Below are 114748 nucleotides of genomic sequence, written 5' to 3'. Positions count from 1 at the left end.
AACTGCAATGGGTGACCAGTCGTCAGGTTCAGAGCGCTATACTCCCCCGCTAAATTTTGAATTCGACATACAAGGACTCGCCCATGAAAGCGTTCGGCAAAATCCTGGGTCTGGTAATTCTCGGGCTGTTGCTGATCATCGTGGCTCTGGGCTTCGCCCTGACCCACCTGTTTGATCCCAACGACTACAAAGACGAGATTCGCCAGATTGCCCGCGACAAGGCCCACATCGAGCTGACGCTCAATGGCGACATCGGCTGGAGCCTGTTCCCCTGGCTGGGCCTGGAACTGCACGATGCCGGCGTCGCCACCCTGGCCAACCCGACCCAACCTTTCGCCGACCTGCAGATGCTCGGCCTGTCGGTCCGGGTGTTGCCGCTGCTGCGCCGCGAAGTGCAGATGAGCGATGTGCGTGTCGAAGGCCTGAACCTGCGCCTGACCCGCAACAAGGACGGCCACGGCAACTGGCAGGACATTGGCAAGGCCGCACCGACCGACAAGCAGGCCGAGACTCCCGCCGCCAGCACCGGCGAAGCCAGCCAACCACCAGCCGGCGCGGACAAACCCGCGCAGCCGATCCGCCTGGACATCGACAGCCTGACCGTGAACAACGCCCGGGTTGAGTACAACGATGAACAGACCGACAAGCAGTTCACCGCCGAAAGCATCCAGCTGAGTACCGGGCCGATTCACGAAGCCACCAACACCCCGGTCAAGCTCACGGCCTTCCTCGCCAGCAGCCAACCCGCAGTGCGCGTGCGCACCGAACTCAATGGCGAACTGCGCTTCGACCGCGCCCTGAAGCGCTACCAGTTCGAAGACATGCGCCTGTCCGGCGAAGCCGCCGGCGACCCGTTGCAAGGCAAGACCCTGACCTTCGCAGCCCAGGGCCAGCTGCTGCTGGACCAGGCCGCCAACGTTGCCCAGTGGACCGGCCTGAAGGTCTCCCTCAATCAGTTGCGCGCCCTGGGTGAGCTCAAGGTCAACGACCTGGACAAGACCCCGCAGATCAGCGGCGGCATCTCCATTGCCCAGTTCGACCTGGCGAGATTCGTCGACAGCATCGGCCAGACCCTGCCCGCCATGGGTGAAGGCAGCCTGAGCAAGGTCGAGCTGGTCAGCCGCCTGCAAGGCACGCCCACCAGCCTGGCCCTGGAAGACCTGAACCTGAAGCTCGACGACAGCACCTTCAGCGGCCGCCTGGCCATCGAGGACTTCGACAAGCAATCCCTGCGCGCCCAGCTCAAGGCCGACACCTTCAATGTCGACCGCTACCTGCCGCCCAAGTCCGCCGAAGCCAACAGCGCGGCATCGGCCCGCAAGGCCGAAGTGCAGAGCAGCGAAGCCGATGCCATGGCCGGAGCCGGCAGCACCCCGCTGCCCAACGCACCGACCAAGGGCGCCTGGAGCACTGACCGCCTGCTGCCGGTGGAGCGCCTGAGCAAACTCGACGTCGATGCCGACCTGAACTTCGGCCAACTGACCCTGGACAAGCTGCCGATCCAGAATGCCGCACTCAAGGCCTCCGGCCAGGGTGGCCTGCTCAAGCTTTCCAGCCTGCGCGGCGAGCTGTACAACGGCAGCTTCGATGCCAGCGGCAACCTCGATGTGCGCCAGAGCACACCGCAGTTGAGCTTGCAGACCAAGATCAACCGGGTGCCGGTGGAACGCATCCTCGAAAGCCAGGGCCAGAATCCTCCGGTCAAGGGCCTGGTGACTCTGAACAGCAACCTCAGCGGCAGCGGCAACAGCCAGAAGGCATTGATCGACAGCCTCAACGGCACCGCCAGCTTCGTCATCAACAACGGCGTGCTGCTCAACGCCAATATCGAACAGCAGCTGTGCCAGGGCATCGCCGTGCTCAACCGCAAGAACCTCAGCAGCACGCCACGGGGCAAGGACACGCCCTTCCAGGAGCTCAAGGGCAACCTGACGCTGCGCAATGGCGTGGCCAGCAACCCGGACCTGAAAGTGCGCATCCCCGGCATGACGGTGAACGGCAACGGCGACATCGACCTGCGAGTGCTGGGCATGGACTACCGGGTCGGCATCATTGTCGAAGGCGACCTGCGGGATAACCCGGACCCGGCCTGCCAGGTGGGCGAGCGCTTTACCGGCATCGAGCTGCCGCTGCGCTGCCGCGGCCCGCTGGAGCTGGGGGCCAAGGCCTGCCGCCTGGACAAGGACGGCCTGGGCCAGGTAGCGGCCAAGCTGGCCGGTGACCGCCTGCAGCAAAAGATCGACGAGAAACTGGGGGACAAGGTCAGCCCGGAACTGAAGAACGCGCTCAAGGGGCTGTTCAAGCGATGAGAGCCGAGGCGTTTTCAACGGCGGTGCTGGACTGGTACGACCGCCACGGCCGCCATGACCTGCCCTGGCAGCAGGACATCAACCCGTATCGGGTGTGGGTCTCGGAGATCATGCTGCAACAGACCCAGGTCAGCACCGTGCTCAACTACTTCGACCGCTTCATGGCCTCGCTGCCCACGGTGCAGGCCCTGGCCGAAGCCCCGGAAGACGAAGTGCTGCACCTGTGGACCGGCCTGGGCTACTACACCCGGGCGCGCAACCTGCAGAAGACCGCGAAGATCGTCATGGCCGAGTACGGCGGCGAGTTCCCCCGGGACGTGGAAAAGCTCACCGAACTGCCGGGCATCGGCCTGTCCACCGCCGGCGCCATCGCCAGCATCAGCATGGGCCTGCGGGCGCCGATCCTCGACGGCAACGTCAAGCGGGTGCTGGCACGCTTCACGGCCCAGGAGGGCTACCCCGGGGAGCCCAAGGTGGCCAGGCAGTTGTGGGCCGCCGCCGAGCGCTTCACCCCCCACAGCCGGGTCAACCACTACACCCAGGCGATGATGGACCTGGGGGCGACGCTCTGTACCCGGAGCAAGCCCAGCTGCCTGTTGTGCCCCCTGGAGCGCGGCTGCGAAGCCCACATGCTCGGCCTGGAAACCCGCTACCCGATCCCCAAGCCACGCAAGGAAGTGCCTCAGAAGCGCACCCTGATGCCGATGCTGGCCAACCGCGAAGGCGCCATCCTGCTTTACCGGCGGCCCTCCAGCGGCCTCTGGGGCGGGTTGTGGAGCCTGCCGGAGCTGGATGGCCTGGACGACATCCAGCACCTGGCCCTGCAGCACTCCCTGGAACTGGGCCAGCAACAGCAGATGCCCGGGCTGGTGCACACCTTCAGCCACTTCCAGCTGGCCATCGAACCCTGGCTGATCCGGGTCGAAGAGTCGGCCCTGCACGTCGCCGAGGCCGACTGGCTCTGGTATAACCTCGCCACCCCGCCGCGCCTGGGCCTTGCCGCCCCGGTGAAAACACTGCTCAAACGCGCGGCCGAAGTCTTGAATGCAGGAGAGTCGTCATGACCCGCACCGTAATGTGCCGCAAGTACCAGGAAGAACTGCCGGGCCTGGAACGCCCCCCGTACCCGGGCGCCAAAGGCCAGGATATTTTCGAACACGTCTCGGCCAAGGCCTGGGCTGACTGGCAGAAACACCAGACCCTGCTGATCAACGAAAAGCGCCTGAACATGATGAATGCCGAAGACCGCAAATATCTGCAGGGCGAGATGGACAAATTTTTCTCCGGCGAGGAATACGCCAAGGCCGACGGCTACGTGCCACCGGCTGAGTAAAGCTGTTGAAAATCGGGGGTGGAACGTAAGCGACGGTAATAATTAAACATTTTTTTCAAAACTTGCTTGACGCCCCCCTGAAAAACCCGTTTAATGCGCCCCGTTGCCCAGATAGCTCAGTCGGTAGAGCAGGGGATTGAAAATCCCCGTGTCGGCGGTTCGATTCCGTCTCTGGGCACCACCTTCAGCTTTCAGGTGGTGTTTACATCACGTGAAAGCAATCAGAAAACCCGCCTAGTGCGGGTTTTTTGTTGCCTGCAATTCAGCCCTTCCCTTCCCCCTGCTCGACACCCCGGCCTTCTTTCCTGCACAACCAAGCCGCTGCGCGACCATCACGCCACCCACACAGCGCATCACGCCTCGCTTTTTCTCAAGCGTTCACTTAAGTGAAGTACCATTTTGAGATAATCATCTTTTGATATTCGAGCAGAACCCCTATAGAACAGGGCCTATGGCAAAAAAATCATAGATAATTTTTTCGGCTTTCGAGATGTTTGCACAATGCCTGCATTCTTCCATCACGAACTTGAGCTGCTAAACCCATCCTTCGACTCCCCTCTGGTGGACGTGCTGAGCGAGCTTGAGCACCTTCGGCGCTTGCGATTGGAAGGCGATACGCCGCCTGCGGTCTTCTATCAGCTGAAAACGATCTTCCACATCCTGGAAAGCCTGGGTTCGGCGCGCATCGAGGGCAACCACACAACGCTTGCCGACTACATCGAGAGCAAGGTGGAAGGCACAGCCCAGGACACCGACCCGTTACGCGAAGTGGCGAACATCGAAAAATCCATGGATTACATCGAGCAAACCATTGGCCCGGGAACACCAATCACCGAGCTCACCATCAGAGAGCTGCACGCGATGACCGTCCAGGACCTGGAGCGAGAGGGCGATAAGACGCCTGGAGCGTATCGCCAGGGCGAAGTACAGATCGCTCAGGCCGCCCACCTACCTCCTGATGCCCTGATGGTGCCCAGCTACATGCAAGAGCTGGTGGAGTTCGTCAATCGAGAGGACCTACCCAAATACGACCTGATGAAAGTGGCCTTGACCCATCACCGGTTTGGTTGGATTCACCCATTTGGCAACGGCAATGGCCGCGTGGTGCGCCTCCTGACTTATGCACAGCTGATGAAATATGGCTTCAACGTCGATACGGGTGGCCGTGTACTCAACCCTACCGCTGTTTTTTTCAATGATCGGGAACGTTACTACGCCATGCTCGCCACCGCGGACCAAGGAACCAAGGCCGGGCTGGAGGCCTGGTGCACTTACGTTCTAGAGGGCATTAGGGACGACCTGGAAAAGGTCAATCGCCTCACCGACTATCGCTACCTGACCCGGCACATCCTGGCTCCTGCCATTACCTTTGCTCGGGATCGACAATGGATCACTGCAGCGGAAGAAACAGTACTGACCACAGCGATCAAGTCAGGCGTTGTTAAGTCGAGCGACATCGCCCAGGCACTGCCCAAGCTGACTGCCGGACAAAGGACCTATCAAATAAAGAAACTGGTGGACCAGGGCATGCTATTGCCCATCAGCGCCAACGCCCGGCAATACACCATCGGTTTCTCCAACAGCTACCTCATCAGAGGAATGATCAAGGCGCTTCGAGAGCAAGGGTTCATACCGGCACCGCTTGAGGCGCCATGACACTCTCTCGGGCTCTCCAAGGGCGCCCAGAATCAAACTGATCCTGGGCGCGCTGGCGCAGCGCCTGCGCCAATCAGAAGGCCTTATCCGCCCGCTCCATCTCCCGCCCCTGAGCCACATCGAGCAGGGCCACGCCATCACCGAGCAGCAGCGCGGCGATGTCGGCGATCTGGAACAGGTCGCTGGCGTCGGCCGTTTGCGCGGTCATGCAGGACAGGCTGTTCATCAGTTTGTGAAGGGCGCGTATGCGCTGATCGGCGCAGGCCAGGAGATCGACCAGCGGCGCATGGGGATTGATCAGCAGGACGGGGTTGTCCGCTGGCGTGTGGTGAAGAGGGATATATCCGTTCATTGGTGAAACTCCTTGTGTGTGAGGAGCTACCACCCAACTTCCTACCGGCCAGGTGGCAGCTGCACGCGGGGGTAGGAACCGGTCACAAGATCCGGCCACGCCGAAGCGTGCCCGCGTACAGCTGCCATAACGCATAGACAGCAAACAACACCCAAAGCGCTGGGTGCTGGTACGCATCTTATGATCGGGTTCCTACGCCCGGCCGCTGATTTGGCAGCGACCGGCGCAGAGCAAAGAGCAGGTCCGAGCAGCGCAAGCCCTCACCTGGTGACTGAAAGTAACCGGCCCGCTCAGTGCTTGTGCCGATGATGAATATCGGGGAAGTGCGCGTGGCTATGCCGGATCGGCGCGTGCTCATGGGGATGACTGTGGGGCTCTGAGCCGTCCCACTCAAAGCCGTGTTCATGCTGGTGGTGCTCGTCATGCCGGTGGCGATGGTTGTGCGCGAGAGGCTCATGCTGATGCTCGTGGGCATGATTCTCCATGAGGTGAATCCACACGCCGATGGCCATCAGTGCCGCCGCCACCAGGAACCACAGAGAAACCGGCTCGCCCAGGATCAGAATCGAGATCACTGCTCCCAGGAATGGCGCCGTGGAGAAGTACGCCCCGGTTCGCGCACTGCCCAGCCCACGCAGGGCCAGGACGAACAACACCAGGCTGACGCCGTACCCCAGAAACCCCACCAGCAGTATCGGGCTCAGCGTGGTCACAGCAGGCAGTTGCGCGCCGATGGCCAACGCCAGGCTGGTGTTGACCACCCCCGCCGCCAAGCCTTTGCTGCCCGCAATGAACAGCGCATCCGAGGCGGAGACTTTCCGGGTCAGGTTGTTATCAATGGCCCAGCAAAGGCAGGCGAAAGCCACCGCCAGCGGTCCCGTCCAGTCATGCGCAGTGGCGCTCTGGTGCGGCCATGACAGAACGATCCCGCCTAATACGATGGCAATCATGCCGATCACGATCCGTCGATCGGCGTTCTCCCTGAACACCACCCACGCCAGCAACGCCGTGAGTACCGACTCCAGGTTGAGCATCAATGAGGCGGTGGCACCCGCCGTCCGTGTCAGGCCGAACATCAGGGCGACCGGGGCAAGCACGCCGCCAAAGAGGATGGCTCCCATCAGCCACGGCCACTCGCGCACCGTCAGCCCCGTACGTTGCCAACCTCGATCCCGAGCGAAACGAACAATGGCCAGGCCGACACCACTGCCCAGATACAACAACCCGGCCAGGAGCATCGGCGCAACATCCACCCCCAACAGCTTGGCCAGCGGCGTACTGGCGCCGAACAAGGCGGCGGCAGCCAATGCATAGAGAACACTCAGATTCATATTCGGATCGCCTGTCAGGCTCGTTGCGTGCGGTGACGCATGATGGCTTGGCCTGTGTGGAAATGATGTGATCGCCCCGCACCAGACAAGCGCGCCCTCTCCCAGCCAATAGCAAAAACCCTGAACCTTTCGATTCAGGGTTTTCAGACCTGGAATTGGGCATCACCCATGCTCAACGCCGGCCACCCCACCACCCCTCTCTCAGTAACCGTTATTCCAGTGGATGTTGAGATCGCGCATAGCCGCCACTTTCATGTCGACCATGCTGCGCTGTTCCAGCCCTTTGCGGGTGGTGATGACCTGGTATCTGCCGGCCGGCAACTGCACAAAGACGATCGGGCCCACTCCGCTCAGGCTCAACAGCTGATGCCCTTGCGGGTTCTGGATCAGCACATCGACATCCGAGGTGTATTCATTCCCTGAGCCGACGGAAAAGGTCATGTGCAGGTTGTAACCCTTGGCCTGCTGAATGGCCCGCGACTCGTCCAGGCCGATGCCGCCGCTGACATAGGAAATGCCGTTCTGTTGCAGCGGCTCTAATTGCACGCCAGCCGGGTCGATCGGCTCATTGCTGGTGGAGGCGGAGCGCACGCTCACTGGTGCGGCCAATAGCAGCACCGCGATAACACCTGACAGGACACTCATAGAAAAGGACTTCATGATGACCACTCCCGGGTTCGTCTCGAACCACTGAATGGGACGCCACCGTCAGGCCTCTGGCCCCGGGACGGCAGCGCCCGGGTCTCCCCTGCTTCATCTTGAATGGCCAGGCCATGTCTCAGGCCAGAAGCCGAATGAAAACCCTCGCTCGCCCTGTGCAACCAGGCTCGCCCATAGCTCCTGCTATTGAGTGTAAAACCTGACACAGGGCGGTTTAGATCGATTCGGCGTGAGGCCTTTAACCAAAGGTACCTAGGCTAGGGGACCAGCCCCTCGGCTCGGAGCCTGCGCCGCCTGCCAATGCTTCATCTCCTCGGCGATGAAGTGCTGCACCAGATCGCTGTACATCTTCTCGATGGCATCCGGGTTCAGGCCTTCGGCCGCCGCCCAATCGCGACGAGTGGCCAACATGGCTTTGAAACGCTCCTCGGCGCGCACGGTGGCCGCCGAGGTCTTGAATTTCGATGCCGCCAGTACGTACTGGAAGCGCGCGCCGAGCAAAGCGATGACCGCTCGATCCAGGACATCGATTTCCCGGCGGATATCGTCCATGCCCTGGCATTGTTCCGGGCTCATCTGGTTCTTCACTTCCATGCTCAAGGCTCCATCGACGAATAGGGATACCCGGGCTCGACCGGGCCCGGATTATTCCCATGGGCCCGCCTGGGAGTAAAGTTGCAGGCATCCGCCCATCCGGGCGCAAAGGAACTGCTCTCGTGAACCAGAAGCGAACCCGAGTCCGCCTGCCCCACCCCCAGCCCGGCAAGACCCGCAGCGGGGCCTGGTTTTTTTTGCTGATCGGCAGCGTGCTGCTGGCACTGACTGCGCTGCTGGGCTGGACCCTGGTAAGCGCGCTGCTGGACGGACAGATCGTCACCAGCAACCGTGCCGGGCCGAAGCTCGCCTACAGCCAGGCGTTGCAGCCCACCCAGTTCTATATCGAGCTGCTCTGGCAGGGCACCAGCACCCTGTTGCTGGGTGCCCTGGCAGTTGCCGCGCTGTGGATCGCCCGGGTATTAATGGGCGCACAAAAAAATCGTCGCTGAACGCCAGGGGTCGCTCCGGCCCGTTACAGCCGCCAAGGAACAACCGCCCATGTCCCTGCTGTCCTCGCCCGACCTGCCTGCCGCCCGCCCCGCCACTGCCGAGCCGGCGCCCGGCCCCAGTGAACGCTTCAGTGAAGTGGCGGCGGACGGTTTCCGTCTTGGCGGCTTCAGCTGGTGCCACGCGCAAGCCGATCCGGCGCGCGCAGTGGTGATCATCAACGCCGCGACCTCGGTGCGCTGCCGCTATTACTTTCGCTTCGCCGACTACCTGTTCGCCAACGGCTTCGACGTGATGACCTACGACTACCGCGGCATCGGCGAGTCGCGCCCGGCCTCGCTCAAGGGGCTCAAGGCATCCTGGTCGGATTGGGGCGCGCTGGATTTCGAAGCCATGCTGCAACGCGCCCGGCGCGAGTTTCCCGGGCAACCGATCGACGTGGTGGGCCACAGCTTCGGCGGCTGCGCCCTGGGCATGGCGGCCTCCGCCGGGGTGATCCGCCGCGCGGCCACCATGGGGGCGCAGTTCGCCTACTGGCGCGACTACGTGCCCGCCCAGCGCTGGCGCATGCTGGGCAAGTGGCATGTGCTGATGCCCCTGCTGACCCGCCTGTACGGCTACTTCCCCGGCAAGCGCCTGGGCTGGATGGAAGACACCCCCGCCGGGGTGGTCCGCGACTGGGCCACCCCGCACCCACGCTACGAAGGCCGCCCCAGCGGCCGCAGGCTGGCCGCAGAGCGCAGTGGGCAGCCCTTCGCCCAGGTCAGCGCCCCGATCCTCGCCATCAGCGTCAGCGACGACCCCTTCGGCACCGTGGCAGCCATCGAGCGGCTACTGGGCTACTTCGACAACAGCACGCGCACCCACTGGCGCATTCGCCCCGAGGACATCGGTGAGGTCGAGATCGGCCACTTCGCCTTCTTCCACAGCCGCTTCGAAAGCCGGCTCTGGCCACTGCTGCTGCACTGGCTGCAGCACGCAAGCCCGGCCCCGAACAGCCCGGGGCAACAGCTGACGCTGGGGCGCTGATCAGGCAAAGGCGTTGATGAACCAGGTGATCAGCGGGATCGCCACGATGTCGATCAATACCGCACCGCACAGCGGCACGATGATGAAGGCCTTGTAGGAAAAAACCTTGTAGTGATCACAGATCGCGCCCATGTTGGCCACCGCATTGGGCGTGGCCCCCAGGCCGTGGCCCATAAAGCCGGCACACAACACCGCCGCGTCATAGTTGCCGCCAAACAGGCGGAACAGCAGGAACACGCACAGCAGCACCATCACCAGCACCTGCACCACCAGGATCACCAGCAGCGGCAGGCCGAGCTGTTCCAGTTCCCAGAACTTCAGGCTCATCATGGCCATGGTCAGGAACACCCCCAGGCATACGTCGCCCAGGGTGCTCACGGCGCTGTCGGGGATGTCGATGATCCGCGCCCGGTCATTGAGATTGCGCAGGATGATCGCCACGAACATGGCCCCCACGTAGCTTGGCAGGACGATGCCCAGGTGCTCGTTCAGCGCGCTGCCGATCCAGAAACCCAGCACCATGATCAGCAGAATGCAGGTCAGCAGGCGCAGCAGGGTCGGCGCATCCAAAGGCGCCACCGAACCCTGGGCAGCGCTTTCCAGGTGCTGCAGGGTACTGACCTGATCGGCCTGGATCTGCAGGCGGTTGCGCTCGATCAGCCAGCGCGCCAGCGGGCTGCCCAGCAAGCCGCCGGCAACCATGCCGAAGGTGGCCGAGGCCAGGGCCGCCGTGGTGGCCCCCACCGCCCCGAGGTTTTCCGCGATCGGGCCAAAGGCCGCCGCCGCGCCAAAGCCACCCTCCAGGGACACCGCACCGGCCATGATGCCCAGCAGCGGATCGATGCCCAGCGCCTTGGCGGCACCGACCCCCACCAGGTTCTGCAGCAGCGCCAGGGACCAGCAGGCCCCCAGGTAGACGAACAGGATCTTGCCGCCACGACGCAGCAGGCCGAGGCTGCCCCCCAGGCCCACGGTGGTGAAGAACGCCACCATCAAGGGCGTCTGGATCGCGGTGTCGAGCTTGATCGCCAGCAGTTGCTGATCGCGCAGCAGCCAGACGATCAGGGCAAAGCCGAAACCGCCGATCACCGGCGCCGGGACACAGAGCTGGGTCAGCCAGCGGCTGCGTTTCTTCAGCTGGGCTCCCACCCCCAGCAGGATCAGGGCCAGCGCCAGGGTGGTCAGCGCGTCCAATTCAAAAGTCGGCATGGCAAACATCTCTTCTTGTCATTGTGGTGTTGCGCGGCGAGGGGTATGCCCCTCAGTGAATCAGGCTGGCCAGCAGACGCGCGGCCACGCGGGCGGTGCGCTGGTCCTGGTCGAGCCCGGGATTGAGTTCGGCAATGTCGGCCACGCGCAATTTGCCGCTGGCCCGAGCACGGCGTACCAGGTGCTCGACCACCTGCACATCCACCCCATAGGCCGAGGGCGCGCTGACGCCGGGAGCCTGGCTGGCCGGCAGCACATCCAGGCACAGGGTCATGTAGAGCACGTCGATACCGTCGAGAAAAGTGTCCAGGCAGGCCTCGACTGCCGGCAGGTTCCAGCCCTGCATCTGCCGGTCCAGCAAGTAGCGCACATCGAGCTCCCGGGCTTGCTCGAACAGCGCCTGGGTGTTGCTCAACTCGCTGACCCCCAGGCAGCAATACTCGAAAGGCATGCCGGCCTGCCGGCAGTATTCGGCGATCTGCCGGAACGGCGTGCCCGAACTGCTTTGCGGCGCATGGCGCAGATCGAAGTGGGCATCGAAATTGAGAATGCCGATGCGCGGGCAGGGCTGTTGGCGGCGCAGGTGATCGGCCAGGCCACTGAAGCTAGCAAAGGCGATTTCATGACCACCGCCCAGCCCCAGGGCCAGGTGCCCCTGTTCGAGCAACAGGCCGAGGCGCTCGGCGTAGCGCTGCTGGGCGCTTTCCAGGTGGTGGTCGGTGCAGGTCACGTCCCCTGCGTCGTACAGCGGGCCGGTGCCGTGCCAGGCCAGGTTGGCCAGGGCCGCGCGCAAGGCTGCCGGGCCCTGGCTGGCACCGGTGCGCCCCTGGTTGCGCTTGACCCCTTCGTCACAGGCCAGCCCGAGCAAGGCGATACCCGCCGGCTGCTGTTCGGCCCAGGGCTGCACCCACTGGTGCCAGCGCCGGGCGGCAAGGCCTTCGGCCAGGTCGATACGACCCTGCCATAGGTGCATGGGGGCGGTGCTGATCATGGTCTTGCTCCAGTCAATTCAATCCAGTCGGGCGCTCAGGCGCTGGGCCGCTTCGCGGGTCCAGCGGATCAGCCGCTCACTGCGCTGTTCGGCGCGGAACGCCGGGGCCATGAGGCTGATGGCGCCTTGCAAGCGGTCACGGCTGTCCAGCAAGGGCGCGCTGACACCCCAGATGCCCAGATCGATCTCGCTCAGGCTCACCGCATGCCCGGCGGCGCGAATGGCCCCGTAGCTGTCCAGGTGCGCGGCGAAATCCGCCTCCTCGACGCCCTGCTGGCGCAGGATCGACAAGCACAGCTCAGGCTCCATGTAGGCCAGCAACACCTTGGCCGAGGCGCCCAGCAGCAGCGGCTGCGCCAGGCCTTTCTGGTAGCAGCAGCGCAAGGGCTGCGGGCTGTCCACCAGCTCGATGCAGATCGCCTGCCCGTTGCTTGGCACCATCAGCGCGACGCTTTCCTGGCTGAGTTCGGCCAGACGGTTGAGCTCCGGCTTGGCCAGGGTCACCAGCAGGCCTTCGCGGTCGAACTTCTTCGCCAGTTGCAGGCAAGCAGGCCCTGGCAGGTAACGGCCCTGGCCATTGTCCTGGGCCAGCCCCCAGCGCAGCAGGGTCTTGAGGTGGCGATAGGTGCTGCTCAGGGGCTGCTGCAGGTTCAGCGACAGCTCCTTGGCAGACATGGCCTCCGGGGATTGCCCCAGGGCCACGAGTATTTGCAGCAGACGGTCAGTGGGCGTGTGGTAGTGCATAGCGGCCTCTTGCAGCCATGGTGCATGGAGTTTCCCGGCAAATGAAATCAGATTCCCAGGCAGTGGGAAAAGGCTGCAAAAAACCTTTGGCACAGGTGCTGCGCCGCAATGGACCTCGGCCCATGCAGGATCGTCGGTACCCGCCTTGAGGCCTTGGCGGGTGCCAGCGCAGCGATTTGCTGGCATCCTTTCCCGCCTGACCGGCCGTTCGCCCCGAATCCGCGAGCGCCGCCCCTTTGCGCAACAAGGTAAGACGCCCATGGCATCGATCGACAAACAACACAAACGTGCCGCCCGGGCAAAGGCCAAGGCCAAGCAGAACCGCGCCAAGCGCACTGCACCGACCTCGGAGCTGGAACTGGACCCCAACGACAGCCGCATCGACTTCGAATCGGTGGACCTGACCGAGCTGTTCGTGAAGATGCGCGACGCCGAGAAAACCAGCCAGCAGGCGCTGTGCACGGCCTTCCTCTCGGACCCGCTGCTGGAACTGGTCTATGAGCAGGAGGGCGAACAGGGCGCCACGGACTTCATCCTTGCGGCGCTGATCGAATACCGTAACTGGTCCACCGAGGCCGACGAGGCCACGGCCCTGGCCTGGATCGAGTCCGAGGCCTTCCAGGCCGACTACATGGCCGCATCCCAGGCACTGTTCAGCGCCGAAGGCTGAGTTTCTTCCGGGCATGAAAAAAGGGCGCATTCAGCAATGAATGCGCCCTTTTCCGTTTCAGCTAAATAGCCTGGCGTGATGCTCAGGCAGCTTCCAGCCGAGGGATTTCCATGCCGATGCGCGAGCTGGCGAAGTTCAGGTCGCCGCTGGCGATGGACTGGGCCTTGAAGCCTGCGCCGATCAGGTCGCGTACATACAGCTTGTTGTAGATGAACATGAACACCAGGTTGCTCAGGCCGAAGGTGAACATGGCCAGCAGGAACATGATGGCAGCCCATTTCCAGTCGGCGCGGAACAGTGCCGGGATGAAGCCGAAGAAGAACACGGTCCAGGAGAAACCGACTGGCGCTTCCTTGATGGCTCCGGTGTTCGGGTTTTTGAAGATGATTTTAGTGAACGCCATGCGCGTCTCCTTGCCGCCCTTTCTTTAAGGGACCAATGGCCGGGCGATCACCATTGAACCCTGAATGCTCGTTCTTCGAGCCGGGACTGTCAGGCAGGCGCTGACACTCAGGAACCATGGCGGCTACGCAGGGAACAAGGGACAGAGGCAGAAGGCGGATTCAGGGCCCCGACAAGCATTCAATCCCTTGCAATACAGCGCTATTCCATAGCTCCTCTCACGCTGGCACGCAAGAGCTCTTATCGAAGAGCGCGCAGGCTACTATTTCGCCAGCGGGCTGTCCATGAAACGCCATGTAACAAGTCACAAATCCAGCAAAAAGGCCACCGTCAATGCTGACGGCAGCCTTTTTTGCCTTTCAGAACGCCAAACTCTCAGAACCGGCGTCCCCTGCCGGGGCCTTCTTCAGTGCCTGGTGGTACTGCTCGGCGCTGATTTCGCTGAGTGTCGCGTAGCCGTCGTACTGGTAGAAACGCTGTTTGTCGCGAGCATGGCGGTCCGCGACAAACTCCAGGCTGGCCAGGTCGATGCGCTTGGCACTCACCGGCCGCCGGCCACAGAACAGCTTGCGCGTGCCCAATTGCAGAAAGTCCGGATGAGGAACCATCACTTCCTCCGGGCTGAATTCAACCTCCAGCGGTTTGCCGGCAGCAAACATCAGTGTCGCGGTGAAGGCGTAGCTGCCCATGACGCGAGTGTGCGCCGGGTCGAGGGGCTTCTTTCTTGCGCCGTAGTAGTACACCGCCCCCTTGTCCCGGGCCCAGCCATGCCCGCATGACTCGAAGCTGGCCAGATCCGCTTTGGCCATAGGCTCGGGCACCTGATAAAAGACACTGTGGCAAAAAACCCTCTGGCCATCGGTCAGGTACGGGCCGCCCAGGGCACGGTAATGATCGGCGCAGGCCGAAGAGAATCGCTCCGGCACCCGGGTCTCGGCGCGATGAAAGGGGATCAGATACAAGCCATTGGCGTCGCCACACAGGTGTGTGTCCAGCAGCTTGAAACTACCGGCATCCAGACCATTGATGGGGCGGCCATGGAAGTGCACCTGGCTCCCCAGCTCGAACCCGGAGCCGATGGAACGCAAGGCCTGGGCTGTTGACGCCGATGGTGCCTGCAAGCGATGCCACCAATAATCTTGCAACTGCGGATGCGCCTCGAAGTACGCCGACCACTCTTGCAGCATGATGTCATCGATCACCCCATCCGAACCGAGCGGGCCGTGCCTGTCACCCACCAGCAACGGCGAATAGTTGCCTTCGCCACGCTCCAGCTGGGCCACCACAAAACTCTCTACATCCACGTCCAGCGGCTTGCTGCGCCGGTAGACGCGATGCCGGTCAGCGTAGTAATCGAATCCCAGGTGACGGAAACTCGGGCCATCGGCACCACGCAGGCGGGTGCCATTGCAGTAGACGAACTGATCGTCCACGGCAAAGTACGGGTCCGCCGCTTCACTCTGGCTCAAGATCCGGCCACCGGCATCGAACACCGACTGAACACGGTTCAGCAGGCGGAAGTCACCGACATAGCGCAGGGTTTTTCCGGTCAGGTAATAAGCACGCCGTGCGTCCTTGGCGTAGCGCTCGTTGAGCACGCTGAAAGTCGCCAGATCGACGTTGTCGATGCGGTAGAAATACTCATAGGCGATGCTCGAGCCCTGCTGCGCCTGGACGATCACCGAATGCCCATCCGTACCCCAGCGCCAGGCCAGCATCTGGAAGCCATCCGGATTGGCAATCGGCAACGGCGAACCGTCCTTCTGATGCAGCACAACGCCGCCCCGGCAGACTTGGCCGCTGATCACTTGATAAGCCGGATGGTTGGTACCGCGTACCTGCTGCTCCGCGCTGGCGATCGCTCGGGCGCCGAGGAAGACCTTGTCCCCGTCACTGAACAGCACCGACCCCGCAGGCCAGTTTTCTGGCACCGGGTGCACAAGCGCCAGGCGCTCAGGCTGCGCGCCGTCGATCACCTCCTGCCCGTAGTCATGACAGAAGTAGGCACGGCACTGATCACGCCAATGGTCATGGCCCAGGGTCTGCAAGCCCCGACACACACGCACCGGCAAGGCTTGCAACGGGTGGTAGCCATAACGCGCGAAGTAACGGGGCAACGCTTAATAATCGGCCCGCGCATCACGCAGCAGGTGCCGATGAACACGATGTCGCCAGAGCGGCTCGCCCTCTACCAGGGGGGAAGCCGGGAATTGCTCGGTCGCGGCCTGGCAAGCCTGCTCAGCCGGGGTCCGCCCTTCACGCTGCAGCATGAGGTACACGTCCCGGGCTCGCTCCTCCACCAACAGCGCCCCTTCCACGAAGGCGAACCCTTGATGCCATTCGAGGTCGAGCAGTTCCCACTCGGCATCATCCATATCCAGGTCTTTCATCGCTGCATCCCAAGCTAACCGAGTGGCGGATTATCAGCAGGCGCCCCGGGTGGGTAAAGCGCCCCGTCGCCAGGCCGCGAGCGAGCCTCTGCCCGCCACCAGCAGCCCCCCCAAGTTGCATCCGGACATGAAAAAGGCCGCGGTCATTTCTGAGCGCGGCCTTTTCATAAAGAGCGGAGCAAACCGTCAGTTCAGTGCCAGGGCACCATTGCGCTCGGCCTTGCGCCGACGGGCCACCATCAGGCCGGCAGCGATGACGATGACACTGAGCAGGCCAGTGGCGAGGATCTCTACCCGGTGCTCTTCCTGGAACAGCATGATGCCCAGCACCGCGACGATGAACACGATCACAGCGTAAGTCAGGCCCGGGAACAGCCACATGCGGAAGGCGATCTTCTCGCCGGCAGCCATGCGCTTGTGGCGCATGCGCAGTTGCGAGACGGCAATCACCAGGTACACCAGCAAGGCGATGGCGCCGGAGCTGGCCAGGAGGAATTCGAACACCGCCGCCGGAGCGACATAGTTGGCGAACACCGCGAGGAAGGCCGCAGCGGTGGACAGGATCACCGCCCAATAAGGCGTGCCGCTGGCGTTGGTGCGCTTGGCGGCGGCCGGGGCATCGCCACGCTTGCCCAGGGAGAACAGCATGCGCGAGGCAGTGTAGAGCGCCGAGTTCAGGCAACTGGTCACGGCCACCAGCACCACCAGGTCAACGATCAGCTTGGCATTGGGGATGCCCATGCGGTCGAGCACGGTCTGGTAGGAGCCGACCTGGGCCAGGCTCGGGTCGTTCCACGGCACCAGGGCCACAACGATAAAGATCGATACCAGGTAGAACAGGCCGATCCGCCAGATCACCGAATTGGTGGCCTTGGAGATCTGCTTGCCCGGGTTGTGGGATTCCGCCGCGGCGATGGTGACGATCTCGGTGCCCATGAAGGAGAACATGGTGGTCAGCATGGCGGCCAGTACCGCGCCCATGCCGTTGGGCATGAAGCCCTGGGTGTCCACCAGATGCGATACGCCGCTGACCTGGCTGTTGGGGAGCAGGCCGCAGATGGCGGCGAGGCCGAGGATCACGAAGCCGATGATGGCTACCACCTTGATCAGGGCGAACCAGAACTCGAACTCACCGTAGTTCTTCACGCTGAACAGGTTGGTGGCGGTCAGCAGCAGGGTGATCACCAGAGTGAAGACCCAGATCGCCACGTTGGGGAACCAGGCATGCAGGATGGTCGCGGCAGCGTTGGCTTCCAGGGGAATCACCAGCACCCAGAACCACCAGTACAGCCAACCGATGGTGAAACCGGCCCAGTGGCCGATGGCGCGGTCCGCGTAGGTGGAGAACGATCCGGTGTCCGGCGAAGCCACGGCCATTTCCGCCAGCATGCGCATCACCAGCACCACCAGGGTGCCGGCGGCAGCATAGGCCAGCAGCACGGCGGGGCCGGCTTCGGCAATGGCGTGGCCGGAGCCGACGAAGAGGCCTGCGCCGATCACACCGGCAATCGACAGCATGGTCACATGCCGCGGTTTGAGCCCCTGTTCAAGGTCATTGGAGAGTTGCGTACCGCTCATGAAAAGCACCTTTGCAACGAAAAAAGAGTAACTCCACCCGGTCTGCATTCGTTCTCGTAAAAAGAATCCAACAGGGCGTTCTTTATATCGCACGCAAGAATTGCGCCAAAATGTTACAGAACCCCGGGCAACAAGGGTTGGCGAGCCGACCGATGGAAATCCCAAGTCATTGAGAACAATGGCATTTCGCCATTTCGTTACCGGCCGACTCACTTGCAGGACGAAATGGCGCACCAAAAACACACCCGAAAAGCAGCCGATGAGCGATTAGAGTGCAGATCCATGACCTTTGGCCCGTTAACCCTTCCAACACCCGGCCAAAGCTGGCACCATCGCGCCTTTTTTTACGCGACACCTACCGGATTTCAGGCGGATCCAGGGTTCAAACAGGCGTTCGGTTGTTGATGGGGCGACAGTCTTCTGTGCTGATGCGACAACCTGCCACACACCGTCTGTTTACCTCCGGTAGCGCTGTTGGCTGCGCTTGGAACCCTATGCTAGCTTGGCGCCTCGCCAGGAAGGCCGCCCAACAGCAGGAGCACAATGAACTCAATGAGGACCGCACATGGCTGAGGCCACGCCCGCGCTTGAAATCCGCAACTTGCACAAACGCTACGGCACTCAGGAGGTACTCAAGGGTATCTCGCTGACCGCACGCGACGGTGACGTGATATCGATCCTGGGTTCCTCCGGCTCCGGCAAGTCCACTTTCCTGCGTTGCATCAACCTGCTGGAAAACCCGCACCAGGGCCAGATCCTGGTGGCCGGCGAAGAGCTCAAGCTCAAGGCCGCGAAAAACGGCGAGCTGGTAGCCGCCGACGGCAAGCAGATCAACCGCCTGCGCAGCGAAATCGGGTTCGTCTTCCAGAATTTCAATCTCTGGCCGCACATGAGCGTGCTCGACAACATCATCGAGGCGCCACGCCGGGTGCTGGGCCAGAGCAAGGCCGAGGCCATCGAAGTGGCCGAGGCGCTGCTGGCCAAGGTCGGCATCGCCGACAAGCGCCACGCCTACCCGGCACAGCTGTCCGGCGGCCAGCAGCAGCGCGCCGCCATCGCCCGGACCCTGGCGATGCAACCCAAAGTCATCCTGTTCGACGAGCCGACCTCGGCCCTGGACCCGGAAATGGTCCAGGAAGTCCTCAACGTGATCCGCGCCCTGGCCGAAGAAGGCCGCACCATGCTGCTGGTCACCCACGAAATGAGCTTTGCCCGTCAGGTCTCCAGCGAAGTGGTGTTTCTGCACCAGGGTCTGGTAGAAGAGCAAGGATCGCCACAGCAGGTCTTCGAGAACCCGCTTTCGGCACGCTGCAAACAATTCATGTCCAGCAACCGCTAACGGAGCTACACGCATGCAGAGCTATAAGAAAATCCTCCTGGCCGCTGCCGTCACCCTGGCCTTCAGCGCCAGCGCTGCCGCCGAGACCCTGAAGATGGGCATCGAAGCAGCCTACCCACCGTTCAACAACAAGGACGCCAGCGGCCAGGTCGTGGGCTTCGACAAGGACATCGGCGACGCCCTGTGCGCCAAGATGAAAGTCGAGTGCACCGTGGTCACCTCCGACTGGGACGGCATCATCCCGGCCCTGAACGCGAAGAAGTTCGACTTCCTGATCTCCTCGCTGTCGATCACCGATGAGCGCAAGCAGGCGGTGGACTTCACCGACCCGTACTACTCCAACAAGCTGCAGTTCATCGCGCCCAAGGCCAAGACCGACTTCAAGACCGACAAGGCCTCGCTCAAGGGCAAGATCATCGGCGCGCAACGGGCGACCCTGGCCGGCACCTGGCTGGAAGACAACCTGGGCGACGACATCACCATCAAGCTCTACGACACCCAGGAAAACGCCTACCTGGACCTGACGTCCGGCCGCCTGGACGCGATCCTGGCCGACAAGTACGTCAACTACGAATGGCTCAAGAGCGACGCGGGCAAGCCTTATGAGTTCAAGGGCGAGCCTATGGTGGAAAGCGACAAGATCGGCATTGCCGTGCGCAAGAAAGATCCACTGCGCGAGAAGCTGAACGCCGCCCTGAAAGAAATCGTGGCCGACGGCACTTACAAGAAGATCAACGACAAGTACTTCCCGTTCAGCATCTATTGATACTGACTTGCCTGACCGGCGCTCGCCCCCTGGGCGCCGGTCCTTAGCAAAGCCATCCAGACCCCATGAATATCGATCTCTACGGATTCGGCCCGGCGCTCGCCGCCGGCGCGCTGATGACCGTCAAGCTGGCCCTCTCGGCGTTATGCCTGGGACTGGTGCTCGGCCTGCTCGGCGCCTTGGCCAAGACTTCCCCGTACAAGCCACTGCGCTGGCTTGGCGAAACCTATTCGACCATCGTGCGCGGCGTCCCGGAACTGCTGTGGGTGCTGCTGATCTACTACGGCACGGTGAACATGATGAGCGCGCTGGGCGAGCATTTCGGCAACCCCGATCTGGCCCTCAGTCCGTTTCTCGCCGGGGTGATCGCCCTCGGGCTGTGCTTTGGCGCCTATGCCACTGAAGTGTTTCGTGGCGCGATCCTGGCCATCCCCAAGGGCCACCGCGAGGCCGGCACCGCGCTGGGCCTTTCCAAGTTTCGGATATTCAGCCGCCTGATCCTGCCGCAGATGTGGCGCATCGCCCTGCCGGGCCTGGGCAACCTGTTCATGATCCTGATGAAGGACACCGCGCTGGTGTCAGTGATCGGCCTTGAAGAAATCATGCGCCACGCGCAGAACGCCGTGACCTTCGCCAAGCATCCCTTCACCTTCTTCATGGTCGCGGCCTTCATGTACCTGGGCCTGACCGTGCTGGCCATGACCGGCATGCACTTCCTGGAAAAACGCGCCGCCCGCGGCTTTGTGAGGACGACGTAATGGAATGGGAAGTCATCTACAAATGGCTGCCGAAGTTCATCCAGGGCGCGACGCTGACCCTGGAGTTGGTGGGCATCGCCGTGATTCTCGGTTTGCTGCTGGCCATCCCCTTGGGCATCGCCCGTTCGTCCAAGCTCTGGTACGTGCGCGCCCTGCCCTACGCCTACATCTTCTTCTTTCGCGGCACGCCGCTGCTGGTGCAGCTGTTCCTGGTGTATTACGGCCTGGCGCAGTTCGATGCGGTGCGCGACAGCTTCATGTGGCCCTACCTGCGCGACCCGTTCTGGTGCGCCACCGCCACCATGACCCTGCACACCGCGGCCTACATCGCCGAGATCCTGCGCGGCGCCATCCAGGCCATTCCCCCCGGTGAGATCGAAGCCGCGCGGGCCCTGGGCATGTCCCGGCCCAAGGCGCTGTTCTATATCATCCTGCCGCGGGCGGCGCGCATCGGCCTGCCGGCCTACAGCAACGAAGTGATCCTGATGCTCAAGGCCAGCTCCCTGGCCAGTACCGTGACCCTGCTGGAACTGACCGGCATGGCGCGCACCATCATCGCCCGCAACTACCTGACGGTGGACATGTTCTTCACCGCCGGGGTGTTCTACCTGTTGATGTCGTTCATCCTGGTCCAGGCCTTCCGCCAACTGGAACGCTGGCTGCGGGTCGACGCCTGCCAGGGACGCTGATCTTCTCCCGCTCCCGCCAGGGAGCGGGCCTGCCCCGGACGCCATGACCATGCCTGCGATTCTCCAAGGCCCTGCGCTGCTCAGCCGTTTCCAGGCCCTGGACCGTTTTTTGCTGGAACACCAGGCCCTCTGGCGCCCGCGTCCGTTCAACCACCTGCAACTGCCGTGGGAAACCGCTCATCCCGAACTCGCCCAGTGGTTGCGCCAGCGCTCCCTGGAAGACGCCGAAGCGGCCCACAACCACCCGGAGCAACTCCAGGCACCGGCCCCCTTTACCCCACTGGCGGAGCAGGCCCGAGCACTCGGTGCGGTGGGCGAACTCCCCATAAAGGCACTGCCCGCGCCTCACCCACGCCTCAATGTCGACGTGCCCGGGCGCAAGTGGCAGCAGATCGAAGCCTTCGCCGCCTGCCTGCAATTCGACCGCACACCGACTCACTGGCTCGACTGGTGCTCCGGCAAGGGCCACCTCGGCAGGCGCCTGCTGCAACCCGAGCAGCAACTGACCTGCCTGGAATACGACCCGGCGCTGATCGAGAGTGGCGAGCAACTGAGCCGGCACCACGGTTTGCCCGCCCGCCATCTGCAACAGGACGTGCTGGCCGATGACACAGCCCTGCGCCTGCACGCCGAGCACAGCCCGGTGGCCCTGCACGCGTGCGGCGATCTGCATGTGCGCTTGATCCAGCTGGCCAGCCAGCAGGGTTGTCCACAGCTGGCCATCGCCCCCTGCTGCTACAACCGCACCCGCGCCAGCCACTACCAGGGCTTATCCACAGCCGCCCAGGCATCCCCCCTGGACCTGTCCCTGGAAGACCTGGCCTTGCCCATGAGCGAAACCGTCACTGCCGGTGCCCGAGTTCGGCGTCAGCGCGACACCTCCATGGCCCGCCGCCTGGCATTCGACCTGCTGCAACGGCAAGTGCGTGGCCTCGACGAATACCTGCCGACGCCATCCCTGCCCAGCCACTGGCTGGACAAACCCTTCGCCGACTACTGCCGCGACCTCGCCGCCCTCAAGGACTTATCCACAGTCGATTGCCAGGATTGGGCCGCGCTCGAAGCGGCCGGCTGGCAGCGCCTGGCCCAGGTGCGCAACCTGGAACTGCTGCGGGGCCTGTTCCGCCGCCCCATGGAGTTGTGGCTGGCGTTGGACCGCGGGCTGTTCCTGCAAGAGCAGGGCTATGCCGTGCGCCTCGGAACCTTCTGCGAGGCCCCCTTGACCCCGCGCAATCTGCTGCTGCTGGCAGAGCGCCCGTAACCGCCTGGTACGACAGGTCCGACCCAAGCTGTTTATGCATAACCACTGCGGCCAGTGACCTCACTAACGGACGTCGGACACCCCATGGGTAACCCACAACCCATTGAAAGTCGCCGATCAAGCCGGGGGATTCCCCTCAACTTCACGAAAGAAAAAAACCAAGCTCATTACGCCTACTAGTCTCTAAGGCGAGCTGGACACCAGCAGCACTCAAGCCACAGCTCTGGCGCAACTAAAGCGGTCATTTTTCGACAGGAAGTCGCCAAGTCCCAACACACATACAGGGAGTTACTCATGAACGTCATAGACCCTCAGTCACACACCTACGAAACCCTGCAAAAGGGGTTCAACTTGCGCTGGCCGCCCAGTATCGAACAGGGCGCAAAGCGGATTTATGTGTGTACGACACCCGATGAAGTTCTGGCCGCAGCCAATACGGCACTGCGTGACGGCTATCGCATCACGGTGCGCAGTGGCGGCCACTGCTACGAGGGTTTTGTTTCCAACAAGTTAAGCGGCGAGACAGAAAGCCTGGCAATTATCGACATCGGTGAAATGAAAGGCCTGAAGTACGAAGAGAGCCAATCCATCACATCTCCCTGGGACAGCCAGAACAAGAAGTATCGATTCATGGCATTAACCGGCAATCAGAACTGGGACGGTTACCTGTCGCTGTACAAGCAGGCCGGGCGCACCATTCCTGGTGGCTCATGCTATTCGGTCGGTTTGGGCGGGCACATCAGCGGCGGCGGTTACGGTTTGTTATCGCGCCTTCAGGGCTTGACCGTGGACTGGGTAACCGGCGTCGACATTCTTGTGCCTGTGGAAAACTCGCGGCAACTTAAGTTCCGGCATGTTCGCGCAGACAGTCCATCGAACGAAGACAAGGCATTGTTTACCGCCTGTTGCGGGGCCGGCGGTGGCAACTTCGGCATCATCATCGGCTACTACTTCGACCAACTGCCCCAAGCCCCGCAACAAGCCTACTGGATTCCCCTGGCCTACCCGTGGAAAGAGCTGATTCCCAACTTCTCGAACTTCCTGCGGGCCTATTGGCAATGGTTCTCGGATAACGACGCCGCCGCGACCAGCCCAGTGGAAGGGGTTGGCAATGGTGGATTGTTCACCCTGCTGAAACTGAACCATGTGGATACCTCCGACCATGTGGTGCTGGCGATCCAATACACCGGTCCCAATGGCCTGGTCGGCGGCGCAAACGATGTACCGCTCAACGACTTCATCAGCAAGATGAATGCCGCGGCGGGCATCACGCCGACTCTCCATGACGGTTTCATCGCACCCAACATTGCACCGCTCAGGCACCCGCTTGCCGGCAGGAAGTTCAAAGGGGCGGTGGCTGAACACACGGCGATGGATTGGCTGTACGTCACTCAAATGATCAACGGCTCGGGCAACAATCAGCGGGGCAAATACAAGTCTGACTATCAGGTCGAACAGTTCTCCGAGCAGGCCTGCAACGCGTTGCTGACGCACTTGACCGAAGCCACGCCAGACAAACGCTTCAGCCAGTCGCTGGTACAGATCGACTCCTACGGCGGGGCGATCAATAAAAAGGGCATGGGAACAACTGCCGTCCCTCAAAGAAGCTCACTGCTTAAAGCCCAATACCAGACGTACTGGACCAACGCTGCCGATGACGCGGTGCAACTAGCCTGGATTCGCAACATCTTCAATGCCGTACACGGCGGCAAGCCGAAAAGACCCGCCTACGATGGCTGCTACATCAACTACCCCGATGTCGATATGAAGTACACCGCTACAGGCGCTGTAGACCCCGACTGGTTGAACTTGTACTACGGCTGGAACACACCACTCATCAACATACTTTCCAACCTGAAGGCCTCAATTGACCCCAACAACCTGTTCCGTCATGAAATGTCGATCCCGGCCACAAAGGCGGAATAGGTTCCGACCCGGGCACAGCACAACGGCATAACCACAGCGTGCTCGATTGAGCCTCCAGGCGTCCGTGCGCCATTGGCTCGATGAGCATGCTGTGCGCTTGTGCGACAGGCTGTCGCGACCTGTGGATAAGTCTGTTGATGGAATTCTGGCAAAGCCTTGGATTGCTTGGCTTTGGATGACCTTCACGGACTGGTCATTTTTTGTTCACAAAATAAAAGCCCGAAAAAACAGCCAGTTGCATAAAGATGAGAACGGCTCCACAAATTCGACAGTTCCCGGCCCTGGCAACCCATCCGTTGTGCATAAACACCTGAGCGAACAGGCATAACGCCATTCGCCCAGGTGCCATGGGACGATCTCAGGCAAGGGCCTGATAGCGGCGGCTACTCATCGGCCCGCGCCGGAATCCACCACTCTTCGCCTCGGGCCGTACTGATGTACTCCGGCCAACGGAAATCGTGGGGCACCTTGAAGTCCTCGGGCAGCAGTGGCGCCTGCCAGCGACTGCCGCCGATACCGCCACCGGTGCGCTCGACGAACTCGGCCTTGGCCGCGCTGAGCAACGCCTCGTCGGTCAGCAGGTCCACCAGGGTTGCGGCAATGGTCTTGGCGGCGACCTCGATCATCGGGTCGATGGTCTGGCGAATGCCCCCCAGGGCGTTGGACACCCAATCCGGATAGACCGTCCCCGGCGGCGCGCTGAGCATCGGTCGGGCCACCAGCAGGCGCACGGTGGGGCAGTGCCAGGTGTATTCCGGGTAGTCATCGGAGGTCAGGTAGTTCTGCCAGGCGGGCATTTGCAGGCGCATCTGGCGCTCGCATTCCTGGGGTTCGATCAAGGCTTCGGTGGCCGGCAGAAATGGCCGTTCCATGGCTTCGAGGCCAAGGTTGCGCTGGATTTCCCGAGCGATCTCCCGGGCTTCCTCGTCCCACTGTGGAGCACCCACCGCCGCCAGGTTGTCGTAGGTGGCCTGGGCCATGACGTGGTTGGGCAGGCCGCCCCGGGACTTGCACACCCAGGTCTTTTTCCAGCGGCAGCCAGTGGCCATGGCGGCCGCTGCGGCGTTGTTGTCCATGACCTGGGAGATGGTCTCGGCCTGCTCGATGGAATCGCAGCGCAGCAGGTACTGGATCTGCGACAGGTGCGGCGGCAGGTTGTCCGCGGTGGCCTGGCCGGCGGTGAGAATCGCCTCGTTGTAGCTCCACAGGCCGGTGAACGGCAGGGTCGAACGGCGCAGGCTTTCGTTCAGGGTGTAGAAATGTACCAGGGCGTCGTTGGCCCCCGGCGCCCGGGCCGCCAGATGGTTCTGCGGGATCGGGCTGTAGCGATCGGCGGCGATCCAGTTCTGCGGATCCTCGCAGGTGAAGCTGTAGATGTAGGCGTAGGCGATGCCGCAGTGGGTGTCCCAGGTGGTGGTGTTGTTCAGCGGCAACATGTAGGTGGGGTGGAAACTGATGGCGGCATCCAGGTCATCGTAGTAGCCCTTGGCGGCGTGGACCGGCTTGGAGGCGCGGAGCTTTTCCGCCGGCTCGCCAAAGAACCTGATGCTGCCCTGCAGGCCGAATTCCACCATGGTCGCCTTGGCCGCCAGGGCCCCGCCGAGGGCGCTGATGCCCAGGGCCGAGTGCGGGTCGGTGTGCCCCGGAGCGAAGCGCGACAGGCCATCGCGCGGCTGCTTGCGGGTAGTGGCCGCCTGGCAGTTGCCAGGCACCGCATCGTATTCGCCGTAGGTGGCCAGCAGCGGTCCCTGGCCCTGGGTGAAGGTGGCGCAGAAGGCCGTGGGCATGCCGCCGCTGGCGCGCTCGACGGTGAAGCCCTCGGCTTCCAGCAGTTGCACGTACCAGGCGCTGGACTTGTATTCACGAAAGGCCGGCTCGGCGTAATGCCAGATGATCTGGTGCCAGTCCGACAGTTGCTGGCGGTGGCGTTCAACCCAATCCATGGCGAATTCTTTGTAACGGGACATCCGCGGCACTCCTGGTTATCCAGGTTCCGGCCGGCCGGCGCCAGGGCGCCACAGCGCCCCCACTCGGCCTGCGGGACCTCTTGTTGTTATTAGGCTTGTCCGGTCGGCTAAAGGCCGGATCGAGGCTCAGTATTGGTGAAGCACCGATTACATCAATCGAATTTTTTAGGCGGCAATGTCAAAGTAAATTGACCAGTTTGCCGAGAGGGCGGCCCATACTGCGCCGCACTATGTGCGGAATACGAACGCCGTCGAACACAGGTTCCCTTGACCCGGAGGTTGTATGCGCTACCCCTCGATCACCGCCCTGCGCGCCCTCGACGCGGTCGCCCGGCTGGGCAGCGTCACTGCTGCCGCCCAGCAACTGAGCCTGACCCGCAGCGCCATCAGCCACCAGATCATCAGCCTGGAACAGAGCCTGGGTTTTGCCCTCACCGAACGGGTTGGGCGCGGCATCGGCCTGACCTACCAGGGCCAGTGCTATGCCCGGGAGGTGCGGCGCATCCTGGCCGACATCCAGGACGCCGGGCGGCGTTTCGACGGCCTGTCGGTGTCCGGAAAACTGCGCATCAGCTGCAACCCGGGGTTCGCCAGTTTCTGGCTGTGCAATCACATCAACGGTTTCCTGCGCCAGTACCCCCAGGTGCAGTTGCAGGTGGTCAGCCCGCGCTCCCAGGACGACACCAGCGACGCCGAAGCCGACCTGTTCATCGCCTATGGCATCGGCGACTGGCCGGGGCTGCTGGTGGAGCAGATCGTTACCCTGCGCTTCTCGCCGGTGTGCAGCCCGCGCCTGATCAACGCCATCGGCGGCCTGAAGACCCCACTGGACCTCAAGGACTTCCCGCTGATCCACATGAGCGACACCAGCGACTGGCGGGTCTGGCTGGCAGCGGCGGGCGCCAGCCAGGTCAACGCCGACAGCGGCATCACCTTCTCTGATGCGCACTGTGCCCAGTCGGCCTGCATCGCCGCCCAGGGCGTGGCGATTGGCGACAACCTGCTCAGTGGCGACGCCCTGGCCCGGGGCCTGCTGGTGCGCCCGTTCGACATCAGCATCAGCGCCTTGCGCGGCTACTTCCTGGTGATCGACCCGGCCAAGGCCGAGCGCTCGGTGGTCCAGGCCTTCAGCGCATGGTTGAAGAACCAGTTGCAGACCAGCGCCCAGCACATCTCGGACGCCCCCTCCGGCGAACCCTGAGGCGCTCGCGACTGGGAAATTTCACTCACCAATGAGACAAAAATTATTCCATTGATGTGGCGTTGCTTTTCACAATAATGAGCCGACCGCCTGCTGTTCCGACAATAAAAATTCCATAGCGCAGGCCGGCTTTGCGGGAGATCTCCGTAGTGTCCAGCAGTCCCTCGACTCAACTCAGCGCCCAAGGAATCAGCCAGTTCTACGGCAACTTCACTGCCCTGGACGGCATCGACCTCGACGTTCGCCAAGGCGAATTCCTCACCCTGCTCGGCCCCTCGGGCTCAGGCAAGACCACCCTGTTGATGATCCTCGCGGGCTTCCTCACCCCCAGCGCCGGCAAGCTGCTGGAGCGCGGTGTGGACATCAGCCGGCGGCCGGCGGAAAAACGCAACTACGGCATGGTGTTCCAGGGCTACGCGCTGTTTCCCCACATGAGCGTGGCCGACAACGTCGCCTACCCGTTGCGCATCCGAGGCGTGAAAGCCGAGGAGCGCCAGCGCCGGGTCAAGCACATCCTCGAAGTGGTGGGCCTGGGCGCCCACCTGAACAAGAAGCCGTCCGAACTTTCCGGTGGCCAGCAACAGCGCGTCGCCATCGCCCGGGCCCTGGTGTTCGAGCCGGACATGCTGCTGCTGGACGAGCCGCTCTCGGCCCTGGACAAGAACCTGCGCGAGCAACTGCAGACCGAGCTGCAACGCATTCATCGCCAGGTCGGCACCAGCTTCGTCTTCGTCACCCATGACCAGGGTGAAGCCCTGGCGCTGTCGACCCGCATCGCCATCTTCAACCAGGGGCGGCTGGCACAGATCGACACCCCGGAAACCATCTACGACCGCCCGCGCAACCGCTTCGTCGCCGAGTTCCTGGGCAAGATGAACCTGTTCCCGCTGCAAGGCATTTCCCGCAACGGCAGCCAGGCCAGCGGACGCTTTGGCGACAGCCCGTTGCAGGCCACCACAAACGGGGAAATCAGCAACCAGCCGCAGTTGCTGGCGGTACGCCCGGAACACATGACCCTGCACACCGAGCGCCCGCAAGCCGGCGAACACAATGTGCTGCCCGCCTGCCTCGGCGAGCGGGTGTACCAGGGCTCCAGCACCCACCTGGCGCTGAACATCAGCCCGGAACTGGCACCGGTAAACCTCTCGGTGCCCGGCGATCACCCCGGCGCCCGATTGCCCAGCGGCACCCCGGTGTGGCTGAGCTGGCCGGTACGCCACAGCTTCCTGCTGGAAGCCTGAGCCGGCCGCTCCCCCATCGCGCACAGCTCTCCCATAACAATAATCGGCCGGCGCGCCCTGCACCGGCCTCGCGAGGACTTGCCCCATGAGCCAGCACCATCAACGCGACTGCATTGAAATCCTCATCGAAAAAGCCCGCGGCGGGCAGGTCAGCCGCCGCACCTTCCTCCAGGCCATGGGCCTGCTGGCGGCGGTGCCCCTGGCATTGCGCAGCGGTATCAGCTGGGCCGCCGACAAGCCCCTGGTGGTGGTCAACTGGGGCGGCGACGCACTCAATGCCTTTCGCAGCGCCTGGACCGACAGCTTCACCAAGAGCACCGGCATCCCGGTGCGCATCGACGGCGCCGGCCCCACCGAAGGGGCCATCCGTTCGCAGCTGGCCAGCGGCCGGCCGAGCTGGGACGTGGTCGACGTGGACAGCTACAGCGCCATGACCCTGGGCCGCGACAAGGTCCTGCAACCCCTGGACTACAGCGTGGTGCAGCGGGACCTGGTGGCGCCGTCGCTGTCCCACGAGCACGGCATCGCCGGCTACCTGTTCAGCTACGTGATCGCCTGGGACAGCCAGAAGTTCGGCGACAACGGCCCCAAGGACTGGGCGGACTTCTGGAACGTGGAGAAATTCCCCGGCAAGCGCACCCTCTACAAGTGGATGAACGGCATGCTCGAAGCCGCGCTGCTGGCCGATGGCGTGGCCGCCGAGCAGTTGTACCCGCTGGACGTGCCCCGGGCCTTGTGCAAGATCGATGAGCTCAAGCCCCATGTCCTGTCGTTCTGGGGCTCGGGTGCGGAAAGCCAGCAGTTGATGATCGAAGGCGAAGCCTCCATGGGCGCCATCTGGCACACCCGCGCCACCCTGCTCCACGAAGACAGCGGCGGCCGCATCAAGTGGGGCTTCGACCATGCCTTCCTCAACGCCAGCAGCTGGGGCGTGCTCAAGGACAACCCCGCGGGCACCGCACCGGCCATGCAGTTCATCCAGCACGCCTTGCAGCCGGCCGGGCAACTGAAGCTGTTCGAGGCCCTGGGCAACGGCCCGTCCAACGCCGCCACCCAGCAATTGATGAGCGCCGAACAGCGGGAGATCAACTGCGCCTCCGAAGCCAACATGAAGAAGCAGATCTTCCTCGACACCCAGTGGTACGCCGACCACTACTCCAGCACCCTGGAGCAGTACCTGACCCACCTGTCCAAATGAGCCGCCGACCATGAGTGCAACCCGAACCGCACGCCTGGAACGCAGCCTGCTGCTGTTCCCGCTGCCGCTGCTGCTGGTGGTGTTCTATCTGTTGCCGTTCTTCGGCGTGGTGAGCTGGAGCTTCACCCTGCCGGAGACAGGCTTCGGGCAGTACCAGCGCATCGCAACCGACCCGGCGATCCACGACATGCTCCTGCGCACCCTGCGCCTGTGCCTGATCGTGAGCCTCTTGGCCCTGGTGATCGGCTACCTGCTGGCCTACTGCTGGGTGTTCAGCCCGCCGTTCTGGCAGCGCATGGTGGAGATCTGCGTGTTCATCCCGTTCTGGATCTCGGTGCTGGTGCGGGCCTTCGGCTGGCTGATCGCCCTGCGCAGCAACGGCGTGGTCAACGACAGCCTGCTGTCCCTGGGCTGGATCGATCACCCCTTGCAACTGACCCGCAACGAACTGGGGGTGGTGATCGGTATGCTGCACTTCATGATCCCCTATGCCCTGTTCCCGCTGCTGTCGAGCATGCGCCAGCTGGATCAACGGGTGCTGCTGGCCTCACGCGGCCTGGGGGCCGGCGCCCTGCGCACCTTCTGGCAGGTGCTGCTGCCGCAGACCCTGCCGGGGCTGCTGGGGGCCTTCATCATGGTCTTCGTGTTCTGCCTGGGCTTCTTCATCACCCCGGTGCTGCTGGGCGGCGGGCAGACGGTGATGATTGCCGAATACGTGTTCCTGCAGATGTTCCAGACCAGCAACTGGGGCCTGGGCGCGGCCCTGAGCCTGGTGCTGCTGACCCTGGTCAGCGCGCTGATCTGGCTGCTGATGCGCATCACCCGTGTCAATCGACTGGTGGGTTGAGGTCACTATGAATACACATCGCACTGCCCTGAGTACCCGGCTGATCGCCGTGGTCGCCATGGCCTTCATGCTGTTCCCGCTGCTGACGGTGATCCCGGTTTCCTTCACCGCCAAACGCTACCTGTCGATGCCCGACGGCCACTGGTCGCTGCGCCACTACGAGGCGCTGCTGAGCAACCCCGACTGGCTGTCGAGCATCGGCCAGAGCCTGGCCATCGCCAGCGCCACCAGCCTGATCGCCACCCTGCTGGCGGTGAGTTTCAGCCTCGGCATCTGGTACCTGCGTTCGCGCCTGGCAACCCTGCTGATCGGCCTGGTGCTGCTGCCCATGGCCATTCCGCCGGTGATCTCGGCGCTGGTGCTGTACTTCATGGAAACCAACCTCGGGCGCATCGCCCCGGGCTGGGGCTACGACACCCTGCCCGGGGTGGTGATCGCCCATGTGGTGATGGTGGTGCCCTACGGCGTGGTGACCATGCTGGTGGCGCTGAGCCAGGTGGACCGGCGCATCGAACTGGCCTCGCGCAACCTGGGGGCGAGCCTGATGCAGACCACCTTCCTGGTGATGTTGCCGAACCTCAAACTGGGGATCTTCTCCACCGCGCTGCTGAGCTTTGCCCTGTCCTGGGAGGAAGTGGCGGTGACCCTGTTCATCACCAGTGTCGACGTCAACACCCTGCCGCGGCGGATCTGGAGCGGCCTGCGCGATAACGTCGACCCCAGCGTGGCGGCGATCTCGGTGCTGCTGATCGGCCTGACCCTGCTGGTACTCATGGGCCGCCTGGCCTTGCAGTACGCCGCCCAGCGCCGCGCCCGCTCCTAGCGCCCTGTGGCGAGGGAGCTTGCTCCCTCGCCACGGGGCCCACCCTACTCCCTGGCTATTCGCTTCCGAGCTGACCGAAGTCATCCCTCACTCCCCGCGTTTTATCCGATAGTGCCCCACTCGCCCACCCGGTTGCCCAGGCTCTTCTAGACTCAATGGGTGGTCGTAGATGGAACCGAACAAGTCGCTTTCGTGCAGATGAACCAGAAGCAGCGTGTCAAGCTGCCCTTTATGCCCTGAACAGGTGCGGCAACGACCGCGCCGGGTACAACAAGATGCCCATTCAGGGTGCATGGCCAACGGCCTGAAACGCCGCGCTACCGTGACGCGGCAACCAGCGCCGCAGCCGACACTTTCGGACAGCCGACAACCACCAGGTGTGTCCGTGACCGTGAGGAATGCTGTATGCCTGATGAAACACTGCACCTGCCTCTGATCCACCGCCTGCTGGAGCGCCACAAAGACTCCCCGGGCGCGCTGCTGCCGATCCTCCACCAGATCCAGGAAGAGCTCGGCTACATCCCCGATCCCGCCATCCCGGAAATAGCCCACAGCCTCAACCTGAGCCAGGCCGAAGTTCGCGGGGTAATCAGCTTCTACCATGACTTTCGTACCTCGCCGCCGGCGCGGCATATCCTGCGCCTGTGCCGCGCCGAATCCTGCCAGAGCCGCGGCGCCGAGCAACTGGCGGCGCAACTGCGCGAGCGCCTGCAACTGGACGACCACGGCAGCAGCGCCGACGGCAACATCAGCCTGCGGCCGGTATATTGCCTGGGGGCCTGCGCCTGCTCGCCAGCCCTGGAGCTGGATGGCCAGCTGCATGCACGCCTGAGCGCAGAGCGCCTGGACGCGCTGCTCGACAGCTGCCGGGAGGACGCGTGATGCCCAGCCTCTACCTGCCCTGTGATTCCCTGGCCCGCGCCGTGGGCGCCGATGAAGTGGCCAAGGCCATCGCCACCCAGGCCGAACAGCGCCAGCTGCCGCTGCAACTGCAACGCACCAGCTCCCGTGGCCTGTACTGGCTGGAGCCGCTGCTGGAAGTCGACACCCCGGACGGGCGCCTGGGCTTCGGCCCGGTGGGCGCCGCCGACGTACCGGCGCTGCTGGACGTCCTGCAAGGCGATGCCGCCAGCCATCCCCTGGCCCTGGGCCGGGTCGAAGACCTGCCCTACCTGAAGAACCAGCAACGCCTGCTGTTCGCCCGCGCCGGCATTACCCGGCCGCTGTCCCTGGCCGATTACCGGGCCCACGGCGGCTTCGAGGGCCTGACCCGCTCCATCGCCCTGGGCGGCGAGCAGACCGTGGCCGCGGTGCTCGACTCCGGCCTGCGTGGCCGCGGCGGCGCGGCCTTCCCCGCCGGGATCAAATGGCGCACCGTGCGCGACACGCCGCCGCAGCAGAAGTACGTGGTGTGCAACGCCGACGAAGGCGACTCCGGCACCTTCGCCGACCGCATGCTGATGGAGGGCGACCCGTTCCTGCTGATCGAAGGCATGGCCATTGCCGGCCTCGCGGTCGGTGCCAGCTACGGCTACATCTATGTGCGCTCGGAATACCCCCAGGCCGTGGCGACCCTGCGCGAGGCCCTGGACATCGCCCGGGATGCCGGTTACCTCGGGGCCAACGCCGGCGGCAGTGGCCAGGCCTTCGACCTGGAAGTGCGGGTCGGTGCCGGGGCCTATATCTGCGGCGAGGAGACCGCCCTGCTGGATTCCCTGGAAGGCAAGCGCGGCATCGTTCGCGCCAAGCCGCCGATCCCGGCGCTGCAAGGCCTGTTCGGCCAGCCAACCCTGGTGCACAACGTGCTGACCCTGGCCTCGGTGCCGCTGATCCTGGCCAAGGGCGCGCCGTTCTATCGTGACTACGGCATGGGCCGGTCCCTGGGCACCATGCCCTTCCAACTGGCGGGCAACGTGCGCCACGGCGGTCTGGTGGAGCGGGCCTTCGGCCTGACCCTGCGCGAGCTGGTGGAAGGCTATGGCGGCGGCACGGCCAGCGGCCGGCCACTGAAGGCGGCGCAAGTGGGGGGCCCCCTGGGCGCCTGGGTACCGCCTTCGCAGTTCGATACGCCGCTGGATTACGAAGCCTTCGCCGCCATGGGCGCGATGCTCGGCCACGGTGGCGTAGTGGTGGCCGACGACAGCCTGGACCTGGCCCGCATGGCGCGCTTCGCCCTGCAGTTCTGCGCCGAGGAATCCTGCGGCAAATGCACCCCGTGCCGCATCGGCTCGACCCGCGGCATGGAGGTCATCGATCGCCTGCTGGCCGCCCCCGATCAAGGCCGCCGCGATGAGCAGGCGCTGATCCTCAAGGACCTGTGCGACACCCTGCAATACGGCTCGCTGTGCGCCCTGGGCGGGATGACCTCCTACCCGGTGGCCAGCGCCCTGAAGCACTTCCCCGCCGACTTCGGTCTGGCGCCCTCGGAGGCCGAACAATGATCACTCTTTTCGACCCAGCCACAGATATCGATCTCAATGCCGTGGACTTCGGCACCCCGGCCCGCGACAGCCAGGTGCAGGTCAGCCTGAACATCGACGGGCGCAGCATCAGCGTGCCCCAGGGCACCTCGGTGATGCGCGCCGCGGCCCTGATGGGCACCACCATTCCCAAACTCTGCGCCACCGACAGCCTGGAAGCCTTCGGCTCGTGCCGCATGTGCCTGGTGGAGATCGACGGCATGCGCGGCTACCCGGCCTCCTGCACCACCCCGGTCAGCGAAGGCATGGTGGTGCATACGCAAACGCCGAAACTGGCGACCCTGCGCCGCAACGTGATGGAGCTGTACATCTCCGACCACCCGCTGGATTGCCTGACCTGCTCGGCCAACGGCAACTGCGAACTGCAGACCGTGGCCGGCCAGGTGGGCCTGCGGGAAGTGCGCTACGGCTATGACGGCGCCAACCACCTGCAGGATCAGAAAGACACCTCCAACCCCTACTTCGACTACGACCCGAGCAAGTGCATCGTCTGCAACCGCTGCGTGCGCGCCTGCGAGGAAACCCAGGGCACCTTCGCCCTGACCATCAGCGGCCGCGGCTTCGAATCCCGGGTTGCGGCGGCCGGTGGCGACAACTTCCTGGACTCCGAATGCGTGTCCTGCGGCGCCTGCGTGCAGGCCTGCCCCACCGCCACCCTGATGGAAAAGAGCGTGGTGCAGATGGGCCAGCCGGAGCGGGCGGTGATCACCACCTGCGCCTACTGCGGGGTGGGTTGCTCGTTCCGCGCCGAGATGAAGGGCGACCAGCTGGTGCGCATGGTTCCGGACAAGAACGGCCAGGCCAACCACGGCCACTCCTGCGTCAAGGGCCGCTTCGCCTGGGGCTACGCCACCCACCCGGACCGCATCACCAAGCCGATGATCCGCAAGCACATCAGCGACCCTTGGCAGGAAGTCAGCTGGGACGAAGCAGTGACCTACGCCGCCAGCGAACTGCGGCGCATCCAGTTCAAATATGGCCGCGATTCCATCGGCGGCATCACCTCCAGCCGCTGCACCAACGAGGAAACCTACCTGGTGCAGAAGCTGGTGCGGGCGGCCTTCGGCAACAACAACGTCGATACCTGCGCCCGGGTCTGCCACTCGCCTACCGGCTACGGCCTCAAGCAGACCCTGGGGGAATCCGCCGGGACCCAGAGCTTCGACTCGGTGATGCAGGCCGACGTGATCCTGGTGATGGGCGCCAACCCCAGCGACGCGCACCCGGTGTTCGGTTCCCAGCTCAAACGGCGCCTGCGTGAAGGGGCCAAGCTGATCGTCATCGACCCGCGGCGCATCGACCTGGTGGACTCGGTGCACGCCCGCGCCGAGCTGCACCTGGCCCTGCGCCCCGGCACCAACGTGGCCATGCTCAATGCCCTGGCTCATGTGATCGTCACTGAAGGGCTGGTCGACCAGGAGTTCGTCAGCGCCCGCTGCGAGCCCGAGGCCTTCGCCCTGTGGAGCGCTTTCGTCAGCCGCGCGGACAACTCGCCGGAAGTGCTCGGCGCCATCTGCGGCGTGCCCGCCGCCGACATCCGTGCCGCTGCCCGCCTCTACGCCACCGGCGGCAACGCGGCGATCTACTACGGCCTGGGGGTCACTGAGCACAGCCAGGGCAGCACCTCGGTCATGGGCATCGCCAACCTGGCCATGGCCACCGGCAACATCGGCCGCGAAGGGGTGGGCGTGAACCCGCTGCGAGGGCAGAACAACGTCCAGGGTTCCTGCGACATGGGCTCCTTCCCCCACGAGCTGCCGGGCTATCGGCACATCTCCAACCAGGCGGTGCGCCAGCAGTTCGAGCAGGCCTGGAACGTCACCCTGCAGGCCGATCCCGGGCTGCGCATTCCAAACATGTTCGAAGCAGCCCTGGGCGGCAGCTTCAAGGGCCTGTACTGCCAGGGCGAGGACATCGCCCAGAGCGACCCCAACACCCAGCACGTGACCGCGGCCCTGTCGGCCATGGAATGCGTGGTGGTGCAGGACATCTTCCTCAACGAAACCGCCAAGTTCGCCCACGTGTTCCTGCCGGGCAGCTCGTTCCTGGAAAAGGACGGCACTTTCACCAACGCCGAACGGCGCATCTCCCGGGTGCGCAAGGTCATGGAACCGCTGGGCGGCAAGGCCGACTGGGAAGGCACCCTGGCCCTGGCCGCGGCGCTGGGCTACCCGATGCACTACAGCCATCCCTCGGAAATCATGGATGAGATCGCCCGCCTGACCCCGACCTTCACCGGCGTCAGCTACGCCAGCCTGGACCGTCACGGCAGCCTGCAATGGCCGTGCAACGACGCCGCGCCGGACGGCACACCGACCATGCACATCGACGAGTTCGTGCGCGGCAAGGGGCGCTTCATGCTCACCGGCTACGTGCCCACCGACGAGAAGGTCAATGGCCGCTACCCGCTGCTGCTGACCACCGGGCGCATCCTCAGCCAGTACAACGTCGGCGCCCAGACCCGGCGTACCGACAACGTCGCCTGGCACGCCGAGGACCGTCTGGAAATCCACCCCACCGACGCCGAGAGCCGGGGCATCAACGAAGGCGATTGGGTGGGTATCGGCAGCCGCGCCGGGCAGACCGTGCTGCGCGCCCGGGTTACCGAGCGGGTGGCGCCGGGGGTGGTCTACACCACCTTCCACTTCCCCGAATCGGGGGCCAACGTGATCACCACCGACAACTCCGACTGGGCCACCAACTGTCCGGAATACAAGGTCACCGCGGTGGAAGTCAGCCGCGTCTACCACCCTTCCGAATGGCAGAAGCGCTACCAGGCATTCAGCGAAGAGCAGCATCGCCTGCTGGACAAGCGTGGCCGCTCCCGGGGCGGCAAGGCGGAGGTGCGTCGATGAGCACCGCCAACCTGATCAAGATGGCCAACCAGATCGCCTCGTACTTCGCCAATGAGCCGGACCAGGTACAGGCCGTGCTCAGCGTGCGCAACCACATGCAGATGTTCTGGACCCCAGGCATGCGCAAGGAACTGCTGGCCTGGCAGACCGAGCAGCAAGGGGCCGAACTGCATCCACTCGTGCAGCAGGCGGTGCGCGACGCGGGCTGGGAGGCCTAGACCAGCCCTCACCCCCGGCCTGCTACCCCAGGCCGGGGCTACCCTCCAGCGGCTCAGCTACCCGGGCACTTGCTGTCCACCGGCGGCTTGGCCTGGACCGCCATCGGCATGACCGCTCCCGGCTTGCCCAGGGGCAACAACTGGTACACCGCAAAGGCACACATGGCTGCGGTTTCGCCGTTCGCCTGGGGGATGTAGTTCAGGCCGACATAGGCCTCGTAACTCTTGCCCGGCTCGAACAGCACCACCTTCCTCACCTCGGGGCAGGTGCTGTAGGTGCTGCCATAGCCACCCGCCGCCACGCCCCCGCCTTCCAGCAGGAAAGGCCGGCCCGCCGGTACCCGGTACTCGGTGGCGATCTCGTTGTAGGCGCCCTCGCCCCTGCGGATCGCCCCTGCGTAGGCCGGCAGTTTCGGCGCGAACCTGGGCAGCATGTCGATCTGCCGGGGCTGCACCGGGAACTGCGGGTAGTTGATGTTGGCCTGTTGATCGCTGCCGAAACGCCCGGCCTTGGCCAGGCGCTTGCTGTCCCCCAGGCACCCGGCATAGGCGTCCCCGCGCACCTCGCCGTTGGTGATCACCCGCAACTGCGCGGTCGGCACGCTCAGGGGCGGTTCCGAATAGGGCTGTACCGGTTTGACACTGCAAGCGCCGAGCAACGCCAACGCGGCCAGCAGGGTGGGAGTTGCGAGATTCATCACTGAAGTTTCCTTTGACTGAGGCGGCCACCGGGCCCGCACAGGCTATCGGCCGAGTGCCCGCAGCCTTCACTGCCACCCAGGCACTTTCCACAAAACACAAGCCAGCTTGTGCCCGCCGGGATGTACCCGGCAACCCCTGCCACCTACGCTGCGCCGACCTGCCTTCAACAACAAAAACAAAAGGAAGCGACGGTTATGGCACTCGATTATCTGGTAATGGCGATCTACGTCCTGCTGATGGCCGGCCTCGGCTGGTGGGGCATGCGCAAAGTGAAAAGCCAGGATGACTTTCTGGTGGCCGGGCGCCGCCTGGGCCCGGCCCTGTACCTGGGCACGCTGTCGGCGGTGATGCTCGGCGGCGCTTCCACCATAGGCTCGGTGCGCCTGGGCTACAGCTACGGCATTTCCGGGCTGTGGCTGGTGTTCATGCTGGGTCTGGGGATCATCGTGCTGAGCCTGGTGTTCTCCCGGCAGATCGCCCAGTTGCGGGTCTTTACCGTGACCCAGATCCTGGAGCAGCGCTATCAGGCGTCCTCGCGGCTGATCGGTGGCTGCGTGATGGTGGCCTACGACCTGATGGTGGCGGTGACCGCCACCATCGCCATCGGCTCGATCACCGAAGTGGTGTTCGAGATCCCGCGGATCACAGCGATCCTCTGCGGCGGCGGCCTGGTGATCTTCTACTCGGTGATCGGCGGCATGTGGTCGCTGACCCTCACCGACATCATCCAGTTCGTGATCATGACCCTGGGGATCTTCGGCGTCCTGCTGCCCATGAGCCTGGGCCAGGCCGGCGGCCTGGAAGCCTTGCAGGCCAACCTGCCGGCGGGCTTCTTCGAGCTGGGCAATATCGGCCTGGACACCATCCTCACCTACTTCCTGCTGTACTTCTTCGGCGCCCTGATCGGCCAGGACATCTGGCAGCGTCTGTTCACCGCCCGCAGTGAAAGCGTGGTGCGCTACGCCGGGCTCGGCGCCGGGATCTACTGCATGTTCTATGGCGCCGCCTGCGCCCTGGTGGGGGCCGCCGCCAAGCTGCTGTTGCCGGACCTGGCGGTGGCGGAAAACGCCTTCGCCGAAGTCACCCGCAGCGTGTTGCCCGCCGGCCTGCGCGGCTTGGTGGTGGCCGCTGCCCTGGCCGCCATCATGTCCACCGCCAGCGCCTGCCTGCTGGCTTCGGCCACGGTGCTCAAGGAAGACATCTACAGCCGCTTCCTTACCCGGGGCGGGGAAAACCACCTGGCCAGCAGCCGCTGGATCACCCTCGGGCTGGGGGCGGCGATGCTGTTGATGGCGTGCCTGGTGAACGACGTGATCGCCGGGCTGAGCATCGCCTACAACCTGCTGGTGGGCGGCCTGCTGGTGCCGATCATGGGCGCGCTGCTGTGGCGTCGCGCCTCGGCCAGGGGCGCCATCGCCTGCATGCTCACCGGCAGCCTGACGGTGATCGCATTCATGGTCCGCGACGGCATTCTCGCCAACACCCCGATCTACTACGGGCTCGGGGTCAGCCTGCTGACCTTTGTCGGCGTCAGCCTGACAAGCCGGGCGGCACCGGCACTGCGCAGCGCCACCGAATAAATCCTTCACAGCGAACAAGGAACCCCGCCATGTCCAAGCCCTTTCCCCAACCCGTGGATGCCGCCCTGGTCCCACGCTTCGCCGGCATTCCAAGCTTCATGCGCCTGCCGCTGTTCAACGACCCGGCCCAGGTGCAGATCGCCCTGGTGGGCGTGCCCTGGGACGGCGGCACCACCAACCGTGCCGGTGCCCGCCACGGCCCGCGGGAGGTGCGCAACCAGTCGAGCCTGATGCGCAAGGTGCACCATGTCAGCCGCATCGCCCCCTATGACCTGGTCCGGGTCGGTGACCTGGGTGATGCACCGGTGAACCCCATCGACCTGCTGGATTCGCTGAAACAGATCGAAGGTTTCTTCAGCCAATTGCACCAGGCCGGCGCCGTGCCCCTGGCGGTGGGTGGCGACCACCTGGTGACCCTGCCGATCTTCCGCGCCCTGGCCCGCCACCGCCCCATCGGCATGGTGCACTTCGATGCCCACTCCGACACCAACGACCGCTACTTCGGCGACAACCTCTACACCCACGGCACGCCCTTTCGCCGCGCCATCGAAGAAGGCCTGCTGGACCCCAAGCGCACGGTGCAGATCGGCATTCGCGGTTCGATCTACAGCGCCGACGACGAGGCTTTCGCCCGGGACTGCGGGATTCGCGTGATCCACATGGAAGAGTTCGCCGACATCGGCGTCGAAGCCACCCTGGCCGAAGCCCGGCGCGTGGTGGGCGACGGCCCGACCTACATCAGCTTCGACGTCGACGTGCTCGACCCGGCCTTCGCCCCCGGCACCGGCACCCCGGAGATCGGCGGCATGACCACCCTCCAGGCCCAGCAGATGATCCGCGGCCTGCGCGGCCTGAACCTGGTCGGCGCCGACGTGGTGGAAGTCTCGCCGCCCTTCGACGTCGGCGGCGCCACCGCCCTGGTGGGCGCGACCCTGATGTTCGAGCTGCTGTGCATCCTCGCCGAATCGATAGCGCAAGGCTCCTGAGGAGGGCCAGCCGATCGTTTGCCAGCGGACACGGCCCTGAGCGCTTCGCAAAAATAGTCAGATTTCAGGGGTTTACAGAAGCCCGCCAATCGCTATAATCGTCGCCCTGACACGCCGGTATAGCTCAGTTGGTAGAGCAACTGACTTGTAATCAGTAGGTCCCGGGTTCGACTCCTGGTGCCGGCACCATACAAAACAAAGCCCTCGCAGCGATGCGAGGGCTTTGTTGTTTCCAGGGTCAAACAATCCTCTCCCGATGCCTTCAGCACCTTGCTGGACCCGGTATCGCCGCGCTTCAGCCCCCTTACCCTTCTTCGCAAGTCCCACAAGCACAATGTCCTTCGTGTTTAATGCACATCGCTAGCACGACTCCGGCAAGTGTTTTGCGCTAGTGTTTCCTGCGGACTCGGACGTTCCTCACGTGCACGGCCTTTGAACCAGGTGCAAACGCTCATGACCCATGCAACGCCCTCCATCAAACTCAGCACGCTTCAGCAAATAGCGCCCTACCTGAGCATGCGCGGGGTGTCGCCGCTGGAGTTCTTCCGGCGTTACGGGATTTCCCCGCAGGTTTTTCAATACCCGGATGCCTGGGTGCCGCGAGCGACCTGTTTTCACATCGCCAATGAAATGGCCGCGGTCGCACAGGACCCCTTCGCGGGTGCAACGGTGGGGCACCTGATCGAAGTACGCTCACTCGGCGCCTGGGGCGGGTTGATCCTGGGTTCGACCAACCTTGCCCAGGCGTGCGCAGTGGCAGCGATCCATACGGACTTACTGCATCAAGGAAGTGACGTAAGAATCGTTACCGAAGGCCGTACGACGAAGCTGATCCAGCAATTCACCGGGCAGCACGGGGCTGATCCGAAGCAGGTCATTCTCGGCACTCTGGCGCTGCTGAGGAAAGTGCCGCTCATGTCCGGCGAGCCTTGCGCCATACGGGTGCATCTGCAAAACCCGCGGGAGCGAGGAGATGAGGCGCTGGAGGAGTACCTGGGGCCGAATCTGCACATGAACGCGAAGCACAACATGATCGAATTCGACCGTGAGCTGCTCGACACCCCTCTGCAACCTGCCCGGGATGACGCCTGGAAAGTCACCGAGGCCTTGAAGTCGACCGCGCAAGCCGCCGGTGTGCTGATCGAACGGATCGCGGATCAGGATCGATCCAAACTTACCGCTATTTCAAGAAACATCGGCTTGTCTTCCCGAACGCTACAGCGTCGCCTCAAGTACTGCGGCATCGACTTCGAAGACCTGCGTGACGAGACCCGTCGCAGCGAAGCACTGCAATTGATTGCCAGCGGCAAATACACCGCGACCGAGATTGCCTACATGGTGGGCTACAGTGATCAGGCGCACTTTACCCGAGCCTTCAAGCGCTGGACCGGAAGTTCGCCGTCGCGCTACCGCTCGCTCTTGAAAGATGATCGTTAACCTCTTCGCCTGACCCTCCCGCCCCACTATCGGGCGCCTTCAAATAACCCACTTCGCGGTACTTGCCTGTTGTGCTTTTGGCACCAAATGGCAAGTTTTCAGCAGGGTGTTCTTATAAAGTCTGAAAAGGTAATGCCCACTTAAAAGAGCTAGAGGTTTTCATGCCCGATTCATCCACGGCCTGCATCGTCGCCCTGACGCTGGCCACTTTTGCCAGTGCACACGCTCAGTCATCCGCTGATGCGCCGGTGCGGGTAAATGTCGATAACTTTGCTCGCGCCGAGTCCGACCTCTACATGGGCAAGAGTGTGAAGAGTGGAGGCTTGGGGCGGTTTGTTCACAGCCGCGAAGCGGTTGCCATCGACGCTCAGGATGTCATCCGCATGAACAGGGACACGCTTTACTCGTCAGCGGTGTTCGATCTCGATGCCGGCCCGGTGACTGTCACCTTGCCTGAAGCCGGTGAGAGGTTCATGTCGATGCAAGTGGTCAACGAAGATCACTACGTGCCAGCAGTCATTTATGGGCCCGGTCCCCATACGCTGGCGAAAGAGGACATCGGCACACGCTATGTATTTGTCGCTATCCGCCTGTTCTTCGACCCCATGGATCGCAAAGACCTCGAGCAGGTGCATGCGCTGCAGGACGCCATCCAGGTCAGCCAGGCCAGGCACGGGGAGTTCGTGGTTCCGAAGTGGGATCAGGCGAGCCAGAAAAAAGTGCGTGATGCCCTGGCTGTTCTGGGTTCGACCCTTCCCGACTACAACCAGTCCTTTGGCCCGAAAGGCAGGGTCGATCCGGTGCGCCACCTGATCGGAACCGCAACGGGCTGGGGCGGCAACCCGAGCAGGGACGCCATCTACCTCGGAGCAGTATTGCCGCACAACGATGGAAAAACCGTCTACCGGCTCAAGGTCGAACAGGTACCGGTCAAGAGTTTCTGGTCTGTGAGTGTTTACAACGCCGACGGGTACTTTCAGAAAAACCCCTATGACGCCTATTCGCTGAACAACCTCACTGCCAAGAAAAGTGCCGATGGTTCAATTGTCATCCAGTTCGGGGGTTGCGAGGCCAAGGTCGTCAATTGCCTGGTTACGACACCCGGCTGGAACTACACCGTCAGGCTCTATCGACCGAGTAACGAAATACTCAGTGGCCAATGGCGTTTTCCAACGCCCGAGCCCGTCGATTTGTAAATTCGAGTATTCGAGCAAGTGCAAGTTTGTCGAAACGACGGACTCCTGCCATCGGTACTTGTAAACGCACTGGGGCGATCAATGAGGCCAGCGCTTGCGCCGGGGGTTTACCGGCCTGCACTCGCCTCGGATACCAGCACCTGCAAGTTGAATATTGGTGATCAACTCAGCAATGGCTCTGCACTACAGAGTTCACACCCAAGGAAATGAACAATGACACTCAAGGATCATTCACATTCTTTCAGGTCTCCCGTGGTGTTCTCCCTAAGTGCAGCCCTTGCATTGATGCTGGTGCCGCCTGCCCAGGCTGCCCCGGCCGATTCAGGCGGCACGCCATCGGTAACGGTAGGCGGCGGCTTGGCTGTTGGCCCGTTGTACCAGGGCTCTTCCCACTACGCCGCCTTCCCGTCACTGAAGCTCAAGGCGGTCATGCCGACCCAGGACTGGGGCACCTTTACCGCGGCCTTTCCGGAAGGGCTGCGGTGGGATCTGCCGGGGCTGGCGCCTTTCGGCGTGGCCCTGCTGGTGGGTTATGACCCGGGGCGCAAGGAACGCATTCACACCCTGGACGGCCGTGATGACTACCTGCGGGGCATGGGCAACCTGGACAGCACCGCCCTGGTGGGGGCGGAAGCGTACTGGATCCTGCCCGCCGGCCGCTTGTTCGTACGCGGCCTGCAATCGAGCCAGAGGCGCAATTACGGTGGCGAAAGCCTGGGCCGTACGACGTACCTGGAAGCCGGGGTCGCCACCACCTACCCGCTGTCTTCGACCTTGACCCTGGACTCGACGCTGTACGGCACCTGGAGCAACGAGAACGACATGATGGCCCGCTTCGGCGTCACCGCCCAGCAAGCCGCACGCACCCGGTTCGATGAATACCACCCCGGTGGCGGGATGCGCGACGTGACCTTGAAACTGGGCCTGACCTGGCAATGGCAGCCACAGCTGGCGCTGGAAGGTGGCATCAAGACCTACGCCCTGGTCTCCGACGCCCGTGACAGCCCGCTGACGGGGGAAAAGGTCGGTGCCGGAGCCTATCTAGACGCCTTGTACCGGTTCTGATCAGCCGTGGTCATGGATAGAAAAGAGAACGCACGATGAAAAAAATACCTGAACCCTTCGCGGTGACACTGTCCCTGGCCGGCCTGCTCTGGTCGGCATGGGCGCTGGCCGAGGACGCCGCCACGAAGGTCACCGACCCGCACTTCAAGCTGGCGCCAGGCTACCTTGAACCGGCTGACTTGCCTGTACGCCTGGCCTTGCTCGGGACCCCGCCAAAACCGGGCTCCGCGGCCCTCGCGCGGGATGAAGAAGCACGGCGTGCGGCGCTGGCGCTGCGTGGCTCGAGCCGGGAGAAACTCGCGGCAACCGATGCAGAACTGTCATTCCCCGGCCCGGCGAAAACCTTCTCTTGCGCGCTGGGCACGCAGATCAGCGAAAAGAGCACACCCCATCTCTATACCTTGATGCAGCGCACCCTGACGGATGCGGGGGGCTCCACCTACGCCGGAAAGAATGCCTACAACCGTACTCGCCCCTTCGTGGTGCACGACGAAGGCACGTGCCGCAAGGACATGGAGCCACTGCTGCGCACGGATGGCTCCTGGCCCTCCGGCCACTCCGCCGCGGGCTGGGCCTGGGGCCTGGTCCTTGCCGAGATCAGCCCGGCCCGCGCCACCGAACTGATGACCCGTGGCCTGGCATACGGCCAGAGCCGGGTCATCTGCGACGCCCACTGGCAGAGCGACGTGGACGCTGGCCGCATCATGGGGGCCGCGACGGTGGCCAGCCTGCATGGCAATCCGGCATTCCTCGCCGATCTGGCGGCCGCGAAGGAGGAGGTCAAGGCGGCGCAGCAGGCCGGCCTGAAGCCTACCGAGGACTGCGCAGCCGAAGGCGTGGCTCTTGGGCTGACCCAGCACTGATCGGAGAAACAGCATGATCCACCGTGACCATCCGCACTCACCGTTGCTGCACCGGCGTACCCGCCTGGCGCTGCTGCTGGGCGCCTTGACGACCGCCGGAACCAGCCTGCCGCCCGTGGCCATGGCGGCAGACGACGATGGCTGGCGGTTCAACGGCGGCCCGTACGTGTGGGGCGCCGGGATCCGCGGGCACGTAGGCCACCGCAGCACAGGGACCCAGTTCATCAAGTCCGACTTCTCGGACATCGCGCGCAGTGTCGACATGTCGGTGATGCTGATGGGCGAAGCGCGGCGCGGCCCCTACAGCGTGCTCGCCGACCTGATGTACATCGACACCAACACCCGCAACCGGCTGCCAGCCGGAGCGCTGGCGTCCAAGCTTGAGGTGCAGAGCAAGACCGCCTCGGGTTTCCTGGGGGGCGGCTACCAGGTGCTGGGGGATGACGATCATCGCCTGGACATCGCCGGCGGCGTGCGCGTCTGGTACAGCAGCACCAGCCTCACCCTGCACGGTGGTCCGGCCGGGGGCCTGTCGGGCTCGGACAAGGCCACCTGGGCCGACGCGATGGCGGGGTTGCGCGGGCACTACGCCGTGAACGAGCGGTTCTGGCTCTCCGCCTGGGGCATGGCGGGCGCCGGGCAGTCCCGGGAAGACTGGGACCTGGCCGCACTGGCGGGCTGGGAGTTCCTGCCGGGCTTTTCGGCGGTGGCCGGCTACCGGGCCATGGGGGTCGATTATCGCCATGACGGGTTTGTCTACGACATCGTCCAGAAGGGCCCGCTGCTGGGTATCAGTGGGCGCTTCTGAGCCTTGTATCGCAAGGCTCCCCCCAGGCATGCGCTTCATGCTCCAATAGCCGCCGATTCCAGTTGCACGCAGGCCGCCCATGAAGCCCATCGCCGTATCGATCCTGACCCTGTTGCTCCACTCCCTGCTATTCAGCGCCCCGGCCCTGGCCAGTGATGCCGAAGCCGGCGCCAAGCTGTTCAAGCGCCTGTGCAGCGGCTGCCATAACATCGGGCCTTCGGTACGCAGTTCCTTCGGGCCGCAGCTCAATGGCATCATCGACCGCCCTGCCGGCAGCGCCGCGGACTACCAGTACTCGACGGCCATGAAGTCCTCGGGCATTGTCTGGAGCCGGGACAAGCTCATCCAGTACCTGGAAGACCCCAAGGCCGTGGTGCCCGGTACCCGGATGATTTTCTGGGGGCTGAGCGATGAGGAAAAAATCGATAATCTGCTGGCCTATCTGCAGACGTTCCAGACCCCCTGACCCGTTTTCGACAAGGATGTGTTGATGAAGCTCCCTTTGCTCTCGCTGGCGGCCATGAGCCTCGCCCTGGGCGCGCTGGCGCCCGATCTGCAGGCCGCCGGCTTCGACTGCGCCAAGGCCTCGACCCAAGTGGAAAAGACTGTCTGCGCCACGCCGACGCTGTCCGCCAAGGACGAGGAGATGACCCGCCGCTACCAGGCGCTGAAGCACTTGCAGGTGTTCCGCCTGCTGCAAGGCCACTGGTTGAAGAACACCCGCAATACCTGCCCCGACACCGATTGCCTGGAGTCGGTCTACCGGGCCCAGGTGAAAATGCTCACGTCGCTGCCGATTCCTCCCGAGCCCGCCCCGGACGCACTGCGCCCACTGGCTCCCGGCGAGGCGTACCTGGTCTATGACCCGGACGACTGGCAGAACTTCACCCTGGCCACCTTCAACAGCACCCTGCCCCAGGGCGACCAGCAGATCGTCGATGCCCAGGTGATAGCCGGGGTGCTGCATGTGGTGCTGTTTGTCGGGCGCTATCAGCAGGGCAAGCCGGTGTATGTCGGCACCCTGTATGAGTACGCCGATGACCAGCCGGGGCTGCATCCCATCGCCCAGGACATCGCCTTCGCCGGCTGGGCCAATCCCGGGGCCAACGACCAGGGGCCGCGCTACGCCGGGATAGTCGATGGCCAGTTCTACTACCGCGAGCAGCTGGCGGGCCAGTTGCAGCAAAGCATGGTCTACCGCCTGGGTTCGCGCAGCGCGCCCGCCAGCACCCAGCAGGTGTTCCAGGTTGGCTCCAACACCTTCATGCACGCCCGGGCGCGGGTGGAGCAGGACCTCAATCGCGACAGCAGCCAGCTGTCCCTGAACTATGACCGCGCCAACGCGGGCAGCCATTCGGAGAACATCACCGAGCAGAAACAGCCCGATGCCGGATGGGCCATCGTCAACCCGACCTGGAGCACCACGCGCCCGGTGCTGTACTTCGATAACCAAGGGCCCCGGGCCTGTATCTGGCGGGTCGATATGCGGGGCAAGGAGTTGTCGAAGATAGTCACCGATCACGACGCGATGTCGGCCCGGCCGGTGGATATCCATGGCCGTGAAGCGGTGGTCTACCTGCAGGGTAACCAGCTGAAGTTCGCCATCAATCCGGACGACTGACGAACAGCGCTCGCGGATAAAAAAAGGCTCGCGATCAGGCGAGCCTTTTTTATTGCATCAACCACGCTGCATTCAAGGCAGCTTGATCTTGTACTCGGCCAGCTTGGCCTGGTGCTGCGGCTCGACGTACTTCTGGTTCACCAGCTTGGCGAACTGGGCAAAGTCGGCGCGAGCGTCGTCGGTCTGGCCCAGTTTGTCGTAGGCCAGGCCGCGGTGGTAGAAGGCCCAGGCATAGTCGGGCTGCTTCAACAGGCCGGTGCTGTAGGCTTCCGCGGCCTCGCGATAGCGACCCAGGTCGTACAGCGTCTGGCCTAGGTGGTAGTAAGTCGGCATGTTGAAACCGCTGCCCTTGCCCGCCTCGCCCAGGTTGTTGTCAAGGTTGGACTGCACCAGCTCCAGGGCCTTTTGCGGGTTGCCCGCTTCGCGATACAGACGGCTCAGGTCCAGCACCGCCCGAGCATCGGGCTTGGGGCCCAGCTCGATGGATTTTTCCTTGGCGGCGATGGCTTCCGGGTAACGCTTGAAGCTGGCGTAGGCATCGGATTTGAGCCAGTACACCAGGCTCTGCATGGGCTGGCTCAGCTGGTTCTTCTCAAGGCACAGGTCGGCCTCTTGCAGCACCACGTCGAATTTTTCGGCCTTGGAAGCCTGGCCCACCATGCGGCAATGGGCGTAGTTGATCTGGTCCTGGCTCTGCAGGCTGGCGCAGCCAGTCACAGCAAGGGCACACACAAGCAGGAGCGACCCGCGTACAGACAATGAAGGCATGTTTTTCAATCCAGCAGATGGGCGTTGAGGTCAGGGCGATACACCTGCAGCAACGGCGCGGTGACCGTACCCTGCAAGCTGCAGAAGATCGTGGTGCGGCCGGCAATCGGTGCGTGGGTGGTACCGATGTCGATGCTCAGGATGCGTTCGACATAACCGAACGGCGTAGCCACGCCACCGCCCGCCAGGCCTTCGGTGCGCCACTGGTCGATGGGGTCGCCGACCCGGCGGATCTCCATCCGGCTCATGGCGCTGCGGTCTTGCTTCAGGCGGCTGTTGTCCACCAGCAGCGGCTTGAGCGCCGCTGCCACATCCTTGGGCTGGCCCTCGGCGACAAAGCCCCAGAACAGCAGGTTGCCCACCGACTTCAGCGACTGGGCTTCGTTGTAGTAGCCCACCAGGCGCACGCCATTGACCAGCAGCGGCTGTTCGAAGGCCTGGTAGCGCCCGCCTTCCTGCAAAGGGTTCATGACCTTGGGCGCGCTTACCGCACCGTACCGGGCCAGGCTCAAGGTGCCGGTCGGCAGTCGGGCGGTATTCAGGTTCTGGAAGAACTGCGCATCGCAGCGGGAGAAGTCGCTCAGCAACTGCTCGGGCGCAGTCGCTTGCTGGCCGTGGGCGATGCTGGCGACGCTCAGCAGGCACAGGCCGGATAGCAGGGTACGGAACATCGAAATCATCCGTGAGGAGACAGGGGGGGTGGACTGTAACAAGATTGATATGCGCCAACCACTGGCTGAAAAAAGCACCCGGGCGAGAACAGTCACCCGCCATCCCGGGCATTTCTGCATCCCGGATGCCCAGGCACAAAAAAGCCCCGAACCAGTCGGGGCTTTTTCCATTGCGCCACCTGAAGTCAGGCGGTGATCAGGCGTTCATCAGAACACGTTGATCGGGTAGTCGACGAACACACGCAGTTCGTTGCCACCCACGTTGTACTCGGAAGACTTCTGCGAAACCCGCAGTACCGAGCTACGTACTTTCACACTCAGGTCCTTGGCTGGACCGCTCTGTACCACGTACTTGAACTGGTTGAAGATTTCACGCTCGCTGCCGCCAGTGGTAGTGGAGGTGGTGATATTGTCGCCACGCACGTAGGCCACGTTATAGGTCAGGCCCGGTACGCCGAAGGCGCCGAAGTCCAGACCGTAGCCCAGCTGCCAGCTGCGCTCGTCTTCGGCGTTGAAGTCGGACCAGTAGGAGTTGGCCAGGTAGATGGTGTTGCCGCCATCGCCCACGCGGTTCTGACCGCGCTGGTAGCCGCCGTAGGCATAGCCCAGGTGGCTGTCGCCGGTGCTGCGCTGGTGCGCCAGGGTGAAGGAGTGCGGGCCCATGGCGTAGGTGGCTGCCAGGCTCCAGATCTTGTTGTCTTCGCCGCCGGCTTTAGCCTTCTCGGCGTAGGACTTGTCCAGCTCGGTACGGTAGCCGTTGAAGTCCAGGGTCAGGGACTGGTCAGTGGCCAGCGGGAACACGTAGTTCAGGTTGATGTACTGCTTCTTCAGCACGTCTTCGACGTCGGAAGCGTACAGCGCGCCCTTGAACTGCTCGGTGAACTGGTAGCTACCGCCCAATACGTTGATCGACTTCAGGCCACCACTGTCACGGCCTTCGGCGCTCTTGCGCGATTCGGCGGTGAAGTGACCTGCGTTCAGCTCCAGGCCCTTGATCTCCTTGGAGGTGATCAGGGTACCGGTGTAGCTTTCCGGCAGCAGGCGCGAGTTGTCGTAGTTCAGCACCGGCAGGGCCGGCATCTGGTCACCGTAGGTCAGCACAGTGTTGGAGAAACGGAACTTGACTGCAGCACCGGCCTTGGCCAGGTCGTCTGCAGCGCTACCGCTGTCACCCTGCTTGAAGAAGTCGATGCCGCCGGCACCGCTGCGACCCTTGCCGCCGTCCAGGCGCAGTGCGTACAGGCCGAAGGCGTCAACGCCCACGCCCACGGTGCCTTGGGTGAAGCCCGAGGAGAAGGTGCCGATGAAACCCTGGCCCCATTCAGCCTTGTCCGGGTTGCCATCTTTGTAGTCACGGTTGATGTAGGCGTTGCGCAACAGCACTTTCAGGCTGCTGTCTTCAACAAAACCCTTGGCGTCGGCCTGGCCGTCGGCCATGGCCTGTGTAGCGCTCAAAATCCCCAGTGCAATCAAGCAGATCCGCTGTTTAAACATTTTATTTTCCTTATTACGGTTTGGTGACGCGCTGTGAGCTCCGCGGCTATGGCGATTGAACGCTCTTCTACCGTTGAAACAAAAAAGCCCGACCGCGGGTGAGCACGGTGGGCCTTTTATTATTCTGAAATATGGCTCCTGGCCACAGGCGTTGGGGCGAATCCTATCTGCGCCTTTAACAACGTGTCAATTTCGTGAATCGTCTTTGAATAGCTGAAAATATTCTAAGAACTGCGGGCTAGAGCATTGCCAGCTGCACACTGTGACTGTCCACGAATTGTTCGAAGTGGGTGACCTTGCCATCTTTAAGTGTCCACAAGTGAGCCACCCGTACATCGATCGGTTTGCCCGAGGCCTTGTAGACGCCCTGGTAATTGCCATAGGCGAACACCTTGTCGCCCTGGGCCACATAGTTCTCGACCTTGAAGGTGAAGTCCTGCCATTCCGAGCCCAGGCGCTTGAAGACGTGCTCCAGCACCGCCTCGAACCCTATATAGGTGCCGGCATAGGGAAAGCCCGCCGCCTCGGTCCAGCGGGCATCGGGGGCCAGGGCCGCTGCGGTGTTGCGCGCATTTTCCTGGGAGTTGGCACCTTCGTAGGTGCTCTTGATCAACGCTAGGTTATCCATGGGTGACTCCACGCAGGTCAGGTGAGTTCAGGGTGTGCAACCGTCCAGGCCACAGGCCTGGACCACGCCATCGTGAGGGCCGCTATCGGCGCCCAGGGAGGTCTTCAGCCAGTCGGCGAAGGCCTCGGGTTTGCCCAGCCAGGGGCTGATGTCGAGCAGCTGGTAACGACCATCGCGCTCCAGCACCAGGGTCGGGAAGCCTTGCCCGCCGACCTTGGCCAACAGGGCCCGGCTGGCCTTTATATGGTTGTCCAGTTCATGGGCCACCGCCTGGTCGAAGGCCGCCTCGAAGGCGGCCGGGGCAAACCCCTGGGCCTGCGCCAGCTCCAGCAGCACCTGCCGGTCGGCGATCCTGCGTCCTTCCAGATAATGCGCCGTCTGCAACCGGCCCAGAAATTCCAGGCCCCGCCCTTCCATAGCCTGGGCCGCCAGTACGGCGGCAATCGGCGGCGCCGAGTCGAAGGTGGCCGTCTCATCCCGCAGCAGGCCCTCGAAATAGGCCTGGCCAAAAGGCTGCCCGGTGTACTCGGCGATCCGCCGGTCATGGGGCATGACGTAATCGCGCAGTTGCGGCGAGACCGGCTGGCGGTTGCGCCCGGTCATCATGCCGCCGGCATGGGCCACCACCGGCACCACCGCCTGGGCGGCCTGCACCAGCGGCTTGGCACCGTAGCACCAGCCGCACAGGGGGTCATAAATATAGTGAAGGGTGGCCAAGGACATATCTGGGCTCCAGCAAGGTCTTGAAAATTCGATGTCACGCAGACTAGGCCGCGCGCGCCAAGGGAAAAACCTCGAATTGGCTTTTAGTCTGTTGCTGTAACCGGTCGAATCCGTCTGTTTAGCCTCAGTATGCGAACCGATACCCGAAAGATACATTCAGAAACAAATAGCCCGGGGAACTTATTAGGGAATATTTAACATCTGTTAATGACAAGCATTACCATTAGCACCCTCGAATTCCCCCTTCTCGGATGCGTTTCAGATGCCTGCCCATTTCCGCCTCATGCCCCTGTCCCTGGGTCTTTGCACCCTGCTGGCCAGCGGTTTTGCCTGCGCTGCCAGCACTACCCTGCCGATGACCTCCATCAGTGCCGAGGCCGAAGCCGACCCCGATGACCCACGGGTCAAGGAAGTCAGCACTGCAACCCGTACCTCGACCCCGGCGCGCTACGTGCCCCAGGCCATCGACACAATCAAGACCGCCAACGTGCTGGACTACGGCGTCAACGACCTGGGCAGCGCCCTGAGTGGCATTCCCAACGTCAGCAGCGGCTCGGACACGCGCTTCGACAGCCTGCGGATCCGCGGCTTCGATGCCAGTAACGACTTCTACCTGGACGGCATCCGCGACGACAGCCAATACGTGCGCGACCTGCACAACATCGAGCGCATCGAAGTGCTCAAGGGCCCGGCGGCAGTGCTCTACGGCCGTGGCAGCCAGGGCGGGATCATCAACCGGGTGAGCAAGCTGCCGGAATTCGGCCGCCGCTCCAGCGTCGAAGTCCAGGGCGGCAGCCAGGACCTGCGCAGCCTGTATGCCGACCTCAGCGCCGACCCGACAGAGAACATCAGCCTGCGCCTGAACCTGGGCAACGAGGACCGGAACAGTTTCCGCAAAGGCGTCAGCGGCAACCGCCAACTGTTCGCCCCGTCCATGAGCTGGCAACTGACCCCGGACCTGAACTGGCTGGTGCAGTACGAATACAGCCGCTACAACCGCACCCCGGACCGCGGCATCCCCGGGGTCAACGGACGCCCGGCGGACGTCAGCCGCGACACCACCTACGGCGATCACCGCGACTACATCGACGACAAGTCCCAGTCCCTGCGCTCCAAGCTGAGCTACGAGCTCAGCGAGAACTGGCAACTGCGCCACACCCTGGGGGTATTCAAGCTCGACAGCGACTTCGACAACACCTACCAGACCGGCTACAACGCCACGACGGGCAAGGTCCAACGCCAACGCTGGCAGCAGGACCTGAAGACCCGCAACGTCTACAACAACACCGAACTGGAGGGCCGTTTCGACACCTTCGGCCTGGAACATCGCCTGCTCACCGGCCTGGAGCTCGGCAGCCAGCGCCGCGACCCGATCCTCTACAACGCCGCCACTTCCGGGCCGGGCAGCCAGGCGGTGCCCGCCGTCGACCTGTACAACCCCAACCCGTACCAGAGCCACACCGGCCGCATGCAGGTCTCCAGCAACAACCACACCGAGGTCGAAAGCCGGGCCCTCTATGTGCAGGATCAACTGCGCCTGAACGATCAATGGCAATTGCTCGCCGGCCTGCGCTACGACAACTTCGATGTGCAGACCAGCAACCGCAAGAACGGGCTCTCCGAAAGCCGCGAGAGCCACAGCGTCAGCCCGCGCCTGGGGGTGGTCTGGACGCCGCTGGAGCACCACTCGTTCTATGCCTCATGGAGCAAGTCGTTCTCACCGGTGGGCGGCGGCCTGATCGGCATCACCCCGAACGCCGCCGGTAACGGCAACGACCTGAGCCCTGAGCTCACCCGGCAGAAGGAAGTCGGAGTCAAGAGCGACTGGCTGGGCGAACGCCTGAGCACCACCCTGGCGGTGTATGAGCTGGAGCTCTACAACCGTCGCACCTCCGATCCGCAGGACCGCAGCATCACCCTGCTCACCGGGCTGCAACGCTCCCGCGGCATCGAGCTGACGGGCACCGGCAAGATCGTCGGCAACTGGTACCTGCGCGGCGGCATCGGCCTGCAGGACGCCGTGGTGGTCAAGGACAACAACGGCTTCGAAGACAAGCGCGTGAACAACGTCGCCAAGCGCAATGGCAGCCTGTTCATCACCTGGAAACCGGAACTGGGCTGGTACGCCGAGACCGGCCTGACCCTGGTCGGCGACCGCTTCGCCGATAGCAGCAACACCGTGGCGCTGCCCGGTTATGGCCGCTGGGACGCCCTGGCCGGTTACCGGCACAAGGACTGGGACGTACGCGCTGCGCTGAACAATATCGCCGACCGCGAGTACTACAGTTCCGCCACCAGCGCCTTCCAGATCCAGCCGGGCGACCCTCGCAGCCTGGTGGTCACCGGCAACTACCGCTTCTGACACCCGGACGCCCGGCATCTGAATGCCAGGCAAAAAAAAGCGCTGCCATCCCGGCAGCGCTTCGCACAATCCCTTGTTTGTCTATCCTTTCACCACATCCCACAACGCCTGCAGTTCCGCCTCGCTGAGCAATCCAGCGGGGTAACGCTCAATGATGATCCGGCGCGGATCAGGTTCCCTGATCTGACGCGTTCCATTGGACTTCAACCACTGGGCCAGCACCTGCAGCGACTCGTTATTCATTGCCAAGGGATGGGACGCCCGCTCGCTGACCATGTTCATTCCAGCGCTCTCCTGGTATCTGAGCGGCCTAACTTATCCAAGCTTTATGACAGAACAACACCGTTCTCCATGTCTCAGAATCACGCCAGGAGAGATACAAGAGCTATGCCAATGTGCCACCCGTGCCGATATACGGCCATGAAAAAGCCCGCGGCCTGTCTAGGCTGCGGGCTGGCTGGTGAAGCTCAGGCCACGGGCCGGGCCGGCACCGGCAAACAACCGGCATCGGCTGTTACAACGGCACTCAAATCCGCTGTGGCGCGGGCTGTTGCTGGGTAAGGCAGTGGATATTGCCGCCCCCCAGTAACAGTTCACGGCCCGGCACCATCACCACTTCGTGCTCGGGAAACAGCTGCTGCAGGATGGCCTTGGCCTGGGCGTCCATCGGGTCGTCAAAGCTGGGCGCGATGATCCCGCCATTGACGATCAGGAAGTTCACGTAGGAACCCGCCAGCCGCACCGAAGGGTTGCGCTCCTGGCTGCCCTCTACCGCGTCGACCCCGGCGCATTCCTCTTCGGTGGCGTACAAGGGGCCGGGAATCGGCATCTTGTGCACCTTGAAGGTGCGGCCCTTGGCGTCACGGGTGTTTTCCAGCACCTGCAGGGCGGCCTGGCAACGCGGGTAGTTCGGATCCTGGGGATCGTCGGTCCAGGCCAGCAGCACTTCGCCCGGGCGCACATAGCAGCAGAAGTTATCCACATGGCCGTCGGTTTCGTCGTTGTACAGGCCGTCCGGCAGCCAGACGATCTGCTCCACCGCTAGATGCTCGCGCAGTACCGCCTCGATCTCTTCGCGGGACAGGTGCGGGTTGCGGTTGTGGTTGAGCAGGCATTCCTCGGTGGTGATCAGGGTGCCTTCGCCATCGACGTGGATCGAGCCACCTTCGAGCACGAAGCCCTCGGTGCGGTACTCCTGGCAACGTTCGATTTCCAGCACCTTGCTGGCGACCTGCTCGTCGCGGTTCCACGGCGAATACAGGCCGCCTTCGAAGCCGCCCCAGGCGTTGAATCCCCAGTGCACGCCGCGCACTTCGCCGCTGGCGTTGATGACGAAAGTCGGGCCGGTGTCGCGGACCCAGGCGTCGTCGCTGGACATTTCCACCACACGGATATGGGGCACGTCCAGGCGTGCCCGGGCGTTTTCATACTGGGCCGCGGACACGGCCACTGTCACCGGTTCAAAGCGCGCGATGGCCTTGGCCACCGCGGCATGGGCGGCCTGCGCCGGCTTGCCGCCCAGGCGCCAGTTGTCCGGGCGCTCGGGCCAGATCATCCAGGCCTGGGTCTGGGTCGCCCATTCGGCGGGCATGTAGAAACCGTCGGCGCGCGGCGTGCTGTGCAAAGTGCTCATAGTGTTCAGGACTCCAGGGAACCGTCGAGGGTTTTCAGCGCGCCATAGAGGTTCGGACGACGGTCACGGAAACTGCCCCAGGCGCTGCGGATGTGCTCGAGCTCGTCGAGGTCGAAGCTGTGCACAAGGATACCTTCTTCAGTTTGGTTGAGCTCCTGAACCTTCTCGCCGAACTGATTGGCGATGAAGGACGAGCCGTAGAAGGTGATGTCGTAGCCGTCCTGCTCTTCGTTGCCGATGCGGTTGCTGGCGATCAGCGGCATCAGGTTGGCCCCGGCATGGCCCTGCTGCACCCGCTGCCAGTGGTCGCGGGAGGAAATTGTCTGGTCGTGGGGCTCGCTGCCGATGGCGGTGGGGTAGAAGAGAATCTCCGCGCCTTGCAAGGCCATGCTGCGGGCGCACTCGGGGAACCACTGGTCCCAGCAGATGCCCACGCCGATCTTCGCGTAGCGGGTGTTCCATACCTTGAAGCCGGTATCGCCCGGGTTGAAGTAGTACTTTTCGTGGTAGCCGGGGCCATCCGGGATGTGGCTTTTCCGATAAATTCCGAGGTTGCTGCCATCGGCATCGATGATCGCGATGCTGTTGAAACGCGCCCGCCCGGCCAGCTCGTAGAAGCTGATGGGCAGCACCACTTGCAGCTCCCTGGCGACTTTCTGGAAGTGCGCGATGGCGGGGTTGCTGTCCACCGTGGTGGCCAGTTGCAGGTAATCCGGATTGGGCTTCTGGCAGAAGTAAGGCGCCTCGAACAGTTCCTGGATCAGGATGATCTGCGCCCCCTTGGCCGCGGCTTCGCGTACCAGTTTCTCAGCGGTTTCGAGGTTGGCCTCAAGGTCCCAGGAACAGGCCATCTGGGTAGCGGCGACGGTAACGGTACGGCTCATGGATCAACTCCTGGGCAAGGCGAAGCGGTCGATGACAACGGACACAAGGCACCGGGCACGGCGAGGCCGGGCCTGGATATGGCCACTTTATATCCGATAAATATCGACCTTAAAAGCTGAAAAACCATTAACCACGATAAATTAACGACAAAAAGCCGATAACAATCGAATTATAAAGAAACGCATTCGCCGGCAAGCCGGCTCCTACCAAGCGTTGCAGGAGCCGGCCGGCGAATGGAGGTCAACGCAAAGCAGAGCCCTGCGCCTACAGCTCTTCGCTCAACACCTTGGCCAGCATGTCGACGAAGAAATCCACGCTCTGGCGAGTCGTGACCATCGGCGGCTTGATCTTGAGGATGTTCAGGTGATCGCCGGTAGGTTGCATGAAAATCCCCAGCTCGCGCAGGCGTTCGCACAGCAGGGTGGTTTCCTCGGTGGCCGGTTCCAGGGTGGCGTGATCGCGGATCAGTTCCAGCCCAAGGTAGAAACCGGAACCATGCACCGCTCCCACCAGCGGGTGGTTTTCCTTGAGCGCCTCCAGGCGCTGCCGGAAGTGTTCACCGACCACCTGGGCGTTTTCCCAGAGTTTCTCTTCCTGCATCACGTCCAGCACCGCAATGCCGATGCGGCAACTGACCGGGCTGCCGCCGGACGAGGAGAAGAAATAGCCTTCGGCCTCCAGCGCTTCGGCGATTTCCCGCCGGGTGATCACCGCACCCAGGGGCTGGCCGTTGCCCATGCCCTTGGCCATGGTGATGATGTCCGGGGTCACGCCCTGCTCCTCGAAGCCCCAGAAGAACTGGCCCATGCGCCCGTAGCCGACCTGGATCTCGTCGGCGATGCACACCCCGCCCCGAGCCCGCACCCGCTCGTAGACCTGCTGCAGGTAGCCCGGTGGCAGCGAAATCCCTCCGGCGTTGCCATACACGGGTTCGCAGATGAAACCGGCCAGCTGGCGTTGCTGCTCATCCAGCTTGTGCAGTTGCTGGTCGACGCTGCGCAGGTAGTGCGGGGTGCTGTCCTGGCCGCGGAACTCGCCGCGATAGGTGTTGGGCGCGGTCACCGGGTGCACCCACTCCGGACGGCTGGTGAGGGCCTGGGGGTTGTCGGCGATGGAGGTGGACACTGCGTCAGCCGCCACCGACCAGCCGTGGTAGGCCTCCAGCACACTGAGCATGTCGCGCCCGCCGCTGTAGGCCCAGGCCAGGCGGATCGCCAGGTCATTGGCCTCGGTGCCGCTGTTGACCAGGAACACCCGGTCCATGGAATCCGGTGCCAGGGCCAGCAGGCGCTCGGAGAACTCGGCGATCGCCGCATAGTGGAAACGCGAGTTGGTGTTGAGCAGCGACCATTGCCGCGCCGCTTCAGCGGCCATGCGCGGGTGACCGTGGCCCAGCACCGCGACGTTGTTGAGCATGTCCAGGTAGGAACGCCCCTGCATGTCGATCAAGTGGTTGCGCCAGCCGCGCTCGATCCGCGGCGGGTCGAGGTAATAGTGCTTCTGCGAGCGGGCAAAACTGGCGTCACGACGCTCCAGCAGGGTTTGCGGATCCAGTTCCGGCTCGGCATCGCAGGCCAGCCCCAGCAGCGCCGCCGGCGAGGGGCAAAGGGCTTGCCAGGCCGGGGCTCGGGACGGTGTACAGAACAGCGGCGGATCCAGTTCGGCAGCGCGACACAGCTGCACCTTGAGCCGACCATCCGCCGCCACGGCGCCCAGCACCTGGCCCTTGACCAGCGCCGCTCCCGGCTGCAACGAAGGCTCGACGCCCCACAGGTGCACACTCAGGGTCGGGCCATCGAGGCGCAACAGGCCTTGCTCGCCACGGTGCAGGACCCCGGCGAACGGCGCTTCCACAGCGGTGCCTGGCGGCACTTGCAGTTGTACATGCAAGGGGCAGGTCGAGGGTTCCTCGGCGCTATCGGGACGGGTCTGCGACAGGCGGTACTGTCCATAGCGGCTGGCGGCCAGGCCATGGGCGGCGCCAGCTTCGGCCAACAGGCGATCGTCGATCCCCGGCTGCTCCCAATTGCCCGCCTCGAAGTGCGGGCTGAGCACGCCCAGGTCGATCAGGGCGAATTCGCGCCCCACCAGGCTCGGCAACAGCGGGGCGAACCCTTCAGCGCCGATGGCAGGCAGTGCGTGCCCGACAGCGGTGAGAATCGCCGCCTCCATGAACTCGAACGACACCGAGTTGGCGACCTGGAAAATCTCCCACTCGTGGCTCAGGTTGGCACGGCTGTAGGCATTGCCCGGGTCGATGCAGACCTGCTGCTCGCCACTGAGCACCAGCACCGCCGCCCGGGCCACGATCAGAGGCCAGAGCGCCAGCAGCTCCGCCCGTTGCAACGGGTTGACCTGATGGTAGGCCTGGATCGCCGGGAGGATGCGCAGCGGGTCGCCCTCGGCGTGATGCAGCAGCGCCGCGCAGGTCACCGACAGGTCGGTGATGCGCCAGGTGCGGATCAGGTCGCCGAAATCGATCACCCCCTGCACCTGCCAATGCCGTGCTTCATCCCGCTGCCAGACCACGTTGTCATCGGTGATGTCCATATGGATGGCCTGCACCGGCAGTTGCTCCAGCAGCGGATGCAGGCGGCGCTCGGCGCGTTGCGCGGCGCTGGCGATCACCGCTCGTTGCTGCGGGTCGGCAATGACCGGCAGCAGATGCCCGATCAATGCCTGGGCATGCCGGGCGTCCCATTGCAGGGTGCGCTCCAGGCCCGGATGCTCGAAATCCGCCAGGGCCAGGTCCATCTGCCCGCACAGCCGGCCCAGGCCCGCCACCAGCTCGCCGCCCAGGTGCGGCAGCTGGGTCAGGGAGCGGCCTTCTATATAGTCCAGCAGGCGCACGTGCAGCGCTTGCCCGGCGATCTCCAGGGACAGCAGGTCCGCGCCGTTTGTCGCCGGGATGACCCTGGGCACTCGCAGCTCCGGGTGCTGTTGCAGATGCTTGAGGCCGGCGTGCTGCGCCTGCAACTCCAGGACCGAGTAGTCGCCGCGGCAGATCTTCAGGACAAACCGCCCCTGGGGGCTGTCGACGCGATAGTTGAGGTCTTGCTGGCTGCCCAGCGAGTGCAGGGTGCCGTGCAGGCCGTAGTGGCTTTCCAGCAACTCCAGCGCTTGCTGCGCTAAGACTTGCGGGCTGGGCAGACTGGCACGGTGGATCAAGGTGGCGAGCAACATACAACGACCCCTGGAATTGTTATAGGGCGCTTATATCGCCACTGCGCAAGTTAATGCGCAACCCCAAAGCGCACAGGCAAGACCAGAGCCTTGCCTGCTGTAAACTTCGGCCGGCGAAATTTCCGACGGTTCGCAGAGCAATCAAGCGGTTGTTGCTATTGCACCCTAGGCGTCCTATCGACAAGCTATGCTGCATTCGTCGCAGCAAATGACCGTTTTCAAGGATACAGGCCCCAAATATGCGCATTCTCGTTACCGGCGGAGCCGGTTTTATCGGCTCGGCCCTGGTCCGCCATCTGCTTCAGCACACGGAACACGAAGTGCTGAACCTGGACAAACTGACCTACGCAGGCAACCTGGAATCGCTGCACAGCATCGCCAGCAACAGCCGCTATGAGTTCGTCAAGGCCGATATCGTCGACCAGGCCACCGTCAGCGCCGTGCTGGCGCGCTTCCAGCCCCACGCGATCATGCACCTGGCTGCCGAGTCCCATGTCGACCGCTCCATCGACGGGCCGTCCGACTTCATCCAGACCAATATCGTCGGCACCTACAGCCTGCTGGAAGCGACCCGCGCCTACTGGCACACATTGCCCGAGGCGGAAAAAGCCGCTTTCCGTTTCCACCATATTTCCACCGATGAGGTCTATGGCGACCTGCATGGCGTCGATGACCTGTTCACCGAAACCACGCCCTACGCCCCCAGCTCGCCCTACTCCGCCAGCAAGGCCGCATCCGACCACCTGGTCCGCGCCTGGCAGCGTACCTATGGGCTGCCGGTGCTGATCACCAACTGCTCCAACAACTACGGCCCGTTCCACTTCCCCGAAAAGCTGATTCCGCTGGTGATCCTCAACGCCCTGGCAGGCAAACCGCTGCCGGTGTACGGCAACGGCCTGCAGGTGCGCGACTGGCTGTATGTCGAGGATCACGCCCGGGCCCTGTTCAAGGTGATGACCGAAGGCACGGTCGGCGAGACCTACAACATCGGCGGCCACAACGAGCAGAAGAACATCGACGTGGTACGCGGCATCTGCAGCCTGCTGGAAGAGCTGGCCCCGCAGAAACCCCAGGGCGTGGCTCACTACGCCGACCTCATCACCTTCGTCCAGGACCGCCCCGGCCACGATCTGCGCTACGCCATCGACGCCGGCAAGATCGAGCGCGAGCTGGGCTGGGTTCCGGAAGAAACCTTCACCAGTGGCCTGCGCAAGACCGTGCAGTGGTACCTGGAAAACCTCGAGTGGTGCCGCCGGGTACAAGACGGCAGCTACCAGGGCCAACGCCTGGGTTCCACCGACATCAAGGATCTGATTGCATGATCAAAGGCATTGTTCTGGCGGGCGGCTCCGGCACCCGTCTGCACCCCATCACCCTCGGTGTGTCCAAGCAGCTGCTGCCAATCTACGACAAGCCGATGATCTACTACCCGATCTCGGTACTGATGCTGGCCGGCATCCAGGACATCCTGATCATCTCCACCCCCCAGGACCTGCCGCAATACCGCAACCTGCTGGGTGACGGCAGCCAGTTCGGCGTGCGTTTTTGCTACGCCGAACAGCCTTCGCCGGATGGCCTGGCCCAGGCCTTCCTGATTGGCGAGGAGTTCATCGGCAATGACCCGGTGTGCCTGATCCTGGGCGACAACATCTTCCACGGCCAGTACTTCGGCGAACAGCTGCGCGATGCCGCCAAGCGCACCCGAGGTGCCACGGTGTTCGGCTACTGGGTCAAGGACCCGGAGCGTTTCGGGGTCATCGACTTCGACAGCGAGGGCCGTGCCCTGTCCATCGAAGAGAAACCCAAGAAGCCGAAGTCCAGCTACGCGGTCACCGGCCTGTATTTCTACGACAATGACGTGGTGCAGATTGCCAGGGACGTCAAGCCTTCGCCCCGGGGCGAACTGGAGATCACCGACGTCAACAACGCCTACCTTAAGCGTGGCGACCTGCACGTGGAGCGTTTTGGCCGGGGCTTTGCCTGGCTCGACACCGGCACCCACGACAGCCTGCTGGAGGCCTCGCAATACGTGCAGACCATCGAGCATCGCCAGGGCCTGAAAGTCGCCTGTCTGGAAGAGATCGCCTATGAGAACCGCTGGATCAGCCGCGAGCACCTGCTGGAGCGCGCCGCTTACTTCGGCAAGACCGGCTATGGCCAGTACCTGTTCACTCTGGCGGGGGAGACCCAATGAACATCATTCAGACAGAGCTCACCGGTGTACTGATTATCGAGCCCAAGGTCTTTGGCGACGAGCGTGGCTTCTTCTACGAGAGCTTCAATGCCAAGGCCTTTGAAGAGGCCACCGGCTTGCAGAAGAGCTTTGTACAGGACAATCACTCGCGATCCGTCAAGAACGTCCTGCGTGGTCTGCACTACCAGATTGAGCACCCGCAGGGAAAACTGGTCCGGGTGATTGCCGGCGAGGTTCTGGACGTAGCCGTCGATATCCGGCGCAGCTCCCCGAACTTTGGCCGTTGGGCAAGTGTTCGCCTGTCTGCACATAACAATCGCCAACTATGGATTCCCGAAGGGTTCGCCCATGGCTTCGTAGTACTCAGCGACGCTGCCGAGTTTCTCTACAAGACCACCGATTACTACACGCCTTCTGCTGAGCGTTGCATCAGCTGGGACGATCCGACCCTGGCGATCAACTGGCAGTTGCAGGATATGCCAACGCTCTCGGCCAAGGACCAGAAAGGTAATAGCCTAGAAGAGGCCGATCTGTTCCCATGAACGCTCCTCTGAAAATCCTTATCAGCGGCCAGCACGGCCAGGTCTCCCGGGAGCTGCAGCAGCGCCTCGGCGACCTCGGTGAGCTGGTGGTCCTGGGTCGTGAGCAACTGGACCTGAGCCACCCGGAACAGATCCGCCAGCAAGTGCGCGCCATTCGCCCGGACCTGATCATCAATGCCGCCGCCCACACCGCCGTCGACCAGGCCCAGAGCGAGCCGGAGCTGGCTTTTGCGATCAACGCCACGGCCCCCGGGATCTTCGCCCAGGAAGCCTTCGAGCTGGGTGTGCCGCTGATTCACTACTCCACCGACTACGTGTTCGATGGCAGCAAGGAAACGCCCTATGTTGAGGACGACGAGCCCAACCCGCTGAGTGTCTACGGCGAGAGCAAGCTGGCTGGCGAACGGGCGATCCGGCTGGTCCAGGGCCAGCATTTGATCCTGCGCACCAGCTGGGTCTACTCCAGCCATGGCAAGAACTTCCTGCTGACCATGCAGCGCCTGCTGCAGGAAAAACCCGAGCTGCGGGTGGTGGCCGACCAGATCGGCGCGCCCACCTGGGCCGGCACCATCGCCACCAGCACCCGGGCGCTGATCGAGCGTTGGCGAGCCGGGCAGCCCGGCGCCTGGGGCACCTACCACCTCACCGCCCACGGCGAGACTTCCTGGTTCGGCTTTGCCCAGGCCATCGGCGAGCAGTTGCTGGCCATGGACAAACCCTGCGCCGTCCTTGAAGCCATCCCTTCCAGCGCTTACCCGACACCGGCGCCGCGGCCGTTGAACTCGCGCCTGGACTGCAGCCGCCTGGCACGGGAGTGGGGCGTGGTCCAGCCGGACTGGCACACCGCATTGCGCGAGTGTCTTGCCGAGCAGGGCTAGGCATAATGCGCCTGTATCCACAGGCGCCTTTTCCATGACCCCACCCCTTCCCCGTCGCCCTCGCTGGCGCAGCTTGGCCTTGCTGGCACTGTGCCTGGCGCCGTTGCTGTGGCCACTGGAGCATCTGGCGGAGCGCTACTACCGCAACGAGCTGACCAGCCAGAACCGCCAGACCCTCGACCTGTACGTGGCCAACCTGCTGGGCACCCTGCACCGCTACGAAGTGCTGCCGCAGATCCTCGGCGACCTGCCGGCACTGCGCGCGGTACTCGGCGCCCCGGACGATGGCGTGACCCAGGGCAACGCCAACCGCCTGCTGAAGAACATCAGTGCCCAGACCGGCGCCGAGGTGATGTACCTGATGGACACCAGCGGCAAGACCCTGGCAGCCTCCAACTGGGACAAGCACGACAGCTTCGTCGGTCGCAATTTCGCCTTCCGCCCCTATTTCAGCGAGGCTATGGCCGGGCGCCTGGGGCGCTTCTTCGGCCTGGGCACCACCTCGGCCAAGCGCGGTTACTTCTTTGCTGCCGCGGTGCGCGATGGCGAGCGGATCCTTGGCGTGCTGGTGGTCAAGGTCGACCTGGACCACACCGAAAGCCTCTGGGGACGGACCCCCGAGCAATTGCTGCTGACCGACCACAATGGCGTGGTGATCCTCACCTCGCGCCCGGAATGGCGCTTTCGCGCGACCCGGCCGCTGAGCGACGAGGAACGCCAGGCGATCGTCGCCATCCAGCCCTATCCGACTCGCGACCCAAGGCCGCTGAACCTCAACCCCAATGCCTGGCTGACCCAAACCCAGCAGATCGACGAAACCCGCTGGGCCGTGAGCATCCTCGCGCCGCGCACCCTGATCGACCGGCCGGTGCGCACGGTAGTGGCCGTGGGCGCCGCCGCGCTGCTGGTGCTGATGCTGTTGCTCGGCCTGATGATGCAGCGCCGCCGCCACTATCTGGAGCGGATCGCCTTCGAAGCCAAGGCGCGGCGCGAGCTGGAGATGCGTGTGGCCGAGCGCACCAGCGACCTGGAAAGCCTCAACCGGCGCCTGAAGCAGGAAGTGCTGGAGCGCGAGAACGCCCAGCAGGAACTGGTGCGGGCCCAGGACAACCTGGTCCAGGCCGGCAAGCTCTCGGCTCTGGGCACCATGTCGGCCAGCATCAGCCACGAGCTCAACCAGCCCCTGGCGGCGATCCGCAGCTATGCCGAGAACGCCGAAGTGCTGCTGGACCACCAGCGCACCGACGACGCCCGAGGCAACCTCAAACTGATCAGCGAACTGACCGGGCGCATGGCCTCGATCATTGCCCACCTGCGGGCCTTCGCCCGGCGCGATCACCACGCCCCGGAAAGCGTGGCCCTGCAACCGGCCCTGGACGACGCCCTGGCGCTGCTGGCCAAGCGCCGCCGGGCCATGGAAGTGGAACTGATCCGCGACCTGCCGGCTGCCACCCTGTGGGTCGAAGCCGGGGAAACCCGCCTGCGCCAGGTACTGGGCAACCTGCTGGCCAATGCCCTGGATGCCCTGACGGAAAAAGGCCCACCGCGCAAACTCTGGCTGAGTGCCGAATCCACCGCCACCGGCGTCAACCTGTACATTCGCGACAACGGTCCGGGCTTCTGCATGGAAGCGCTGGGTCGCGCCGGAGAGCCGTTCTACACCACCAAGACCCGTACTCAGGGCCTGGGCCTGGGGCTGGCCATCTGCGACACCCTGATGCGTGCCTTCGGTGGTGAACTGTCATTCGCCAACCACCGCGAAGGCGGGGCCCTGATCACCCTGCGCCTGCGGGCCGGGGCCCCCGGAGTCAGCCTGCAGCCCTCCGAGGACCGCGGGGTATGAAGCAGAGCGGCACCCGATATCAACCCTGTCCGGCCCGGCGCTCCCGGCCCCGACACGATCTGGAAAGTGAGCGATGAGCCATCCCGAGAGCCTCGATCCTCAGTTGCAAGTGGTGCTGATCGACGACGATCCCCACCTGCGCCAGGCCCTGAGCCAGACCCTGGACCTGGCGGGGCTCAAGGTGCTGTCCCTGGCCGAAGCCCAGGGCCTGGCGCCGCGCCTGGAGCGGGATTGGCCGGGGGTGGTGGTCAGCGACATCCGCATGCCCGGCATGGACGGCCTGGAGCTGCTCAACCAGCTGCATGCCCAGGACCCGGAACTGCCGGTGCTGCTGATCACCGGCCACGGCGACGTGCCCCTGGCCGTGCAGGCCATGCGTGCCGGCGCCTATGACTTTCTGGAAAAGCCCTTCGCCAGCGATGCCCTGCTGGACAGTGTGCGCCGCGCCCTGGACTGGCGGCGCCTGGTGCTGGACAACCGCAGCCTGCGCCTGGCCCTCAGCGACCGTCAGGAACTCAGTGCACGGCTGGTAGGCCAGTCGCCGCCGATGCTGCGCCTGCGCCAGCAGATCGGCGCCCTGGCGGCGACCCGGGCCGATGTGCTGATCCTCGGCGAGACCGGCGCCGGCAAGGAAGTGGTGGCCCGTGCCCTGCACGATCTCTCCGGACGGCGCAACGGGCCGTTCGTGGCGATCAACGCCGGTGCCCTGGCGGAGTCGGTGGTGGAAAGCGAGCTGTTCGGCCACGAGCCGGGGGCCTTCACCGGCGCGCAGAAACGCCGCATCGGCAAGTTCGAATTTGCCAACGGCGGCACCCTGTTCCTCGATGAGATCGAAAGCATGAGCCTGGATGTCCAGGTCAAGCTGCTGCGCCTGCTGCAGGAGCGGGTGGTGGAACGCCTGGGGGGCAATCAATTGATCCCGCTGGATATCCGCATCATCGCCGCCACCAAGGAAGACCTGCGCCAGGCCGCGGACCAGGGACGCTTTCGCGCCGACCTCTACTACCGCCTGAACGTCGCGCCGCTGCGCATTCCGCCGCTACGCGAGCGTGGCGAAGACGTGCTGATGCTGTTCCAGCACTTCGCCGACGAAGCCAGCACCCGCCACGGCCTGCCCCCCCAGGAACTGCAACCCGGACACCGTGCCTTGCTGCTGCGCCACAGCTGGCCGGGCAACGTGCGCGAGCTGCAGAACGCCGCCGAACGCTTCGCCCTGGGCCTGGAACTGGCCCTGGACAACAACGAGCCGGGTACTCCCGCGGCTGCGGCCCCGAGCCTGATCGAAGGAGGCTTGAGCGAGCAGGTGGAGCACTTCGAAAAGACCCTGATCGCCGCTGAAATGGCCCAGCCCCACAGCTCCATGCGCAGCCTCGCCGAAGCCCTGGGGATTCCACGCAAGACCCTGCACGACAAGCTGCGCAAGCACGGTTTGAACTTCGCCGACGGCGGCGCCAACCAGCCCGGCGACGAATCAGAATGAAGCGTTCCGCTATTCCCTTTACCCCTGAGGCCCCGGCATGAATCGCGACAGTCGATACCTGGAATCCATCCTCCACCACGACATCCCCCTGACACGGGACATGGGTCTGCAGGTGCTCGACTGGCAGGGGCAAGAGTTGCGCCTGCACTTGCCCCTGGAGGCCAACGTCAACCACAAGAGCACCATGTTCGGCGGCAGCCTGTACTGCGGTGCGGTGCTCGCCGGCTGGGGCTGGCTGCACCTGCGGCTCAAGGAACAGGGCATCGATGACGGGCATATCGTCATCCAGGAAGGCCAGATCAGTTACCCGCTGCCGGTGACCGGCGACGCCGTGGCGATCTGCGCCGCACCGGATGACAAGGTCTGGAACAAATTCCTCGCCATGTATCAGCGCTACGGCCGTGCCCGGCTGACCTTGCACACCCGGGTCGTCAATGCCGGCAGCGCAGAAGACGCCGTGCGTTTTACCGGCCAGTACGTCCTGCACCGCTAACCCGTTTGCGACCCGGCTCAAATCTGTAGGAGCTGGCTTGCCAGCGAAGAGGCCGGAAATGCTTGCACAGGGCCCAAGGGCCCCGTCGCCGGCAAGCCGGCTCCTGCACCAGGGTGGCAGCGGCAAGTCGCCGCGAGGTGATCAGGAGCGGGCCAGTTCCAGCAACTTGGCGCGCCAGGGCGCCTTGGCCGGCAGGGCCAGGAAGAAGCCGTTGAGCAACGACTCCCGAGGTGGATAGCAGAACGGCGCACCGCTGAGATCCAGCACCTCGCCGCCCGCGCCTTCGAGCACGCCCTGGGCCGCCGCGGTGTCCCACTGCGAGGTGGGCGCCAGGCGCGGATAGCAGTCCGCCGCGCCTTCGGCCAGCAGGCAGAACTTCAGCGAACTGCCGATATTGGCCAGTTGCAATTCACCCAAGGCGGCGCTCAAACCACTGAGCAGACGTTCCTGCTCCGGGCTCGAATGCCGGCGGCTGGCCACCACGGTAAACGCCTCGCCGGCCCCCGGTTGCTCACGCACCTGGATCGCCTGCGGTGCCTGCCCGCGATCCACGCGCCAGGCCCCAAGGCCGGCACCGCCCAGGTAGCAGCGGCCACTGGTGGGCATCGACACCACGCCGAACACCACCCGCCCCTGCTCGATCAGGGCGATATTGACGGTGAATTCTTCACTACCGGAAATGAATTCCTTGGTGCCGTCCAGCGGGTCCACCAGCCACCAGCGCTGCCAGCTGGCGCGGGTGGCCTGGGGAATGTCCGCATCCTCTTCGGACAGCACCGGGATGCTCGGGTCCAGGGCCGTGAGGCCGGCCACGATCAGGTGATGGGCGGCCAGGTCGGCGGCGGTCACCGGCGACTCGTCGGCCTTGTGATTGACCGCCACATCGGCGCGCCAGAACGGCAGGATCGCTTCACCGGCACGCAGGGCCAGCTCGGCAACCGGCGCCAGCAAGGGGTGGGGAAAATTCATTGACGTCTCGCTCATGCTTGAAAGACCCCGCGCTGGCTCAGCAGGTCGCGGGTCAGGTACAGCGCAGCCAGGGCCCGGCCTTCGCTGAACTGAGGGTTCTGCGCCAGGCTCGCCAGTTCGCGCAGGTTGACCTTGTCGACCCGCATCGGCTCCGGCTCGTCGCCTTCCAGGCGCTCTTCATACAGATCGGTGGCCAGCACTACCTGGATCTTCTGGCTCATGTAGCCCGGGGACAGCGACAGCTCGGTCAGGTGCTCCAGTTGCCGCGCGCCAAACCCGGCCTCTTCCTTGAGCTCGCGCTCGGCCGCTGCCAGCACATCCTCCCCCGGCTCGATCAGGCCCTTGGGCAACGACAGCTCGTAGGCGTCGGTGCCTCCGCAGTATTCCTCCACCAACACTGCATGCTCGGCGTCGAGCATTGCCACGATCATCACCGCGCCATAGCCGGCGCCCTTGCCCACCAGGCGCTCATAGGTACGTTCGACGCCATTGGAAAACCGCAACTGCACCTCTTCGACACAGAACAGACGACTGGTGGCGACGATCTCGCGGGCGAGTACGGTGGGTTTCTGGCGCATAGCGGGCTCCTTGGCGATAGCGGGTTACTATACAGCCTGTTTTAAAGTGACTGGGTTGCAGATTGCCGGTGCACAGCACCACGGCGGAACCTATTGTTTACTGCGTGTGACCGCCCTCTTCGAGGCGGCTCCTTTCTATCCGTTCTAGTGACCGGGCCTCCATGCCCCACTGGCCTTGTCGACCCCGCCGGTCGGCTGTTTTCTTACCACTGGAGAAGTGTTCGATGGCCCTACTGCCCTGGCACCAGATCGATACCGTCCTGCTGGACATGGACGGCACCTTGCTGGACCTGCACTACGACAACCATTTCTGGATGGAACACCTGCCCCAGCGCTACGCCGAGCTGCACGGGGTCAGCCGGGCCATGGCCGAGCTGGAGCTGCAGCCCCTGTTCGAACGCAACGCCGGCCAGTTGCAGTGGTATTGCCTGGACTTCTGGAGCGCCGAACTGCAACTGCCGGTGCGCGAGTTGAAGCTGGAAACCGCGCACCTGATCGCCCTGCGTCCGGACGCAGACACCTTTCTTGCAGCCATCAAGCAAGCCGGAAAGCGGGTGATCCTGATCACCAACGCCCATCGCGACTCCCTGTCATTGAAGCTGGAACGGATCGAACTGGCGCCATACTTCGAACGCCTGATCAGTTCCCACGACTACGGTTTCCCCAAGGAAAGCCCCCAGTTCTGGGACGCCTTGCAGGCCGATATCCGGTTCGACCCGGCCCGCAGCCTGTTCATCGACGACACCCTGCCCATCCTGCGCAGTGCGCGGGACTTTGGTGTGGCGCAGTTGCTGGCGGTGAGCCAGCCGGACAGCCGCAGAGGGCCGAAAGACACCGCGGAGTTCGCGGCGGTGGGGGATTACCGGGCGTTGATCGAAGGCTTGTGAAGCCCTTCGCGGGCAAGCTCGCTCCTACAGAACCCCGTGGGAGCGGGCTTGCCCGCGAAGAGAACCGATCATTCGGGAATACGCAGCACCTGGCCCGGGTAGATCTTGTCCGGGTGGGACAGCAGCGGCTTGTTGGCCTCGAAGATCTTGTTGTACTTGTTGGCATCGCCGTACTGCACCTTGGCGATGGCGCTCAGGGTGTCGCCTTTCTTCACGGTGACGAATACCGCAGAAACCACCGCCGGACCGGTCACGGTGATCTGGTCCTCGACACTGCCGACGCCGGAAATGTTGCCCAGGGCCAGCAGGATCTTCTCCTTCTCTTCCTGGCTCGCCACTTCACCGCTGACAATCACCTTGTCACCTTCCACCGTGGCATGAACATTGGGATTGCCCAGGCCAACCTTTTCGATGTGCTCCTTGAGTTGCTCACTGGCATTGGCGTTACCCGGGGTCAACAGGTCGATCAGTTTCTCACCGGCTTCCTTCACAAAGCTGAAAATGCTCATGTCGCACACTCCTTGGTTGATAGATCCAGACGCGAAAGACTAGACCAGCCTGGCCGGATGAGGTTCCCGGGCGACCAGTGACCCAAGGTCACAGGCCCGCGGTAGAATCCCGGCCTTTTGCCGCTCCGGAGCGAAGATGGACCTCAAGCAGCTGAAATTCCTCATCGCCCTCGACGAAACCCGGCATTTCGGCCAAGCCGCCGCGCGCTGCCACATCACCCAGCCGACCCTCTCCATGCGCCTGCGCAGCCTGGAAGAAGAGCTCGACTTGCCGCTGGTCAAGCGCGGCCAGCGTTTCGAAGGCTTCACCGCACCCGGCGAGCGGGTGCTGGCGTGGGCCCGCACCGTGCTCACCGCCCATGACGGGCTATTGGCCGAGGCCGCCGCCTGCCGCGGCAACCTGGTGGGCACCCTGCGCGTAGGGGTAGTGCCGCTGTCGAGTTTCAATCCCCAGCCATTGCTGCAGCGCCTGCATGCCGAGCACCCGAACCTGCGCTTCGAACTCTCGTCCCTGAGCTCGGAACAGATCCTCGAACAGTTGGCCAGCAATCGCCTGGACCTCGGGGTTTCCTACCTGGAGCGCCTGGACAGCGAGAATTTCGACTCCCTGCCCCTGGAACCGACCCACATGGGCCTGCTCTACGACCACCGGCACTTCAGCTTCGGCGAGCAGCCCCTGAGCTGGGAGGCGCTGATCGAACTGCCCCTGGGCCTGCTCACCAGCGGCATGCACTTTCGCCAGTCCATCGACCACAACTTCCACATCCGCGGCCTGCAACCGCAGCCGGTGCTGCAGACCGACGCCGTCCATCAGCTGGTGCAGATGGTCCATGGCGGCCTGTGCTGCGCCGTAATGCCTCTGGACAGCGGCCTGGAAACCCTCACCGAGCACCTGCGCCTGCAACCCATCGCCGATGCCCAGACCCTGGCCCGCCTGGGCCTGATCATGCGCCGCAGCGCGCCGCGCTCGGCCCTGGCGCAAGCCTGCTTCGCCCTCTACCAGCAATCCTTCGGCGATTCTTGATCGACGCCATCTATCAATAGATCAGTACTAGCAATTAGACGCGACAGATTGCCGCGCTTAGTCTTGGGAGCCGTTACGCCGCTGGTCACCCCGGCGCGGCGCCAGCCCCGGCGAAACGGGCACCCGCACTCGCTGCCAGCCAGCCCCACAGCATCCCTCGAACGCTAGTACGCGAAGGCATTTGCCCGGCCATACGCTGGCCGCGCGAGCAGCGTCTCAACCTTGTCCACCTGCCGCCGAGCGTGCGCTGCGGGTCAGCAGCCTGCGATGGAGAGTCGCCCGTGAGTACACATAACCAAGCCGATCAGAAACCCGTAGCCCGCTACAAGCCCTACAAGGGACCCGCCGGTGGCTGGGGTGCCCTGATCAGCGTGGCCCAGGCCTGGCTGACCAGCGACAACGCGCTGAAGAACATCCGCATGATGCTCAAGACCAACCAGAACGGCGGCTTCGACTGCCCGGGCTGCGCCTGGGGCGACTCGCCGGAAAGCGGCATGGTCAAGTTCTGCGAGAACGGCGCCAAGGCGGTCAACTGGGAAGCCACCAAGCGCCGGGTGGACGCGGCGTTCTTCGCCAAGCACAGCGTCACTTCGCTGCTGGAGCAGAGCGACTACTGGCTGGAGTACCAGGGCCGGCTGACCGAGCCGATGAGCTACAACGCCGAGACCGACCGCTACCAGCCCATCAGTTGGGAAAATGCCTTCAGCCTGATCGCCAGGCACCTGCACAACCTGCCCAGCCCGGACATGGCCGAGTTCTACACCTCGGGCCGGGCCAGCAACGAAGCGGCCTACCTGTACCAGCTGTTCGTGCGCGCCTATGGCACCAACAACTTCCCCGACTGCTCGAACATGTGCCACGAGGCCAGCGGCGTGGCCCTGGCGCAGAGCGTCGGGGTCGGCAAAGGCACGGTGACCTTCGACGACTTCGAACACGCGGACGCCATCTTCGTCTGGGGCCAGAACCCCGGCACCAACCACCCACGCATGCTCGAACCGCTGCGTGAAGCAGTGAAGCGCGGCGCCCAGGTGGTGTGCATCAACCCGCTCAAGGAGCGCGGCCTGGAACGCTTCCAGCACCCGCAAAGCCCGATCGAGATGCTCACCAACGGCAACCGCCCGACCAATACCGCCTACTTCCGCCCGGCCCTGGGCGGCGACATGGCGCTGCTGCGGGGCATGGCCAAGTTCCTCCTGCAGTGGGAGCGCGATGCGCAGAAAGCCGGCGCGGCGTCGGTGTTCGACCACGACTTCCTCAACGCCCACACCGCCAACGTGCTCGACTACCTGGGCACCATCGACGACACCCCGTGGGAGCAGATCGTCGAGCAGTCCGGCCTGGCCCTGGTGGAGATCGAGCAAGCGGCGCGCATGTATGCCAAGGGCAAGAACGTCATCATGTGCTGGGCCATGGGCATCACCCAGCACCGCCACTCGGTGCCGACCATCCAGGAAATCGCCAACCTGATGCTGCTGCGCGGCAACATCGGCAAGCCCGGCGCCGGGCTGTGCCCGGTGCGTGGCCACAGCAACGTGCAGGGCGACCGCACCATGGGCATCAACGAACGCCCGCCAGTGGCCTTCCTCGACTCCCTGGAGCGGCGCTTCCAGTTCAAGGTCCCCCGGGACAACGGCCACAACGTGGTCGAGGCGATCCACGCCATGCTCGAAGGCCGCTCCAAGGTATTCATCGGCCTGGGGGGCAACTTCGCCCAGGCTACCCCGGACAGCCCGCGCACCTTCCAGGCCCTGAGCAACTGCGACCTCACCGTGCAGATCAGCACCAAGCTCAACCGCAGCCACCTGGCCCACGGCAAGGACGCACTGATCCTGCCGTGCCTGGGACGTACCGATATCGACCAGCAGGCGGGCGGCCCGCAAGCGGTGACCGTGGAAGACTCCTTCAGCATGGTCCACGCCTCCAACGGCCAGTTGCAGCCGCTGTCGTCGCAGATGCGCTCCGAGCCGTGGATCCTCGCCGGTATCGCCGCTGCAACCCTGGGCAGCCGGCCGGTGGACTGGAACTGGCTGGCGGCCGACTACGGACGCATCCGCGACCTGATCGCCGACACCATTCCCGGCTTCAAGGACTTCAACGAACGGCTCAAGCATCCTGGCGGTTTCTACCTGGGCAACAGTGCCGGCGCCCGCCAGTGGAACACCCCGTCGGGGCGCGCCAACTTCCGCGCCAACTCGTTGCCCAAGGACCTGATCCACGAGCGCACCCGGGCCACCGGCCAACTGCCGGACCTGATCCTGCAATCGATGCGTTCCCACGACCAGTACAACACCACCATCTATGGGCTGGACGACCGCTACCGCGGGGTCAAGGGCCAGCGCGACGTGTTGTTCGCCAACGAGGCGGACATCATCCGCCTGGGCTTCAAGCCGGGGCAAAAGGCCGATATCGTCTCGCTCTGGGACGACGGCCGCGAGCGCCGGGTCAAGGGCTTCACCCTGCTGGCCTTCGACATTCCGGCCGGCCAGGCCGCGGCCTACTACCCGGAAGTGAACCCCCTGGTACCGCTGGAAAGCACCGGCGACGGTAGCCACACCCCGACTTCCAAGTTCATCGCCATTCGCCTGGAAGCGGCCAGCGACAGCGGCCTGATCATGGCTCGCTCGGCCTGATTCCTGGCTTGAGGGCCTCTTCGCTGGCAAGCCAGCTTCTACGGTTAGCGCGTGAATCGTAGGAGCCGGCGACAGCCGCTGCGCAGCCTTGAACCGCAGGCACAAAAAAGGCCGCTTTTGTATCAAAGCGGCCGTTCCGAGGTAGCTAAAGACCCGCAAAAATCGCTTAAGTTCCGCATTAAAAACAATAAGTTACGAGATTGTGTACAATTCGTGCTATTCGTCGGATTTCGTTTGTAAGCCCCTCGATACAGCCTCAGGATCGCGCCGTCATCCCTTTGAGGCTCCTCTATGAAGTTCTCCTCGATTCTCTTGTTGTCCCTTGGCCTGGTCAGCGGCGTCGCCTCTGCCGGAGGCACCACTGAAGCAGGTGTGGGCGGCGCATTGGGCGGGGTTCTAGGCTCGGTGGTCGGTCAGCAGATCGGCGGCAATACCGGTTCCGCCATCGGTGCGGCCCTGGGCGGCGCCGGCGGTAGCGCAGTGGGCGCGGACAAACGCAGCCGTGGCCAGGCAGCCATTGGCGGCGCCCTGGGCGCAGCCGGCGGCAACGTGGTGGGCCGCAGCATGGGCGGCAACACCGGCAGCCTGATCGGCGCAGCGGCAGGCGGTGGCGCCGGCGGCGCGCTGGGCAACTACATGGGCAATGAAAGTGCCCGGGAAGATCGCGACTACCGCGGCCGCGACGATCGCCGCTACTACCGCGACGGCCACCGTGGCCGTGGCCATGCCTACGGGCATCGCAAGCACCGCCACTACCGCGACTGATCCCCTGTAGCCGCTGGCGCAGGCTGCGAACGAGGCCGCAGGACTCGCCAGAGCAGGCGCTGCGGTGTGTCAGGCGGCTCATGGAGACAGGTTAGCGTCTCCTGCGGAGCCGATCGCAGCCTACGGCAGCGGCTACAGATTCCAGATTCCAGATTCCAGATCGATTATCGACGTTCACGCCACCAGCAGCTGTTCCAGCGCCGCCCGCAATGCGGGCGGAATCGGCACCGGCTGGTTCGATGCCCGATCCACGAACACATGGACAAAACGCCCCGCCGCACAGGCATCCGCCTCTCCCGCCTTGAACACCGCCAGTTCGTACTGCACTGAACTGTTGCCCAGCTTGCCGACCCGCAAACCGATCTCGATGCGTTCGGGAAAGGCGATGGACGCAAAGTAATCGCAAGCCGAGCTGACCACGAATCCCACCACCTCGCCTTCATGGATATCCAGCCCGCCCCGTTCGATCAGGTAGGTGTTCACCGCCGTGTCGAAGAAGCTGTAGTAGGTGACATTGTTCACGTGGCCGTAGACATCGTTGTCATGCCAGCGGGTGATGATCGGCTGGAAATGGCGATAGTCGCCGCGTTGCGGCATAGGCTCGGACATCAGGGCTCTCTCCCATCGATTGAAGGCCGGGCGATCGGTTGATCGCCCGGCATTTCACCCCAGGCAGCTAAGCCTGGGCAAACCCTTTTCCGGCCGCGGCCAGTTCCTCGATCAACTGCGCCGGGCGCCAATGCGCCCCGTGTTCGGCTTGCAGGTGCTGCAAACGCTGGCGGACCTGCTCCAGCCCCTGGGCATCAGCCCAGCTCATCGGCCCACCCTGCTCCTTGGGAAAACCGTAGCCATTGAGATAGACCCGGTCGATGTCGGCGGCCGACTGGGCGATGCCCTCTTGGAGAATCTTCGCACCTTCGTTGACCAGCGCCAGCAGGCAGCGCTCGAGGATCTCCTCGGGGCCGATGTCCCGGCGCCGGTAACCCAGCTCCTCGCTGACCTGCAGCACCAGCGCATCCACCTGCAGGTCATGCTCGGCCTGGCGGCTGCCGGGTTCGTAGTGGTAGTAGCCGTCGCCACTCTTCTGGCCGAAACGACCCGACTCGCACAACCGGTTGTCGATCTGCACCTCGGGCGCATCCTGGCCCACACCGTCCAGTTGCCGGGCGCGCCAGCCCAGGTCGATGCCCACCACGTCATACATGCGGAACGGGCCCATGGCGAAACCGAACCCCTGCAAGGCGCCATCCACCTGATAGGGAAACGCCCCTTCCAGCAGCATCTTGCGCGCCTCGAGCACATAGGTGTTGAGCATGCGATTGCCGATGAAGCCGAAGCAGTTGCCCGCCACGACACTGACCTTGCCCATGCGCTGCCCCAGGGCCAGGGCAGCGTCGAGCACCGCAGGCGCGGTCTTGGCCGCGCGCACCACCTCCAGCAGTTTCATGATGTGGGCCGGGCTGAAGAAGTGCAGGCCCAGTACCTGTGGCGCCCGCTGGGTGACTGCGGCAATCGCGTCGATATCCAGGGCCGAGGTGTTGCTGGCAAGGATCGCCTCGGGCTTGAGAGTCGCGTCCAGCTGGCGAAAGATCTGCTGCTTGAGTTCGAGGTTTTCGTAGACCGCCTCGATCACCAGGTCCACGTCGGCGAGCTGTGGATAATCCGCCGCCGGCTTGATCCGCGCCACCCGCGCATCGGCCTCGGCCTGATCGATGCGCCCCTGGCGCACGTTGTGGGCATAGGTGTCCGCCACCGCCGCCAGGGCCTGCTGGAGCATCTGCGGGTTGTTGTCCAGCCACAGTACCGGCAGGCCGGCATTGGCCAGGCACATGACAATGCCACGGCCCATGGTGCCGGCACCGATCACGGCGGCGCGCTGAATATCGAAAGCTGTCTGGCTCATGCTGGCTCTCTTGTGGGCGATCCAAAGACAGCCCCCACCATAGTCAGGCCCTCATCATTTTTGAAATTTATTCCTGTGATAAGCAGCATTCAGCAGATGGATTTTCAGCCTGGCAAATGGGCCTCGCACCACGCCCGCACCGCGGCATAAGGGTAATCTTCCAGTGCCGCGAAACCGGGGATGCTCCGAGCCTTGAGCCGGGTGAACAACGGCACGCTGATACCACAGAGAAAACGGGTCAGGCGTTCCGCCCCGGGTACATCGCCGGTGTGCTGCTGGTGCCTGTGGATAAAGTGGCCACACAGCCCGTCGAAACTCTTATCCACAAGCGCGGGCAGAACCGGCGGCTCCGGCAGCCGCGCCACCTGGCCATGGCACACCGAACAATGCCCGCAACGCTGGGGTGCCTGCCGGTCGCCGAAATACTCCGCCAGGCGGTAACCCAAGCACTGCTCGGTGGCGAACAGGTCGAGCATGGCGTGGATCCGCGCAATTTCACTGCCCTCGTGGCGGGTGAAATAACCGTGCAGGTCGGCACTCAGTGCCGCCAGGTCAAAGTCCGTCTGCAACAGGCTGTAGACCTCGGTCATCTGCTTGCTTTCCAGCTCTACCCAGCCTTTTTCCTGGAAGTAGTCCAAGGCCTTGACCACCCGGTTGCGCGGCGCCTGGTACTGCTCGTAGAGCGCGTCGAAATTCACCGTAGCCCAGGTCCTGGCGCGGCTTGAAGTGTTGATCACGGCCTCGACGAAGTCCCTCCGCTCGCCTTCGAAACGCGCCAGCAGGGCCTCGGTTTCCAGCAGCAGTTTGAAGCGGTATTCCGCGAAATAGGCATAGCGCGGCGCGATCAGGCCCCGCAGTTCCAGCTGCACCAGCAAGGTCTTGAGTGGCAGTTGGCGAATGTTGCTCTGGTCCGCCAGGGGGCCGAGCAGGAACTCCCATTGCCCGTCCGCCGCCGATGCCTGCAACTCCTCCAGCACACAACGGATGCCACTCAATTCCGGGGTGTCGCCGTAGACGAAGTTTTCCAGCACGTTGAGGCTGTCGCGGTTGGCCAGCACCAGGCAATCCGAAGGCTGGCCGTCGCGCCCGGCACGACCGATTTCCTGGCTGTAGTTCTCGATGGACTTGGGCAGATCGAAGTGCACCACGTTGCGGATGTCGCTCTTGTCGATGCCCATGCCGAAGGCGATGGTGGCGACGATGCAGTGGCTGCGGCCCTCCATGAAACGACGCTGGATCGACTCGCGCTGCTCGTGGGGCAGGCCGGCGTGGTAGGCCTCGGCGGCGATGCCTTGCTGGCTCAGGTGCTCGGCGATCTGCTCGGCGGTTTTCTGCAGGGTCACGTAGACAATGCTCGGCTGCCCGGCCCGGTCGCTCATCCACTGCACCAGCCGCCGACGCTTGTCGGCGCCCCGAACCGGCTCCACCAGCAGGTTGAGGTTGGGCCGGTAGAAACCGGTGGTTACTACGTCCTGCTGGGCGATGGCGAACTTGGCCTGCATGTCGGCGATCACTTTGGGGGTCGCCGTGGCCGTCAATAGCAGGGCCTGGGGGATGTTGAACTGGCGCTGGTAGTCCGGCAGTTTCAGGTAGTCGGGGCGGAAATTGTGGCCCCATTCGGAGATGCAGTGCGCCTCGTCCACCACCAGCAGGGAGATGGGCACCTGCTGCAGAAAATTGCGAAAGCGTTCGTTCTTCAGCCGCTCCACCGAGATCATCAGGATCTTCAGCTCCCCGGAACGAGCCCGGGCCATGACCTCATTGGCTTCATCCCGGCCCTGGGCCGAGTCGATGCTGGCAGCGGCAATGCCGTGGCGCTGGAGGAAGGCCAACTGGTCCTGCATCAGCGCCAGCAGCGGCGAAACCACCAGGGTCAGGTGCGGCAGCAGCAGGGCCGGCAACTGGTAGCACAGGGACTTGCCCGAACCGGTGGGAAAGATCGCTGCCGCCGAGCGCCCGGAGAGCACCGCGCTGACCGCGGCCTCCTGGCCCGGACGAAACTGTGGATAACCGAAGACCTGTTCCAGGGTGCTGTGCATAAGGGTCACTCCTTGGACCGCTGACCTGTCTTGAAGACTAGCGGGACAGGTCGGCAGGGCCAGAAAAGGTCGAAGGAAAAGCGCTACCGGATGATACCGGGCACAAGAAGCTTCATCGGCAAGCCAGCCCCAGCGCAGTAGCCGGCTTGCCGCTAAAGGAGGCCACCGCTAGCGCAAGGTCCGGCAATCCAGCCACTGCACGCCGTTGTGCTGATTGGCCTTGAGCAAGGCCGGAACCGCCTGGGCGGCCTTGGCATGGGTGTCATGGAACAGAATGATGCCCCGGCGCCAGAGCAGCATCAGTGTCTGCACCCGCTGCGCGGCCGCCTCGGCGCCGACCTTCTTGCTCCAGTCCTGGGAGTCGATGTTCCACAGCATCACCTGCACCCCCTGGGCCTTGAAGAACCCGGCGCTGTCACTGCGACGCTGCCCGTATGGCGGCCGGAACAGCGGCAGGTACTCATTGGTCAACGTGCGGTTGGCCAAGTTGGCGCTGCGAATCACCGAGCTTTGCCATTCGTTCCAGGAGGAGTGGGACTTGTGCTCCCAGCCGTGTACGCCCACACACTGACCGTCGTACAACTCGCGCATTTTCCCTGCCGAAGACTGGCTCAGGCGCGCCTGAAACGAGTCCCCCAGGACAAAGAAAAGGCTATGCAGATCGTAGGCCCGCAGCACCTCGATCAACTGATCCGTAGGCCCGTCTCTCAGGCTCGGCCCATCGTCGAAGGTCAGCAGAAACTGCCGGTCTGCCAGTTCGTCGCCCAGGCGCTCTGCCGGGTCCATGCGCTGGATCTCACTGCTGACGGCGGGAAACAAGGCGGCCAGGCGCAGCTGTTCATTGAGGTACTGCTGATGAAACTGCCCACTGGCCTCACCCCAGGCGCCGTAGGCCGCCTTGCTGGCGCCGGTGAAACTGGCCGCCAGTTGCCGCAGCTCCCCAAGGCTGCGTACCTGCAGACAGAAAGGCTGGCCATCACAGCCCTGGCTGGCCTGCCGGTAGTTGCCCAGCAATTGGTCCCAAAAACGCTGGCGCAGTTGATCCACCGACTTGCGGTCAAGCTGCCGCACTCCAAGCCGCTGCTTGAGGGCCTTGTCATCCAAGGCCTCGGTGGCCAGCAGGGCTTTGCTGAACATCAGAATCTCGGCCCGGGAGGCGGTATCGAAATCTGCGGCGCTGGTCAGCGGATTCGGCCAGCCACTGCGGTCGATGGTGGCGAACACCAGCGGCCCGGCCGCCTGGGCCACCCCTGTGGTCAGACACAGCGCCAGCAACCAGGGGAAAACACGAATTCGCATACCAACCTCCATAAATGCACAACGCGCCACTGCCGGCGCGTTGTGGAGATAACTTCTGCCTGTGTGATCAGCGGTTCTGCAACCGCTCTATCGCCTTGTCGTACACCGGGTTGGCCTTCTGCTCCCGGGCCTTGCGGTAGTGCTCCAGCGCCGTCACCAATTGCCCGGCATCTTCGTAGATGCGCCCCATGTCGTAGTAGGCGCTGGCGCGTATGGTGGGCGCCGATGGGCCATTGGCCAGGGCGATTGCCTGGCGATCGGCGGCCACGGCCTCGTCGGGGCGGCTGTTCTTGCGGTTGGACAGCGCCAGGTTGCTGTAGGCCTGGGCAAAGCCTGGGTCCAGCTCGATGGCTTCGCGATAGTAGATACCCGCACTGCCGAAGTCGCCCTTGCGGTAGGAAGCCTCGCCTTTCTGGTTGAGGCTCTTGGCATCCACCGGCCCCTCGTCCCTGGCCAGCACTGCATCGATGGGCTTGCCATTGGCCAGTAGCAGCGGGTCGAGGTCGCTCATCCGCGACTCCACTTCCTCGTTGCCTTGCAGCACCCGATCGATGTCCTGCAGTTGGCCATTGGCCGTCAGGCGAAACACTACCCAGAGGTTGCCCTGGCGGTTCTGTGGCACCCGGTAGCTGCGCATCAGCGTCGGGCCCTTATAGACAAAGACCTGCGCCTGGCTGCGGCCCAGGCGCAAGGATTCGGGATTATTACCGTTGGTAAAGTCGTGCACGGCATACACGTAGGCATCGCCCGGCGCAGGCTGTTCGATGGTGAGGGTCTCCGGCCCGCGGCTGTCGGTGCTATCCACATTCATCCGCGCCCCCGGCCCGGTGCCGGTGGCGTAATACAGCAACCGGTGGGGATAGCTCAAATGCGCATCCAGGTCTTCCCCCGGTGCACTCCAGCTCAGCACCACGCGCAGGCTTTGCGGATCCTTGAGCACCGGGCTCATGGCGTAGCTCAGCCCCCGGCACGGGCACTTGGCCCGCAGGTCGGCATAACCGAGCTTGCGGATCAGCAGTTCACTGCCCGGCGAATCGGCGGCCTCCAGCGTCACTCGCCCCTGGGCATCGGTTCGCCCGGAAGTCTGCCCCAACTGCACTTCAGCATCGGCCAGCACCGCGTCCTTGACCACCGCATCCAGCACCTGGAGCGATAACGACTGAGCATGCACCGGACTCATCAGCATCCCTAGCCACAACAACGCCGCCAGGCGGAAAAAAGCCATAACAAAATCCCTGTAGATAACGATGGCCGGACCTCTGTCCCGCCCCACCCATCAGCGGCGAACCATACACAGTTTTGCCCGCCAATGCTCGGCCTGGCGCCGTAAATACAGCGCAAAATGACAGTCTTGCCTACCCGGAGCAACGCCCCCCGTCCCGACCTCCAAGCACTTGCAAGCCAAACCCCAACTCGCCTTACACTGCAGCCCCTGGAAACCGCAAGTGAACCCCGACCATGCAACTGGCCCCCGGCTTTCCCGACGACGTCATCATGCGCCAGCTCATGCAACTGCTGCATGAGGAAATAGGCCTGCCCGAGCGCAAGACTCTTCGCCTGAACACCGCGATCAATCTCGACCTGGGTTGCGACGGCACCGACGCCCGTCATTTACTCAACGCTCTGGAAGAACAGTTTGATATCGATTTTGTCGATTTCGACAGCTATCGCTACTTCCAGCCCGAAGGCTACGATGTGTCCCTCAAGCGTCGCGCCAAGGGTCGGGGAGACAAGCTCCCGCTGACCATCGGCATGCTGTACCGGGCGCTCAAGGAGCAACGCTGGGACACTCAGGAGCTGGAAGGCCTCTAAGGTTCACGGCAGTACATAAGGAAATGCCGTGGACGTACTGATGGGCTTGCTCGCCGCCCTGCTCTGGGGCGGCACCGATTTTCTCGTGGGGCTCAACGTGCGCGCCGTGGGCGTGAAACGTGCGGTGTTCTTCAGCCAGAGCCTAGGGTTCACCCTGATGAGCCTGCTGCTGGTGATCTTTCCCGCCTTCCTGCTCAAGGCCATGGCCGCGCCCCTGGAGGTCTGGCTGATGGGCGTGGTCGCCGCGGCCTTCACCGTCTCCGGCGCCCTGGCCCTGGGCAAGGCCTTCGCCCTGGGCAAAGCCTCCATCGTCGCCCCATTGGTGACCTCCTACGGTGTGGTCACCACCTTGCTGTCCTGGGCCAGTGGCGAGCAGATCAGCCTGCTGCAGCTCATGTGCATCCTGTTGTGCGTGATCGGCGTGATCCTCTCCAGCCTGCACTCGGACTCCAAGCTGCCCCACAGCACCGCCGCCGGCCGCTCGATCTTCTTCGCCCTGCTCTCGGCCTTCCTCTATGGCACCAGCTTCTGGCTGCAGGGCCGCTACACCCTGCCGCAACTGGGGCCGATCAGCATGCTCTGGCTGGGTTACGCGGTGGGCAGCGGCGTAATGCTGCTGATGGTGCTGAAAGTCGCGGACGGGCTGAAGATTCCGCCACTGAAGAACTGCGGCCTGCTGGCCTCCACCAGCCTGATGAACCTGGGCGCCTTCTTCGCCTTTTCCTGGGGCGCCATGAGCGGCTCGGTGTCGGTGGTGACGGTGATCAGCACCCTGTCCGGCGGCATCGCTGCGGTGCTGGGCTATGTGTTCTTCAAGGAGCGGCTGACGGCGGTGCAGGTGACGGGGGTGGTGCTGGTGTTGCTGGGGGCGCTGGTGTTGCACTTGAAGACGTGAGGGTGTCTGGCTGGCCCAGGGGATGCCGCGCATCCCATCGCAGCCTGCGCCAGCGGCTACAGCTGCGCACAAAAAAGCCGCCCCGAAGGGCGGCTTTTTCATTGCAGGTCGAGGCTTACAGCTTTGGACCGGCTGCCTTGATCGCGTCGCTCACGTCGAACTTCTTGAAGTTCTCGATGAACAGGCCGGCCAGGGCCTTGGCGGCTTCGTCGTAGGCGGCTTTGTCAGCCCAGGTGTTGCGTGGGTTGAGCAGGCCGGTCTCGACGCCCGGTACGGCTTTTGGCACGTCCAGGTTGACGATGTCCAGGTGCTCGGTCTCGGCACCGATCAGCGCGCCGCTCTGGATCGCTGCAATCACGCCACGGGTGGTGGGGATGTTGAAGCGTTTGCCCACGCCGTAGCCACCGCCGGTCCAGCCGGTGTTGACCAGGTAGACCTTGGAGCCGAAGCCGCGGATGCGCTTGATCAGCAGCTCGGCGTATTCGCCCGCCGGACGCGGGAAGAACGGTGCGCCGAAGCAGGTGGAGAAGGTCGACTTGATGCCCGAGCCCGACCCCATTTCAGTCGAGCCCACCAGAGCGGTGTAGCCGGACAGGAAGTGGTAGGCGGCTTGTTCTTCGCTGAGGATCGACACCGGCGGCAGTACGCCGGTCAGGTCGCAGGTCAAGAAGATCACGGCGTTAGGCTCGCCACCGAGGTTCTTCGGTGCGCGTTTTTCGATCAGCTCGCGCGGGTAGGCGGCGCGGCTGTTCTGGGTCAGGCTGTCGTCGGCGTAGTCGGCTTTCTTGGTGACCGGGTCGATCACCACGTTTTCCAGAACGGCACCGTGCTGGATGGCTTTCCAGATCACCGGCTCGTTCTTTTCCGACAGGTCGATGCACTTGGCATAGCAACCGCCTTCGATGTTGAACACCACGCCCACGCCCCAACCGTGTTCGTCGTCACCGATCAGGTAACGGCTTTCGTCAGCGGACAGGGTGGTCTTGCCGGTGCCCGACAGACCGAAGAACAGGGTCACGTCGCCTTCTTCGCCCATGTTGGCGGCGCAGTGCATCGGCAGTACGTCGGCAGCCGGCAGCAGGAAGTTCTGCACGGAGAACAGGGCTTTCTTCATTTCACCGGCGTAGCGCATGCCGGCGATCAGCACTTTCTTGGCCGCGAAGTTGAGGATCACGGTGCCATCGGAGTTGGTGCCGTCGCGCTCTGGCTCGCAGACGAAGTTCGGCGCGTTGAGGATCTGCCACTCATCCTTGCCACCGGCGTTGTACTGCTCGGGGTTGATGAACAGGCAGCGGCCGAACAGGTTGTGCCAGGCGGTCTCGGTGGTCATTTTCACCGGCAGGTAGTGCGCCGGATCGGAACCTACATGCACGTGGGAAACAAAACGCTCGCGCTCGCCCAGGTAGGCTTCAACGCGGTCCCACAGGGCGTCGAACTTGGCCGCCGGGAACTTGCGGTTGATCGGGCCCCAGGCGATAGCGTCCTGGGTGCTGGGCTCTTCTACGATGAAACGATCCACTGGCGAACGGCCGGTACGATGACCGGTGCGAACCACCAGAGCGCCGGTATCGGCAAGCTCGCCCTCACCGCGGTTCAGGGCTTCTTTGACCAGATCATCCACACTCAGATCGGTGTACACGGCGTTATTGGCTTGCGTCATGAGGTTCCCCGTCGGCCATTGGCCGAGTGCTCCAAACGTTTTGTAGTAGAAACTCGCGCACTACTACCGCGAAAAAAGTGCGCCGGATTATGCCAGAAAAGCCCCAAAATAGTAGGGCCCTCCCGTCAGCACGGCGTAATTCCGGCGTTTGCCAGGTGATTTACCTGCGCTGAATCGTTTTAGTGACGAGTATCTGACGGCGTGTCCACGCCCGCCCCCGCGAACAATTGCGCGATATCAGCGGCATCGAACAGGTAGCGTTCGTTGCAGAACTGGCAATCGATCTCGATGCTGCCTCCATGTTCGACCACCAGTTGCTGGGCATCTTCCAGACCCAGGCTGACCAGCGCATTGCCCGAGCGTTCCCGCGAGCAACTGCAGCGAAAACGCAGCGGCTGCACGTCGAACAGGCGCACGGCTTCTTCGTGGTACAGGCGGTGGAGCACGGTTTCGTTGTCCAGGCTCAGCAGCTCATCGGCGGTCAGGGTGCTGGCCAGGGCGGTGAGGTGCTGCCAGCTGGCGTCACGCTCTTCCTGATCACGCAGGCGGTCGGCGGGCAGTTGTTGCAGGAGCAGGCCACGGGCGCTGCGGCCGTCGGCATAGAGCCAGAAACGGGTGCCGGTCTGTTGCGACATGACGAAGTAGTTGGTGAAGCATTCCGCGAGGTTGGTGCCGTCCAGGTCGACGATGCCCTGGTAGCGCTGGCCATTGGTCGGGTCCACGGTCAGGGCCAGGACGCCGTTGGGCATCAGGTCGGCGAGGGTGGCATCAGGGGCGATCTGCTCCGCGTCGTAACGGGCCAGGCCACGGATCTCGCGCTCGCTGGAGCACTCGATCATCAGCAGCGGCACCGGGCCTTCGGAGCGGGCCTGGAGAATCAGCAAGCCATCGAATTTCAGGGTGCCGACCAGCAACGATGCCGCCGCCATCAGTTCGCCAAGCAGCTGTGCAACCGGCTCGGGATAGGGGTGTTTGGCGAGGACTTCCGCGTAACTGCGCTCCAGCGCCACCAGCTCGCCGCGGGTGTCGCTCTCATCGAAGATGAAGCGTTGAGTGAAGTCGGTATCCGGCAAATCAGTCATAGGTCTGGGTATCTGAATGATGACAAAAAGGTGACAAGCACCGAAAATTGCGGCTTTGCACCATGAGGGTGCAGTTTTGCGGTGATTGGAGATATTTTATGAACAATCCGGGTTTGTTCCAAGCAAGGTGGAACCTCGGCAAGCTGGTTCTGTGCAATTTACTCCCTTTGGCCCTGCTGGGTTTCTGGTTGTGGCCCACCGGGCAGGCGCTCTGCACGGTCTTCGACGAATGGCTGTTCCACCACCTCAACGCCCCTCTGGCAAGCAACTCGACCTGGCTGCATATCTGGGCCGTGGCCAGCCTGCGGCCGTTCGATATCGTAGTGGGGCTGATCATGCTCGGCCTGCTGATTCGCGGTGACTGGGTGTTCAAGGCGGTGGACGTGCGCCGTGCCTTCTTCGGCTTTCTATCGATCCTGATTCTGATGGTGGTGATTCGCGCGCTGTTTTCCAAGCTGGTGGCCGTCATGAACTGGCAGCACAACAGCCCGTCCATGGTGCTGGAAGGCGCCGTGCACATGAGCGACTACTTCCCGGGCTGGGAAAAGACCTGGGAACTCAAGGACCGCTCCAGCCAGAGCTTCCCGGGCGACCACGCTTCGGTGCTGCTGATCTGGGGCCTGTTCATGGGGATCTTCAGCCGCAGCATCGGCCAGTTCCTGATCGTCTGGGGCCTGACCCTGCTGTTCATGATGCCGCGCCTGGTGGCAGGCGCCCACTGGGGCCAGGACGACTACATCGGCGGTGTGCTGCTGGCGGTGCTGGCCCTGGGCTGGGGCTACTACACCCCGTACGCGGCGCGGATGTCGAACTTCCTGCTGCGCCTGACCCACCCGCTGTTCAACCTGTTGAGCCGGATGCCCGTGCTCTCGCGCATGAGCGTGGTGCGCTAAGCAGCCCCGTAGGAGCCGGCTTACCGGCTCCTACGGTTTCATTCGTGGTTGCTGCCGTGGAACTTGAACAGGTCCCGGCGCTGTTTCTTGCTCGGTTTACCGTCGGTGCTCACTCCTAGGGCACCAGCCTTGCGCTGGGCCGCAGCGGCTTCGCGCTTGGCGATGCTGGCCTCGGTTTCCGCGTACAGAGCCTGCGCTTCAGGAGCGCCACGGCGGACGATGGACAGGGCCTGGACCACCACGGTGCGTTCGTCGAAGCCGGCGCGAATCTGGTATTCATCGCCTACCCGCGGCTCCTTGCCCGGTTTGCAGCGCTCGCCCCGGTGATGCACCTTGCCGCTTTCAATCGCTGTCTTGGCCAGGGCACGAGTCTTGTAGAAGCGCGCTGCCCACAGCCATTTATCCAGACGAACCTTGTCCTCTTCTTCCTGCTTGTGCGCCACTGGAATTCCCCTCGCTGAAAAATGTCGCAACTTTACCGCCTGCAAGCGGGCTCTCATAAACCCTGCCGCTCACCTAAAATAACCCAGGTTGCGCCCTGATACGCGAGGAGTCCCCGTGACTGACTTCCCCACTTCCCTGACCTCGCCCGGCAACCGTTGCGAAGGTTGCCAGCAAAGCCAGCCACTGGGCTTCGATTTTTCCTTCGCCTACCAGCCCATAGTCGATCTGCGGGACCGCTCGGTCTTCGCCCATGAAGCCCTGGTGCGCGGGGTCAATGGCGAAGGGGCGGGAACGGTGCTGGGCCAGGTCAATGACAGCAATCGCTACCGTTTCGACCAGCGCTGCCGGACCCAGGCAATCACCCTCGCCGCCCAGTTGGGGATGCAAAGCCACCTGTCGATCAACTTCATGCCCAACGCCGTGTACCGGCCGGAACTGTGCATCCGCAGCACCCTGGAGGCGGCCCGGGCCCAGCGTTTTCCCCTGGACCGGCTGATTTTCGAAACCCTGGAAAGCCAGCACGTAGATAACTATCGCCATTTGACCAATATTCTGCGTGAATACCGCGAATTCGGCTTCAAGACCGCCATCGACGACTTCGGCTCGGGGTACTCGGGGCTGAACCTGCTGGCGGATTTCCAACCCGACCTGATCAAGCTCGACATGGCGCTGGTGCGCGATGTGGACCAGGATCGCGTACGCCAGGCGATCATCCGCGCGATTGTCACAATGTGTGCGGAGTTGGGGGTTACAGTCATCGCCGAAGGGATTGAAAGCGCCGGTGAACGGGACTTTCTCAGCGACTGTGGAATTTATCTGATGCAGGGCTACTGGTTCGCCAAGCCTGCATTCAAAGCCCTGGCCGAGGTTCCGGCCGCGGCCTGGAACAGCTAATTGCGGATTTTCCTTATTGAAGACTTTTGACCATTTGACCGTTGTCGGTCTGCGCGAGTGGGTGGCGCTCCCGGATCTGGGCGTGGCCGGCCTGCGCGCCAAGATCGACACCGGGGCCAGCACCTCCAGCCTGCATGCCACCGAGATCGAGCCCTTCGAGCGCGAAGGTGAGCAGTGGGTGCGCTTCAATGCCCACCTGGGCAGTGTGGTGCAGTTGCGTCACCGGCGCTGCGAAGCACCGCTGGTGGCGATGAAAACCATTAAAAGCTCCAACGGCCAGGCCCAGGTGCGCTACGTGATCAGCACCACCCTGGCCCTGGGCGATCGGGTGTGGCGGGTGGAGTTCACCCTCGCCTGCCGCAAGGCCATGCGCTATCGCCTGCTGCTGGGTTCCAAGGCTCTGATCGACGGCCAACTGGTGGTCAATCCGGGCATCAAGTACGTACAAGACAAACCGGTGTTCCCGGTATCCACTACCTCTGCCACAGGTGTTGCATGAAGATCGCTGTGCTGTCGCGTAACCCGCGTCTGTATTCCACTCGTCGTCTGGTCGAGGCCGGCACCGAGCGTGGCCATGAAATGGTAGTGGTCGATACCCTGCGCGCCTACATGAACATCGCCAGTCACAAGCCGCAGATCCACTACCGCGGCAAGCCCCTGGAAGGCTTCGATGCGGTGATCCCGCGGATCGGTGCCTCGGTGACCTTCTATGGCTGCGCGGTGCTGCGCCAGTTCGAAATGATGGGGGTGTTCCCCCTCAACGAATCGGTGGCCATCGCCCGCTCCCGGGACAAGCTGCGCTCGCTGCAGTTGCTGTCGCGGCGTGGCATCGGCCTGCCGGTGACCGGCTTCGCCCATTCCCCGGACGACATTCCCGACCTGATCGAGATGGTCAACGGCGCGCCGTTGGTGATCAAGGTGCTGGAAGGCACCCAGGGCATCGGCGTGGTGCTGTGTGAAACCGCCACGGCGGCGGAATCGGTGATCGAGGCCTTCATGGGCCTGAAGCAGAACATCATGGTCCAGGAGTACATCAAGGAGGCCGGCGGCGCCGACATTCGCTGCTTCGTGGTGGGGGACAAGGTGATCGCGGCGATGAAACGCCAGGCCAAGCCGGGGGAGTTCCGCTCCAACCTGCATCGCGGCGGCAGCGCCAGCCTGATCAAGATCACTCCCGAAGAACGCATGACCGCGCTGCGGGCGGCCAAGGTCATGGGCCTGAGCGTGGCAGGGGTGGATATCCTGCGTTCCAATCACGGGCCGCTGGTGATGGAAGTCAATTCCTCGCCGGGCCTGGAAGGCATCGAGACCACCACCGGCAAGAACGTGGCGGGAATCATCATCGAGCACATCGAGAAGAACGGCGGGCCGAACATGACCCGGACCAAGGGCAAGGGCTAGGGATCGCGTGGCCGGCCTTGCGCTGGCAAGCCAGCTCCTACGGGCTATGTGCTGCCTGCAGGAGCGAAGCCCCGATCAATCCGCATCACGGGGCAGCAGCAAGCCCAGCGGCAGGCGTACCCGCGCTTCCAGGCCACCATCGGGGCGGTTGCGCAGTTCGACATTGCCACCGTGCATGGCGGCAATCCGCTTGACGATGGCCAGCCCCAGCCCGGTGCCCTTGCCGCCGCGGGCACGGTCGCCACGGGTGAAGGGGTTGAAGATCGCTTCCAGTTCCGAAGGATCGATCCCCGCGCCACGGTCCATCACGCTGAGCACCACATAGGGCGCATTGGTGTCACCGGACACATAGGCCGCCACTTCCACTTCCGTACCCGCATGATTCAGGGCGTTACCGATCAGGTTGTTGAGCAGGCGCTTCATCGACACCCGGCGCAACGGGAACGGCTGGATCGGCTCCAGGCGCAGGTGCACCCGTTCTTCGTTCTGGTTGTAGGGCGCCGCCACTTCCTGCACCAGATCGCCCAGGTCCACCTCTTCCACCGATTCGTCGCGCCCATCGCGAATGAAGGCCAGGAACTGGTCGAGAATGGCGTCCATGTCCTCGATATCCCGCACCATGTCGTCGGTCAGGTCAGTGTGATCGCCCATCAATTCCAGGGACAGGCGCAGCCGGGTCAGCGGCGTGCGCAGGTCGTGGGACACCCCGGCCAGCATCAACTCCCGCTCTCGCCCTGCCTGTTCCACGTCCTCGGCCATCTGGTTGAACGCGCGGTAGACCTCGGTCATTTCGCTGGGCGTATCGCTGATGGGCAGGCGCACGCTGCGCCCCTGGCCCAGTTGCCGGGCGGCATACACCAGGCGCTTGAGGGGCTGGTTGAGCTGGCTGACGAAAATCCAGGCCGAGGCGGTGGACAAGAGGCCAATGGCCAGGAACCAGCCCAACACGCTCCAGATCTTCTGCCCCCGCAGCGGGTGGGGGTACAGCGGCACCTTGAGCCAGCCGTCCCCCAGGCTCGGCGCCCGCACCCAGAGCGCCGGCGGCGCATGCATGCGCAGGCGCACTTCGGTGTCGGCGCCCAGTTCGGCCTGCATCTGCCGCTGGTAGATCTCGCTGTAGGGCCAATGCTGCTCGCCGGCCGGTACGCCGCTGCCCACCACCTTGATCAGGCCGGCAGCCTCGGCGATCTGGTCACGGTTGGATTCATCGGCAGCCCAGTAGGCGCGCAGGGTCAGGGCCACGCCGTGGCTGTACTGCCGGTCCACCAGCACGTCCTCGTTCATCAACAGATAAACCAGGGTCAATGCCTTGGAAAACAGCACCACGATCAGCACCAGCCACAGGGTGCGGGAGAAGAAACTCTGGGGGAACCACAGCGGGGTTTTCATAACAGCCACTACACACTTTGCAGGAGCGACTCGCGCTCGCACCGTTGCGGAATGCGAACGCCCGGGTCGTTACCGGCCCGGGCGTTGGCTCCTACAAATCAATGATCACTTGGTCGCGGTGCCATCCGGCACAAAGACATAACCCACGCCCCAGACGGTCTGGATGTAGCGCGGCTTGGAAGGATCGGGCTCGATCATCCGACGCAGGCGGGAGATCTGCACGTCAATGGAACGCTCCAGGGCGTCCCATTCGCGACCACGGGCCAGGTTCATCAACTTGTCCCGGGTCAGCGGCTGGCGGGCGTTCATCACCAGCGCCTTGAGCACCGCGAATTCACCGGTGGTGAGCATGTGCACTTCATTGCCGCGCTTGAGCTCGCGGGTGGCCAGGGACAACTCGTAGTCGCCGAAGGTCACGCTTTCGTCTTCGCTGCCCGGCGCACCCGGCACCGGGGCGGACTGGCGACGCAATACGGCCTTGACCCGCGCCATCAGCTCGTCGGGGTTGAACGGCTTGGCCAGGTAATCGTCGGCGCCCAGTTCCAGGCCCTTGATGCGGCTCAGCTCGTCGCCCTTGGCGGTGAGCATGATGATCGGAATCTGGTTGTTCGCGCTGCGCAGGCGGCGGCATGCGGTCAAGCCGTCTTCGCCGGGCAGCATCAGGTCGAGTACCACCAGGTTGAACACTTCGCGACCCAGCAGGCGGTCCATTTGCTCGGTGTTCGGTACTGCGCGGGCACGGTAGCCCTTGCTGACGAAGAAACGCTCCAGCAGGCTGCTCAGCCCCGGGTCGTCGTCAACAATAAGAATTTTTTCGCCTTCAGCAGTTTGTACAGTGCTGCTCATTGGATGCTCCTCTAATCTCGGTGCGCATTATGGCGTAGCTGCCGTTATACGCACCGAGTGCATTGTTAGCAGATTTTTCCTCTATCGCCAGCAAACCCGCTGTCGGCCTGAGGCTGGCGATCACCCCGCAACGGCTAACGCTGGGTATAATGCGCCGCCTTTTGTGTTGGGCAATATCTGATCAGTACGCCTGCGGCCGGTTTATTTTTTTACCCGGGCCGGCAGTATTTTTTCGATTTCACGGGTCAACAGGCAGCCTTTTGATCCAGGTGGCGGCGCGTGCCAGGCCGCTCAACCAGACTCGCCGGGCCTTATTTTCGTGCCCGCGGGCCTGCTTTCACAATTTGTCAGGTGGTTTTATGGACAGCATCAACAGCCGCATTGCCGAGGAACTCGGCGTACGCCCACAACAGGTCGAAGCGGCCGTCGCTCTATTGGATGAAGGCTCCACCGTGCCCTTCATCGCCCGCTACCGGAAAGAAGTCACCGGCAGCCTCGATGACACCCAGCTGCGTCATCTGGAAGAGCGCCTGCGCTACCTGCGAGAACTCGACGAACGGCGGATCAGCATCCTGGCCAGCATCGAAGAGCAAGGCAAGCTGACCCCGGAGCTGGCCCGCGACATCAAGCTGGCCGACACCAAGACCCGCCTCGAAGACCTTTACCTGCCTTATAAGCAGAAGCGCCGCACCAAGGGCCAGATCGCCCTGGAAGCCGGCCTCGGCGAACTGGCCGACGGCCTGTTCAACGACCCGAACCTGGCTCCGGAAACCGAAGCCGCACGCTTCGTCGACGCCGAAAAAGGCGTGGCCGACGTCAAGGCCGCCCTGGAAGGCGCCAAGTACATCCTGATGGAGCGCTTCGCCGAAGACGCCAGCCTGCTGGAAAAGCTGCGCAATTTCCTCAAGCAGGAAGCCACCATCAGCGCCCGCGTGATCGCCGGCAAGGAAGAGGAAGGCGCCAAGTTCCGCGACTACTTCGAACACGATGAACCACTCAAAAGCATGCCGTCGCACCGCGCCCTGGCAATTTTCCGTGGCCGCAACGAAGGCATTCTCAGCTCCGCGCTGAAAGTCGGTGACGAACTGCCGGGCACCATGCACCCGTGCGAAGGCATGATCGGCCAGCAATTCGGCATCCAGAACCAGAACCGCCCGGCCGACAAATGGCTCGGCGAAGTGGTGCGCTGGACCTGGAAGGTCAAGCTCTACACCCACCTGGAAACCGACCTGCTGGGCGAACTGCGCGATGGCGCGGAAACCGAGGCGATCAACGTCTTCGCCCACAACCTGCACGACCTGCTGCTGGCCGCTCCGGCCGGCCCGCGCGCCACCCTGGGCCTGGACCCGGGCCTGCGCACCGGCTGCAAGGTGGCGGTGGTGGATGCCACCGGCAAGCTGCTGGACCACGCCACCGTCTACCCCCATGTGCCGCACAACAAATGGGACCAGACCCTGGGCATTCTGGCTGCCCTGTGCGCCAAGCACTCGGTGGACCTGATCGCCATCGGCAACGGCACCGCCAGCCGGGAAACCGACAAGCTGGCGGCCGAGCTGATCAAGAAATACCCGGCCATGAAGATGACCAAGGTCATGGTCTCCGAAGCCGGTGCATCGGTGTACTCGGCCTCGGAGCTGGCGGCCAAGGAATTCCCGGACCTGGACGTATCGATCCGTGGCGCGGTGTCCATCGCCCGCCGCCTGCAGGATCCACTGGCCGAGCTGGTGAAGATCGACCCGAAATCCATCGGTGTCGGCCAGTACCAGCACGATGTCTCGCAACTGAAACTGGCCCGTGGCCTGGACGCGGTGGTGGAAGACTGCGTGAACGCCGTGGGCGTCGACGTCAACACCGCCTCCGTGGCCCTGCTGGCGCGGATCTCCGGCCTCAACGCGACCCTGGCGCAGAACATCGTCAGCCACCGCGACGAACACGGTGCCTTCAAGACCCGCGCCGCGCTGAAAAAAGTCGCCCGCCTGGGTGAAAAGACCTTCGAACAGGCCGCCGGCTTCCTGCGTGTGATGAACGGCGACAACCCGCTGGACGCTTCCGCAGTGCACCCGGAAGCCTACCCGCTGGTACAACGCATCGCTGCCGACACCGGCCGCGACATCCGCTCGCTGATCGGCGACAGCGGCTTCCTCAAGCGCCTGGACCCGAAAAAGTTCACCGACGAAACCTTCGGCCTGCCCACCGTCACCGACATCCTCCAGGAACTGGACAAGCCCGGCCGCGACCCGCGCCCCGAGTTCAAGACCGCCGAGTTCCAGGACGGTGTCGAAGACCTCAAGGACCTGCAACTGGGGATGATCCTCGAAGGCGTGGTGACCAACGTCACCAATTTCGGGGCCTTCGTCGACATCGGCGTGCACCAGGACGGCCTGGTGCACATTTCGGCGCTGTCGGAGAAGTTCATCAAGGACCCACGCGAAGCGGTGAAGGCCGGTGACGTGGTGAAAGTGAAGGTCATGGAAGTCGATATCCCGCGCAAACGCGTCGGCCTGTCGATGCGCATGGGCGACACCCCGGGCGAGAAGATCGACGGTGCCCGTGGCTCCCGCCCCGGCTCGGCGCCACGCTCCTCCCAGGGCAATGCACCGCGCAAGGAAACCACCGCGCCCGCCCCGAGCAACAACGCCATGGCCTCGCTGTTCGCCAACGCCAAGCAGTTGAAGAAACGCTGATGCAGATCCCTGCCGGCCTGACCGAAAGCGCCTTCAGCCAATTGCTCGGCTGCCGTCTGCAACGCCTGGAAACCGGCGAAGCGGACGTCACCCTGGAGCTGACCCCACAACTGCGCAATCGTGGGCAAAAGCTGCACGGCGGGGCGATCTTCAGCCTGGTGGACATTGCCATGGGGCTGGCCTGTTCCAGCACCCACGGCTTCGACCAGCAGAGCGCCACCATCGAGTGCAAGATCAACTACATCCGCGCCGTGGCCGAGGGCGAGGTGCTGTGCCGGGCCAAGGTGATCCACCCCGGCCGCCGCACCCTGGTGGTGGAAGCGGATGTGATCCAGGGCGACAAACTGGTCGCAAAAGCACAAGGCACCTTCGCCGTCCTATAGCTCCCTGTCATGTATTTGGGTTAATTTCGGCGCTGCAAAAGCGGCGTCGGAGTTTTCTGCCCGCGCTAAAGCCAGATTCAGGGATGAAGGATTGGCGTTTTCAGGCGAGTCGGCTTGACTCAAAAACCAGGCGAAAACGCCAGTTTTAACTTCACCCTTGTAGACCGTCCTGCCCACCCCCATATTGGGGCGACTGACGCGTGAAGGAATCCAACTTGAGCGAACTTCTCAACCGCCGCCTGGCTCTGCTCGGCGAGCGCGCTAACCTCTCTCTGCTCGAGCAGTGCCTGCACGGTATCGAACGTGAATGCCTGCGTGTCACCGGCGAAGGCCGCCTGGCACAGACCCCGCACCCGGAAGAACTGGGTTCCGCGCTGACCAACGAACAGATCACCACGGACTACTCCGAGTCGCTGCTGGAGTTCATCACCCCGGCCCTCAAGGACCCGGCGGACACCCTGGCCAGCCTCGACAAGATTCATCGCTTCGCCTACAGCAAGCTCGGCAACGAGTACCTGTGGAGTCCATCGATGCCGTGCCCGTTGCCGGCCGAGGAAGATATCCCCATCGCCTACTACGGCACCTCCAACATCGGTCAGCTCAAGTACGTGTACCGCAAGGGCCTGGCCCTGCGCTACGGCAAGACCATGCAGTGCATTGCCGGGATCCACTACAACTTTTCCCTGCCGGAACAGCTATGGCCGCTGCTCAAGCAGGCCGAGGGCTTTGTCGGCACCGACCGTGACTACCAGTCCTCGGCCTATATCGCGCTGATCCGCAATTTCCGTCGCTACAGCTGGCTGCTGATGTACCTGTTCGGTGCCTCGCCGGCCCTGGACGCGGGTTTCCTGCGCGGCCGCTCGCACCAGCTGGAACAGTTGGACGCCGAGACCCTGTACCTGCCCTACGCCACCAGCCTGCGCATGAGCGACCTGGGCTACCAGAGCAAGGCCCAGGCCGGCCTGACCCCTTGCTACAACGACCTGAACAGCTACACCGACAGCCTGCGCAAGGCCGTGGCCACGCCCTACGCGCCCTATGTGGAAGTCGGCACCCACAAGGATGGCGAATGGGTGCAACTGAACACCAACATCCTGCAGATCGAAAACGAGTACTACTCCAACATCCGCCCCAAGCGCGTGACCTACACCGGCGAGCGGCCGATCCAGGCGCTGATGGCCCGGGGTATCCAGTACGTCGAAGTACGCTGCCTGGACATCAACCCGTTCCTGCCACTGGGCATCGACATCCAGGAAGCCCGCTTCCTCGACGCCTTCCTGCTGTATTGCGCACTCAACGACAGCCCGCTGTTCGAGAACAACGAGTGCGGCAATGCCACCTCGAACTTCCTCGCCGTGGTCAAGGAAGGCCGGCGCCCGGGCCTGCAGCTGCAACGCCAGGGCCAGCCGGTGGAAATGAAGGAGTGGGCCGCCCAACTGCTGGAGCAGATCGCCCCTCTGGCCGCCCTGCTCGACCAGAGCCATGGCAGCGACGTGCACAGCAAGGCCCTGGACGCCCAATTGGCCAAGGTCAAGGATTCGTCCCTGACCCCTTCGGCCCAGGTGCTGGCGGCCATGAGCGAGCACAAGGAGAGCTTCACCCAGTTCTCCCTGCGCCAGAGCCAGGCCCATGCCGAGTACTTCCGCAGCCAGGCCCTGAGCAAGGAAGAGCAAGCCGCGTTCGAAGAAGCGGCGCGCAAATCCCTGGAACAGCAGACCGAGCTTGAACAGAACGAGGTGGGTGATTTCGACGTGTTCGTCGGTGCCTACCAGGCCAGCATCCTGGCCATCAGCAACTGACGCTTCGCCGGCCGGCTCCTACACTCCTCCCGTAGGAGCCAGCTTGCCGGCGAACAGCACGCTGCCTATTCCCCTCATAAGCTAATGCAAATAAGTTATTTATTTCTGCATTCTTAGATCATTTAGTCTCCTCCCACGCCGATCACCGGCCGCCTATGAGGAGCCTCCCATGAAACTGCATTTCCCCCTTCGCCTCCTGGCGGCCGCTTCCCTGGCCGCAGCGAGTTTCTTCGCCCAGGCGGCCGACGTCACCGTCGCCTACCAGACCACCGTCGACCCGGCCAAGGTCGCGCAAGCCGACGGCAGCTACGAAAAAGCCACCCAGGCCAAGATCAACTGGCGCAAATTCGATAACGGCGCCGACGTCATCGCCGCCATCGCTTCCGGCGATGTGCAGATCGGCTACCTGGGCTCCAGCCCGCTGACCGCCGCCATCACCCGCAAGGTGCCGGTGCAGACCTTCCTCATCGCCACCCAGATCGGCGCCGCCGAAGCCCTGGTGGCCCGGGACGGTTCCGGGATCAACAGCCCTCAGGATCTGGTAGGCAAGAAGGTCGCCGTGCCCTTCGTTTCCACCGGCCACTACAGCCTGCTGGCAGCCCTGAAGCACTGGAACATCGACCCCTCGAAAGTGCAGATCCTCAACCTCGCGCCACCGGCGATCATCGCCGCCTGGAAGCGCGGCGATATCGACGCCACCTACGTCTGGGACCCGGCCCTGGGCGTGGCCAAGGAAAACGGCAAGGTGCTGATCACCTCCGGTGAACTGGCCAAGTTCGGCGCGCCGACCTTCGATGCCTGGATCGTGCGCAAGGATTTTGCCGAGAAGCATCCGGAAATCGTCACGGCCTTCGCCAAGGTGACCCTGGATGCCTACGCCCAGTACCGCAAGGACCCGCAAGCCTGGCTGGCCAACCAGGGCAACGTCGACAAGCTGGTGAAGCTCTCCGGGGCCAAGGCCAGCGATATTCCGCTGCTGCTGCAGGGCAACGTCTACCCGCTGGCCGCCGACCAGGTGGTCAGCCTCGGTGCGCCGACCACCAAGGCCATCACCGACACCGCCGCGTTCCTCAAGGAGCAGGGCAAGGTGGAGGCAGTGCTGCCGGACTACGCCCCCTACGTCAGCGCCAAGTTCATCCCTGAATAACCCGCGTCAGGACAGGAGATAGCCGTCATGGCCTTGCTACAACTGGAGCGCATCAGCGCACAGTACCCCGGCGCCGCCGAACCGGTGCTGGCGGATATTTCCCTGACCCTGGGGCCACAGCAACTGTTGGTCGCCCTGGGCCCTTCCGGCAGCGGCAAGACCTCGCTGCTGAACCTGATTGCCGGCTTCGTCGAACCCAGCGCCGGGCGCATCCAGCTCGATGGCGTACCGGTGCAGGGCCCCAGCGCCGAACGCGGCGTGGTGTTCCAGGACGATGCCCTGCTGCCCTGGCAGGACGTGCTGGGCAACGTCGCCTTCGGCCTGGAGCTGGCCGGCGTGGCCCGCGACAAGCGCGAAGCCCGGGCTCGGGAAATGCTTGCCCTGGTGGACCTGGCCGGCTTCGACAAGCGCCGCATCTGGCAGCTCTCCGGTGGCCAGAAGCAGCGTGTGGGCCTGGCCCGCGCCCTGGCGGCCGACCCGCGGGTGCTGCTGATGGACGAACCTTTCGGTGCCCTGGATGCCTTCACTCGCGAGCAGATGCAGGAGCTGTTGCTGCAAGTCTGGCGGCGCACTGCCAAGCCGGTGTTCCTGATTACCCACGACATCGAGGAAGCGGTGTTCCTGGCCACCGACCTGATTCTCCTGGCGCCCAACCCGGGGCAGATCGTCGAACGCCTGAACCTGGACTTCGGCCAGCGCTACGCCGCCGGCGAGTCGGCGCGGGCGATCAAGTCCGACCCGCGGTTCATCGAAACCCGCGAACACGTGCTGGCCCGGGTGTTCTCCCAGCGCAGCGCCACCCAGCAGCAGGAGCGGCCATGAGCAGCTACGAGATTCCCGCCACCGCCACCGGCGAGGCCAACCCCAAAGCGCCACAAATCGCGCGCCGCAGCCTGAGCACCCGCTGGATCAGCGTGCTGACCCTGGTGGTCCTGCTGGCCTTGTGGTGGGCCGTCACCGCCACCGGCCTGATCGAGCCGCTGTTCCTGCCGCCCCCTTCTGCGGTGCTGCAAAAGGGCTGGTTGCTGGCCACCAGCGGCTACATGGATTCCACCCTATGGCAGCACCTGGCGGCGAGCCTGCAACGCATCGGCCTGGCCCTGGGCTTTGCCGTGCTGACGGCGATTCCGGTGGGCATCGCCATCGGCGCCAACCGCATCGCCCGTGGCGTGCTCGACCCTTTGATCGAGTTCTACCGGCCGATTCCGCCCCTGGCCTACCTGCCGCTGATCGTCATCTGGTGCGGCATTGGCGAGCTGTCCAAGGTGCTGCTGATCTACCTTGCGATCTTCGCCCCGATCGCCATCGCCACCGCCACCGGCGTGCGCACCGTGGACCCGGCGAAGCTGCGCGCCGCCCAGTCCCTGGGGGCTACCCGGGCCCAGCTGATTCGCCATGTGATCCTGCCCAGCGCCTTGCCGGACATCCTCACCGGCGTGCGCATCGGCCTGGGCGTGGGCTGGTCGACCCTGGTGGCGGCAGAGCTGATTGCCGCCACCAGCGGCCTGGGTTTCATGGTGCAGTCCGCCGCGCAATTCCTGGTCACCGATGTGGTGGTGCTGGGGATCCTGGTGATTGCCCTGATCGCCTTCGCCATGGAAATGGGCCTGCGCGCCCTGCAGCGCAAGCTGGTGCCCTGGCATGGCCAGAGCCACTGACTGGCGCCTGCCTTGCGTCGATTGCCCCGGTTGTCTGTAGCCGCTGCCGAGCCCCCGCGAGGCTGCGACCGAGCGCGCAGCGATCGACCAGGACGACCGCGCTGCAAGGGTTTGCGTCTGCTGCGCAGCCGTTCGCAGCCTCGCCAAGGCTCCGCAGCGGCTACAAGAGCCGTGCATGCCAGCGATTTCAAGATTGATGCAGATAAACCGAATCCGACCACGCCGACGTCCGGCGCCGTACAAGAGAACGACCATGAGCCTGACCATCACTCCTCTAAGCTCCGCCCTCGGCGCCCAGATCGGCGGCATCGATATCAGCCAGCCCTTGAGCATCGAACATCGTGACGCCATCGAGCAGGCGCTGCTCAAGCACCAGGTACTGTTCTTTCGCAACCAGCCGGTCACCCCGCAGCAGCAGGCGCGTTTCGCCGCCTGCTTCGGCGACCTGCACATCCACCCGATCTACCCCAATGTGCCGGAGCAGCCGGAGGTATTGATCCTCGATACCGCCGAGACCGACGTACGCGACAACGCCATCTGGCACACCGACGTAACCTTTCTGCCGACCCCGGCCCTGGGCGCGGTGCTCAGCGCCAAGCTGCTGCCGGAGTTCGGCGGCGATACCCTGTGGGCCAGCGGCATTGCCGCCTACGAGGCGCTGTCGGAGCCGATGAAGAATCTGCTGCAGGGCCTGACCGCGACCCACGACTTCACCAAGTCCTTCCCTCTGGAGCGCTTCGGCAACACCCCCGAGGACCTGGCGCGCTGGGAAGAAACCCGGCGCAAGAACCCGCCGCTGTCGCACCCGGTGATCCGCACGCACCCGGTGAGCGGGCGCAAGTCGCTGTTCGTCAACGACGGCTTCACCACCCGGATCAACGAGCTGTCGGAAAGCGAAAGCGCAGCCATCCTGCAACTGCTGTTCGCCCACGCCACCCGCCCGGAATTCACCATTCGCTGGCGCTGGCAGGAGAACGACATTGCCTTCTGGGACAACCGCGTGACCCAGCACTATGCGGTGGACGACTACCGTCCACAGCGCCGGGTGATGCAGCGCGCGACCATTCTTGGGGATGTGCCGTTCTTGCGCTGAAACGCGGGGATGCAGCAAACCCCGGCCGCGCTGCATGAGCGGGGCCGGGGCCACTGGCTATTTGACGCCGGCGGGGGCTTTCTTCTTGCGATTGCCGATATGGATCGCCTGGCCATTCACGGCCAGCGCGGCTTCATGCAGAGCTTCGGACAGGGTCGGATGGGAGAACACCATCATCCCCAGGTCCTCGGCGCTGGTGCCGAACTCCATGCCGATGGCCCCTTCCTGAACCAGCTCCGCCGCGCCCGGCCCGATCACATGCACGCCCAGCACGCGGTCGGTGCCTGCATCGGCAATCACCTTGACCAGCCCGGCGGTGTCGTTGGCCGCCATGGCCCGGCTGCTGGCAGCGAACGGGAAGGTGCCGATGTTCAACTCGACGCCCTCGGCCTTGAGGGCCTGCTCGGTCTGGCCGACCCAGGCGATTTCCGGGTGGGTGTAGATTACCGAGGGGATCAGGTCGTAATTCAACGGGTGCCGATGCCCGGCAATCCCCTCGGCCACCATCACCCCCTCTTCAGAAGCCTTGTGCGCCAGCATCGGGCCGCGTACCACGTCGCCAATGGCGAACACCCCGGGAACGCTGGTGCAGCACTGGCCATCGACGTGGATGAAACCGCGTTCGTCCAGGTGCACGCCGCTGTCGGCGGCCAGCAGATCGGTGGTCAGGGGGCGGCGACCGACGGCGACGATCAGCCGGTCGAACACCTGCTGCTTGTCCTCGCCGGCCTCACTGAGGCTGACCTTGACGCTGTCGCCCTGCACTTCGCAGGCCGTCACCCGGGCGCCCAGGCGGATATCCAGGCCCTGCTTGCCGAGGATCTTCTGCGCCTCCTTGGCGATCTGCGCATCCACCGCCAGGAGGAAGCTGTCGAGGGCTTCCAGCACTGTGACTTCAGCCCCCAGGCGTGCCCAGACCGACCCCAGTTCCAGGCCGATGACGCCGGCACCGATCACCCCGAGGCGCTTGGGCACCTGGGTGAATTCCAGGGCGCCGGTGGAGTCCACTATCACCTCGCCGGCCAGGGGCGCCGCGGGAATGTCGATCGGCCGCGAGCCGGGAGCCAGGATGATATTGCCGGCGCTGATGCGTTGCGTGCTGCCATCGGCGGCGGTGACTTCCACTTCCTTGTTGGCCAGCAGCTTGCCGTGACCTTCCAGCAGGGCCACGCCATTGGCCTTGAACAGCGAGGCAATGCCGCCGTTGAAATTGCGCACCACGTTGTCCTTGCGCGCCAGCATGGCCGGCACATCCATCTGCGGATTGCTGATGCCGATGCCGTGCACTTCGAAGCCGTTGCGCGCTTCGTAGTAGTGGTGGGAACTGTCCAGCAGTGCCTTGGAGGGAATGCAGCCAACGTTCAGGCACGTCCCGCCCAGGGCGGTCTTGCCATCCTTGCCCTTGTAGCGCTCGATGCAGACTGTCTTGAGCCCCAGTTGCGCGGCCCGGATGGCGGCGACATAGCCGCCGGGCCCCGCACCAATAACGATCACATCGTAACTTTCACTCATAGGTTGCCGTCCTTTGCACAGACAAACTCGACCACGGCCTCCATGGTCGCGCTGTCCTTGAGAATTTTCAGATGGCCCAACCCGCGAGTCTGCAAGACTCGCCGGTGTCGCAAGCCTTCGGCGAAGGATTGCAGGTCATCTGCCGGGACTTCCTGATCCTGCTGGTCATGCACCAGCAGCACCGGGACCTCCACCTGGCGCCCATAACGGCTGACCGCCAGGCTAGCCATGTCCTTCTGATAGCGTTGCTCAACCAGAAGTTGCATGCGTTGCCTGACGTCATCGTTGATCCACAAAAATGCGCCAAAGCGCCGGACCACGTTTTCGATATCGGCCGGCGCGGCCACCAGGACCGCCCGCTGGAAACCCTTGCCGACCGGAGTGCTCAAGGCATACCCGGCGGCAGCGCCGCCCAGGGAGTGACCAATCACGGTGTCGAAGGGCCCCAGTTGCTTTTGCACCTGGTCGAGCATGCTGACGAAGGTCGGCAGCGAGGCCTGCCGACCGCCGCTGCCGCCATGGCCGATGCAGTCGAAGGAGAGGACCTCGCAGCCCTCCTCCAGCAACAGCGGGATCAGGTACTGCCACTGGGTGCTGGCGCCACTCCAACCGTGCACCAGCACCACCCGGCGCCGGACCTGCGGTGGAGTCCAGCGAAAGCAGCGCAGGCGCCCCTGGTCGGTTTCCAGGTCCTGCACCGTGGCGCTGGGCAAGGTCTGCGGAAAATGCTGGCGCAGCCGTTGTGGCGTCGTGAACATCTTCAGCGCCCGTGCTGCAGCGCGCTGGGGAAAAAGCCGCGACTCAATCCAGAAGCTGCAGCGAAGCAGCCCCAGAACCCCGTTGTAAATGCCCTTGAAGAGCATCTTCCTGAAGCTGTTGCGCCGGCCCCTGGCAGGTGCCGGCCTTGGCTCTTGGGTCGCCATCTTCCTTCCTCATCGACTACAGAATTCAAGCGCTGGGCTACAGCTTCACCATGTTGAAGTCCAACTTGCTCACGCCGCATTCCGGGCAGGTCCAATCCTCGGCAATGTCGTCCCAGGCGGTGCCCGGAGGCACCCCCGAATCCGGATCGCCAAGGCGTTGATCGTAGATCCAGCCACAGATCAGGCACATCCACAGGCCGGACTCGGCCACAGCGTTTTCAGCGTAGGTGCTCATGGGTGGTCAACCATCATCAAAGGGTTATGCGTTGTTCTCATGCGCTGGCCTGGGCCACTTCGGCCACCTTGACGTTCTCCACGAGGAACTGCGCCACCTGCTCCAGCACCGCGGCATCGGAGAGGATCCGCACATGCCCGAGCCCGGACACCGGCTCCAGCTTGGCCCATGGCATCAGCGTGGTGATCTGCTGCGCTTCGCAGAACGGCACGATCGGGTCGTTGAGGTCATGCAGCACCAGGGTTGGCAGTTGCAGGGCGTTGCCCAGCGCCGGGATATCCCAGTGCTCCACCGGCACGCCGTTGCGTTTCCACAGTTCCCGGTGCATGGCCTGGACCACCGCCGGCTTGAGCTTCAGGTAGCCGTTGGCCCAGCGCTGGATCACCACCGGCAGGTTGGCCGGCGAGCCCAGCAGGCACAGGGCCTTGATCCGATGAGTCTCGGCCAGTTCGGCCAGGGCTCCGGTGGCGGCGATCCCGCCCAGGGAATGGGCAACGATACCCACCACGTCGCCGAGGGCGACAATCGCCGCTTTCACCGCGTCCTTGAACTCGGTCATGGTGCTCAGCGAGCCCGGCGAGATGCCGTGGGCCGGCGCATCGAAGGTCGCGACCTTGAAGCCCTGGCGCTGCAGGACCCGGGTGAAGGAATACAGGCTGCGGCTGTCCGCACCCCAGCCATGGACCAGCAGGATGGTCTGGTTGCCCGTGCCCCACTGATAGCCATGGGGAACGCCGGGGATACCCTTGATATGGAAACGCTGGGCGCCCAGGGGGCTCATTTCCTTGTCCGGCTGCTTGATGTATTCCCGGGTGTAGCCGAACAGGTCGGTGGCCTTGGCCCCGGCGGTCTCCAGCGACACCGATCCCAGCACGCCCATGTAGCTGCGCAGCATCTGCTGCTTCATGGTCAACGGGCCGTTGGCGGCCCGGGCTCCGGGGGTGCTCGGGTCACCGGCCGCCTGGGTTGGTTGGTCGAAGGACTCATAGAAACCGTTCACCGGGTCGTACAGGTGGCAGCTACGCGCCACGTGCCACACGTCCTGCACGGTCATGGGCTTTTCCCGGACCATGCCGGGGAAGGCCGTCTTCAACGCGGCCTGGGCTTCGGGCAGGTTGTAGTGGGGAATGATCGGCGCCACATGGTGCGCGGTGTGCACCGAAATGTAGTGGGTCAGGAACAGCAGCCACTTGGGGTACATGTAGTCGGTGGTCAGCAGCAGGCGGCTGCTGTTGAAGCTCCAGTGCTCCTTGGTGAGGAACGGGGTCTCGTCGCTGATGTGGTGCATCATGGTGGTCAGGCTGAACCAGGCATGGGTCGCCAGCCACGGGGCGATGAAGTACAGGAACAGGCCGGTGAAGCCGGTGAAGTAGACCAGGGTCGGCAGGTAGATCAGCGCAGCCACCACCATGAACAGGATCGAGCGACGCACTTCGTTGCGCGCTTCGAGCTTGTGGAACATCGACGGACGGAAGCCCGAGTGACGCTGGTAGTTGACCGTGCCCAGCCAGAACAGCCAGGTGCGGGTGCTGCTGTAGACCAGCTTGTCCCACCAGGGCATGGCGTCATATTGCACGCGCAGCACCGGGCGCCAGTCGACGTCCATTTCCAGGTTGTTGGTGTTGGCGTGGTGCATGTTGTGCATGTGGCGCCAGCCGTGGAACGGGTACAGCAACGGCAGCAGCGCGATGTGCCCGAGGATGTGGTTGAAGCTGCGGTTGCGCGAGAACGAGTTGTGCCCGCAATCGTGAGCGACACAGAACAGGCCCCAGCCGCCCAGGCCCGCCACCAGCCACAGCGGCAGGTAGAACATCCAGTGCACGTGGGCGACCGCCACGATGGCACCGATGTAGAGCATGTAGCTGACGACGAAGCTGAGCATCCCGCGCCATACCCGCGGCTGATACAGGTGCTTGGGGATTGCGTCGGTCAGACGCAGGCCCTCGATCTCCTGAGAGCGTCGGAGCAGGTCATTGAATTTATCGTTTTTTTGCGAGGGCATCTGTGCAATGGCCATGGCCAAGCTCCTGCGAAGTCAAACTTCGGATGTGGTCAGTTCATTGGCCAGGTATTTGGACAGGTCATCGATGCTGGAGTATTCGAACAGCAGGGCCGGCGACAGGCGCTGCTCCATGAACTTCTCCAGGTCACCCGCCACCTTCACCGCTACCAGCGAATCGAGGCCGTAGGACTCGAAGCTGCGGGCGGTATCGACCTGGGAAGGATCGATCTTCAAGAGCGCGCCCATCTTCTGCACCAGCCAATGCTTGATGCTGTCCTCGTTGAGTTCGACCGCCGCCTGTTTTTTCTCTGAGAAGCTCAGAGTGCTCAGCAAATTGGAGATGAAATTGGACATAGGATCTTCCTTGATGAGTGAGGTGGTTAATACGATCAGCCGATTGAGCGTTTCAGGACGAGGCCTGGCGCTTGCGGACTTTGTCGATCATTGCCTGGGACGGGGAACGCAGGTCTGAGACCAGTCTCAGCTTGCCCATTAACGCCAGTGTCCAGCCCGACAGGTCGGGCTCCCACCAGTGCACGCCATGCCGGTACCAGGCAGGGAATGCGTGGTGATTGTTTTGCAGCCCCTCGCCAAAGGTGAGGAAGGCCACGATCCAGTTGTTGGTGCTCTGGTCGTGGGTCACGAACGGGCGAGCGCCGTAGCGGTGGCAGATGGAGCCCACACACCAGGCCGCCTGGTTGGCGACGAAGATCCGCGCCAGGCCGCCGAAGATCAGGCCGCTCCAGGCACCGGACCAGCTCTGGCTGACCAGCCCGCCGATCACCCCTGGCAGGATTACCCCCAGAGCCACCCAGAACAGGTAGGTCTGGTTGTAGAAGAACAGCCGGCGGTCGCGCAGGATGTCCGGGGCGAAGAAGTTCCAGCTCGACATGTCCGGGGCCAGCATCCACGGCATGTGCGCATGCCACAGCCCCTTGGCCCGTTGCCAGCGGCTCTGGCCCATGAGGTTGGGGGAATGCGGGTCACCGTGCTGGTCACTGTAGGTGTGGTGCCGGCGATGGGTGGTGACCCAGAACAGGATCGGCCCCTGGGCCGCCATGCAACCGGCGATCAGCATCAGGCTGCTCATCAGCCGCGAGGTCTTGAACGCACGATGGGCCAGGTAACGGTGGTAGCCCATAGAAACCCCGAACATCTGCACCGCATAGAACACCGCGAAGAGGATGAAATCCAGGGCATGGACCTGGCCGGTGAACCATAGCCGGATTGCCTCGAAGGTCCCGAACAGGGGCACCAGCATGACTGCCAGCGCGATCCGCGCCTTGGTCCTGGCCGCACTCGGGCTCAGCTGGGCAACCCCGCCGACCTCTGGTGTCGCTGTGTTGGTGAGTATCTCGTCCATGAATTGCTTCCTGTGAGGTAGGGACCGGCAATCAGCTTTCTGAAGGTTCTGCAGCCACGGTCGGGCCGGGCCGTTTGACATCCCAGGCCAGGCCGCAGAGGGCGAGCAGCTCGATGAACAGGCCGCCAATATCCAACTGCCAGGGTTTCAGGCCGGCATGGGCCAGCGCCGGGAAGGCGTGGTGGTTGTTGTGCCAACCGCCCCCTACCGTCGGAATCGCCAGCCAGAACACGTTGCGGCTGGTGTCCCGGGTCTTGTGGTCGCGGCCGCCAACCCGGTGGGCAAAGGAGTTGATGCACCAGGTGGCGTGGTCCACCAGGAAGATCCGCACGAAGCCGCCCCACAGCAGGCCGCTGAGCGCGCCCTCCCAGCTGCGGGTTATCAGCCCGCATGCCAGGCTGGGCAGCAGCAGGCCGAGGATGATCCACAGGTAGTAGCGCTGGTTGATCTGCATGATCAGTCGATCGCGCAGCAGGTCCGGCACGAACTGGCTCCAGTTCTGCTTGCGCAGGCTGAACAGCCAGCCCAGGTGAGCGTGCCACCAGCCCTGGATATTGCCGATAAAACCCGCCTTGAGCGGACGCGGCGAATGCGGGTCGCCTTCCTTGTCGGTGAAGGCGTGGTGCTGGCGATGGGTCGCCGCCCAGAACAGGATCGGGCCCTGCGCCGCCATCGAACCGGCGATGCCGAAGAATGCGGTGATCACCGGGCCGGCCTTGAACGCATGGTGGGAAAAGAACCGGTGCATGCCCACTTCCACTCCCAGGGCGGTCAGCAGGTACATGCTGGCCAGCGCGCCGATTTCCAGCCAGCCGATGCCCTGATGCCAGGCCAGCACCAGGGCCACCACGGTGCCCACTGCCGGAGTTGCGACCGTCAGCCAGGCCAATTGCCGCTCGCGCTGGCCGGTGCGGTCGATATGAGGATTCATGGCCGTCATGACAGGGCATCCGTAGCAGTTTTAAGGGTAGGTGCCGCAGCCGCGCGACTGGCGCCATAACGCGCCAGCGTGTCGTTGAGCAGGGCCTTGCGGGTGGCCTGGCGCTGGACCTTGCCACTGGTGGTCAGTGGAATGCCGCCCATGGGCGCCAGGTGGATGCGCGCCGGGGCCACGCCGAACTGGCTGACCAGCGCACTGGTGATCACCTGGCGCAGTTGTTCCTGCTGGGCTTCATCGAGTTTCTCGCTGCGCTTGACCTCGGCCACGATCGCCAGTTGTTCCTGCTGGCCGTTATCGATGCCCACCGCCACGCAGCCGTTGCTGCGGATGCGCGGGTCGGCGCTTTCCACCGCCAGCTCCAGGTCCTGGGGATACAGGTTGCGTCCGGCAATGATGATCAGGTCCTTGAGGCGCCCGGTGACGAACAGTTCATCGCGGTGCAGAGCGCCAAGATCGCCGGTGCGCATGAAACGCCCATGGATGCCCGGCAGGCTGGCGCGAAACACCTGCTGGCTCAGCGCTTCCTTGCCCCAGTAGCCGGCGCCCACGTTGTCGCCCTGGACCCAGATCTCGCCGATCTGGCCGTCGGCCACCGGTTGCAGGCTGACAGGGTCGACAATCGCCACACGCAGGCCCGGGGCGACCCTGCCGCTACTGACCAGCGGCAGGGCCCGGGCATCCTCGGCATCGACGATGGCCAGGGTGCCACTGGCGAGTTGGTCCCGATCCACCTGGGTATTGAACGCCGGCTCATCGTGGCGCTTGCCCGAGACCAGTACGGTGGCCTCGGCCAACCCGTAGCAGGGGCCCAGGGCCGCCGGGTTGAAGCCGGCGGCGGCAAAACGTTCGGAGAAGCGCGCCAGGGTGCTCTGGCGCACCGGCTCGGCCCCGCAATAAATAGCCTTGAGCTTGCTCAGGTCGAGCTCTGCCAGTTCCTCGTCGGTGATGTTTTCGACACACAGGTCGAAGGCGAAGTTGGGCGCGATGGTGACGTCGGCGCCGTACCTGGACACCGCATCCAGCCAGCGCAGCGGCCGCTGGACAAAGTGCCCGGGGCTGATGAGCACGGTAGGGAAGGCATCGAAGATCGGCTGCAGGATTCCGCCCATCAGGCCCATGTCGTGATAGGGCGGCAGCCAGCTGCAACCCACGCGATTCCTGGCCGGGCCCATCCACTGGCTGGCACTGCGGCAATTACTGTAGAGGTTGTCGTGGGTCAGCATCACGCCCTTGGGCGCCGAGGTGGAGCCCGAGGTGTATTGCAGCAGGGCCAGTTGGCCGTGGGCGAGCGCCTGCCCGCGCCAGGATGAATCCGCCTCCGCCAACTGCTCCGGGTCAACCCACTGAGGCGCGGGCAAATCACCCTGGAGCAGAGCGTTGACCCGCTCCTGGGACCGCATGAAGCGCGAGCTGGTGAGCACCAGTTGCGGATGGGCATCAGCGCAGATCAGTGCCAGCCGCTCCAGCCCCCGGGTCCCCACTGGGGGAAAGGCCGGGATCGCCACGGCACCGGCCAGCAGCAGGCCGAACAGTGAAACGATGTAGTCGATACCGGTCTCGAACAGCATCAGCACCCGTTTTTCACGGGGCTCGAAGATCTGCAGCGCGGCGGCCAATCGTTGACTACGCTTCCACAGTTCGGCGTAGCTGATCGACGCCTCCTCCCGCTCGCCATCTAGCAGATGGATGAAGGCAATGGCATCGGGTTGCCGCCATGCGCGATAGGCCAGTACTTCGGTAACCGAACTTAAACATTCGATGCCCGGGACTTCGGCCAACGGCAGATCATCAACTGCTACATGCGCTGATATGGCTGGATTGACATCATTAAGATAATCACGAGGCACGGCGTAGTTCATTCAAAATCCTTTTTAAATGGAGAGCCATATATTGACCTGAAGGTCGTTTATTATTTTCAGCACTAAGGAACCGAACAAACGCCCCTAAAAAGGGGAGCTCTTACTAGGCAGTAGACAAAGATGTCATTTTATTGACAGAGCAACGCACTCACTTGATGAATGCATATTTTTTTATGTCCCACAGGGAATAGCGTGGGCAGGAAAGTGAAATCTGGATGCGTTGAGAAGTCTGCCACCAGCTTGTATATTTTGCTAATGCACAAATGGACACTTACAGGGAGAAAATGGACATGGATGTGCTCACGCTTATTGCGCTGGAAGGTGCCATGGGATCGAGTGTCGCGATCACCCTGGATGTGCTGCGAACAGCTAACCAGGTCGCCGAAGTCATGGGCCGGCCAACCATCACCTGGAAGATTATCGGCAGCAGCGAATCGGTTCGCATGCGCAACGGCATGCGCCTGGATGCCCAGCCACTGGACAAGGTCCAGGCCATCGAAGGCAGCATGCTGGTGATCCCGGGACTGGGGCTGGAGAACACCCAGGAGCTGGATTTCTTTGGCTGTCGCCGGGAAAAAAGGCTGCCTGGGCTTAGCCTGTCCAGCGAACTGATCACCCGGCTTGGGCACGCCGATATCCGCAAGCTCAGCCAGCTGGTGCATGACCATCACCGCCGCGGGCAGCAGACGGCGGCGTCCTGTTCAGCAGTTTTCGTCCTGGGTGAGGCGGGGGTTCTGGAGGGGCATACGGTCACCACTCATTGGCAACTGTATGAAACTTTCAAAGAGCGTTATCCCGAAGCGATACTCGACACAAAACGCATGCTTATTCATGACGGAAATATGATTACAGCAGGCGCAGGCATGTCGCAAATGGATCTAATGCTCTACATATTGCGTAATAAGATGGGCAATCAGATTGCTGAGTTGACCATGCGTTATCTGTTGATAGATGGTCGACCGGCGCAATATCACTACATGGCCTTGTCCAACTTGCAAACGGAAAACCGTGAAGTTTTGTTAATGGAGAAGTTCATCGAGGATTGCCTGCCCAACGTTCCGCCACTGAGCACCATTGCCGAACATTTGCGTATAACCGAGAAGACCTTATCCCGCAGAATTCGTAGCGCCACGGGAAAACCGCCCATGGCCTTCATTCAGAAAGTTCGCCTGCAACATGTTCAAAGCTTATTGGAAACCACCAATATGAGCATTGAAGAAGTTGCTTTCAAAGTGGGCTATGCCGATTCCACCGCTCTACGCCGCCTGATGTGGAAAAACATGGGCTGCACCCCCAGCCAGTTGCGCAAGACCCGCTCCGGGCCGCCGATCATCTAGGCCCCGGCTGCTTATCACTTCTCCTCCTCGGCTGCGCCTGGCGCGGCCGGGGGCACCTTGCACAACGGCACCAGCAACAACGCCACCACGAACATCATCGCCATCAGGCGGAATACATCGCCAAAGGCCAGGGTCAGCGCTTCACGCCCCACCAGGCGGCCGAGAATACCCTGAGCCATCAGGAAAGCGTGGCTGGCATCCGGTGTATCGGCGGCAATCTTCAGCGCCAGTTGGCCCATGAGTTCCTGGGCGGCGACAGCCTTGCTCCCCAGCGACTCGGACAGGCGCAGGACCTGAGTCCGGGCATCGTCCTGCAGCCAGGTGTTGACCGTAGCAATACCAATGGCGCCGCCCAGGTTGCGCATCAGGTTGAACAGCCCGGAGGCCTGGCGCAGTTCGACCCCCTGGAACGAGCTCAAGGCCATGTTCACGCTCGGCACGATGCACAGCATCAGGAACAGCCCACGCGCCACCTGCGGCACCAGCAACTCATCGAATCCCCAGTTGGAGGTGACCCGGGAAGTCAGCCACAGGCTCAGCGCCAGGCCGAGAAAGCCCACCGAGATGATCAGTCGCCGATCAACTTTTTCCGAGGCCCGGGCAGCAATAATCGTACTGACCAACTGCCCGATGCCTACGACAAAAACCGTGGTGCCGATTTCCAGGCTATCGAAGCCACGCACCCGGCCAAGAAACACCGGCACCAGGTAGGTCGACGAATAAAGGCCAAAACCGATCACCAGGTTCAACAGGCAGGCAATGGAAAAGGTGCGGTCGCGAAACGGCACCAGGGACACGATCGGGTTGTTCGAATACAACGAGCGCTCGATGAACAAACCAAAGGACACAAGGGACACCCAGGCCGCAATGACGATCCCGGTATCGCTGAACCAGTCCTTGCGCGGCCCCTCCTCCAGCACGTATTCAAAACACCCCAGGGCCAGCGCCATGGCGACGAAATGCAGCCAGTCGATACGCCGCAGCATGGACAGGTCCGGGCGATCCACATCGATCAGCAACGCCGCGCCGATGCAGATCACCAGCCCCGGCAGCACGTTGATGAAGAAGATCCAGCGCCAGTCCAGGTAGAAGGTCACCAGGCCGCCCACCGTGGGGCCCAGGGTCGGTGCCAGCACCGCGGTCATGCCAAGGATTGCCGGGACCATCGCCCGCTGCTTGCCTTCGAACAACACGAACCCCACGGCGAATACCGTCGGCACCATCGCCCCGCCGGCAAAGCCTTGCAGGGCCCGCAGCACGATCATCGACTCGATGTTCCAGGCCATGCCGCAACCCACGCTGAACAGGGTAAAGAACGCCGCGCTGGCAGCGAACAGCCAGCGGGTGGAAATCGCCTGGGCGAGAAACGCCGAGAAGGGAATCATGATCAGTTCGGCAATCAGGTAGGCGGTCTGTACCCAGCTCACTTCATCAGGTCCGGCACTGAGCCCGGCCTGCACGTCGTTGAGCGAGGCCGCCACGATCTGGATGTCGATCAGCGCCATGAACATGCCGAAAGCCATGATCGTGAAGACCAGAAACTTGCGCTTGGTGGACTGTTGGCCGGGCTGGGCACCCGCTTCAAAGAGGTCAGTTGCGCTTGTCGTCACGGTAGGTACTTCCCTGTAGTATTGCGACCGACATGTGAATATTATGATCGTAATTCAAAACAGCATGGAGCTTCAACATGGAGCAGAGCACCCAGACTCAGAACGCCATCCTGCAAGCCGCCCAAGAGTCCGAGAAGCCGCGCAAGCGTTCCAAGCGCCCGCTGATCGCCGGCGCTATCGCCCTGACATTGGTTGCAGTCGGGGCTGGCTGGGTGCTGATGGCGCCGTCGACGCAGGCCACGGACGATGCCTACATCGCCGCCGATGCGACCTCCGTCGCGCCGCGGGTCCATGGCCTGGTGACAGAGGTGCTGGTCAAGGATCACCAGAGCGTCACCGCCGGGCAGCCCCTGGTGCGCATCAACAGCGAAGAGTTCGACAGCCGGGTATCCCTGGCCGAAGGCGATCTGGCGGACAACCAGGCCCAAGTCGCCCTGGCCGAGGCCGCGCTGACCATCCAGGACGCCGAGCAGCGCCTGGCCAGTGCCCGCGTGCAGGCGGCGCGTACCTCGATCCGCACCAACCAGGCCGAATCCAAGCGTGCCGGTGCAGAGCGCAATCGCTTCGATACCCTGGTCACCACTGGCGCCGTGGCGCGCAATGAAGTGGAGAAATACAGCACCCAGGCCATCTCCGCAGAACAAGGCCTGGCCTACGCCCAGGCCATGTTGCAAGTGGCGGAGAACGACCTTGCGGTCACCACCGCGCAACGGCAACGCCTGCAAGCGCAATTGCAGATGGCCAAGGCCAAGGTGGTAACCGCCAAGGCGCGGCTGGAACTGGCCCAGCAGGACCTGCGCCACACCACCATCTATGCACCGATGGACGGCACCGTCGGCAATCGGCAGATCCAGGTCGGCGATTACGTGCAACCGGGTTCGCGCCTGCTGACCCTGGTGCCGCTGCATGACCTCTATGTACTGGCCAACTTCAAGGAGACCCAGACCCAGCACATGTACCCGGGGCAATCGACGCAGATCAAGATCGATGCCCTGCCAGGCGTCAGCATCACCGGCACCGTGGAAAGCCTGGCTCCGGGTTCAGGCTCGACCTTTGCCCTGCTGCCCTTCGAACCGGGCACCGGCAACTTCACCAAGATCGTCCAGCGGGTGCCGGTGCGCATTCGCTTCGACGCCAACCAGTCCGGCCTCGAACGCCTGCGGCCGGGCCTGTCGGTGACCGCCAAGGTCGACCTCGATGATCCCCAGGACCGCACCGTGGCCGGCAATCCGTCCTCCTTGAAAGTCAGCAGCACGACCAGGTAACGACGCCTGCCGCCCCGCTCCAGGCGGCAAAGCCAACAGCCCCCGGCAGATCGCTCTGCCGGGGGCTGTTTTATCGGTGCACGGGCAGACTTACCTCACTCTGCCGTCGAAGGTTTTTCCCACAGGTTGATGCGCCCTTCTTTGGCGAAATGATCGATTTCCGCCAGTTCCTCGACACTGAAGCTCAAGTTCTGCAACGCCCCGACGTTCTCGACGATCTGCTCCGGCCGGCTGGCACCGATCAGCGCCGAGGTCACCCGCGAGTCGCGCAGGGTCCAGGCCAGGGCCAGTTGCGCCAGGCTCTGGCCGCGGTTCTTGGCGATCTCGTTGAGCGCGCGGACATGGGCGATATTGGCCTCCGACAAGTGCGAAGCCTGCAACGAGCCGCCCCCCGGACGATTGACCCGTGCATCCTCGGGAATGCCATTGAGGTACTTGTCGGTAAGCAGGCCCTGGGCCAGCGGCGTAAAGGCGATGACCCCGACGCCGAGTTCCTCGGTGGTGTCCAGCAGGTCCTTCTCGACCCAGCGGTTGAGCATGTTGTAGGCCGGTTGATGGATCAGCAGCGGCACCTTCCACTCCTTGAGCAACGCGGCGATTTCCCGGGTCTTGGCCCCCGAATAGGAAGAAATACCGATATACAACGCCTTGCCCTGCTGCACGGCGGTGGCCAGGGCACTGGCGGTTTCCTCCAGCGGCGTATCCGGGTCGAAACGGTGGGAATAGAAGATATCCACATAGTCCAGGCCCAGGCGCTGCAGGCTCTGGTCGAGGCTGGCCAGCACGTACTTGCGCGAACCGCCGCCCTGGCCGTAAGGCCCGGGCCACATGTCCCAACCGGCCTTGCTGGAGATGATCAATTCATCGCGATAGGCCTTGAAGTCTTCACGCAGCAGGCGGCCGAAGTTGATTTCGGCGCTGCCGTAGGGCGGGCCGTAGTTGTTGGCCAGGTCGAAGTGGTTGATCCCCAGATCGAAGGCGGTGCGCAGCAAGGCACGCTGGGTGTCGATCGGCGTGCTGTCGCCAAAGTTGTGCCACAGCCCCAGGGACAGCGCCGGCAGTACCAGGCCACTGCGGCCGACACGGCGATAGGGGATGGAGTCGTAGCGGTTTTCAGCAGCTATGTAAGTCATCGAATCCTCTCTGAGTCAGGTCTTTCCAAAACGACTAACGTCGATCAAAGCGCCCCACGGTAGGAGCCGCGTTGTCACACAAACTGATTCTTCGGTCGCGCCAACCCCAGGTTTTCCCGCAGGGTTCGGCCCTCGTATTCAGTTCTGAACAGCCCGCGCCGCCGCAGTTCCGGAATCACCCCGCCGGCAAAGTCCCGTAGCCCGCCAGGGAGATGTGGCACCAGCACATTGAAACCATCGGCAGCGTCCTCCTCGAACCAGGCTTGCAGTTCGTCGGCTATCTGCCCGGGCGTACCGATCAGGCTGTAGTGCCCACGGCCACCGGCAATCCTGCGCCCCAACTGGGCCAGGGTCAGGTTGTCCTTGCCGGCCAGCTCGGTGAGCAATTGCTGGCGGCTCTGCTGGCCGCTCTCGGTCAGTGGCAGCGACGGTAACGGTGCATCCAGCGGGTAGCCGGACAAGTCGAAGTTGCCCAGCATCCTCCCCAACAGGGCCACGCCCACCTCGGGCTCCACCAGGTCCTGGAAGGCTTCGAACTTTTCCCGGGCCTGACTTTCGCTGTCCCCCACCACCACGAATACCCC

General features: G+C 63.6%; 102 protein-coding genes, 2 tRNA genes and 1 pseudogene (1 of these 105 cut by a window edge). 60 read left to right on the top strand and 45 right to left on the bottom strand.

Annotation, left to right across the window (positions count from 1 at the left end):
- Nucleotides 1-83 precede the first annotated feature (83 nt).
- From A9971_RS12330 to A9971_RS12310, 5 genes are all read left to right on the top strand, one after another.
- The gene (locus A9971_RS12330) at nt 84-2309 is read left to right on the top strand and encodes an AsmA family protein (protein WP_015633825.1); all 2226 of its coding nucleotides are present in this window, start codon (nt 84-86) and stop codon (nt 2307-2309) included.
- Nucleotides 2306-3373: an A/G-specific adenine glycosylase gene (gene mutY / locus A9971_RS12325; RefSeq protein ID WP_053148603.1), complete on the top strand. Its 1068-nt coding sequence runs from the start codon at nt 2306-2308 to the stop codon at nt 3371-3373. The genes A9971_RS12330 and mutY overlap by 4 nt, the downstream gene beginning before the upstream one ends.
- Nucleotides 3370-3642: an oxidative damage protection protein gene (locus A9971_RS12320; protein WP_015633824.1), complete on the top strand. Its 273-nt coding sequence runs from the start codon at nt 3370-3372 to the stop codon at nt 3640-3642. The genes mutY and A9971_RS12320 overlap by 4 nt, the downstream gene beginning before the upstream one ends.
- A gap of 105 nt (nt 3643-3747) precedes the next feature.
- Nucleotides 3748-3823 (top strand) — tRNA-Phe (locus tag A9971_RS12315).
- Nucleotides 3824-4143: 320 nt separating this feature from the next.
- A complete protein-coding gene (locus A9971_RS12310) occupies nt 4144-5298 on the top strand; it encodes a Fic family protein (protein WP_053155986.1) in 1155 nt (384 codons plus the stop codon).
- A 73-nt stretch (nt 5299-5371) separates the two neighbouring features.
- Here A9971_RS12310 and A9971_RS12305 read toward each other — a convergent pair whose 3' ends face one another.
- The 4 genes from A9971_RS12305 to A9971_RS12290 all read right to left on the bottom strand — a co-directional run bounded on the left by A9971_RS12305 (nt 5372) and on the right by A9971_RS12290 (nt 8235).
- Nucleotides 5372-5650, bottom strand: coding sequence for a hypothetical protein (locus A9971_RS12305; protein WP_015633822.1), 279 nt, complete (start codon nt 5648-5650; stop codon nt 5372-5374).
- Nucleotides 5651-5940: 290 nt separating this feature from the next.
- Nucleotides 5941-6981, bottom strand: a complete 1041-nt coding sequence (locus tag A9971_RS12300) for a DMT family transporter (RefSeq protein ID WP_183000659.1) — start codon at nt 6979-6981, stop codon at nt 5941-5943.
- A gap of 201 nt (nt 6982-7182) precedes the next feature.
- A complete protein-coding gene (locus A9971_RS12295) occupies nt 7183-7641 on the bottom strand; it encodes a hypothetical protein (RefSeq protein WP_053155983.1) in 459 nt (152 codons plus the stop codon).
- 252 nt (nt 7642-7893) lie between these two features.
- Entirely contained in the window at nt 7894-8235 is a 342-nt protein-coding gene (locus A9971_RS12290; RefSeq protein WP_019093886.1) for an isochorismate lyase, read from the bottom strand.
- A 122-nt stretch (nt 8236-8357) separates the two neighbouring features.
- On the opposite strand from A9971_RS12290, the gene A9971_RS12285 reads away from it, so the two are divergent.
- Together A9971_RS12285 and A9971_RS12280 are read left to right on the top strand one after the other, a co-directional pair.
- Entirely contained in the window at nt 8358-8687 is a 330-nt protein-coding gene (locus A9971_RS12285) for a hypothetical protein (protein WP_065364819.1), read from the top strand.
- Nucleotides 8688-8736: 49 nt separating this feature from the next.
- Nucleotides 8737-9714 carry an alpha/beta fold hydrolase gene (locus A9971_RS12280; RefSeq protein WP_183000658.1) on the top strand — a complete coding sequence of 326 codons (978 nt, stop codon included), beginning with the start codon at nt 8737-8739 and terminating at the stop codon, nt 9712-9714.
- Here A9971_RS12280 and gltS read toward each other — a convergent pair whose 3' ends face one another.
- The 3 genes from gltS to A9971_RS12265 are packed head-to-tail and all read right to left on the bottom strand — an operon-like array spanning nt 9715 to nt 12658.
- Complete coding sequence (gene gltS, locus A9971_RS12275; protein WP_011058726.1) at nt 9715-10923, bottom strand: sodium/glutamate symporter; 1209 nt, start codon at nt 10921-10923, stop codon at nt 9715-9717. It lies immediately after the preceding gene.
- A gap of 52 nt (nt 10924-10975) precedes the next feature.
- Nucleotides 10976-11914: a formimidoylglutamase gene (hutG, locus tag A9971_RS12270; RefSeq protein ID WP_015633817.1), complete on the bottom strand. Its 939-nt coding sequence runs from the start codon at nt 11912-11914 to the stop codon at nt 10976-10978.
- Between the two features lie 18 nt (nt 11915-11932).
- Complete coding sequence (locus tag A9971_RS12265; protein ID WP_019093890.1) at nt 11933-12658, bottom strand: IclR family transcriptional regulator; 726 nt, start codon at nt 12656-12658, stop codon at nt 11933-11935.
- 259 nt (nt 12659-12917) lie between these two features.
- Between A9971_RS12265 and A9971_RS12260 the strand changes: the two genes are divergently transcribed.
- Entirely contained in the window at nt 12918-13328 is a 411-nt protein-coding gene (locus A9971_RS12260; protein WP_041115261.1) for a hypothetical protein, read from the top strand.
- 82 nt (nt 13329-13410) lie between these two features.
- On the opposite strand, the gene A9971_RS12255 is transcribed toward A9971_RS12260, so the two are convergent.
- From A9971_RS12255 to gabP, 3 genes and pseudogenes are all read right to left on the bottom strand, one after another.
- Entirely contained in the window at nt 13411-13731 is a 321-nt protein-coding gene (locus A9971_RS12255) for a hypothetical protein (protein ID WP_011058722.1), read from the bottom strand.
- Between the two features lie 358 nt (nt 13732-14089).
- Nucleotides 14090-16120 (bottom strand): annotated as a pseudogene (locus tag A9971_RS12250) (DKNYY domain-containing protein).
- Nucleotides 16121-16306: 186 nt separating this feature from the next.
- A complete protein-coding gene (gabP, locus tag A9971_RS12245; RefSeq protein WP_011058720.1) occupies nt 16307-17698 on the bottom strand; it encodes a GABA permease in 1392 nt (463 codons plus the stop codon).
- Between the two features lie 565 nt (nt 17699-18263).
- Between gabP and A9971_RS12240 the strand changes: the two genes are divergently transcribed.
- From A9971_RS12240 to A9971_RS12215, 6 genes are all read left to right on the top strand, one after another.
- Nucleotides 18264-19037, top strand: a complete 774-nt coding sequence (locus tag A9971_RS12240; protein ID WP_011058719.1) for an ABC transporter ATP-binding protein — start codon at nt 18264-18266, stop codon at nt 19035-19037.
- 13 nt (nt 19038-19050) lie between these two features.
- Nucleotides 19051-19803 carry an ABC transporter substrate-binding protein gene (locus A9971_RS12235; protein ID WP_011058718.1) on the top strand — a complete coding sequence of 251 codons (753 nt, stop codon included), beginning with the start codon at nt 19051-19053 and terminating at the stop codon, nt 19801-19803.
- Nucleotides 19804-19868: 65 nt separating this feature from the next.
- Nucleotides 19869-20561, top strand: a complete 693-nt coding sequence (locus A9971_RS12230) for an ABC transporter permease (protein ID WP_011058717.1) — start codon at nt 19869-19871, stop codon at nt 20559-20561.
- Nucleotides 20561-21250, top strand: coding sequence for an ABC transporter permease (locus A9971_RS12225; RefSeq protein WP_011058716.1), 690 nt, complete (start codon nt 20561-20563; stop codon nt 21248-21250). The genes A9971_RS12230 and A9971_RS12225 overlap by 1 nt, the downstream gene beginning before the upstream one ends.
- Before the next feature lie 49 nt (nt 21251-21299).
- The gene (locus tag A9971_RS12220; RefSeq protein ID WP_183000657.1) at nt 21300-22511 is read left to right on the top strand and encodes a methyltransferase; all 1212 of its coding nucleotides are present in this window, start codon (nt 21300-21302) and stop codon (nt 22509-22511) included.
- A gap of 294 nt (nt 22512-22805) precedes the next feature.
- On the top strand, nt 22806-24437 hold the full coding sequence (locus A9971_RS12215; protein WP_183000656.1) for a BBE domain-containing protein: 1632 nt from the start codon (nt 22806-22808) through the stop codon (nt 24435-24437).
- A gap of 383 nt (nt 24438-24820) precedes the next feature.
- Here the strand turns inward: A9971_RS12215 and A9971_RS12210 are convergent, their stop codons facing one another.
- Nucleotides 24821-26404, bottom strand: a complete 1584-nt coding sequence (locus A9971_RS12210) for an amidohydrolase (protein ID WP_183000655.1) — start codon at nt 26402-26404, stop codon at nt 24821-24823.
- A gap of 283 nt (nt 26405-26687) precedes the next feature.
- Here A9971_RS12210 and A9971_RS12205 point away from each other — a divergent pair, with 283 nt between their 5' ends.
- From A9971_RS12205 to A9971_RS12165, 9 genes are all read left to right on the top strand, one after another.
- Nucleotides 26688-27605: a LysR substrate-binding domain-containing protein gene (locus A9971_RS12205; RefSeq protein WP_011058712.1), complete on the top strand. Its 918-nt coding sequence runs from the start codon at nt 26688-26690 to the stop codon at nt 27603-27605.
- Nucleotides 27606-27754: 149 nt separating this feature from the next.
- On the top strand, nt 27755-28846 hold the full coding sequence (locus A9971_RS12200; protein ID WP_183000654.1) for an ABC transporter ATP-binding protein: 1092 nt from the start codon (nt 27755-27757) through the stop codon (nt 28844-28846).
- Nucleotides 28847-28931: 85 nt separating this feature from the next.
- Nucleotides 28932-30044, top strand: coding sequence for an ABC transporter substrate-binding protein (locus tag A9971_RS12195; RefSeq protein ID WP_183000653.1), 1113 nt, complete (start codon nt 28932-28934; stop codon nt 30042-30044).
- Between the two features lie 10 nt (nt 30045-30054).
- A complete protein-coding gene (locus tag A9971_RS12190; protein ID WP_015633808.1) occupies nt 30055-30891 on the top strand; it encodes an ABC transporter permease in 837 nt (278 codons plus the stop codon).
- Between the two features lie 7 nt (nt 30892-30898).
- Nucleotides 30899-31714 carry an ABC transporter permease gene (locus A9971_RS12185; RefSeq protein WP_019093897.1) on the top strand — a complete coding sequence of 272 codons (816 nt, stop codon included), beginning with the start codon at nt 30899-30901 and terminating at the stop codon, nt 31712-31714.
- 405 nt (nt 31715-32119) lie between these two features.
- On the top strand, nt 32120-32596 hold the full coding sequence (locus A9971_RS12180; RefSeq protein WP_019093898.1) for a formate dehydrogenase subunit gamma: 477 nt from the start codon (nt 32120-32122) through the stop codon (nt 32594-32596).
- Nucleotides 32596-34155 (top strand): NADH-quinone oxidoreductase subunit NuoF, encoded by a 1560-nt coding sequence (locus A9971_RS12175; protein WP_183000652.1) that lies wholly within the window; start codon nt 32596-32598, stop codon nt 34153-34155. The genes A9971_RS12180 and A9971_RS12175 overlap by 1 nt, the downstream gene beginning before the upstream one ends.
- Nucleotides 34152-37049 (top strand): formate dehydrogenase subunit alpha, encoded by a 2898-nt coding sequence (gene fdhF / locus A9971_RS12170; RefSeq protein ID WP_093407183.1) that lies wholly within the window; start codon nt 34152-34154, stop codon nt 37047-37049. Before A9971_RS12175 ends, fdhF begins: the two co-directional genes overlap by 4 nt.
- On the top strand, nt 37046-37267 hold the full coding sequence (locus A9971_RS12165) for a formate dehydrogenase subunit delta (RefSeq protein ID WP_011058705.1): 222 nt from the start codon (nt 37046-37048) through the stop codon (nt 37265-37267). The genes fdhF and A9971_RS12165 overlap by 4 nt, the downstream gene beginning before the upstream one ends.
- A gap of 53 nt (nt 37268-37320) precedes the next feature.
- Here A9971_RS12165 and A9971_RS12160 read toward each other — a convergent pair whose 3' ends face one another.
- Nucleotides 37321-37965, bottom strand: coding sequence for a hypothetical protein (locus A9971_RS12160; protein WP_011058704.1), 645 nt, complete (start codon nt 37963-37965; stop codon nt 37321-37323).
- A 198-nt stretch (nt 37966-38163) separates the two neighbouring features.
- Here A9971_RS12160 and A9971_RS12155 point away from each other — a divergent pair, with 198 nt between their 5' ends.
- The 10 genes from A9971_RS12155 to A9971_RS12110 all read left to right on the top strand — a co-directional run bounded on the left by A9971_RS12155 (nt 38164) and on the right by A9971_RS12110 (nt 47525).
- Complete coding sequence (locus tag A9971_RS12155) at nt 38164-39549, top strand: sodium:solute symporter (protein ID WP_053148563.1); 1386 nt, start codon at nt 38164-38166, stop codon at nt 39547-39549.
- 29 nt (nt 39550-39578) lie between these two features.
- Nucleotides 39579-40535 carry an agmatinase gene (gene speB, locus A9971_RS12150; RefSeq protein ID WP_011058702.1) on the top strand — a complete coding sequence of 319 codons (957 nt, stop codon included), beginning with the start codon at nt 39579-39581 and terminating at the stop codon, nt 40533-40535.
- Nucleotides 40536-40648: 113 nt separating this feature from the next.
- Nucleotides 40649-40724: transfer RNA gene (locus A9971_RS12145), tRNA-Thr, on the top strand.
- A 264-nt stretch (nt 40725-40988) separates the two neighbouring features.
- The gene (locus A9971_RS12140) at nt 40989-41972 is read left to right on the top strand and encodes an AraC family transcriptional regulator (protein WP_011058701.1); all 984 of its coding nucleotides are present in this window, start codon (nt 40989-40991) and stop codon (nt 41970-41972) included.
- A gap of 161 nt (nt 41973-42133) precedes the next feature.
- A complete protein-coding gene (locus A9971_RS12135) occupies nt 42134-43168 on the top strand; it encodes a DUF1254 domain-containing protein (RefSeq protein WP_152685878.1) in 1035 nt (344 codons plus the stop codon).
- A 213-nt stretch (nt 43169-43381) separates the two neighbouring features.
- A complete protein-coding gene (locus A9971_RS12130; protein WP_077933212.1) occupies nt 43382-44233 on the top strand; it encodes a MipA/OmpV family protein in 852 nt (283 codons plus the stop codon).
- Between the two features lie 35 nt (nt 44234-44268).
- Complete coding sequence (locus A9971_RS12125) at nt 44269-45096, top strand: phosphatase PAP2 family protein (protein WP_183000651.1); 828 nt, start codon at nt 44269-44271, stop codon at nt 45094-45096.
- A 13-nt stretch (nt 45097-45109) separates the two neighbouring features.
- A complete protein-coding gene (locus tag A9971_RS12120; protein WP_183000650.1) occupies nt 45110-45904 on the top strand; it encodes a hypothetical protein in 795 nt (264 codons plus the stop codon).
- 79 nt (nt 45905-45983) lie between these two features.
- On the top strand, nt 45984-46370 hold the full coding sequence (locus A9971_RS12115) for a c-type cytochrome (RefSeq protein ID WP_183000649.1): 387 nt from the start codon (nt 45984-45986) through the stop codon (nt 46368-46370).
- A gap of 24 nt (nt 46371-46394) precedes the next feature.
- Entirely contained in the window at nt 46395-47525 is a 1131-nt protein-coding gene (locus A9971_RS12110) for a lysozyme inhibitor LprI family protein (RefSeq protein WP_019094895.1), read from the top strand.
- A gap of 72 nt (nt 47526-47597) precedes the next feature.
- On the opposite strand, the gene A9971_RS12105 is transcribed toward A9971_RS12110, so the two are convergent.
- From A9971_RS12105 to A9971_RS12085, 5 genes are all read right to left on the bottom strand, one after another.
- Complete coding sequence (locus A9971_RS12105; RefSeq protein ID WP_011058694.1) at nt 47598-48293, bottom strand: tetratricopeptide repeat protein; 696 nt, start codon at nt 48291-48293, stop codon at nt 47598-47600.
- Nucleotides 48294-48298: 5 nt separating this feature from the next.
- Entirely contained in the window at nt 48299-48964 is a 666-nt protein-coding gene (locus A9971_RS12100) for a hypothetical protein (protein ID WP_259652325.1), read from the bottom strand.
- Between the two features lie 207 nt (nt 48965-49171).
- Nucleotides 49172-50458, bottom strand: coding sequence for an OprD family porin (locus tag A9971_RS12095; protein ID WP_183000647.1), 1287 nt, complete (start codon nt 50456-50458; stop codon nt 49172-49174).
- A 238-nt stretch (nt 50459-50696) separates the two neighbouring features.
- A complete protein-coding gene (locus A9971_RS12090; RefSeq protein WP_015633792.1) occupies nt 50697-51086 on the bottom strand; it encodes a nuclear transport factor 2 family protein in 390 nt (129 codons plus the stop codon).
- 27 nt (nt 51087-51113) lie between these two features.
- Nucleotides 51114-51809: a DsbA family protein gene (locus tag A9971_RS12085; RefSeq protein ID WP_011058689.1), complete on the bottom strand. Its 696-nt coding sequence runs from the start codon at nt 51807-51809 to the stop codon at nt 51114-51116.
- A 262-nt stretch (nt 51810-52071) separates the two neighbouring features.
- Between A9971_RS12085 and A9971_RS12080 the strand changes: the two genes are divergently transcribed.
- Nucleotides 52072-54171, top strand: a complete 2100-nt coding sequence (locus A9971_RS12080; protein ID WP_011058688.1) for a TonB-dependent siderophore receptor — start codon at nt 52072-52074, stop codon at nt 54169-54171.
- An 81-nt stretch (nt 54172-54252) separates the two neighbouring features.
- Here the strand turns inward: A9971_RS12080 and A9971_RS12075 are convergent, their stop codons facing one another.
- The 4 genes from A9971_RS12075 to A9971_RS12060 form a co-directional block, all read right to left on the bottom strand.
- A complete protein-coding gene (locus A9971_RS12075) occupies nt 54253-54453 on the bottom strand; it encodes a hypothetical protein (RefSeq protein WP_011058687.1) in 201 nt (66 codons plus the stop codon).
- A 244-nt stretch (nt 54454-54697) separates the two neighbouring features.
- Nucleotides 54698-55804, bottom strand: coding sequence for an agmatine deiminase (gene aguA, locus A9971_RS12070; protein ID WP_183000646.1), 1107 nt, complete (start codon nt 55802-55804; stop codon nt 54698-54700).
- 5 nt (nt 55805-55809) lie between these two features.
- Entirely contained in the window at nt 55810-56688 is an 879-nt protein-coding gene (aguB, locus tag A9971_RS12065; protein ID WP_183000645.1) for an N-carbamoylputrescine amidase, read from the bottom strand.
- A gap of 265 nt (nt 56689-56953) precedes the next feature.
- Nucleotides 56954-59872 carry an aminotransferase gene (locus A9971_RS12060; protein ID WP_183000644.1) on the bottom strand — a complete coding sequence of 973 codons (2919 nt, stop codon included), beginning with the start codon at nt 59870-59872 and terminating at the stop codon, nt 56954-56956.
- Between the two features lie 239 nt (nt 59873-60111).
- Here A9971_RS12060 and rfbB point away from each other — a divergent pair, with 239 nt between their 5' ends.
- From rfbB to A9971_RS12025, 7 genes are all read left to right on the top strand, one after another.
- Nucleotides 60112-61194, top strand: coding sequence for a dTDP-glucose 4,6-dehydratase (gene rfbB / locus A9971_RS12055; RefSeq protein WP_015633786.1), 1083 nt, complete (start codon nt 60112-60114; stop codon nt 61192-61194).
- Complete coding sequence (gene rfbA, locus A9971_RS12050; protein WP_183000643.1) at nt 61191-62066, top strand: glucose-1-phosphate thymidylyltransferase RfbA; 876 nt, start codon at nt 61191-61193, stop codon at nt 62064-62066. Before rfbB ends, rfbA begins: the two co-directional genes overlap by 4 nt.
- Nucleotides 62063-62608: a dTDP-4-dehydrorhamnose 3,5-epimerase gene (gene rfbC, locus A9971_RS12045; RefSeq protein ID WP_183000642.1), complete on the top strand. Its 546-nt coding sequence runs from the start codon at nt 62063-62065 to the stop codon at nt 62606-62608. Before rfbA ends, rfbC begins: the two co-directional genes overlap by 4 nt.
- On the top strand, nt 62605-63486 hold the full coding sequence (gene rfbD, locus A9971_RS12040) for a dTDP-4-dehydrorhamnose reductase (RefSeq protein WP_015633783.1): 882 nt from the start codon (nt 62605-62607) through the stop codon (nt 63484-63486). The genes rfbC and rfbD overlap by 4 nt, the downstream gene beginning before the upstream one ends.
- Nucleotides 63487-63520: 34 nt before the next feature.
- The gene (locus A9971_RS12035; RefSeq protein ID WP_041115219.1) at nt 63521-65329 is read left to right on the top strand and encodes an ATP-binding protein; all 1809 of its coding nucleotides are present in this window, start codon (nt 63521-63523) and stop codon (nt 65327-65329) included.
- A 73-nt stretch (nt 65330-65402) separates the two neighbouring features.
- Nucleotides 65403-66809 (top strand): sigma-54 dependent transcriptional regulator, encoded by a 1407-nt coding sequence (locus A9971_RS12030; RefSeq protein ID WP_047283498.1) that lies wholly within the window; start codon nt 65403-65405, stop codon nt 66807-66809.
- Nucleotides 66810-66846: 37 nt separating this feature from the next.
- Complete coding sequence (locus A9971_RS12025) at nt 66847-67302, top strand: YiiD C-terminal domain-containing protein (RefSeq protein ID WP_011058677.1); 456 nt, start codon at nt 66847-66849, stop codon at nt 67300-67302.
- Between the two features lie 141 nt (nt 67303-67443).
- Here the strand turns inward: A9971_RS12025 and cysQ are convergent, their stop codons facing one another.
- Both cysQ and nudE read right to left on the bottom strand, forming a co-directional pair.
- On the bottom strand, nt 67444-68271 hold the full coding sequence (gene cysQ, locus A9971_RS12020; RefSeq protein WP_011058676.1) for a 3'(2'),5'-bisphosphate nucleotidase CysQ: 828 nt from the start codon (nt 68269-68271) through the stop codon (nt 67444-67446).
- Between the two features lie 11 nt (nt 68272-68282).
- Nucleotides 68283-68849, bottom strand: a complete 567-nt coding sequence (gene nudE, locus A9971_RS12015; protein ID WP_011058675.1) for an ADP compounds hydrolase NudE — start codon at nt 68847-68849, stop codon at nt 68283-68285.
- 224 nt (nt 68850-69073) lie between these two features.
- Here nudE and yrfG point away from each other — a divergent pair, with 224 nt between their 5' ends.
- Nucleotides 69074-69736 carry a GMP/IMP nucleotidase gene (yrfG, locus tag A9971_RS12010; RefSeq protein ID WP_015633779.1) on the top strand — a complete coding sequence of 221 codons (663 nt, stop codon included), beginning with the start codon at nt 69074-69076 and terminating at the stop codon, nt 69734-69736.
- A 68-nt stretch (nt 69737-69804) separates the two neighbouring features.
- Here yrfG and lysM read toward each other — a convergent pair whose 3' ends face one another.
- Complete coding sequence (lysM, locus tag A9971_RS12005) at nt 69805-70245, bottom strand: peptidoglycan-binding protein LysM (protein ID WP_011058673.1); 441 nt, start codon at nt 70243-70245, stop codon at nt 69805-69807.
- A gap of 136 nt (nt 70246-70381) precedes the next feature.
- On the opposite strand from lysM, the gene A9971_RS12000 reads away from it, so the two are divergent.
- From A9971_RS12000 to A9971_RS11990, 3 genes are all read left to right on the top strand, one after another.
- On the top strand, nt 70382-71269 hold the full coding sequence (locus A9971_RS12000) for a LysR family transcriptional regulator (RefSeq protein WP_011058672.1): 888 nt from the start codon (nt 70382-70384) through the stop codon (nt 71267-71269).
- 281 nt (nt 71270-71550) lie between these two features.
- Complete coding sequence (locus A9971_RS11995) at nt 71551-73899, top strand: FdhF/YdeP family oxidoreductase (RefSeq protein ID WP_072452134.1); 2349 nt, start codon at nt 71551-71553, stop codon at nt 73897-73899.
- Nucleotides 73900-74190: 291 nt separating this feature from the next.
- On the top strand, nt 74191-74664 hold the full coding sequence (locus A9971_RS11990) for a YMGG-like glycine zipper-containing protein (RefSeq protein WP_011058670.1): 474 nt from the start codon (nt 74191-74193) through the stop codon (nt 74662-74664).
- Between the two features lie 174 nt (nt 74665-74838).
- Here the strand turns inward: A9971_RS11990 and A9971_RS11985 are convergent, their stop codons facing one another.
- The 5 genes from A9971_RS11985 to A9971_RS11965 form a co-directional block, all read right to left on the bottom strand.
- On the bottom strand, nt 74839-75273 hold the full coding sequence (locus tag A9971_RS11985) for a thioesterase family protein (protein ID WP_183000641.1): 435 nt from the start codon (nt 75271-75273) through the stop codon (nt 74839-74841).
- 67 nt (nt 75274-75340) lie between these two features.
- Nucleotides 75341-76567, bottom strand: a complete 1227-nt coding sequence (locus A9971_RS11980; protein ID WP_123431236.1) for a 3-hydroxyacyl-CoA dehydrogenase — start codon at nt 76565-76567, stop codon at nt 75341-75343.
- Nucleotides 76568-76671: 104 nt separating this feature from the next.
- Nucleotides 76672-78606, bottom strand: coding sequence for an ATP-dependent DNA helicase RecQ (locus tag A9971_RS11975; RefSeq protein ID WP_183000640.1), 1935 nt, complete (start codon nt 78604-78606; stop codon nt 76672-76674).
- 168 nt (nt 78607-78774) lie between these two features.
- Nucleotides 78775-79905, bottom strand: coding sequence for a polysaccharide deacetylase family protein (locus A9971_RS11970; RefSeq protein ID WP_123431238.1), 1131 nt, complete (start codon nt 79903-79905; stop codon nt 78775-78777).
- A 67-nt stretch (nt 79906-79972) separates the two neighbouring features.
- Nucleotides 79973-81130, bottom strand: coding sequence for a tetratricopeptide repeat protein (locus tag A9971_RS11965; RefSeq protein ID WP_183000639.1), 1158 nt, complete (start codon nt 81128-81130; stop codon nt 79973-79975).
- A 233-nt stretch (nt 81131-81363) separates the two neighbouring features.
- Here A9971_RS11965 and A9971_RS11960 point away from each other — a divergent pair, with 233 nt between their 5' ends.
- Nucleotides 81364-81717 carry a DUF1493 family protein gene (locus tag A9971_RS11960; protein ID WP_183000638.1) on the top strand — a complete coding sequence of 118 codons (354 nt, stop codon included), beginning with the start codon at nt 81364-81366 and terminating at the stop codon, nt 81715-81717.
- Between the two features lie 40 nt (nt 81718-81757).
- Nucleotides 81758-82612, top strand: coding sequence for a DMT family transporter (locus A9971_RS11955; RefSeq protein WP_181000791.1), 855 nt, complete (start codon nt 81758-81760; stop codon nt 82610-82612).
- A 115-nt stretch (nt 82613-82727) separates the two neighbouring features.
- Here the strand turns inward: A9971_RS11955 and A9971_RS11950 are convergent, their stop codons facing one another.
- Together A9971_RS11950 and hslO are read right to left on the bottom strand one after the other, a co-directional pair.
- Complete coding sequence (locus A9971_RS11950; RefSeq protein WP_011058662.1) at nt 82728-84272, bottom strand: phosphoenolpyruvate carboxykinase; 1545 nt, start codon at nt 84270-84272, stop codon at nt 82728-82730.
- 179 nt (nt 84273-84451) lie between these two features.
- Nucleotides 84452-85354, bottom strand: coding sequence for an Hsp33 family molecular chaperone HslO (gene hslO / locus A9971_RS11945; RefSeq protein ID WP_011058661.1), 903 nt, complete (start codon nt 85352-85354; stop codon nt 84452-84454).
- A gap of 98 nt (nt 85355-85452) precedes the next feature.
- On the opposite strand from hslO, the gene A9971_RS11940 reads away from it, so the two are divergent.
- Nucleotides 85453-86247 (top strand): phosphatase PAP2 family protein, encoded by a 795-nt coding sequence (locus tag A9971_RS11940; RefSeq protein ID WP_183000637.1) that lies wholly within the window; start codon nt 85453-85455, stop codon nt 86245-86247.
- Nucleotides 86248-86285: 38 nt separating this feature from the next.
- Here A9971_RS11940 and A9971_RS11935 read toward each other — a convergent pair whose 3' ends face one another.
- The gene (locus tag A9971_RS11935; protein WP_011058659.1) at nt 86286-86690 is read right to left on the bottom strand and encodes an RNA-binding S4 domain-containing protein; all 405 of its coding nucleotides are present in this window, start codon (nt 86688-86690) and stop codon (nt 86286-86288) included.
- A gap of 115 nt (nt 86691-86805) precedes the next feature.
- On the opposite strand from A9971_RS11935, the gene A9971_RS11930 reads away from it, so the two are divergent.
- Genes A9971_RS11930 through rimK form a run of 3 tightly spaced genes read left to right on the top strand, consistent with a single transcriptional unit; the run spans nt 86806 to nt 88986 of the window.
- Nucleotides 86806-87585 carry an EAL domain-containing protein gene (locus A9971_RS11930; protein WP_015633769.1) on the top strand — a complete coding sequence of 260 codons (780 nt, stop codon included), beginning with the start codon at nt 86806-86808 and terminating at the stop codon, nt 87583-87585.
- A gap of 16 nt (nt 87586-87601) precedes the next feature.
- Nucleotides 87602-88084, top strand: coding sequence for an ATP-dependent zinc protease (locus A9971_RS11925; RefSeq protein WP_015633768.1), 483 nt, complete (start codon nt 87602-87604; stop codon nt 88082-88084).
- Complete coding sequence (gene rimK / locus A9971_RS11920) at nt 88081-88986, top strand: 30S ribosomal protein S6--L-glutamate ligase (protein ID WP_007931744.1); 906 nt, start codon at nt 88081-88083, stop codon at nt 88984-88986. The genes A9971_RS11925 and rimK overlap by 4 nt, the downstream gene beginning before the upstream one ends.
- Nucleotides 88987-89061: 75 nt before the next feature.
- Here the strand turns inward: rimK and A9971_RS11915 are convergent, their stop codons facing one another.
- Nucleotides 89062-90375, bottom strand: coding sequence for an ATP-binding protein (locus A9971_RS11915; RefSeq protein WP_011058657.1), 1314 nt, complete (start codon nt 90373-90375; stop codon nt 89062-89064).
- Nucleotides 90376-90480: 105 nt separating this feature from the next.
- Nucleotides 90481-91221, bottom strand: a complete 741-nt coding sequence (ompR, locus tag A9971_RS11910; RefSeq protein WP_011058656.1) for a two-component system response regulator OmpR — start codon at nt 91219-91221, stop codon at nt 90481-90483.
- A gap of 359 nt (nt 91222-91580) precedes the next feature.
- On the opposite strand from ompR, the gene A9971_RS11905 reads away from it, so the two are divergent.
- The 7 genes from A9971_RS11905 to tauD all read left to right on the top strand — a co-directional run bounded on the left by A9971_RS11905 (nt 91581) and on the right by tauD (nt 99985).
- Entirely contained in the window at nt 91581-93905 is a 2325-nt protein-coding gene (locus A9971_RS11905; RefSeq protein WP_183000636.1) for a Tex family protein, read from the top strand.
- Entirely contained in the window at nt 93905-94288 is a 384-nt protein-coding gene (locus A9971_RS11900) for a PaaI family thioesterase (protein ID WP_093407253.1), read from the top strand. Before A9971_RS11905 ends, A9971_RS11900 begins: the two co-directional genes overlap by 1 nt.
- 215 nt (nt 94289-94503) lie before the next feature.
- On the top strand, nt 94504-96087 hold the full coding sequence (gshA, locus tag A9971_RS11895; RefSeq protein ID WP_026020196.1) for a glutamate--cysteine ligase: 1584 nt from the start codon (nt 94504-94506) through the stop codon (nt 96085-96087).
- A 169-nt stretch (nt 96088-96256) separates the two neighbouring features.
- The gene (tauA, locus tag A9971_RS11890; protein ID WP_011058652.1) at nt 96257-97234 is read left to right on the top strand and encodes a taurine ABC transporter substrate-binding protein; all 978 of its coding nucleotides are present in this window, start codon (nt 96257-96259) and stop codon (nt 97232-97234) included.
- 27 nt (nt 97235-97261) lie between these two features.
- Complete coding sequence (gene tauB / locus A9971_RS11885; protein ID WP_011058651.1) at nt 97262-98056, top strand: taurine ABC transporter ATP-binding subunit; 795 nt, start codon at nt 97262-97264, stop codon at nt 98054-98056.
- Nucleotides 98053-98892, top strand: coding sequence for a taurine ABC transporter permease TauC (tauC, locus tag A9971_RS11880; RefSeq protein ID WP_053148493.1), 840 nt, complete (start codon nt 98053-98055; stop codon nt 98890-98892). Before tauB ends, tauC begins: the two co-directional genes overlap by 4 nt.
- Before the next feature lie 253 nt (nt 98893-99145).
- Nucleotides 99146-99985 (top strand): taurine dioxygenase, encoded by an 840-nt coding sequence (tauD, locus tag A9971_RS11875; RefSeq protein WP_041751907.1) that lies wholly within the window; start codon nt 99146-99148, stop codon nt 99983-99985.
- A 57-nt stretch (nt 99986-100042) separates the two neighbouring features.
- On the opposite strand, the gene lpdA is transcribed toward tauD, so the two are convergent.
- From lpdA to A9971_RS11835, 8 genes are all read right to left on the bottom strand, one after another.
- Nucleotides 100043-101497 (bottom strand): dihydrolipoyl dehydrogenase, encoded by a 1455-nt coding sequence (gene lpdA, locus A9971_RS11870; RefSeq protein WP_183000635.1) that lies wholly within the window; start codon nt 101495-101497, stop codon nt 100043-100045.
- A complete protein-coding gene (locus tag A9971_RS11865; RefSeq protein ID WP_169892889.1) occupies nt 101494-102255 on the bottom strand; it encodes an alpha/beta hydrolase in 762 nt (253 codons plus the stop codon). Before A9971_RS11865 ends, lpdA begins: the two co-directional genes overlap by 4 nt.
- Before the next feature lie 202 nt (nt 102256-102457).
- A complete protein-coding gene (locus tag A9971_RS11860) occupies nt 102458-102655 on the bottom strand; it encodes a rubredoxin (protein WP_011058646.1) in 198 nt (65 codons plus the stop codon).
- Nucleotides 102656-102692: 37 nt separating this feature from the next.
- The gene (locus tag A9971_RS11855) at nt 102693-104672 is read right to left on the bottom strand and encodes an alpha/beta fold hydrolase (RefSeq protein WP_183000634.1); all 1980 of its coding nucleotides are present in this window, start codon (nt 104670-104672) and stop codon (nt 102693-102695) included.
- A gap of 18 nt (nt 104673-104690) precedes the next feature.
- Nucleotides 104691-105011: an acyl carrier protein gene (locus A9971_RS11850; RefSeq protein WP_011058644.1), complete on the bottom strand. Its 321-nt coding sequence runs from the start codon at nt 105009-105011 to the stop codon at nt 104691-104693.
- Between the two features lie 52 nt (nt 105012-105063).
- Nucleotides 105064-106020, bottom strand: coding sequence for an acyl-CoA desaturase (locus A9971_RS11845; RefSeq protein WP_015633760.1), 957 nt, complete (start codon nt 106018-106020; stop codon nt 105064-105066).
- Between the two features lie 31 nt (nt 106021-106051).
- Entirely contained in the window at nt 106052-106960 is a 909-nt protein-coding gene (locus A9971_RS11840) for an acyl-CoA desaturase (RefSeq protein ID WP_015633759.1), read from the bottom strand.
- Nucleotides 106957-108738, bottom strand: a complete 1782-nt coding sequence (locus A9971_RS11835; RefSeq protein WP_041115188.1) for a fatty acyl-AMP ligase — start codon at nt 108736-108738, stop codon at nt 106957-106959. The genes A9971_RS11840 and A9971_RS11835 overlap by 4 nt, the downstream gene beginning before the upstream one ends.
- Before the next feature lie 371 nt (nt 108739-109109).
- Between A9971_RS11835 and A9971_RS11830 the strand changes: the two genes are divergently transcribed.
- Nucleotides 109110-110156: a GlxA family transcriptional regulator gene (locus A9971_RS11830; protein ID WP_011058640.1), complete on the top strand. Its 1047-nt coding sequence runs from the start codon at nt 109110-109112 to the stop codon at nt 110154-110156.
- A gap of 14 nt (nt 110157-110170) precedes the next feature.
- On the opposite strand, the gene A9971_RS11825 is transcribed toward A9971_RS11830, so the two are convergent.
- Nucleotides 110171-111766, bottom strand: a complete 1596-nt coding sequence (locus A9971_RS11825; RefSeq protein ID WP_041115186.1) for a DHA2 family efflux MFS transporter permease subunit — start codon at nt 111764-111766, stop codon at nt 110171-110173.
- Nucleotides 111767-111843: 77 nt separating this feature from the next.
- Here A9971_RS11825 and A9971_RS11820 point away from each other — a divergent pair, with 77 nt between their 5' ends.
- On the top strand, nt 111844-113031 hold the full coding sequence (locus A9971_RS11820; RefSeq protein ID WP_041115185.1) for an HlyD family secretion protein: 1188 nt from the start codon (nt 111844-111846) through the stop codon (nt 113029-113031).
- A 95-nt stretch (nt 113032-113126) separates the two neighbouring features.
- Here the strand turns inward: A9971_RS11820 and mgrA are convergent, their stop codons facing one another.
- On the bottom strand, nt 113127-114164 hold the full coding sequence (mgrA, locus tag A9971_RS11815) for an L-glyceraldehyde 3-phosphate reductase (protein WP_183000633.1): 1038 nt from the start codon (nt 114162-114164) through the stop codon (nt 113127-113129).
- 74 nt (nt 114165-114238) lie between these two features.
- On the bottom strand, nt 114239-114748 hold the end of the coding sequence (locus A9971_RS11810; RefSeq protein ID WP_077933199.1) for an LLM class flavin-dependent oxidoreductase. It continues 819 nt past the right edge of the window; the window shows 510 of its 1329 coding nt (coding positions 820-1329); the start codon falls outside the window, past its right edge; its stop codon occupies nt 114239-114241.

The organism is Pseudomonas sp. UME65, assembly GCF_014170225.1.
Taxonomy (GTDB): Bacteria; Pseudomonadota; Gammaproteobacteria; order Pseudomonadales; family Pseudomonadaceae; genus Aquipseudomonas; species Aquipseudomonas protegens.
This window is presented reverse-complemented; position numbering and strand designations above follow the sequence as displayed.

Coding starts and splice junctions, on each gene's coding strand:
- A9971_RS12330 (WP_015633825.1), top strand. CDS start 84: ATGAAAGCGTTCGGCAAAATCCTGGGTCTGGTAATTCTCGGGCTGTTG.
- mutY (WP_053148603.1), top strand. CDS start 2,306: ATGAGAGCCGAGGCGTTTTCAACGGCGGTGCTGGACTGGTACGACCGC.
- A9971_RS12320 (WP_015633824.1), top strand. CDS start 3,370: ATGACCCGCACCGTAATGTGCCGCAAGTACCAGGAAGAACTGCCGGGC.
- A9971_RS12310 (WP_053155986.1), top strand. CDS start 4,144: ATGCCTGCATTCTTCCATCACGAACTTGAGCTGCTAAACCCATCCTTC.
- A9971_RS12305 (WP_015633822.1), bottom strand. CDS start 5,650: ATGAACGGATATATCCCTCTTCACCACACGCCAGCGGACAACCCCGTC.
- A9971_RS12300 (WP_183000659.1), bottom strand. CDS start 6,981: ATGAATCTGAGTGTTCTCTATGCATTGGCTGCCGCCGCCTTGTTCGGC.
- A9971_RS12295 (WP_053155983.1), bottom strand. CDS start 7,641: ATGAAGTCCTTTTCTATGAGTGTCCTGTCAGGTGTTATCGCGGTGCTG.
- A9971_RS12290 (WP_019093886.1), bottom strand. CDS start 8,235: ATGGAAGTGAAGAACCAGATGAGCCCGGAACAATGCCAGGGCATGGAC.
- A9971_RS12280 (WP_183000658.1), top strand. CDS start 8,737: ATGTCCCTGCTGTCCTCGCCCGACCTGCCTGCCGCCCGCCCCGCCACT.
- gltS (WP_011058726.1), bottom strand. CDS start 10,923: ATGCCGACTTTTGAATTGGACGCGCTGACCACCCTGGCGCTGGCCCTG.
- hutG (WP_015633817.1), bottom strand. CDS start 11,914: ATGATCAGCACCGCCCCCATGCACCTATGGCAGGGTCGTATCGACCTG.
- A9971_RS12265 (WP_019093890.1), bottom strand. CDS start 12,658: ATGCACTACCACACGCCCACTGACCGTCTGCTGCAAATACTCGTGGCC.
- A9971_RS12260 (WP_041115261.1), top strand. CDS start 12,918: ATGGCATCGATCGACAAACAACACAAACGTGCCGCCCGGGCAAAGGCC.
- A9971_RS12255 (WP_011058722.1), bottom strand. CDS start 13,731: ATGGCGTTCACTAAAATCATCTTCAAAAACCCGAACACCGGAGCCATC.
- gabP (WP_011058720.1), bottom strand. CDS start 17,698: ATGAGCGGTACGCAACTCTCCAATGACCTTGAACAGGGGCTCAAACCG.
- A9971_RS12240 (WP_011058719.1), top strand. CDS start 18,264: ATGGCTGAGGCCACGCCCGCGCTTGAAATCCGCAACTTGCACAAACGC.
- A9971_RS12235 (WP_011058718.1), top strand. CDS start 19,051: ATGCAGAGCTATAAGAAAATCCTCCTGGCCGCTGCCGTCACCCTGGCC.
- A9971_RS12230 (WP_011058717.1), top strand. CDS start 19,869: ATGAATATCGATCTCTACGGATTCGGCCCGGCGCTCGCCGCCGGCGCG.
- A9971_RS12225 (WP_011058716.1), top strand. CDS start 20,561: ATGGAATGGGAAGTCATCTACAAATGGCTGCCGAAGTTCATCCAGGGC.
- A9971_RS12220 (WP_183000657.1), top strand. CDS start 21,300: ATGCCTGCGATTCTCCAAGGCCCTGCGCTGCTCAGCCGTTTCCAGGCC.
- A9971_RS12215 (WP_183000656.1), top strand. CDS start 22,806: ATGAACGTCATAGACCCTCAGTCACACACCTACGAAACCCTGCAAAAG.
- A9971_RS12210 (WP_183000655.1), bottom strand. CDS start 26,404: ATGTCCCGTTACAAAGAATTCGCCATGGATTGGGTTGAACGCCACCGC.
- A9971_RS12205 (WP_011058712.1), top strand. CDS start 26,688: ATGCGCTACCCCTCGATCACCGCCCTGCGCGCCCTCGACGCGGTCGCC.
- A9971_RS12195 (WP_183000653.1), top strand. CDS start 28,932: ATGAGCCAGCACCATCAACGCGACTGCATTGAAATCCTCATCGAAAAA.
- A9971_RS12190 (WP_015633808.1), top strand. CDS start 30,055: ATGAGTGCAACCCGAACCGCACGCCTGGAACGCAGCCTGCTGCTGTTC.
- A9971_RS12185 (WP_019093897.1), top strand. CDS start 30,899: ATGAATACACATCGCACTGCCCTGAGTACCCGGCTGATCGCCGTGGTC.
- A9971_RS12180 (WP_019093898.1), top strand. CDS start 32,120: ATGCCTGATGAAACACTGCACCTGCCTCTGATCCACCGCCTGCTGGAG.
- A9971_RS12175 (WP_183000652.1), top strand. CDS start 32,596: ATGCCCAGCCTCTACCTGCCCTGTGATTCCCTGGCCCGCGCCGTGGGC.
- fdhF (WP_093407183.1), top strand. CDS start 34,152: ATGATCACTCTTTTCGACCCAGCCACAGATATCGATCTCAATGCCGTG.
- A9971_RS12165 (WP_011058705.1), top strand. CDS start 37,046: ATGAGCACCGCCAACCTGATCAAGATGGCCAACCAGATCGCCTCGTAC.
- A9971_RS12160 (WP_011058704.1), bottom strand. CDS start 37,965: ATGAATCTCGCAACTCCCACCCTGCTGGCCGCGTTGGCGTTGCTCGGC.
- A9971_RS12155 (WP_053148563.1), top strand. CDS start 38,164: ATGGCACTCGATTATCTGGTAATGGCGATCTACGTCCTGCTGATGGCC.
- speB (WP_011058702.1), top strand. CDS start 39,579: ATGTCCAAGCCCTTTCCCCAACCCGTGGATGCCGCCCTGGTCCCACGC.
- A9971_RS12140 (WP_011058701.1), top strand. CDS start 40,989: ATGACCCATGCAACGCCCTCCATCAAACTCAGCACGCTTCAGCAAATA.
- A9971_RS12135 (WP_152685878.1), top strand. CDS start 42,134: ATGCCCGATTCATCCACGGCCTGCATCGTCGCCCTGACGCTGGCCACT.
- A9971_RS12130 (WP_077933212.1), top strand. CDS start 43,382: ATGACACTCAAGGATCATTCACATTCTTTCAGGTCTCCCGTGGTGTTC.
- A9971_RS12125 (WP_183000651.1), top strand. CDS start 44,269: ATGAAAAAAATACCTGAACCCTTCGCGGTGACACTGTCCCTGGCCGGC.
- A9971_RS12120 (WP_183000650.1), top strand. CDS start 45,110: ATGATCCACCGTGACCATCCGCACTCACCGTTGCTGCACCGGCGTACC.
- A9971_RS12115 (WP_183000649.1), top strand. CDS start 45,984: ATGAAGCCCATCGCCGTATCGATCCTGACCCTGTTGCTCCACTCCCTG.
- A9971_RS12110 (WP_019094895.1), top strand. CDS start 46,395: ATGAAGCTCCCTTTGCTCTCGCTGGCGGCCATGAGCCTCGCCCTGGGC.
- A9971_RS12105 (WP_011058694.1), bottom strand. CDS start 48,293: ATGCCTTCATTGTCTGTACGCGGGTCGCTCCTGCTTGTGTGTGCCCTT.
- A9971_RS12100 (WP_259652325.1), bottom strand. CDS start 48,964: ATGTTCCGTACCCTGCTATCCGGCCTGTGCCTGCTGAGCGTCGCCAGC.
- A9971_RS12095 (WP_183000647.1), bottom strand. CDS start 50,458: ATGTTTAAACAGCGGATCTGCTTGATTGCACTGGGGATTTTGAGCGCT.
- A9971_RS12090 (WP_015633792.1), bottom strand. CDS start 51,086: ATGGATAACCTAGCGTTGATCAAGAGCACCTACGAAGGTGCCAACTCC.
- A9971_RS12085 (WP_011058689.1), bottom strand. CDS start 51,809: ATGTCCTTGGCCACCCTTCACTATATTTATGACCCCCTGTGCGGCTGG.
- A9971_RS12080 (WP_011058688.1), top strand. CDS start 52,072: ATGCCTGCCCATTTCCGCCTCATGCCCCTGTCCCTGGGTCTTTGCACC.
- A9971_RS12075 (WP_011058687.1), bottom strand. CDS start 54,453: ATGAACATGGTCAGCGAGCGGGCGTCCCATCCCTTGGCAATGAATAAC.
- aguA (WP_183000646.1), bottom strand. CDS start 55,804: ATGAGCACTTTGCACAGCACGCCGCGCGCCGACGGTTTCTACATGCCC.
- aguB (WP_183000645.1), bottom strand. CDS start 56,688: ATGAGCCGTACCGTTACCGTCGCCGCTACCCAGATGGCCTGTTCCTGG.
- A9971_RS12060 (WP_183000644.1), bottom strand. CDS start 59,872: ATGTTGCTCGCCACCTTGATCCACCGTGCCAGTCTGCCCAGCCCGCAA.
- rfbB (WP_015633786.1), top strand. CDS start 60,112: ATGCGCATTCTCGTTACCGGCGGAGCCGGTTTTATCGGCTCGGCCCTG.
- rfbA (WP_183000643.1), top strand. CDS start 61,191: ATGATCAAAGGCATTGTTCTGGCGGGCGGCTCCGGCACCCGTCTGCAC.
- rfbC (WP_183000642.1), top strand. CDS start 62,063: ATGAACATCATTCAGACAGAGCTCACCGGTGTACTGATTATCGAGCCC.
- rfbD (WP_015633783.1), top strand. CDS start 62,605: ATGAACGCTCCTCTGAAAATCCTTATCAGCGGCCAGCACGGCCAGGTC.
- A9971_RS12035 (WP_041115219.1), top strand. CDS start 63,521: ATGACCCCACCCCTTCCCCGTCGCCCTCGCTGGCGCAGCTTGGCCTTG.
- A9971_RS12030 (WP_047283498.1), top strand. CDS start 65,403: ATGAGCCATCCCGAGAGCCTCGATCCTCAGTTGCAAGTGGTGCTGATC.
- A9971_RS12025 (WP_011058677.1), top strand. CDS start 66,847: ATGAATCGCGACAGTCGATACCTGGAATCCATCCTCCACCACGACATC.
- cysQ (WP_011058676.1), bottom strand. CDS start 68,271: ATGAATTTTCCCCACCCCTTGCTGGCGCCGGTTGCCGAGCTGGCCCTG.
- nudE (WP_011058675.1), bottom strand. CDS start 68,849: ATGCGCCAGAAACCCACCGTACTCGCCCGCGAGATCGTCGCCACCAGT.
- yrfG (WP_015633779.1), top strand. CDS start 69,074: ATGGCCCTACTGCCCTGGCACCAGATCGATACCGTCCTGCTGGACATG.
- lysM (WP_011058673.1), bottom strand. CDS start 70,245: ATGAGCATTTTCAGCTTTGTGAAGGAAGCCGGTGAGAAACTGATCGAC.
- A9971_RS12000 (WP_011058672.1), top strand. CDS start 70,382: ATGGACCTCAAGCAGCTGAAATTCCTCATCGCCCTCGACGAAACCCGG.
- A9971_RS11990 (WP_011058670.1), top strand. CDS start 74,191: ATGAAGTTCTCCTCGATTCTCTTGTTGTCCCTTGGCCTGGTCAGCGGC.
- A9971_RS11985 (WP_183000641.1), bottom strand. CDS start 75,273: ATGTCCGAGCCTATGCCGCAACGCGGCGACTATCGCCATTTCCAGCCG.
- A9971_RS11980 (WP_123431236.1), bottom strand. CDS start 76,567: ATGAGCCAGACAGCTTTCGATATTCAGCGCGCCGCCGTGATCGGTGCC.
- A9971_RS11975 (WP_183000640.1), bottom strand. CDS start 78,606: ATGCACAGCACCCTGGAACAGGTCTTCGGTTATCCACAGTTTCGTCCG.
- A9971_RS11970 (WP_123431238.1), bottom strand. CDS start 79,905: ATGCGAATTCGTGTTTTCCCCTGGTTGCTGGCGCTGTGTCTGACCACA.
- A9971_RS11965 (WP_183000639.1), bottom strand. CDS start 81,130: ATGGCTTTTTTCCGCCTGGCGGCGTTGTTGTGGCTAGGGATGCTGATG.
- A9971_RS11960 (WP_183000638.1), top strand. CDS start 81,364: ATGCAACTGGCCCCCGGCTTTCCCGACGACGTCATCATGCGCCAGCTC.
- A9971_RS11955 (WP_181000791.1), top strand. CDS start 81,758: ATGGGCTTGCTCGCCGCCCTGCTCTGGGGCGGCACCGATTTTCTCGTG.
- A9971_RS11950 (WP_011058662.1), bottom strand. CDS start 84,272: ATGACGCAAGCCAATAACGCCGTGTACACCGATCTGAGTGTGGATGAT.
- hslO (WP_011058661.1), bottom strand. CDS start 85,354: ATGACTGATTTGCCGGATACCGACTTCACTCAACGCTTCATCTTCGAT.
- A9971_RS11940 (WP_183000637.1), top strand. CDS start 85,453: ATGAACAATCCGGGTTTGTTCCAAGCAAGGTGGAACCTCGGCAAGCTG.
- rimK (WP_007931744.1), top strand. CDS start 88,081: ATGAAGATCGCTGTGCTGTCGCGTAACCCGCGTCTGTATTCCACTCGT.
- A9971_RS11915 (WP_011058657.1), bottom strand. CDS start 90,375: ATGAAAACCCCGCTGTGGTTCCCCCAGAGTTTCTTCTCCCGCACCCTG.
- ompR (WP_011058656.1), bottom strand. CDS start 91,221: ATGAGCAGCACTGTACAAACTGCTGAAGGCGAAAAAATTCTTATTGTT.
- A9971_RS11905 (WP_183000636.1), top strand. CDS start 91,581: ATGGACAGCATCAACAGCCGCATTGCCGAGGAACTCGGCGTACGCCCA.
- A9971_RS11900 (WP_093407253.1), top strand. CDS start 93,905: ATGCAGATCCCTGCCGGCCTGACCGAAAGCGCCTTCAGCCAATTGCTC.
- tauA (WP_011058652.1), top strand. CDS start 96,257: ATGAAACTGCATTTCCCCCTTCGCCTCCTGGCGGCCGCTTCCCTGGCC.
- tauB (WP_011058651.1), top strand. CDS start 97,262: ATGGCCTTGCTACAACTGGAGCGCATCAGCGCACAGTACCCCGGCGCC.
- tauC (WP_053148493.1), top strand. CDS start 98,053: ATGAGCAGCTACGAGATTCCCGCCACCGCCACCGGCGAGGCCAACCCC.
- tauD (WP_041751907.1), top strand. CDS start 99,146: ATGAGCCTGACCATCACTCCTCTAAGCTCCGCCCTCGGCGCCCAGATC.
- lpdA (WP_183000635.1), bottom strand. CDS start 101,497: ATGAGTGAAAGTTACGATGTGATCGTTATTGGTGCGGGGCCCGGCGGC.
- A9971_RS11865 (WP_169892889.1), bottom strand. CDS start 102,255: ATGTTCACGACGCCACAACGGCTGCGCCAGCATTTTCCGCAGACCTTG.
- A9971_RS11860 (WP_011058646.1), bottom strand. CDS start 102,655: ATGAGCACCTACGCTGAAAACGCTGTGGCCGAGTCCGGCCTGTGGATG.
- A9971_RS11855 (WP_183000634.1), bottom strand. CDS start 104,672: ATGGCCATTGCACAGATGCCCTCGCAAAAAAACGATAAATTCAATGAC.
- A9971_RS11850 (WP_011058644.1), bottom strand. CDS start 105,011: ATGTCCAATTTCATCTCCAATTTGCTGAGCACTCTGAGCTTCTCAGAG.
- A9971_RS11845 (WP_015633760.1), bottom strand. CDS start 106,020: ATGGACGAGATACTCACCAACACAGCGACACCAGAGGTCGGCGGGGTT.
- A9971_RS11840 (WP_015633759.1), bottom strand. CDS start 106,960: ATGACGGCCATGAATCCTCATATCGACCGCACCGGCCAGCGCGAGCGG.
- A9971_RS11830 (WP_011058640.1), top strand. CDS start 109,110: ATGGATGTGCTCACGCTTATTGCGCTGGAAGGTGCCATGGGATCGAGT.
- A9971_RS11820 (WP_041115185.1), top strand. CDS start 111,844: ATGGAGCAGAGCACCCAGACTCAGAACGCCATCCTGCAAGCCGCCCAA.
- mgrA (WP_183000633.1), bottom strand. CDS start 114,164: ATGACTTACATAGCTGCTGAAAACCGCTACGACTCCATCCCCTATCGC.